This window comes from Micromonospora rubida, from assembly GCF_009908295.1.
Classification (GTDB): domain Bacteria; phylum Actinomycetota; class Actinomycetes; order Mycobacteriales; family Micromonosporaceae; genus Micromonospora; species Micromonospora rubida.
The window spans coordinates 171,942-287,284 of record NZ_JAAALO010000007.1 but is presented as its reverse complement, the minus strand read 5'-3'; the positions used below and the strand labels follow the sequence as shown (position 1 = coordinate 287,284).

The 115,343-nt window shown below is 73.8% G+C and carries 81 protein-coding genes and 1 pseudogene (2 of these 82 cut by a window edge); 33 read left to right on the top strand and 49 right to left on the bottom strand.

Annotated elements, in window-relative coordinates; genetic code table 11:
• On the top strand, window positions 1–1,182 hold the end of the coding sequence (locus tag GVV04_RS24885; RefSeq protein ID WP_161690991.1) for a non-ribosomal peptide synthetase. Its footprint begins 1,977 nt before the window's first position; 1,182 of the gene's 3,159 nt are visible here — the last part of the coding sequence; its start codon lies beyond the left edge, outside the window; it ends in the stop codon at window positions 1,180–1,182.
• Window positions 1,183–1,192: 10 nt separating this feature from the next.
• On the opposite strand, the gene GVV04_RS24880 is transcribed toward GVV04_RS24885, so the two are convergent.
• The 6 genes from GVV04_RS24880 to GVV04_RS24855 form a co-directional block, all read right to left on the bottom strand.
• On the bottom strand, window positions 1,193–1,981 hold the full coding sequence (locus tag GVV04_RS24880; protein ID WP_328822558.1) for a glycosyltransferase family 2 protein: 789 nt from the start codon (window positions 1,979–1,981) through the stop codon (window positions 1,193–1,195).
• Between the two features lie 125 nt (window positions 1,982–2,106).
• Complete coding sequence (locus tag GVV04_RS24875; RefSeq protein ID WP_328822557.1) at window positions 2,107–2,853, bottom strand: YdcF family protein; 747 nt, start codon at window positions 2,851–2,853, stop codon at window positions 2,107–2,109.
• A 176-nt stretch (window positions 2,854–3,029) separates the two neighbouring features.
• Complete coding sequence (locus GVV04_RS24870; RefSeq protein WP_161690988.1) at window positions 3,030–4,925, bottom strand: CocE/NonD family hydrolase; 1,896 nt, start codon at window positions 4,923–4,925, stop codon at window positions 3,030–3,032.
• Between the two features lie 122 nt (window positions 4,926–5,047).
• Window positions 5,048–5,959, bottom strand: coding sequence for a sulfotransferase family protein (locus tag GVV04_RS24865; RefSeq protein ID WP_161690986.1), 912 nt, complete (start codon window positions 5,957–5,959; stop codon window positions 5,048–5,050).
• Window positions 5,960–5,962: 3 nt separating this feature from the next.
• Entirely contained in the window at window positions 5,963–6,967 is a 1,005-nt protein-coding gene (locus GVV04_RS24860; RefSeq protein ID WP_161690984.1) for a sulfotransferase family protein, read from the bottom strand.
• A complete protein-coding gene (locus tag GVV04_RS24855; protein WP_161690982.1) occupies window positions 6,964–8,208 on the bottom strand; it encodes a glycosyltransferase in 1,245 nt (414 codons plus the stop codon). The genes GVV04_RS24860 and GVV04_RS24855 overlap by 4 nt, the downstream gene beginning before the upstream one ends.
• Before the next feature lie 234 nt (window positions 8,209–8,442).
• On the opposite strand from GVV04_RS24855, the gene GVV04_RS24850 reads away from it, so the two are divergent.
• Genes GVV04_RS24850 through GVV04_RS24840 form a run of 3 tightly spaced genes read left to right on the top strand, consistent with a single transcriptional unit; the run spans window position 8,443 to window position 11,736 of the window.
• Window positions 8,443–9,378, top strand: coding sequence for a sulfotransferase (locus tag GVV04_RS24850; RefSeq protein WP_161690980.1), 936 nt, complete (start codon window positions 8,443–8,445; stop codon window positions 9,376–9,378).
• Entirely contained in the window at window positions 9,371–10,258 is an 888-nt protein-coding gene (locus GVV04_RS24845) for a sulfotransferase family protein (RefSeq protein ID WP_161690978.1), read from the top strand. The genes GVV04_RS24850 and GVV04_RS24845 overlap by 8 nt, the downstream gene beginning before the upstream one ends.
• A complete protein-coding gene (locus tag GVV04_RS24840; RefSeq protein ID WP_161690976.1) occupies window positions 10,255–11,736 on the top strand; it encodes a hypothetical protein in 1,482 nt (493 codons plus the stop codon). Before GVV04_RS24845 ends, GVV04_RS24840 begins: the two co-directional genes overlap by 4 nt.
• A 101-nt stretch (window positions 11,737–11,837) precedes the next feature.
• Here GVV04_RS24840 and GVV04_RS24835 read toward each other — a convergent pair whose 3' ends face one another.
• The 4 genes from GVV04_RS24835 to GVV04_RS34535 are packed head-to-tail and all read right to left on the bottom strand — an operon-like array spanning window position 11,838 to window position 17,037.
• A complete protein-coding gene (locus GVV04_RS24835; RefSeq protein ID WP_161690974.1) occupies window positions 11,838–12,683 on the bottom strand; it encodes a sulfotransferase family protein in 846 nt (281 codons plus the stop codon).
• Window positions 12,680–14,350 (bottom strand): oligosaccharide flippase family protein, encoded by a 1,671-nt coding sequence (locus tag GVV04_RS24830; protein ID WP_161690972.1) that lies wholly within the window; start codon window positions 14,348–14,350, stop codon window positions 12,680–12,682. The genes GVV04_RS24835 and GVV04_RS24830 overlap by 4 nt, the downstream gene beginning before the upstream one ends.
• 9 nt (window positions 14,351–14,359) lie before the next feature.
• Window positions 14,360–15,511, bottom strand: coding sequence for a Wzz/FepE/Etk N-terminal domain-containing protein (locus tag GVV04_RS24825; protein WP_161690970.1), 1,152 nt, complete (start codon window positions 15,509–15,511; stop codon window positions 14,360–14,362).
• A gap of 26 nt (window positions 15,512–15,537) precedes the next feature.
• Window positions 15,538–17,037 carry an O-antigen ligase family protein gene (locus GVV04_RS34535; protein ID WP_161690968.1) on the bottom strand — a complete coding sequence of 500 codons (1,500 nt, stop codon included), beginning with the start codon at window positions 17,035–17,037 and terminating at the stop codon, window positions 15,538–15,540.
• Between the two features lie 408 nt (window positions 17,038–17,445).
• Between GVV04_RS34535 and GVV04_RS24815 the strand changes: the two genes are divergently transcribed.
• Complete coding sequence (locus tag GVV04_RS24815) at window positions 17,446–17,976, top strand: SRPBCC family protein (protein WP_201754088.1); 531 nt, start codon at window positions 17,446–17,448, stop codon at window positions 17,974–17,976.
• A 69-nt stretch (window positions 17,977–18,045) separates the two neighbouring features.
• Here GVV04_RS24815 and GVV04_RS24810 read toward each other — a convergent pair whose 3' ends face one another.
• The 6 genes from GVV04_RS24810 to GVV04_RS24785 all read right to left on the bottom strand — a co-directional run bounded on the left by GVV04_RS24810 (window position 18,046) and on the right by GVV04_RS24785 (window position 24,331).
• Complete coding sequence (locus GVV04_RS24810) at window positions 18,046–18,516, bottom strand: hypothetical protein (RefSeq protein ID WP_161690965.1); 471 nt, start codon at window positions 18,514–18,516, stop codon at window positions 18,046–18,048.
• 102 nt (window positions 18,517–18,618) lie between these two features.
• Complete coding sequence (locus GVV04_RS24805; protein ID WP_161690963.1) at window positions 18,619–19,866, bottom strand: glycosyltransferase family 4 protein; 1,248 nt, start codon at window positions 19,864–19,866, stop codon at window positions 18,619–18,621.
• Between the two features lie 224 nt (window positions 19,867–20,090).
• A complete protein-coding gene (locus GVV04_RS24800) occupies window positions 20,091–20,672 on the bottom strand; it encodes a TlpA family protein disulfide reductase (protein WP_161690961.1) in 582 nt (193 codons plus the stop codon).
• A complete protein-coding gene (locus tag GVV04_RS24795) occupies window positions 20,669–21,103 on the bottom strand; it encodes a hypothetical protein (protein ID WP_161690959.1) in 435 nt (144 codons plus the stop codon). Before GVV04_RS24795 ends, GVV04_RS24800 begins: the two co-directional genes overlap by 4 nt.
• Before the next feature lie 87 nt (window positions 21,104–21,190).
• Entirely contained in the window at window positions 21,191–23,236 is a 2,046-nt protein-coding gene (locus tag GVV04_RS24790) for a M6 family metalloprotease domain-containing protein (protein ID WP_328822556.1), read from the bottom strand.
• Between the two features lie 177 nt (window positions 23,237–23,413).
• Window positions 23,414–24,331: a dihydrodipicolinate synthase family protein gene (locus tag GVV04_RS24785; RefSeq protein ID WP_161690957.1), complete on the bottom strand. Its 918-nt coding sequence runs from the start codon at window positions 24,329–24,331 to the stop codon at window positions 23,414–23,416.
• Window positions 24,332–24,590: 259 nt separating this feature from the next.
• On the opposite strand from GVV04_RS24785, the gene GVV04_RS24780 reads away from it, so the two are divergent.
• Both GVV04_RS24780 and GVV04_RS24775 read left to right on the top strand, forming a co-directional pair.
• The gene (locus GVV04_RS24780; RefSeq protein ID WP_161690955.1) at window positions 24,591–25,820 is read left to right on the top strand and encodes a PucR family transcriptional regulator; all 1,230 of its coding nucleotides are present in this window, start codon (window positions 24,591–24,593) and stop codon (window positions 25,818–25,820) included.
• Between the two features lie 185 nt (window positions 25,821–26,005).
• The gene (locus tag GVV04_RS24775) at window positions 26,006–27,097 is read left to right on the top strand and encodes an IS630 family transposase (protein WP_161690953.1); all 1,092 of its coding nucleotides are present in this window, start codon (window positions 26,006–26,008) and stop codon (window positions 27,095–27,097) included.
• On the opposite strand, the gene GVV04_RS24770 is transcribed toward GVV04_RS24775, so the two are convergent.
• On the bottom strand, window positions 27,094–30,216 hold the full coding sequence (locus tag GVV04_RS24770; protein WP_161690951.1) for an AfsR/SARP family transcriptional regulator: 3,123 nt from the start codon (window positions 30,214–30,216) through the stop codon (window positions 27,094–27,096). The genes GVV04_RS24775 and GVV04_RS24770 overlap by 4 nt on opposite strands.
• A 180-nt stretch (window positions 30,217–30,396) precedes the next feature.
• On the opposite strand from GVV04_RS24770, the gene GVV04_RS24765 reads away from it, so the two are divergent.
• The 4 genes from GVV04_RS24765 (at window position 30,397) to GVV04_RS34095 (ending at window position 33,273) form a co-directional block, all read left to right on the top strand.
• The gene (locus GVV04_RS24765) at window positions 30,397–31,107 is read left to right on the top strand and encodes a hypothetical protein (protein ID WP_161690949.1); all 711 of its coding nucleotides are present in this window, start codon (window positions 30,397–30,399) and stop codon (window positions 31,105–31,107) included.
• Window positions 31,104–31,625 (top strand): hypothetical protein, encoded by a 522-nt coding sequence (locus tag GVV04_RS24760; RefSeq protein WP_161690948.1) that lies wholly within the window; start codon window positions 31,104–31,106, stop codon window positions 31,623–31,625. Before GVV04_RS24765 ends, GVV04_RS24760 begins: the two co-directional genes overlap by 4 nt.
• Window positions 31,612–32,124, top strand: coding sequence for a hypothetical protein (locus GVV04_RS24755; protein ID WP_161690946.1), 513 nt, complete (start codon window positions 31,612–31,614; stop codon window positions 32,122–32,124). Before GVV04_RS24760 ends, GVV04_RS24755 begins: the two co-directional genes overlap by 14 nt.
• A gap of 297 nt (window positions 32,125–32,421) precedes the next feature.
• Window positions 32,422–33,273: a chitosanase gene (locus tag GVV04_RS34095; RefSeq protein ID WP_161690944.1), complete on the top strand. Its 852-nt coding sequence runs from the start codon at window positions 32,422–32,424 to the stop codon at window positions 33,271–33,273.
• A 24-nt stretch (window positions 33,274–33,297) separates the two neighbouring features.
• On the opposite strand, the gene GVV04_RS24745 is transcribed toward GVV04_RS34095, so the two are convergent.
• Window positions 33,298–33,531, bottom strand: coding sequence for a hypothetical protein (locus GVV04_RS24745; RefSeq protein WP_161690942.1), 234 nt, complete (start codon window positions 33,529–33,531; stop codon window positions 33,298–33,300).
• A 146-nt stretch (window positions 33,532–33,677) separates the two neighbouring features.
• Window positions 33,678–34,724, bottom strand: coding sequence for a hypothetical protein (locus GVV04_RS24740; RefSeq protein WP_161690940.1), 1,047 nt, complete (start codon window positions 34,722–34,724; stop codon window positions 33,678–33,680).
• A 236-nt stretch (window positions 34,725–34,960) separates the two neighbouring features.
• Here GVV04_RS24740 and GVV04_RS34530 point away from each other — a divergent pair, with 236 nt between their 5' ends.
• A complete protein-coding gene (locus GVV04_RS34530; protein WP_201754086.1) occupies window positions 34,961–36,166 on the top strand; it encodes an NB-ARC domain-containing protein in 1,206 nt (401 codons plus the stop codon).
• Between the two features lie 179 nt (window positions 36,167–36,345).
• Here GVV04_RS34530 and GVV04_RS24730 read toward each other — a convergent pair whose 3' ends face one another.
• The 6 genes from GVV04_RS24730 to GVV04_RS24705 all read right to left on the bottom strand — a co-directional run bounded on the left by GVV04_RS24730 (window position 36,346) and on the right by GVV04_RS24705 (window position 46,368).
• Entirely contained in the window at window positions 36,346–37,596 is a 1,251-nt protein-coding gene (locus GVV04_RS24730) for a family 16 glycosylhydrolase (protein ID WP_161690936.1), read from the bottom strand.
• Window positions 37,597–37,651: 55 nt separating this feature from the next.
• Window positions 37,652–39,208 (bottom strand): ricin-type beta-trefoil lectin domain protein, encoded by a 1,557-nt coding sequence (locus GVV04_RS24725; protein WP_161690935.1) that lies wholly within the window; start codon window positions 39,206–39,208, stop codon window positions 37,652–37,654.
• A 165-nt stretch (window positions 39,209–39,373) separates the two neighbouring features.
• A complete protein-coding gene (gene mhpA, locus GVV04_RS24720) occupies window positions 39,374–40,951 on the bottom strand; it encodes a bifunctional 3-(3-hydroxy-phenyl)propionate/3-hydroxycinnamic acid hydroxylase MhpA (RefSeq protein WP_161690933.1) in 1,578 nt (525 codons plus the stop codon).
• Window positions 40,952–41,041: 90 nt separating this feature from the next.
• Window positions 41,042–43,669, bottom strand: coding sequence for a DUF6493 family protein (locus GVV04_RS24715; protein WP_328822555.1), 2,628 nt, complete (start codon window positions 43,667–43,669; stop codon window positions 41,042–41,044).
• Window positions 43,666–45,000 carry an SWIM zinc finger family protein gene (locus GVV04_RS24710; RefSeq protein WP_161690931.1) on the bottom strand — a complete coding sequence of 445 codons (1,335 nt, stop codon included), beginning with the start codon at window positions 44,998–45,000 and terminating at the stop codon, window positions 43,666–43,668. Before GVV04_RS24710 ends, GVV04_RS24715 begins: the two co-directional genes overlap by 4 nt.
• 312 nt (window positions 45,001–45,312) lie before the next feature.
• Window positions 45,313–46,368: a hypothetical protein gene (locus GVV04_RS24705; RefSeq protein ID WP_161690929.1), complete on the bottom strand. Its 1,056-nt coding sequence runs from the start codon at window positions 46,366–46,368 to the stop codon at window positions 45,313–45,315.
• A gap of 226 nt (window positions 46,369–46,594) precedes the next feature.
• Between GVV04_RS24705 and GVV04_RS24700 the strand changes: the two genes are divergently transcribed.
• Entirely contained in the window at window positions 46,595–47,797 is a 1,203-nt protein-coding gene (locus GVV04_RS24700) for a S8 family peptidase (protein WP_161690928.1), read from the top strand.
• Between the two features lie 29 nt (window positions 47,798–47,826).
• Here GVV04_RS24700 and GVV04_RS24695 read toward each other — a convergent pair whose 3' ends face one another.
• From GVV04_RS24695 to kdpF, 6 genes are all read right to left on the bottom strand, one after another.
• The gene (locus GVV04_RS24695; RefSeq protein ID WP_161690926.1) at window positions 47,827–48,513 is read right to left on the bottom strand and encodes a response regulator; all 687 of its coding nucleotides are present in this window, start codon (window positions 48,511–48,513) and stop codon (window positions 47,827–47,829) included.
• Entirely contained in the window at window positions 48,510–51,062 is a 2,553-nt protein-coding gene (locus tag GVV04_RS24690) for a DUF4118 domain-containing protein (RefSeq protein WP_161690924.1), read from the bottom strand. The genes GVV04_RS24695 and GVV04_RS24690 overlap by 4 nt, the downstream gene beginning before the upstream one ends.
• A gap of 97 nt (window positions 51,063–51,159) precedes the next feature.
• Window positions 51,160–52,041, bottom strand: coding sequence for a potassium-transporting ATPase subunit C (locus GVV04_RS24685; RefSeq protein WP_161690922.1), 882 nt, complete (start codon window positions 52,039–52,041; stop codon window positions 51,160–51,162).
• The gene (kdpB, locus tag GVV04_RS24680; RefSeq protein WP_161690920.1) at window positions 52,041–54,251 is read right to left on the bottom strand and encodes a potassium-transporting ATPase subunit KdpB; all 2,211 of its coding nucleotides are present in this window, start codon (window positions 54,249–54,251) and stop codon (window positions 52,041–52,043) included. Before kdpB ends, GVV04_RS24685 begins: the two co-directional genes overlap by 1 nt.
• Window positions 54,252–54,271: 20 nt before the next feature.
• Window positions 54,272–55,927, bottom strand: a complete 1,656-nt coding sequence (gene kdpA, locus GVV04_RS24675; RefSeq protein ID WP_161690918.1) for a potassium-transporting ATPase subunit KdpA — start codon at window positions 55,925–55,927, stop codon at window positions 54,272–54,274.
• Complete coding sequence (gene kdpF / locus GVV04_RS24670) at window positions 55,927–56,016, bottom strand: K(+)-transporting ATPase subunit F (RefSeq protein ID WP_036343797.1); 90 nt, start codon at window positions 56,014–56,016, stop codon at window positions 55,927–55,929. The genes kdpA and kdpF overlap by 1 nt, the downstream gene beginning before the upstream one ends.
• A gap of 455 nt (window positions 56,017–56,471) precedes the next feature.
• Between kdpF and GVV04_RS24665 the strand changes: the two genes are divergently transcribed.
• The 6 genes from GVV04_RS24665 (at window position 56,472) to fmdA (ending at window position 61,651) form a co-directional block, all read left to right on the top strand.
• Window positions 56,472–57,944, top strand: a complete 1,473-nt coding sequence (locus GVV04_RS24665; protein WP_161690916.1) for a cellulose binding domain-containing protein — start codon at window positions 56,472–56,474, stop codon at window positions 57,942–57,944.
• Window positions 57,945–58,178: 234 nt separating this feature from the next.
• Complete coding sequence (locus tag GVV04_RS33400; protein ID WP_235966847.1) at window positions 58,179–58,799, top strand: DUF1996 domain-containing protein; 621 nt, start codon at window positions 58,179–58,181, stop codon at window positions 58,797–58,799.
• Window positions 58,796–59,419: a DUF305 domain-containing protein gene (locus GVV04_RS34090; RefSeq protein ID WP_161690914.1), complete on the top strand. Its 624-nt coding sequence runs from the start codon at window positions 58,796–58,798 to the stop codon at window positions 59,417–59,419. The genes GVV04_RS33400 and GVV04_RS34090 overlap by 4 nt, the downstream gene beginning before the upstream one ends.
• Window positions 59,420–59,459: 40 nt before the next feature.
• Complete coding sequence (locus GVV04_RS24650; protein ID WP_328822553.1) at window positions 59,460–59,840, top strand: YccF domain-containing protein; 381 nt, start codon at window positions 59,460–59,462, stop codon at window positions 59,838–59,840.
• Between the two features lie 226 nt (window positions 59,841–60,066).
• The gene (locus GVV04_RS24645; RefSeq protein WP_161690913.1) at window positions 60,067–60,345 is read left to right on the top strand and encodes an FmdB family zinc ribbon protein; all 279 of its coding nucleotides are present in this window, start codon (window positions 60,067–60,069) and stop codon (window positions 60,343–60,345) included.
• 49 nt (window positions 60,346–60,394) lie between these two features.
• On the top strand, window positions 60,395–61,651 hold the full coding sequence (fmdA, locus tag GVV04_RS24640; RefSeq protein WP_161690911.1) for a formamidase: 1,257 nt from the start codon (window positions 60,395–60,397) through the stop codon (window positions 61,649–61,651).
• Window positions 61,652–61,718: 67 nt separating this feature from the next.
• On the opposite strand, the gene GVV04_RS32330 is transcribed toward fmdA, so the two are convergent.
• Window positions 61,719–62,861, bottom strand: coding sequence for a flagellar basal-body rod protein FlgG (locus tag GVV04_RS32330; RefSeq protein WP_201754084.1), 1,143 nt, complete (start codon window positions 62,859–62,861; stop codon window positions 61,719–61,721).
• Between the two features lie 276 nt (window positions 62,862–63,137).
• On the opposite strand from GVV04_RS32330, the gene GVV04_RS24630 reads away from it, so the two are divergent.
• Entirely contained in the window at window positions 63,138–63,689 is a 552-nt protein-coding gene (locus tag GVV04_RS24630; RefSeq protein WP_161690910.1) for a hypothetical protein, read from the top strand.
• Window positions 63,673–66,375, top strand: coding sequence for a M48 family metalloprotease (locus GVV04_RS24625; protein ID WP_161690908.1), 2,703 nt, complete (start codon window positions 63,673–63,675; stop codon window positions 66,373–66,375). The genes GVV04_RS24630 and GVV04_RS24625 overlap by 17 nt, the downstream gene beginning before the upstream one ends.
• 62 nt (window positions 66,376–66,437) lie before the next feature.
• Here the strand turns inward: GVV04_RS24625 and GVV04_RS24620 are convergent, their stop codons facing one another.
• Both GVV04_RS24620 and GVV04_RS24615 read right to left on the bottom strand, forming a co-directional pair.
• Window positions 66,438–69,059 (bottom strand): discoidin domain-containing protein, encoded by a 2,622-nt coding sequence (locus GVV04_RS24620; protein ID WP_161690906.1) that lies wholly within the window; start codon window positions 69,057–69,059, stop codon window positions 66,438–66,440.
• A 419-nt stretch (window positions 69,060–69,478) separates the two neighbouring features.
• A complete protein-coding gene (locus GVV04_RS24615; protein ID WP_161690904.1) occupies window positions 69,479–70,588 on the bottom strand; it encodes a LacI family DNA-binding transcriptional regulator in 1,110 nt (369 codons plus the stop codon).
• 244 nt (window positions 70,589–70,832) lie between these two features.
• On the opposite strand from GVV04_RS24615, the gene GVV04_RS24610 reads away from it, so the two are divergent.
• A complete protein-coding gene (locus GVV04_RS24610; protein ID WP_161690902.1) occupies window positions 70,833–72,251 on the top strand; it encodes a GH1 family beta-glucosidase in 1,419 nt (472 codons plus the stop codon).
• Window positions 72,252–72,399: 148 nt separating this feature from the next.
• On the opposite strand, the gene GVV04_RS24605 is transcribed toward GVV04_RS24610, so the two are convergent.
• Together GVV04_RS24605 and GVV04_RS24600 are read right to left on the bottom strand one after the other, a co-directional pair.
• On the bottom strand, window positions 72,400–75,438 hold the full coding sequence (locus tag GVV04_RS24605; protein WP_161690900.1) for a discoidin domain-containing protein: 3,039 nt from the start codon (window positions 75,436–75,438) through the stop codon (window positions 72,400–72,402).
• 178 nt (window positions 75,439–75,616) lie between these two features.
• Window positions 75,617–77,023: a DUF1996 domain-containing protein gene (locus tag GVV04_RS24600; RefSeq protein ID WP_161690898.1), complete on the bottom strand. Its 1,407-nt coding sequence runs from the start codon at window positions 77,021–77,023 to the stop codon at window positions 75,617–75,619.
• Here GVV04_RS24600 and GVV04_RS34840 point away from each other — a divergent pair.
• Window positions 77,022–77,867 (top strand): annotated as a pseudogene (locus GVV04_RS34840) (hypothetical protein); the annotation flags it as partial. The gene GVV04_RS24600 and the pseudogene GVV04_RS34840 overlap by 2 nt on opposite strands.
• A 24-nt stretch (window positions 77,868–77,891) precedes the next feature.
• On the opposite strand, the gene GVV04_RS24590 reads toward GVV04_RS34840, so the two are convergent.
• From GVV04_RS24590 to GVV04_RS24580, 3 genes are read right to left on the bottom strand one after another with little or no spacing between them, the layout of a single operon-like run.
• Window positions 77,892–79,379: a DUF7405 family protein gene (locus GVV04_RS24590; protein WP_328822552.1), complete on the bottom strand. Its 1,488-nt coding sequence runs from the start codon at window positions 79,377–79,379 to the stop codon at window positions 77,892–77,894.
• Between the two features lie 3 nt (window positions 79,380–79,382).
• Window positions 79,383–79,823, bottom strand: a complete 441-nt coding sequence (locus GVV04_RS24585; RefSeq protein WP_161690896.1) for a hypothetical protein — start codon at window positions 79,821–79,823, stop codon at window positions 79,383–79,385.
• 58 nt (window positions 79,824–79,881) lie between these two features.
• The gene (locus GVV04_RS24580; protein WP_161690894.1) at window positions 79,882–89,607 is read right to left on the bottom strand and encodes an RHS repeat-associated core domain-containing protein; all 9,726 of its coding nucleotides are present in this window, start codon (window positions 89,605–89,607) and stop codon (window positions 79,882–79,884) included.
• A 334-nt stretch (window positions 89,608–89,941) separates the two neighbouring features.
• On the opposite strand from GVV04_RS24580, the gene GVV04_RS24575 reads away from it, so the two are divergent.
• Window positions 89,942–90,400: a low temperature requirement protein A gene (locus tag GVV04_RS24575; RefSeq protein ID WP_161690893.1), complete on the top strand. Its 459-nt coding sequence runs from the start codon at window positions 89,942–89,944 to the stop codon at window positions 90,398–90,400.
• 310 nt (window positions 90,401–90,710) lie between these two features.
• Window positions 90,711–92,291, top strand: a complete 1,581-nt coding sequence (locus GVV04_RS24570; RefSeq protein WP_161690891.1) for a DHA2 family efflux MFS transporter permease subunit — start codon at window positions 90,711–90,713, stop codon at window positions 92,289–92,291.
• 44 nt (window positions 92,292–92,335) lie between these two features.
• Here the strand turns inward: GVV04_RS24570 and GVV04_RS24565 are convergent, their stop codons facing one another.
• Window positions 92,336–93,232 (bottom strand): helix-turn-helix domain-containing GNAT family N-acetyltransferase, encoded by an 897-nt coding sequence (locus GVV04_RS24565; RefSeq protein ID WP_161690889.1) that lies wholly within the window; start codon window positions 93,230–93,232, stop codon window positions 92,336–92,338.
• 220 nt (window positions 93,233–93,452) lie between these two features.
• On the opposite strand from GVV04_RS24565, the gene GVV04_RS24560 reads away from it, so the two are divergent.
• Both GVV04_RS24560 and GVV04_RS24555 read left to right on the top strand, forming a co-directional pair.
• Window positions 93,453–93,737: a hypothetical protein gene (locus GVV04_RS24560; RefSeq protein ID WP_161690887.1), complete on the top strand. Its 285-nt coding sequence runs from the start codon at window positions 93,453–93,455 to the stop codon at window positions 93,735–93,737.
• Window positions 93,734–94,747: a cupin-like domain-containing protein gene (locus GVV04_RS24555; protein ID WP_201754083.1), complete on the top strand. Its 1,014-nt coding sequence runs from the start codon at window positions 93,734–93,736 to the stop codon at window positions 94,745–94,747. Before GVV04_RS24560 ends, GVV04_RS24555 begins: the two co-directional genes overlap by 4 nt.
• A gap of 217 nt (window positions 94,748–94,964) precedes the next feature.
• On the opposite strand, the gene GVV04_RS24550 is transcribed toward GVV04_RS24555, so the two are convergent.
• The 3 genes from GVV04_RS24550 to GVV04_RS34085 all read right to left on the bottom strand — a co-directional run bounded on the left by GVV04_RS24550 (window position 94,965) and on the right by GVV04_RS34085 (window position 96,930).
• Entirely contained in the window at window positions 94,965–96,170 is a 1,206-nt protein-coding gene (locus GVV04_RS24550; protein WP_328822551.1) for a peptidase M23, read from the bottom strand.
• A 175-nt stretch (window positions 96,171–96,345) separates the two neighbouring features.
• On the bottom strand, window positions 96,346–96,624 hold the full coding sequence (locus GVV04_RS32320; protein ID WP_201754082.1) for a hypothetical protein: 279 nt from the start codon (window positions 96,622–96,624) through the stop codon (window positions 96,346–96,348).
• A gap of 12 nt (window positions 96,625–96,636) precedes the next feature.
• The gene (locus tag GVV04_RS34085) at window positions 96,637–96,930 is read right to left on the bottom strand and encodes a pyridoxamine 5'-phosphate oxidase family protein (RefSeq protein ID WP_201754081.1); all 294 of its coding nucleotides are present in this window, start codon (window positions 96,928–96,930) and stop codon (window positions 96,637–96,639) included.
• Between the two features lie 526 nt (window positions 96,931–97,456).
• On the opposite strand from GVV04_RS34085, the gene GVV04_RS24540 reads away from it, so the two are divergent.
• The gene (locus tag GVV04_RS24540; RefSeq protein ID WP_161690885.1) at window positions 97,457–98,023 is read left to right on the top strand and encodes a winged helix-turn-helix domain-containing protein; all 567 of its coding nucleotides are present in this window, start codon (window positions 97,457–97,459) and stop codon (window positions 98,021–98,023) included.
• Between the two features lie 90 nt (window positions 98,024–98,113).
• On the opposite strand, the gene GVV04_RS24535 is transcribed toward GVV04_RS24540, so the two are convergent.
• The gene (locus tag GVV04_RS24535; RefSeq protein ID WP_235966845.1) at window positions 98,114–102,355 is read right to left on the bottom strand and encodes a S8 family serine peptidase; all 4,242 of its coding nucleotides are present in this window, start codon (window positions 102,353–102,355) and stop codon (window positions 98,114–98,116) included.
• 445 nt (window positions 102,356–102,800) lie between these two features.
• On the opposite strand from GVV04_RS24535, the gene GVV04_RS34525 reads away from it, so the two are divergent.
• On the top strand, window positions 102,801–103,367 hold the full coding sequence (locus tag GVV04_RS34525; protein WP_161690881.1) for a winged helix-turn-helix domain-containing protein: 567 nt from the start codon (window positions 102,801–102,803) through the stop codon (window positions 103,365–103,367).
• Window positions 103,368–103,996: 629 nt separating this feature from the next.
• Here the strand turns inward: GVV04_RS34525 and GVV04_RS24525 are convergent.
• From GVV04_RS24525 to GVV04_RS24515, 3 genes are read right to left on the bottom strand one after another with little or no spacing between them, the layout of a single operon-like run.
• Window positions 103,997–105,169, bottom strand: coding sequence for an acyl-CoA dehydrogenase family protein (locus GVV04_RS24525; RefSeq protein ID WP_161690879.1), 1,173 nt, complete (start codon window positions 105,167–105,169; stop codon window positions 103,997–103,999).
• Between the two features lie 30 nt (window positions 105,170–105,199).
• A complete protein-coding gene (gene fabG, locus GVV04_RS24520) occupies window positions 105,200–105,958 on the bottom strand; it encodes a 3-oxoacyl-ACP reductase FabG (protein ID WP_161690877.1) in 759 nt (252 codons plus the stop codon).
• Window positions 105,959–105,974: 16 nt separating this feature from the next.
• A complete protein-coding gene (locus GVV04_RS24515) occupies window positions 105,975–107,123 on the bottom strand; it encodes an acyl-CoA dehydrogenase family protein (RefSeq protein ID WP_161690875.1) in 1,149 nt (382 codons plus the stop codon).
• An 86-nt stretch (window positions 107,124–107,209) separates the two neighbouring features.
• Between GVV04_RS24515 and GVV04_RS24510 the strand changes: the two genes are divergently transcribed.
• The 3 genes from GVV04_RS24510 to GVV04_RS24500 are packed head-to-tail and all read left to right on the top strand — an operon-like array spanning window position 107,210 to window position 110,412.
• A complete protein-coding gene (locus GVV04_RS24510) occupies window positions 107,210–107,875 on the top strand; it encodes a TetR/AcrR family transcriptional regulator (RefSeq protein WP_161690873.1) in 666 nt (221 codons plus the stop codon).
• 48 nt (window positions 107,876–107,923) lie between these two features.
• Window positions 107,924–109,342, top strand: a complete 1,419-nt coding sequence (locus GVV04_RS24505) for an aldehyde dehydrogenase family protein (protein ID WP_161690871.1) — start codon at window positions 107,924–107,926, stop codon at window positions 109,340–109,342.
• Complete coding sequence (locus GVV04_RS24500; protein WP_161690870.1) at window positions 109,339–110,412, top strand: Zn-dependent alcohol dehydrogenase; 1,074 nt, start codon at window positions 109,339–109,341, stop codon at window positions 110,410–110,412. Before GVV04_RS24505 ends, GVV04_RS24500 begins: the two co-directional genes overlap by 4 nt.
• A gap of 99 nt (window positions 110,413–110,511) precedes the next feature.
• On the opposite strand, the gene GVV04_RS24495 is transcribed toward GVV04_RS24500, so the two are convergent.
• A complete protein-coding gene (locus GVV04_RS24495) occupies window positions 110,512–111,342 on the bottom strand; it encodes an alpha/beta fold hydrolase (protein WP_161690868.1) in 831 nt (276 codons plus the stop codon).
• A 97-nt stretch (window positions 111,343–111,439) separates the two neighbouring features.
• Between GVV04_RS24495 and GVV04_RS24490 the strand changes: the two genes are divergently transcribed.
• Window positions 111,440–112,777: an aminotransferase-like domain-containing protein gene (locus GVV04_RS24490; protein ID WP_161690866.1), complete on the top strand. Its 1,338-nt coding sequence runs from the start codon at window positions 111,440–111,442 to the stop codon at window positions 112,775–112,777.
• 11 nt (window positions 112,778–112,788) lie between these two features.
• Here GVV04_RS24490 and GVV04_RS24485 read toward each other — a convergent pair whose 3' ends face one another.
• Window positions 112,789–115,343, bottom strand: partial view of a helix-turn-helix transcriptional regulator gene (locus GVV04_RS24485; protein ID WP_328822550.1) — the 3' portion only. Its footprint extends 157 nt past the window's final position; the window shows 2,555 of its 2,712 coding nt (coding positions 158–2,712); its start codon lies off the right edge, out of view; it ends in the stop codon at window positions 112,789–112,791.

Here is a 115,343-nt window from a genome sequence, read left to right as displayed (position 1 = left end):
CACGCCGTACTCCGCACCCTGTTCCCGCAGCACCAGGGGGGACCTGTCGCGCGGATCGTCGACGCCACCTCGGTCCGGCCGCCCCTGGTCGTCGAGCACGTGAGCGCGGAGAAGCTGGCCGACTCCGTCACGGCCGTCGCCCAGGAGCCCTTCGACCTCCAGCGGCACCCCGCCGTACGGGCCAGGCTGTTCCTCGTGGACGAGGACCGCTCGGCGCTCGTGCTCGTCCTGCACCACATCGCCGCCGACGAGTGGTCCTGGCATCCGCTGCTGCGCGACCTGACCGAGGCGTACGGTGCCCGGCTCGCCGGCCGCGCGCCGCACTGGCAGCCGTTGCCCGTGGAGTACGCCGACCACGTCCTCTGGCAGCGGGATCTGCTGGGCGACGCCGACGACCCGGGCAGCGTCACGGCGCGGCAGTTGGCCTTCTGGAAGGGATACCTGGACGGCATTCCGCACGCACTGGAGCTGCCGTTCGACCGGGCCCGGCCGACCGGCTCGCGGTCCCCCGTCGACCTGGTCCCGGTCGACATCGACGCCGACCTGCATGTCCGGCTCGCCGGACTGGCCGGGGCCGGCGGCACGACCGTCGGCATGGTGCTCACGGCAGCGGTGGCCGCACTGCTGACCCGGTCCGGGGCGGGCACCGATCTGCCGTTCGCGGTCACGGTGCCCGGTCGGGCCGAGGCCGCCCTGGACCGGCTCGTCGGACGCTTCGTCAACACGCTGGTCACTCGGGTCGACACCGCCGGGGACCCGACCTTCGCGGAACTGCTGGTCCGGGTGCGGGCCACGGAACTGGCCGCACACCAGCACCAGGATCTGCCCTTCGAACGGCTGGCCGAGCAGCTCGACCCGGTGCACCCGGCCGGCCGGCACCCGCTGGCCCAGGTCAGGACGGGAACCCGACCCACGATCCCATCCGGCGTCGCCCTACCCGGGCTCGGCGTGCAGGCGGAGCCGATCGGCAGCCACGCCTCGGCGTTCGATCTGTCGTACCGGTTCGCGGAACGGCGCGACGCGGACGGCCGGCCGCAGGGGGTGCGCGGCGCCGTGGAGTACCGCGTCGACCTGTTCCACCGGGAAACCGTCGAACGCCTCGTGGGCGGCCTGGGACGCCTACTGGAGCAGGTGACCGCCCACCCCGCCGCCCGGCTGAGTCAGCTCGACGTGGGCTCCTAATACTGCTTTGTCATGTCTTGGTGGATGCCGTCTCGGTGCTGGGCCGGCCGGGGCGCCCGGTCGGGGTCAGCAGGGCCGAGGCGGCGAACCGCAGCAGGGGCAGGTAGATCCGCACGGAGTCGGTGATCGACCCGAAGTGCGACGAGGCGTTGTCGGCCACGTACCTGGTGGCGATCGTGGTCTGCGCGATGGGCTGGCCGGCCCGGACGGCATACAGCAGGACGTTCATCTCGTACTCGAAGCGCTCGCCGGGGACCGTGAGCAACCAGTCGAGCAGGCCGTGCGGGTACGCCCGCAGCCCGGTCTGGGTGTCCCGCACGGGGCGACCGGTCGCGGCGCGGAACAGCAGCCGGGTGAGGCCGTTGCCGGCCCTGCTGCGCACCGGCACCTCGCCGTCGAACCGCCGTACGCCCAGCACCATCACGCCGGTCTCCTCGACGCGCCGGGCCACGCGCAGGACGTCGGCGACGCCGTGCTGGCCGTCGGCGTCGGCGCACACCACGTCGTGGCCCGGGCACGCGCGCGCCACGTGCCGGAACCCCGTCCTCAGGGCCACGCCCTTGCCCCGGTTCGTCCCGTGCCGCAGAACGGTGCAGCCGAGGTCACGCGCCTCGTCGAGGACCCGGGCGGACGCCGGTCCGCTGCCGTCGTCCACCACGACGACGTGGACGCCGGGAGCGGCGTCGCGCAGCTCGGCGACGAACTCGGGCAGGCGGGGACCCGGCTCGTACACCGGGGCGAGGACGATCACCGCCGCCCGCCCACGCCACACCCGGGTACGCCCGCGGCGGCGCCGCACCCGGCTCGTCCGCCCGAAGGACCGTCCATCCTGTCCACGTGACCTCCTCGACGTCGCCGCGACCGTCGTCCTCATCGAGGTCGATGCGGTAGCTCGGGAGCCTGTACCCCGTCGGCGGCCGTCCGTCACATGCTCCGCCGCGGCGGTTTCTCCGGACCTGGTCCGGGCGCGGGCACGCCCGCGTCGGCGGCACCCGGACCGGGTCGGGGCGGGACCACGGCGCGGTCTCCGCCCGCCGCGTCCCGGCGGCGGCATGCCAGCCGATCGACGCGGCGCATCGACGCCACCAGCCGGCGTTCCCGGCGCAGCAGGCCCGCCGCGTCGCGGGCCCCGAGGAACCACAGCCGGGACGCGATCCGGGCGGCCGGCTCGCGCCACCACCTCGGCAGCGCCTCCCCGCCGCGGGCGTGGACGTCGAGCAGCGCCCCGCCGCGCAGCCCGAGGGCCCGGCGGGCCAGATACCTGATCCGGGGCAGGTGCCAGGTGTGCGAGACGATGCCCAGCGGCTGCCCCGGGCCGAAGGCGTGCCCGTCGAGCAGACCGTCCTCGACGGTGTGCAGGAGATTCTCCAGCGTGCTGCGCGACCGCGTCTCGGCGCGCAGCTCCGCGTGCCGGTCGAGGCCGGCGGCGAGCGCCCGGCGCAGCATCAGGTCGCCCTCCCGCCACCCCTGCGGCGGGGGCTGGGCCCCCTCGGCGGCCTCCGCCCAGCCGCCGCTGAACACGATCCGGGGCGTCCGTCCCTGCCCGGCGGCGCGGGCGAAGGACGCCTCGTTCGCGGCGACGTATTCCACCGCGGCCTGCACGCGGGCGACGCTGGCCGGGGTGAGCGCCCAGGTGTCCCCGGAACGCAGCACGCCGCGGCCGAAGACCACGAGCACGGTGGCGGTCGGCGACGTGTGTCCTCCCCTCGGCGGCTTCCCCGGCAAGGGTAGCCACCCGCCCCGCACCCGCCGACGAAGCGGGACGGCCCGGCGATCGACGGTCCTCCGCAGAGGGTCGATCGCCGGGCCGCCCCGGTGGCGGGCCGGGCGGCCCGCCGGTCAGCCGGTCAGAGGCCGGCGGCGTGCGCGGCGGCGGTGCCGCCGACCACGGGCAGGACGACCTTGCTGCTCTTCAGCGCGACCCGCAGGTTCGCGGCGGTGGTGTCCGCCTGGCTGGAGTACTGCGGGTAGCTGGCCACGATGATCACGCCGATCCGGTGGCCGGGCTTGAAGACGTAGTCCTCCGGCAGCAGCGGGAAGCTGAAGTTGTACGACTCCCCCTGCACCAGCGGCACGGCGACGCGGATCGACTGCCGGTTCTGGGCGTCCATGACACCCTTGGTGACCAGCTCGTAGTCGGCCGTGGCCACCCGCTTCGCCGTCTGCTTGTAGCAGCCGTCGTCCGTCGGGCTGCTCTCGCCCCAGCAGTCCTCCGTGGTCAGGGTGATGATTCCCTCGCCGGAGGCCCGGTGCGCGACCCGCTCGTCGGTGCCGTAGTCGACCAGGATCGCCCCGAGGTTGGTGTCGGTCTGGTCGGCGGAGGCCCGCAGCTGCACGGTCGGGGTGCCGGAGATGTGCAGCGGCGCGGTGAGCGGCTCGGAGAGGAAGGCCAGCCGGTTGGGCTGCACCACGTCCGGGTTGAGGATCATGGTGTTCTGGCTCTGCGTGCGGCTGTCCTGGAACGCCCCGGTCGCCGGCTTCGTGGTCGGCACCAGCCCGAGGCCGCCCGCGCCGGTGGTGCCGGGCTGGAGGAACACCTCGGTGTCGGCCTTGCCGGGCACCGGCCAGTCGGCGTGGGTCTCCCACACGTCGGCGGACCGCTCCAGGTCCACCCGCGGCTCGTCCATGATGCCGTTGGCGACGCCCTGGAGCCAGAAGTCGAACCACCGGTGCAGCGTCGACACCCACACCGCGCGGCGCGAGTCGAACGGGTCGACGTGGCCCTCCTGGGACAGCCACAGCTTGCGCGGCACGTTGTTCTCCGCCAGGGCGTACCAGAACTTGCTGAAGTGGTCCGGCCGGACGTTGTCGTCGTTGAGGCCGTGGTAGAGCAGCACGCTGGCGGTGACGTTGGGGACCTTCTTGACGTAGCTGCGCTCGTTCCAGAAGGCGGTGTAGTCGCCGTGCTCGTCGCCGTCGGCGGCGGCCAGCGCGTCGCGCACCGGCTTGCAGTACTCCCGGCGCTCCGGGTTGGTGACCGTGTTGGCCAGCGACGCCACGTAGCTGTTGCCCCGGGTGACGACGCCGTTGCTGCGCACGTAGTCGTAGTACTCGGTCGGGCCGCTGATGGGCACGACCGTGGTCAGGCCCTTCACTCCGGTCACCGCCGTGGCCATGGCCAGCGAGCCGTCGTACGACTTGCCGATCATCCCCGTTTTGCCGTTGTGCCAGTCCGCCCTGACGACCTCACCCGCGGCGTTGCGGGCGGTGGCCCGGCCGTTGAGCCAGTTGATGGCCTGCTTGGCGCTCAGGTTGTCCTGGTTGGCGTTGGTGGTCGGGCAGCCGGTGGAGTTGTTGGTGCCGACCATGTCCAGCAGGATGACCGCGTAGCCGCGCGGCACGAAGTAGTTGTCGTAGAACAGCGGCCACTTGTCCAGCAGCCCGTCGCCGTCGAGGTCCGCCTTGCACTCGGACTCGTTGCCCCGGCAGACCGTCGAGTAGTAGGGGCTGGCGTCCATCACCACGGGCGCCTTGAGGCCGTTCGCGGTGGCCGCCGGCCGCATCAGGTCGAACGCGATGATGTCGCGCAGGCCGTCGTTGTCGCTGTCGAAGGTGGAGTCGATGAAGAGCCGTTCCCGGATGGCGTCGGCGTAGCCGAACACCGGCTGGGTGACGCCGTCCTGGACGACGATCGCCGGCGGGCCGTCCGCCGCCAGCGCCTGCGGCGCCGCGCCGAGGGCGGCGAGCACCGCCGCGGACAGTACGGCCACGCCTGTGCGCCAGCGCGTTCCCACTGTAGCCATGCAGTCTCCTTGAGGTCCGAGGCTGCGTACGCTACGAGCCGGCGACCGGCGTCACCACCTGCACATGTAGGAACTTCGCCGGGCGTGGTCCGACGGGTGGCCCCCTCGCCCGGGGGACGCGGTCAGTCCCGGTAGCCCCACTGCCGCAGCGGCTCGGCCAGGGCCCGCTCGACGGCCGCGAGCTGCTCGGGGCCCAGCTCGTCGTGGTACGCCACCCGCCGCCCGGCGGGGAACTCGTACCGCCCGAAGCCCCGCTCGAACGCCGGCGTCCAGTCCAGCCCGAGGAAGTCGAGCAATCGGGCCACCTCGGCGCGGGGGTCGGCGAGCAGGTCCTCGTAGCGGACGTCCAGCCACTGGCCGGGCGGGTGCGCGGCCCGGGCGTCGGCGAACGCCGCCATCAGCATCCTCCAGCCGAGCGCGGCGAGCACCGGGAAGGACCGGGCGGACTCCTCCCACTCCCGGCGCAGGTCGGCCGGCAGCGGCCCGAGGTACCAGTTGTCGGGGCCGCGCCAGCCGTCCCACCAGCCCATCTGGAGCCAGGAGTTGGTGACGGCCCGGCCGTCGCGGACCACGTTGACCACCCGCAGCCCGGGGTAGGCCGCCCGGAGGAACCCGGTGCGCGGCCAGCCGGTGACGTGGTGCACCAGCAGCGGGCAGCGCTGCCGCTCGATCCGGGCGTCGAAGAAGGCGCGCAGCCGCCGCGCCACGTGCGGGGTGAGGTCGTCGGCGGTCAGGTCCCGGCACGGGCGGGAGAAGCCGGACAGCACGTGCCGGTCCAGCAGTTGGTACGCCTCCGACGGGGCGACCCGCAGCCGCCCGCGTTCCAGCAGCCGGCGGCTGTGCCGCAGCGACGTCATGCCGGCCGGGCGGGGCGCCGACCGCCGGTACAGCGGCCCGTTGAACCGGCCGGTGAGGTTGAGCCGGGACAGCTTGTCGTCGACGCCGGAGACGAACCCCACGCCGGGATGCCGGGACAGCAGCTCCTGCACGAGGGTCGAGCCGCACCGCCCGGTGCCCACCACCACGGCCAACATCCCTCAGTCCTCCTCCTGCCGGGGTGCCACCGGGCCGCCCCGGCGCCACGGGTAGCCGAAGCGGCGAAGCCCCGGCGCGGTCAGCGCGGTCACCACGGCGTACGACCACCGGGACAGCCCGCTCCGCCACTCGACGTCGGCGGCGATCGGCACCGGGCCGGTGCGGTGCCGCGACGGGTTGCCGGCCACCGAGTGGGTGGGCGCCAGCCGCACCGTCGCGGGGCCGGTGAACGGGCCGGCGCGGGAACCGGTGAACGGGTCGGCGTCGGCGTCGGCGTCAGTGTCGGTGCAGGGGCCGGCGTCGGCGAACGCGGCGATCCGGCCCAGCGTCGCCTCCGGGTCGGCCGTCAGGTCCTCGTACCGTACCCGCAGGTAGCGGCCCGGGTCGCCGGCCCACAGCCGGGCCGTCAGCGTGTTCCAGACCAGCCACAGCAGGGCCGCCTTCCACACCGGAGGCCGGCTCATCAGCCGCTGGTCGGCCTCGCCGTCGAGCCCCCGGCGCCGCCGCCAGGAGAAGGCCGTGGCCCTCGGGTCGCGGACCAGGTGCAGCACCCGCAGCTCGACGCCGGGCAGCGCGCCGACCAGGGCCCCGTACGGCGGCAGCTTCGACGAGTCGACCACCACCCGCGCCCCGGCGTGCCGGGCCACGGCGGCGTACAGGCCGGCCAGCGCCGCGTCGTCGGGGTGCGCGGGCACCGCCCGCCGGCCGCTCCGGTGGCGGCGCAGCAGCGCGGGGACCCCGCGCAGGCGCAGCCGACCGCGCAGCCCGGCGGCGATCCCGCCGGCCCGGTCGACCGGCACGTCCCGGCGCACCGCGCGCCACACCGGACAGTCCCGGAACGGCAGGCCGCAGCCGCAGGGCCGGTTCTCCACCTCGCCGCGCTGCCACAGGTAGCGCAGCTCGCCGGCCGCGAAGAACCCGGCGTACTGGCCGAGGACGGTGGTGACCAGGGTGCTGCCGCTACGCCCGCTGCCGGCCAGGTAGAGCACCCGCACCGGGCGGGTCACGCCGGATCCCGCAGCGCCCGCGCGGCCGTCGCGTAGACCTCGCCCAGCCGGGCCAGGTGCGCCCGCGGCGAGAAGTCCCGCTCCACCCGGGACCGCCCGGCCAGGCCCATCCCGTGCGCCCGCGCCGGGTCGGCGAGGACGCCGCCCAGCGCGGCGGCCAGCGCGGCGGGGTCGTCGGCGGCGACCACCTCGCCGTCCACGCCGGGGGTGACCAGCTCGGGCAGCCCGCCCAGGTCGGTGGCGACCACGGGCACGCCGCAGGCGAACGCCTCCAGCACGGCCATCGGCTGGTTCTCGTTCCACCGCGACGGCACGGCCGCCACCGCCGCGGACCGGACCAGCGCGTGCAGCCGGGCCTTGTCCAGCCGCCCGTGGAACCGGACCCGGCCGGGCGCCCGCCGCCGCGCCAGCTCGGTCAGCCCAGCGCGGGCCGGGCCGTCGCCGGCCACGTCGAGCGACACCTCGGGCGGCAGCAGGGCGAGCGCCTCGACCAGCACGTCGACGCCCTTCTCGGCCGACAGCCGGCCGGCGAAGACCACCGGCCCGCCCGGGGCCGCCTTCACGGGCGTCACGGCGACGTCGACGAAGTGCGGCACCACGTGCATCCGGTCCGGGAAGACTCCCGCCCGGCGCATCACCCCCGCCAGGAACCGGCTGGGGCTGACGAACGCCTGCACCGGCCCGTACGCCTGGGTGGAGCGGTGCAGCCAGGACTCCACGGCCAGCAGGCCGCTGGCCGGCAGCGAGCCGTCCTTGCACCGGCGCCGGGCCGCCCGCAGCGGGCCGCCGGTCACGCAGGCGTCACACACCGCGCCCCGGTCCAGCATCTGGTAGCTGGGACAGGCCAGCTTGTAGTCGTGCAGCGTCATCACGCAGGGCACCCGCGCGGCCCGCGCCGCGGCCAGCACCGACGGCGAGAGCTGGTGGTAGATGTTGTGCAGGTGGACCACGTCGGGCCGGAAGTCGTCGATCACCCGGGCCAGGCCGCGCCGGCTGGCCGGGGACCAGATCATCCGGGCCGCCGCCGTCGCGCGCGGGCCGATCCCCGACGGCGCCGGGTCGAGCTCCACCAGCGGCGGGAAGTGCCGCGAGTACGGCAGTGGGGCGTCGTTGTCGGGGTGCGCCATGCCGAAGTACGCGACCTCGTCGCCCGCGCCCCGCTGCAGTGTGGCGACGTCGAGGAGGTAGCCCTCGGCGCCGCCGCGGCGGTAGAGGAACTTGTTGACGTGGAGGACACGCATCGGCCTGCTCCAGGGGTGGCCTGCTGAGTGGCCGATCAGGGGTGGGGAAGGGTGGGCACCGGGCAGCAGCGGTGACCAGGAGCCCCACGGTATGCAACCCGGGCGGACGAGTCCAGTCATGATCCCCAACTGACCACACGGCCATCAGGCGCTGGCCGCACGGCCACTTGGCCAGCCACGATGATCTGCCGGTAGCGTGTCCCCCGCCCCGACCGTCAGCCCGAGGAGGACCCGGTGGCCCACCAGGACGAGCCCTCTGCGTGGGCGTACACCGCCCGGCGGGTGGTGCGGCACCTGCGCTGGGCGCGCACCGAGGGGGTGCGGCGGCTCGTCGAGGAGGACCGGCTCGACCCGGTCCAGCGGGCCGGCACCGCGCTGGCGAAGTGGCGCTGGCGGCGGGCCCACCCGCAGCCGCCCGGCCGGGCGATGCCGGTGTACCTGGTCGGCCTGCAACGCTCCGGCACCAACATGCTGGCCCGAGGGCTGGACGCGGCACCGTCGTTCGAGGTGCGCAACGAGAACGACCGGCGGGTGTTCCACCGCTTCCGGCTGCGCTCCGACGCGGTGCTCATCGACGCCGTGCGCCGCAGCCGACACCGGCACGTGCTGGTCAAGCCGCTGTGCGACACGCACCGGGTGGACGAGCTGCTCGGGCTGGCCGGGCTGCGGCCCGGCCGGGCGCTGTGGGCGTACCGGGACGTCGACGACCGGGCCCGCTCCGAGGTGGCGAAGTTCGGCGACGCCAACCTGCGGGCGCTGCGGGCGATCGCCGACGGCACGATCGGCGACCGGTGGCAGGGGCAGCGCCTGGACGGGCCGGCCCGCGAGCTGATCGCCGGCTTCGACTACGACCGGATGACCCCGCACACCGCCGCCGCCCTGTTCTGGTACGTGCGCAACTCGCTGTTCTTCACCCTCGGCCTGGCCGACCGCGACGACACCCTGCTCTGCTCGTACGACGCGCTGGTGGCCGACCCGGCCGCGTACACGCGGCGGCTGTGCGCGTTCCTCGACCTGCCGTACGACCCGGCGCTGCACGGCCACATCGGAGCGCGCGCGCCCCGCCGGCCCCGGCTGGAGCTCGACGACCGGGTGCGGGCACTGTGCACCGAGCTGGCCGGGCGGCTGGACGCACGGGCCGGATTGGACCAGGCGGTGGGCCGTGGCTGACCCGGACGCCCCGCCGGCCGCCGACGGCCCGCAGGTCCCGCCGGCCGGCGAGGCCCCGCACGAGCCGCCGGCCGCCGACGGCCCGCAGCCGGACCGGGCGGCCCCGGAGGACGCCGGGCCCCGAGGGCCGATCTTCCTGGTCGGCTGCCAGCGGTCCGGGACGACGATGCTGCGCCTGGTGCTCGACTCGCACTCCCGGGTGTCCTGCGGCCCGGAGACCCGCTTCCTGGCCGACATGCAGCGCATCGTCGGCCGGGACTGGGAACGGCTGGCCCGCTTCGGGTTCCCCCGGGAGTACTGGCTGGGCCGCATCGCCGACTTCTTCGGCGGCGTCCACGCCGACTACGCCCGCTCCCGCGGCAAGACCCGCTGGGCGGACAAGACGCCCCTGTACGCGCTGTCGATCGGCTTCCTCGCCGAGGTGTTCCCGGACGCGCAGTTCGTGCACGTCATCCGGGACGGCCGGGACGTGGTCGTCTCCCACCGCAAGCGGTTCGGCTACTGGTCGGCGGTCAAGTGCGTGGTCAAGTGGCCCCGCTACATCCGCGTCGCCCGCGCGGCGGGCAGTCGGCTCCCCGCCGACCGATACCACGAACTGCGCTACGAGGACACCGTCGGCGACCCGGAGAAGGCCATGCGGTCGCTGTTCGAGTTCCTCGGCGAACCCTGGGAGGCCGGAGTGCTCGACTACGGCGGCAAGCAGCACGACGTGGCGGGCAAGTACACCGCCGAGGCGGACCGCCGGCGGGCCGCCGCGCGCACCGATGCCGCCATCTACGGCTCGCGGGTCGGCACGTACCGCCGGGAGCTGGACCCGTTCCTGCGGGTGCTGGTCCGCGTCTTCTCCGGCGCGACGCTGCGCGAGTTGGGGTACCGGTGACGCGCCGCCCCGCACGGCGGGTCCCGCTGCTGGCCGGCGCGCTGGCGCTCGCCCTGGCCGCCGGGGCGGCCTGCTCGGACGGCCCCTCCTCCCCCCCGCCCCGGCCGACCCCGTCGACGTCGGCCACCGGGTCGTCGGCCGGGCCGGGGCCGACGGCGGCCCCGGGGGTGCGGACCCCGTTCGGCGCGCACTGGGACTGGTCGCGGCATGAGTCGTTCGTGCCGTACCTGAAGCAGCTCTCCGGCTCGCCGACGTACCACGAGCTGAGCTGGTGCGACATCGAGAAGACCCAGGGCAGCCCGGACTTCTCGGCGGTGGACCGGATCGCCCGCGAGAGCCGGGGCCTCGGCATCACCCTGCACCTGAAGATCCGCACCGGGGTCTGCTGGGCCACCGGCGGCACCGCCCGGCACACCCGGGGCCAGGCGAACAAGACCGAGTCGGCGATGCCCCGGGACCTGGCCGCCTACCAGGGCTTCGTCCGGGACGTGGTGCGCCGCTACGCGCCCTACGGGGTGCGGGAGTACGCGATCGAGAACGAGGTCAACGCGCCGCAGTACTGGGCCGGCAGCCCGGCGGACTACCGGCGGCTGGTCACCTCGGCCGCGGAGGCGATCCGGTCGGCCGACCCGCAGGCGAGGGTGGTCGACTCCGGGATCAGCAGCGTGGCGTACGGGATGGGCGTCGCCGACCGGCTGGTGCGGGCCGGACGGCCGGACGAGGCCGTCGCCGCGTACCGGGCGTACTTCCCGCGCCGGGTCGGCACCCGGGGCCGGCAGATCCCGGCCGTGGACGGGCCGGAGCAGCTACGGACCGCCCTGGCCACCGAGCAGAACGCCCAGAACCTGGCCTTCCTCGCGGTCACCGAGGAACTGCTCGACGAGCGGATCGTCGACGTGCGGCAGCTGCACTTCTACGAGCACTTCGCCGGGGTGCCGGCGCTGCTGGACTACCTGCGGGAGCAGACCCCGGCCGGGGTGCCGGTCCAGGCGTGGGAAGTCGGCCAGTTCTGGCGCGACGGCGACGGCGACCCGGCCGGCCGGGCCGACGAGATGGTCAAGACGGTCGCCCAGCTCGTGGCCGGCGGCGTCGAGCAGGTGCTCTGGCTGCCGCTGGCGTACAACCCGAACAACCGGCAGGGCAGCGAGGTCCGCTACGGCCTGCTCGACCCGGACGGCACCGTGCGGCCGGCCGGGGTGAGGCTGGCCGGGCTGGCGCTCGCGGCCCAGGACGCGACGGCGGAGCCGGTGACCGCGAAAGGGCTGGCCGGGGTGGCGTTCCGGCGCGGCGAGCTGACCACGCTGGTGCTCTGGTCGGCCTCCGGCGGGAGCGTGTCGTTGCCGGCCGCGCCCGGCCTGGACAGCGGCCCGGTCGGCGCCGAGCCGCGACGGGCCGCCGGACCGGTCACCATCGGGGCGGAGCCGGTGCTGATCCGGTCCACCGGCGACCCCGCCGCGATCCTCGCCCCCGCCCGCTGACCAGCCCTCGCCGGCCGGCCCCGGCCCGCTGACCAGCCCTCGCCGGCCGGCCCCGCCCGCCGACCAGCCCCCGCCGGCCCACCCGGCGCGGCGGGCCGGGGTCACCAGGTGTGCGGCCAGCCGAGCAGGTCGGCGAGGCGGGCGTTGTGCGGGGCGAACCGGGCCGTCAGGTCGGCCCTCAGCTCGGCGGTGAGCTGGGAGGGGCCCCGGTCGGCCCGCCGGGTGTGCCGGGCGAAGGCGTCCGGCGTGAACGGCGCCAGCCCGAGGAACCGCAGGATGCCCGCGTACGTCGCCGTCGGGTCGGCGTACAGGTCCTCGCTGCGTGCCACGTGCAGCCGTTCCCGGGGCACGTGGGCGAACCAGCGGTCGAGCTGCTCGGCGTAGCGGCCCCGGGTGGCGTACGAGTGGTTACGCAGGGCCCGGTGGGCCGCCGGGGTGTCCGGCCCCCGGCGCAGCGCCGCCGCCAGTCGTCCCGGCTCGGCGGCGAGCGCGTCAGCGAAGGCCAGCGGCTCCCCGCCGAGCGAGCGGGTGTGCAGGTAGTGCGAGTAGGCCCGCTCGACGGGGTCGCGCAGCAGCGCCACGAACCGGGCCTCGGGCAGCAGCGCGGCCACCCGCGCCGGAACCGAGGGGTGGAACAGGTAGTAGGGGCTGGCCTCGAAGCTCTGCCGGCCGGGGGCGGCCGGCGGGAAGTGGGCCCGGTACCAGCGCTGCCCGCGCCCGGCGTGCAGGCTGAAGAACTGGAGCTCCTTGCCGGTGGCGGCCCGTACGTCGGGATGCGCGGCTAGGTAGTGGTGCAGCGACGTGGTGCCGCAACGTTGCCCACCGATGACGAGGAAGTCGGGCAGCGCGCCGACCGGGCCGGGCCGGGCCGCGCGGGCCCAGGCCCGGGTGCCGCGTACCGCCCGGCGCAGCCGATCCACCGCGGCCCGGCGGGGCCCGGCGCTCATCGGGCCACCCCGGCGTCGGCATCGGCGGTCGGCCTGCCGCCGCCGGCCGGTGCGCCGGGTGGGGGTGGCGTGGGGGCGCCGCGACCGCGCCGGCGCACCAGGGCCCGCAGCACCATGAGGTCCTCCCGGCCGAGCCCCAGCGCCAGGACGACCCCCAGGTAGACCGCCACGATCACCAACAGGCCGACGCCGAGCCGCCACGGCCAGCCCGGCAGCAGCCAGCGCACCAGCAGCCCGGCGAGCAGCGCCGCCGCGCCGGCGGCGATCCCCTTGACCATGCCCACGGTGAACGGCAGGGCGCCCACCAGCGCGCGGACCTGGAGCACCCGGGCGATGTTGACCACGATCAGCGACACGCTCCACGCCAGCGCCGCGCCGACGATGCCGTACGCCGGGATGAGCCAGAGGTTGAGCAGCATGTTGAGCACCAGGGCGGCCAGGTTGTCGGCCATGTTGACCGCCACCCGGCCGGACATGTTCAGCACCGTGCCGCACGGGCCGGTCGCCGCGTTGACGAGCTGCCCGAGGGCCAGGACCACGGTCACCGCCGCGCCGGCGGCGACCTCCCCGCCGAAGACCCGCAGCAGGTCGCCGGGGAGGACCAGCAACGCGACGAAGGCGGGCATGGACAGCCGGACCACCCAGCCCGTGGCCACCGCGTACACCCGGCGGACGTCGGCCAGCTCCCCCCGGTGGTGCAGGTGCGCGATGTACGGGCCGAACGCGGCGTTGATCGGCGCGAGCACGAAGATCGCGACGGTGACCAGCCGGGTGGCCACGTTGTAGACGCCGATCTGCGGGTTCGCGAAGAAGCCGAGCAGCAGGGTGTCGACCCAGATCAGCCCGGTCGAGGACAACGAGGACACCCAGCTCACGGTGGAGAAGCCGAAGAGCTGGCGGGGGCGGTACACCGGCCGGGCGGGCGGCACCCGACGGACCAGCCGGGCGAGCGCGACCAGGGCGAGCAGCGCGGCGGACCAGCCGGCGCCGACCAGCGCCCAGTACGCCCCGGTCAGGCCCGCGCCGGTGGCCAGGGCGAGCGCGGTGAGCAGCAGCCGGGTGCCCGGCTCGTAGAGCTGGCCGATGAAGGTGAACGGGCGCTGGGTCCGCCAGCCCCGGGTCGCCGCGAGGGCCGCCTCGCAGATCGTCGAGGCGGGCAGGGTCAGGGCCACCAGCCGCAGCCCGGTGGCCAGCCCGGGGTCGTGCAGCCGGGCGGCGAGCCACGGGGCGGCGAGCGCCAGGGCGGCGGCGAGGACGACCGACGAGGCGGCGGAGATGACCAGCCCCAGCCGGACCGTGCCGCGCAGCGCGGGCGCGTCGGAGTCCGCCAGGTGCACCGCCACGAACCGGGTCAGCCCGGCCCGGAAGCCGGACAGCGAGAGCAGCCCGGCCAGGGACAGCACTGCGTAGCACTGGGCGTACCGGCCGACCTCGCGGATGCCCAGCATCCGGGCCAGCAGCAGCATGATCAGGAAGACCGCGGCCTGGCTGAGCAGGGCACCGAGCAGGTTGAGGCCGCCGCCCCGGGCCATCCCCCGGACGTGCCGGTCGCCCTGCGGCTCCGCCTCGCCGTGCGGGGCGGTACCGGGCTGCGGGGCGGACGCCGCCGGCCGCCGGCCGCCCCGTGGAAAGGCCGGCTCCCTGCGCCGGTCCGGTTCGGCCGCCACGCCGCCCGCCTACCGGTGCCGCGACTCGGGCTCGGCGCCGGCGTCCCGCGGCGCGGGCGCGGCGGCCCGCCCGTTCGTGTCCGCCCGCCCGGTCGCCCCGTTGGCCCGCCCGTTCACTCCGGCAGGTCCGACCGCGTCCGCCCGCCCGTCCACCGCGGCAGGCCCCGTCCCCGCGCCCGGCTTCGTCGCCGAGGGCCGTTGCGCCGTCGTGGTCCGGCCGGCCGCAGCCGCGCGGCTGCGGGCGACCTGCTCCAGGACAGCCACCAGCAGCACGGCCAGCAGCAGGCCGGCACCGGCCACCGGCAGCACGAGACCGACCAGCGCCCGGCCCCGGGAGACCGGCTGGACCTCGCCGAGGCTGGTCACCTGGGTGGGGTCGGCGGCCTGGGCCTGGGCCCGGGCCTGCTGGAGGGCCTGCCGGGCGGAGGACAACGCGGTGCTGGCACCGTCCCGCTGCGCGAGCAGCGCCTGGTAGTCGGGCAGCTTCGGGCCGAGCCCGTCCAGCCGCTTCTGCCCGGCGGCGATCGCCCCGGCGGCGGCATCGGCGCCCCGGCTGTTGCCGACGGCCTGCATCTGCAACTGCTGCTGCCGCATGCTGGCGATCTCCTGCAGGGTCGCCTGGTAGAGCTTGTCCGGCTGGCTGACCTTGTTCGTCTTCTCCCAGTCGTTGATCGCCCGGGTGGCGGCAGTCAGCTCGTCGTTGGCCGCCCCCACCTCGCCGGTGGCGATGTTCACCTGGCTGGTGAACAGGAAGGACAGGGCTCGCTTCCCGGTCGCCGTGAGCACCGGGACCACCGTGGACCGGCTGGTCGCCGTGTAGGCCAGGGTGAGCTGGCTGCTCGCCCCGACCTGCTCGACCGTCAGCCCGTCGCGCAGGTCCCCCGCCGCGACGCCGGTGTCGGCCGACACCTGGTCGACCACCTGCGGGGAGGTCACGGCGGCGGCGAAGGCCGCCGCGAACTGGTTGGCCGCCTGCGTGCCGGTGTACTGCTGGGCCGCGGTGCCGCCGACCAGGGCCGGCGCCGCGACGTACGAGGTGGCCGTGTAGCGCTGAGGGCCGAGCAGGACGACCAGCGCGGCCACCGCCGTGGCGACCACCGGGACTCCGACCAGGACCCAGAGCCGACGCCGCGCGACCCGCAGATAGTCGACGATCTCCACCCTTGCGCTCCCCACTGTCCGGTAGCTCATCCGATGCCCCGCCCGATAGCCGTCGGCGCGACGGGCGCCACGACCCCGTCCGCGCCGGCGGGCACGCCCCGGGCGATCGCGTTGGCCGCGGCGGCGAACGCCGCGAAATACCACAACGTGACCACGTTCGAGATCACGTTGGAGGCCGCGCTGACCGCCACGAAGGCGACCGCGCAGCCGAGGAAACCGACCGCGATCCCCCGGCCCAGCGTGCCCGGCGGGGCTCGGCGCAGCGCCGTCCACCCGGCGTGCAGGCAGAGGACCATCATCGCCAGGTAGGCGAGCAGGCCGAGCAGACCGGTCTCGACGTACGCGCGCAGGAAGTCGTTGTGCGGCTTCTTCGCCTCGTCGGCCTCGAACTTGGTCATGTTGGGCCCGATGCCGGTGACCGGGTTGCGGTTGGCCAGGGAGACGATCTCCGACCAGTAGTCGACCCGCCAGGCGAGGGTGTTGCCGGTCGGGTCACCGCCGACGGCGGTGCTGTCGGCGAGCTGCCCGAAGCGCTGCGCGACCGTCGGCAACAGGGCCGCACCGGCCACCGCGACCAGGCACAGCGCCACCAGCAGGCGCCGGCTGCGGTGCAGCAGCGCGACCACGACCAGGCCCAGGGCCGCGCCGAGGATGGCGCTGCGGGTGTTGGTGAGCAGCAGGAACACCAGCGACGCCGCGAGCAGCACGCCGAGGGCGACCCGCAGCCGGCGGACCAGATACCGGTGGACGCCGAACCCGAAGATCACCATGAACATCAGGTACCGGCCGAACGTGGTCGACTGGCTGAACGGCCCGCTGATCCGGGTGAAGTCGCCCTTGACCTCAGCCGGCGCGTCGCCGAACAGGGCCAGTACGGCGGTGTAGCCGAGCGCCAGCGCCAGGGAGGCGTACGCCGCGAGCAGGAACCGCCGGATCGCCGGCAGGTCCGGCATCAGCTGCTCCAGGACGACGAACATCACCACCACGGTGCCGATCCGCAGCGCCTCCAGCGCGCTGGGCACGGGCTGCGCGGCGCCCAGCGCGCTGACCAGCGAGGTCGCGCCGACCAGCAGCAGCGCCACGCCGAGCGGGGAGCCGCGCAGCCGGCCCTTCTCGCGCAGTTGCGCGGCCAGCCACAGACCGGCGGCGAGCAGGAACAGCACGGCCAGGATCGTCGACGGGTCCAGCGTCCGGGTGGCCGCGCCGCCGTCGGCGCGGCCCGCGGTCGGGCCGCTGAGCTTGAACAGGTCGACGCAGGAGCGCACGGCGAGCATCAGCAGCACGTACGCCGCGAAGCGGGTCAGCGCGAGCACCCCGACCGCCAGGCCGACGACCACCGCGAGGGGCAGCACCACGCCCACCCGGTCGCCATGGGTCATCGCCAAACCGGCGACGACCGCCACCGTGGCGCACAGCAGCGCGGCACCACCGGTCAACAGGCGCCCGGTCGGGTCGCCGGCCGGCCGACGCCGGGCCCCCTCGGGCGGGCCGGCGTCACGCACCGTGCCGTGTCGCTGTCCGTCCACTCGCTCGCCGACCACTCGTTTCCAGGGATGTCATTGCCGGTCACCGCCAAGGGACCGGGAGAACGGCCTAATCTAACGGTTGCCGCCGCCCCGGGAACATGGGCCGTTGCGTCGGCTGCGACGGCGTAACGTCCGGCCCCCGACGGCGACACGGCCCATGATCCATCTACGGGGAGTGACGGCGCCGTGATCCGCCGGGCGAACCCGAGTCGGCACTCGATTGACGGGACACCCTGGAACCCTCTATAAACCTGAGAAAGCTGGTCACGTACGTCGATGAGTTCGGCATCCGCCCACCGTCCCGACCCCGCGAGCAGTGCGGTCGGCACCCCTGTGGCGGCACCCGACTCCCCGTCCGTCCACGACGGGTCGACCGGGGCGACCCAGCCCGACACCGAAGGCGGCAACGTGCGATACACCGACGGCCCGAGCGTGGCATGTGACCTCTACGTCGAGGCGGCCCCGTCGCGGGTCTGGGAGCTCGTGACCGACATCCACCTGCCGGCCCGGCTGAGTCCCGAGCTGCAGCGGGTGGAGTGGATCGACGGCGCGGACGCCCCGAAGCTGGGGGCGAGCTTCGTCGGCTACAACCGCCACGAGCAGATCGGCGAGTGGCGCACCGTCAGTCGGGTGGTGGAGCTGGAGGAGCAGCGCCGGTTCGGGTGGATCGTCTTCGACGTGGACGGTAGGTTCGCCGGGCCCGACGGCAACCACAGCGAGCCGGCGGCCGCCTGGTGCTTCGAGATCGAGCCCGAGACGACCGGCACCCGGTTGCGGCAGACGGCCCGGATCGGCCCCGGCCGTTCCGGGATCAGCCTGTTCATCGACATGGTGCCCGAGAGCGAGGAGGACCTGGTGGCCTTCCGGCTCGGCCAGCTACGGACCAACATGGACGCGGGGCTGCAGAACATCAAGGGGCTCGCGGAGGCCGACCGCTGATCGCTCGGATCGCTCTGGCCACCGACGAAGGAGCCCCGAGCCGACGTCCGTGGTCAGAGCGTCGCGCGGTCACAGCGACATCCAGCAGTAGAGGTGCTGCCCACTCGCCTGCGCCCGGCGGGCCAGCCCGACGAGCAGCCGGAGCACGGGCAGCATTCCGGCCGGCTCGCCCCAGGACAGCTCCTCGATCCGGGACCAGCGGTCAGCGAGGGCCGGCAGCCGGTCCTCCGCAACCGCGGCGAGCACGTCACGGACGCGGTCGCCGAGCCTGACCACCCAGGGCCCGTCGTGCTCCGCCTGCGCGGCGGCGGCGTCGGGCCAGATGAGCCGGTCGCCGACGAGGTCGACGGCCCAGGGGACGTCGAGGGCGAGCGACACGGCCTGGCCGAGCACCACCGAGGGGTCGACACCCTTGGCCTCCACGACGTCCGCCTCGGCAGGGGCCGCCGGCCCCACCAGCGGGCCGCCGTTCGTGGCGGCCATCAACGCGGCGACCGCCTCGTCGTCGGCCGCCCGGAAGTAGTCGTACAGAACACCCATGGGAGTCTCCGATCGATCCGCCGCCGCTGGGCGCGGAGCGGCGTAGGGAAGATAGTCGTCGGGCTGCCCGCGCACCGTGCTGCTCGGAGGCGGGCCGGCGGTTCAGCGGCGCCGGGGCTCGGGGTGGCGGCGCACGCGGGGTGACCGGACGGCCAACTCGAAGTACAGCCGCTCCAGTTCGCGGGCCGCCGTGTCCCAGTTGTACTCGGCGAGCACCCGGTCGCGCAGCAGCGAGGCGCCGGCCCGCTCCGCGGGCACGTCGGCGGTCACGGTGGCCAACGCCCGCAGCAGGTCGTCGCCGTCGCCGTCGCGGAACAGCCGCCGGCCGGGGGCGTCGCGTTCCAGCACCTCGACGTGGGGTTCGATGTCGCTGGCCACCACCGGCAGCCCGTACGAGGCGGCCTCCAGCAGCGTCAGCGGCAGCCCTTCCAGCCGGGAGGGTTGCACAAAGGCCGCCGCGTGCGAGTACAGCTCGGCGAGTTGCTCGCCGTAGACGAAGCCGGTGAACACGATGCGCGGGTCGTCGCCGGCCTCGCGGCGGAGCCGGGCGACGAAGTCGTCGGTGAAGGAAGAACCGCCGACGACGACCAGCCGCAGGTCGGTGGGCAGCCGCCGGAACGCCCGGACGAGCAGGTCCGCCGCCTTCTCCGGCACGAGCCGGCCGACCAGCAGCAGGTACCCGCCGGGGCGCAGCCCGAAGCCGTCGAGTTGGCGGGGCGGCAGGTGCCGCGGGGCTGTCACCCCGTTGGGGATGTACCGGGCGGGCCGCCCGAACCGGGTCGCGTAGTGCGTCGACAAGCCGCGCGACACCGTCACCCGGGCGTCCGGGACGTACGCGCTGAGCCGGTACGCGGTGCCGAGCACGGCGCGCGCCGCCCGGCCCCACTTGCCCCGCTGGTTGTCCAGCCCGTGGACGGTGAGCACCACCTTCGACCGGGAGGCATAGCGGGCCAGCGGGGCGGTCAGGATCGGGCCGAGACCGTGGTAGTGCACGATGTCGGGCCGTTCGGCCAGGGCCGCCAGGGTCGAGGTGGTCGAGTGCACGATCGCGTCGAGATGCTTGCTGGCGACGGTGCGGGCCCGGCGCAGCCGGATGCCGCGGTACTGCTCGGCGGACACGTCGCCGTAGCTGTCCCGGCAGTAGACGGTCACCTCGTGGCCGAACGCGGCGAGCCGGCTGGCCATCTCCTCCACGTGCCGCTCGATTCCCCCGTAGGTGGCGGGCACGCCCTTCTGCCCGATCATCGCCACCCGCAGGGGGCGCCAGCCCGACGGCCGGGTCGCGGCCGGCCCCGACTGGTCGAGGCGGAGCTGGTTGGTCGCCTCGACGGCGTCCTCACGAAACGGCACTGTCCCCCCTAGGTTCGCTGCGCCCGAGGTGGTGAACAGGCACCAGACGCACGGGACGCTAGATCATCGGTGGACCGGCGGACAGGGGCCGGACAGCCAGCCTGAGCAGCACGTCCGGTCATCCGCGTACCCGGTGCGCCGTCAGGGGGACGGAGTGTGTCCGTCCCCTGACGACTGTGTGGCAGGTCAGGCGGTGGAGAGCCACCGAACTCCACCCGGGCTGACTACGGCTGGCCGGCCAGCACCAGCTCCCGGAGCCGCTGGTCGAGCGCCGGCGCGTCCAGGCCCCCCGGCCAGCCGCGCAGCAGCGCGCCACCCTTGGCCACCACCACGACCGCCGGCGGCTCCCGCACCGCGTACGAGCGCCAGATCGTCTGCTGGTCGTCCAGGACGACCGGATACTCCACCCGGTGGGCGCGCAGGTAGTCCTGGACCTCGTCGGCCTGGTCCGCGCCGGCCACGCCGACGAAGACCACCCGGTCCCGGTAGCTGCGGGCGAGCTCGCTGAGGGCGGCCTGGTGGCCGGCGCAGGTGGTGCACCAGGAGTTGAAGAAGGTGAGCACGACCGGGCGCTGCGCCCACAGGTCGGCGGCGGCGAGCGGGGTGCCGTCGGTCAGCGTGCCGGTGAACGCCGGGGCGGCCGGGGCGGACCCGGGCGCCGGACGCAGCACCAGGTCGGCGGGGACCGGCCCGGGCAGCGTCGCCGCTCCACCGGCGGGCGCCGGCGCGGGCGGCGCGGGCGGGGCCGTGCTGCACCCGCCCAGCAGCGCCACCGCCAGCAGCAGCGGCAGGAGCGCCCGCCTCATGACGGGACCACCGCCACCAGCGCCGGGCCCTCGCTGCTGTCCGGCGTCAGGTCGAGCGCCGGTCGGCCGTCCACCTCCAGCCGGTAGGAGGCCCGCTGCGGCACCCGCACACCGACGGCGAACTCGCAGTAGGTGGGCACCCGCTCGACCCCCAGGTCCTCGGCGAAGGCGGCCACCGCGGTGCCCGCCGGCAGCTGCCCGGTGGCCAGCGCCGCACCGTCCGGGTCGAGCACTCGGAACGGTGCCCGGTTGTGGAAGTGCAGGTACGGGCCGGTGCCGGCGCAGTCGACGCCCTCGGCCCGGATGTTGATGTCGCGGACCAGGACCCGGACCGTCGTCGGGGAGACCGCCTCCTGCGCGGCGCCGGCGGCGCCGCAGCCGGTCGCGCCGGCCAGCAGCAGGGGCAGCAGCGTCATGGTGCCTCGCCGCACGTCGTCCTCCTCTCGCCCGCCTTCCGGGGCCGCGGTGGCAGTCGCCGCCGCGGCCCCGGAAGATACGGGGTCAGCCTCGGGTGCCGGTCAGGACTTCTCGACCCGGCACTGCTTGGTCACCGTCTTCGTCGGGTCGCTCTCCGAGGTCGCGGTGAGCTTCACGAAGCCGGTGTCCGCGGCGGCGGCGGTGGCGCCCACCGACACCTTGACCGTGGTGGACTTGCCGAACTGCGCGGTGGCGAGCTGGTTGGGCAGCCAGGTCCGCCAGCCCTTGCCGGCCACCTCCGCCGACAGGCGGTAGACGTCCGACTTCAGGTACGCGCTGGCGTTCTCCGGGTGCTGCTGCCCGCCGGCCGAGTACGCGCCGGTGTTGGTCAGCTCGAACGAGCAGGTCGCCCCGCGGTTGGTCGGCTTGCCGCCGCTGGTCACCTCGCCCTTGCCCAGCGTCACGCCGTGGCTGCTCGGCCCACCGGTGCCGTCCAGCGAGCGCACCGCCACCGTGTAGGACAGCGAGCCGGCCGAGTCCCGCTTGAGGTCGATGATGTAGAAGTGCAGCCGGTTGGCCTCGTCGACGTACTCGTACTGGCTGCCGGTGTCCGCGCCGGCGTGGAACAGCGCGTCGGAGAGCTGCCGGTAGTCACCCATGGTGATCTTCTGCGGGGTGCCGTCCGGCCGGTAGAAGTCGATCATGTCGATGTCCTGCGGGTTGGCGTCCACCACCCACTGGTACGGCGCGCTGTCGGCGTTCTTCGTCTTGCTCAGCAGCACGCCGCTGTCCGGGGTGAACGAGTCCGCGCCCATCCGGTCGACGACCTCGACCGTGTAGTTGTTGAAGTTGCCGCCGTCGCACAGCGGGTCGGTGCTGACGCCGCACGTCGGCGACAGGTCCTTGTTCAGCGCGATGTTCACGCCGGTCAGGCCCTTCGGGCCCGCGTCGACCGCGCGGGCGGTGACCTGGGCGACGACCAGGCCCGAGGAGGCGAGCGACTCCCGGGACAGCCGCAGCACGTGCTCCTCGCCGAGCAGGCCAATCTTGATCTTGTCCCGGACCGTGTGCAGCGAGCCCATCGAGCCACCGTTGGTCGGCGGGATCTGCCAGCGGGTGTGCGGGCCGCCCGGGCCGTTGAACGACCCCCGCGACATCATGCTCCAGATGCCGGTGTACGCCCTGCGCAGCGGCTCGCCGTACGGGTTGTTGTAGTTGTCGCCGATGCCCAGCAGGTGGGTCAGCTCGTGGGCGTAGACGCCCATGCCGGAGCTCTCCCCCTGCGTCGAGGAGCCGCCGCCGGCGTTCGGCCACAGCGTCGCCGCCGCCTTCCACGAGGTCCAGTCCACGTAGCGGGTCTTCGCCCAGTTCGGCAGGTTGGGGTCCGGCGGGCCCCAGGCGTCCGGCACGTCCTCCTTGTTCTGGAAGATCATCTGCCCGAACTCCTGCCAGGTCGACGACTCGTCCTGGCCGGCGCTGAGGATGAACACCAGCTCGTACTGGTTGGCGACCTCCTCGCCGACGGCCGCCCGCCAGGCGCCCAGGCCGTCGGTGCGGATGTTCTTGCCGCACACGTCCCCGCTCGGGCAGGCGCCCGGGTTGAAGCTGTTGTCCAGCCCGTACTGGTGGGACTTCGCCGGCATCTGGTACGGCCCGAACCCGGCGAGGTCGACGCCGTAGCGGCCGTTGGAGTCCTGCATCCAGTATTCGTGCAGGGTGTGGCCCTTGTTCAGGGTGTTCGGGGCGTTCAGGAAGTCCTGGTAGAACTTCGGCACGTCCGCCCGGGGGATGTTGGTCGCGACGGACTGGGGGTTGCCGAAGACCGTCGAGCGGGCCCGCTGCGAGACCGCGAACGTCTGGTCGGGATAGTCGAGCGCCACCAGGGCGATCTTGAAGTTGCGGACCGAGCCCGACACGCTCGGGTCGGCCCAGTTCTTGCCGGGCACGGCCTTGTAGTCGTTCCAGGTCATCGTGTCCGGGTTCTGCCAGGCCTGCGGGTCGAGGACCTGGAACGGCGCGGTGCCGCCGACCGGGTTGGCCGGGGCCGCGGCGGCCTGCGCCGCCCCGGTCGCCACGAGCGTGGTCACCACGGCCGCGGCCAGCAGGGAATGCCTCAGTCGCGTTCGGTTGGGGGTAGCACGGTGCACGGAACCACCTCTCGTCGGGGGATCGCGGCGCCGGGCATCCCGGCGGGGGATCGCGGAACGCCTGTCAGCAGGCCGCGCAGCGAATCTAGGAGGGCGGGCCGGGGCTGGTCACTGTGCAGATGTCGGCAGGTGGGGCGGCTGCTTCCGACACCTGAAGGACCGGCGCACACCGACGGATCAGCCAGCAGGGCCCCCGAAGGCCGGTTCGGCGGTCGCCGCGAGGGCCCGCCGCACGTCCCGGCGCACCCGCTCGGCGGCGGGCCCGGGCAGGGGCCCACGCGGTGGGCGGCACCGGCCGCCGAACCGCCCGGCGCACTCCATGGCGAGCTTGACGGCCTGCACGGACTCGGGCCGGGAGGCCCAGCCGAGGAGCGGGTGCAGCTCGGCGTAGAGCGGCAGCGCCCGGCCCGGGTCGCGGGCGACGCACAGCTCGTACAGCCGCACGGCCTCGCGGGGCAGCGCGTTGGATAGCGTGGCGACCCATCCCGTGGCGCCGCACAGCACCAGTTCCAACAGCACGTCGTCGGCGCCGACCAGCACGTCGACGTGTGGGCACAGGTCCCGCAGGCGGTGCAGCCTGCGCACGTCGCCGGTGACCTCCTTGACCGCGACGATCCCGTCGATCTCGGCGACGGTCGCCACAAGGTCCGGCGTGAGGTCCACCCGGGTGTCGTACGGTTCGTTGTGGGCGACCACCGGCAGGCCGACCGCCGCCACCTCCCGGTAGTGGGCGACCACGTCGGCGTCGCGGGCGGCGGGCCCGTCGGGCGGCGGGGCGAGCACACCGTGGGCGCCGGCCTCGGCGGCCTGCTCCGCCCAGCGCCGGGCCTGCCGGCTGCCGTAGCCGCCGACCCCGGGCAGCACCGCGCAGCCGGGCGGCGCGGCCTGCACCGTCGCCCGCACCACGGCGGCCCGCTCGTCGTCGGAGAGGGCACGGTACTCCCCCACCGACGCGCACGGCGCGACCCCGTGGCACCCCTGGGCGGCGAGCCAGCGGACGTGCTCCTGGAGCTGGTCCAGATCGACCGACAGGTCGTCGCGGAACGGCGTGGTGATGTCCACCAGCACGCCCCGCCAGGGCCTACCAGCTCTCACTCGGGCATCCCTTCTCCGCGCCGGCACCGCCCGTCACCCCACCCGCGCTGTGCGTGCCGGTGCCGGGTGCGGTCCGTACCGGAACCTTAGGAACGTCCCTCGCCGCCGGTCTTCGGACAGATGCCGGAACAGGGGCGGTGCCGCCCGTCCTTTTGTCGCGACTTCGACAGTGGACCTTGCGCGGAGACCCACCCGCACCGGAGGGTAAGGACTGGCGGTCGCGCGACCCCTGTCCGCGCGGCGCAACCAGGGGAGATCCATGCACGGTGAGCTCCAGCGAATCGTCGACGCCGTCGCCGCCCGGGTGGGGCGGCCCGCCCTCATCGAGGACCGGCGGCAGCGGGTGGTCGCCTACAGCGAGCACGACGGCCCGATGGACGACGTCCGCCGGATGTCGATCCTGCGCCGGCAGACGACGCCGGAGGTGATCGCCTGGTTCCGGGGCATGGGCGTGCTCACGGCGCGCGAGCCGGTCCGCACCCCCGCGTGCGCCGAGCTGGACCTGCTGCCGAGGGTCTGCGTGCCGATCCGGCACGACGACCTGCTGCTCGGATTCGTCTGGTTCATCGACGCGGACGGCTCGATGACCGACGCCGACATCGCCACCGCGACCGGCGCCTTCACCGACCTGTCGCTGGCCCTGTACCGGGAGAACCTGCTCGGTGAGCTGGCCTCGCAGCGGGAGACCGAGGCCACCCGCACGCTGCTGGTGGAGAGCCGGGAGGCCCGTGAGCACGCGACGCGGGCGCTGCTGGAGGAGGGCACGGTGGCCGGCGACGGGCCGACCGTCGCGCTCGTCGCCCAGCTCGTGCCGGCCGGCGGGCGGCAGCCCGACGAGGTGGCCCGGATCGCCCTGGAACAGGCCCTGGTGACCACCCGCCGGTGGATCGGGGTGCGGGAGACGCTGCACCTGGTCTGGCACGACCACGGGGTGCTGCTGGTCTGCGGCGACCGGGTCGCCGGACGCCCCTCGCCGGAGGTCTGCGCCGGCCACCTGGACGAGGCGCTGGGCACCGCGACCCGGGGCCTCGCCTCCGTGGACCGGACCGTGACCGGGATCGGCGAGCCCCGCACCGGGCTGGCCAACGCGGTCGAGTCCTACCAGGAGGCCGCGCAGGCGGCCCGGGTCGGTACGCAGCTGCCCGCGCTGGGCCGGGTGGTCTCCTGGGCCGGCCTGGGCATCTACCGGGTGCTGTCCCAGCTGGACAGCCAGCACCTCGACGTCGCGGGCGTGCATCCCGGGCTTGAGCGGTTGCTACGCGACGACGCCCACCAGGTGCTGCTGGAGACCCTGGAGGCCTACCTCGACCTGGCGGGCAACGCGCACGCGACCGCCGAGAAGCTTCGGCTGCACCGGACCACCCTCTACTACCGGCTGCAACGGGTGGAACAGCTCGCCGGGACCGACCTGAAGGACGGCAACGAGCGGCTGTGCCTGCACCTGGCGATGAAGCTCGGCCGGCTCACCGGCCACTATCGGACGGCGTGACCAACGGCGGCCCGGACGGCCGCCCCAAAGCGCCGACGGACCGGAGCACGGCCCCGGTCAGCAGCGGGCGGCGATTGACATGACATCGACACGCTGCCTTCTGTTAACGGAATTTCCTCATTGTCGCGGCCCCCACCTAGTGTCCTGCGCCGGAGATTCGCCTGATAAATGGGTAGGGTGGTGGGATGCCGAGAACCGGGCGTCCCACTGCGCCGCTGACGCTGACCGACGATGAGCGAGCGACGTTGACGCGGTGGTCACGGCGGGCGAAGTCGTCGCAGGTCCTGGCGATGCGTTCACGGATCGTCCTGGCCTGTGCTGAAGGTGCGTCGAACACCGATGTCGCGAGGGATCTCGGAGTGCACTTGTCCACCGTGGGCAAGTGGCGGCGGCGGTTCCTGAAGCTACGGCTGGATGGACTGATGGACGAGCAGCGACCAGGGCGCCCACCGTCGATCAGCCTCGACCAGGTCGAGGACGTGGTGGTGACGACGTTGGAGCGGACCCCGCGCAACGCCACCCACTGGTCACGCAAGTCCATGGCCGAGAAGTCGGGGTTGTCGAAGTCCACGATCGGGCGAATCTGGCGGGATTTCGGCCTCAAGCCACACCGGAGCGAGACCGTCAAACTGTCCACGGACGCGCTGTTCATCGAGAAGGTCGTCGACGTCGCCGGCCTCTACCACAACCCACCCGAGCGGGCCGTCGTGCTCTGTGTCGACGAGAAGAGCCAGATCCAGGCCCTCGACAGGTCCCAGCCGGTCCTGCCGATGATGCCCGGCATGCCCGAACGGCGCACCCACGACTACGCCCGCAACGGCATCACCAGCCTGTTCGCCGCGTTCAACATCGCCGACGGTCACGTGATCGGCGAGTTGCATCGCCAGCACCGCGCCGTCGAGTTCAAAAAGTTCCTGACCACGATCGACAAGACGGTGCCGGCCGAGTTGGACGTACACCTGGTCTGCGAAAACTACGGCACCCACAAGACCCCGACCGTGCGGGCCTGGCTGGCGAAACATCCCCGGTTCCACATGCACTTCACCCCGACCGGCTCGTCCTGGATCAACCAGGTCGAACGCTGGTTCGGCCACCTCGCAGAGCAGAAGATCCGCCGCGGCGCACACAAGAGCGTCCAAGCCCTGGAAGCCGACATCCGCTCCTGGATCGCCGACTGGAACCGCGACCCACGGCCGTTCACCTGGACCAAGACCGCCGAAGAGATCCTCGAATCAGCCGCACAATTTTGTAGGCGAATTTCCGGCGCAGGACACTAGCGCTGCGGCTGCGGTGCCGGGCGACCCGGCAGCGCGTACCCGGTCTCCCGGGCCAGCCGAGTCGCCTGGCCGTCCAGCCGCGCTGCCTCGGCCGTGTCCGCGGACCGCTCCGCGAGCCGGGCGAGGAGATAGGACGCCCGAATCTCAAGCGGCCGGTAGCCCGAGCGGGTGGCCAGACCCAACGCCGCCCGCCCGTGTCGCCCGGCGGCCTCCGGGTCACCCCCGGCCAGCTCGGCGGCGGCGAGGCCGGTCAGGGCCGTCGCCTCGCACCAGCAGAATCGGGTACGCCGGGCAAGTTCGAGGGACCGGCGGTGCTGCTCGGCCGCCTCGCCCGGGTGTCCCAGCGCCAGCAGCACCCGCCCCAGCGCGTCGGCAGCCCACGCCTCGGTGCCCGCGTCGCCGATCTCCCGGGTCAGCGTCACCGCCCGCTCGGCGTCGGCACGGGCCAGCTCGGCGCGATCCGTGTCGCTCCAGAGCACCGCACGGCCGGCCAGGGCGGTCGCCTCACCGTACCGGTAGCCGAGCTCCCGATTGGCGGCGAGCGCGCGGGCGTAGAGATCATCCGCGCCGTCCGGGTCGCCCCGGTCCCGGCGCACGTTGGCCAGGTCGACCAGGAGCACGGCCACGTTGTAGTGCGCCCCGGCCCGCTCCCCGCGCTCCAGTGCGGCCCGGAAGTGGGCGTCCGCCTCCGCGAACGCGCCGAGCTGCCAATGCGAGAACCCGAGGTTGGCCAGGGACATGGCCTCCCCGCCGTCATTGCCCGACCGGCGGTTGAGCGCCAACGACAGGCGGGCGCAGTCGATCGCCGCGTGCGGGTCGCCGAGCCGCTGGTGCACCGCGCTGAGGTTGTTCAGGATCCCGGCCCGTCCCTCCTGCCAGCTGTCCGCGTCGCTGCACCGCAGCCCTTCGAGCAGGTGCTCGCGGGCCTCCTCGTACCGGCCGCTGTTGACCTGCACGAGCGCGATGCTCTGGTGCATCGCGGCCTGGGCGCGGGCGTCACCGTCGGTCTGGGCGGCGGCCAGCGCCACCGTCGCCGCGTTCAGCCACTCCTCCCGACGACCCCGCTGGTGGAAGTAGGCGCGCAGCGCGTCGGTGAGATGCCAGGCGTACCGGCGGGGACCGCACCGGGCGGCCTCTTCGACCGCCGCCGTAAGGTTCGCCCACTCGGCATCCAACCAGGCCAGGGCGGCGTCGGTGTCGGGGAAGGGGTCCGCTGCCACCGGCCGCGGCAGCCGCACGAAATGCGGAATGACCCGGCGGCCCGCCGCGTCGGCCGTGTCCAGGTAGTGGTCGAACAGCCGCCTCCGGGCCACCCCGCGGGCCGCCTCGTCGTCCTCCGCGGTGAGCCGGTCCACGGCGTACCGGCGCAGCAGGTCGTGGAAGCGGTAGCGCTCGCCGGGGTGTCGCTCCAGCAGGTGCGCCGCCGCCAGGGCCCGCAGTCGCCGGGTCGCGGTGGGCACCGGCACGCCGGCGACCGCGCCGGCCGGGCCGGCGGTGATGCTCGCCCCGGGCACCAGGCCGAGGCGGCGGAACAGTTCCCGCTGCGGCCCGGACAACACCCGGTACGACAGGGCGAACGCCTTCGTCACCGCCCCCTGCTCGGCGCCGTCGACGGTCAACCCGGCCAGCCGGTCCCCGTCGGCCAGCTCGCGGACCAGGCCGGCGACGTCCGCCCTGCCGGCCGACTGCACGTTGGCCGCGGCGATGCGCAGGGCCAGTGGCAGGTGGCCGCAGAGCCGAGCCAGCTTCGCTGCCGCCGCCGGGTCGGCCCGCACGGCCGCCGCACCCAGCAGCGTCGCCAGGAGACGTACCGACGCCACCGGGGTGAGCACGTCCAACGGGAGCAGCCGGGCGTCGGCGCGGACCACGAGGTCACCGAGGCGGTGCCGGCTGGTGACGAGCACGGTGCCGCGGGACGGGATGAGCGGCAGCACCTGGTCGGCGTGGCGGGCGTTGTCCAGCACCAGCAGCACGTCCCGACCGGCCAGTAGCGAGCGGAGCAGCGCCGTTCGGCCGTCCAACCCGTCCGGCACCGCCCTCGGGTCGACCCCGAGCGCGGTCAGCAGGTGGGTCAGCGCCGTCTCCACCGGCATCGGCTCCCGGTCGGCGTCGAAGCCACGCAGGTCGAGGTGGAGCTGCCCGTCCGGGAACTCCGCGCGGACCCGGTGGGCCCAGTGCAGCGCCAGGGCGGTCTTGCCCACCCCGGCGGTGCCGCTGATCACCCAGATCCGGGTACGGCCGGCCGGCTCCGCCAACCCGGCGTCGAGCCGTTCCAGCTCGGCGTCCCGTCCGGTGAGGGTCGTGCTGCTGTGCGGCAGCCCGGCGGGGCGGACGAGCGCGGAGCGGTCGTCGCCGCCCGGTCCGGCGACGTCGGCGGGCGGCCCCAGCGTCGGGTCGGCGCGCAGGATCCGCTCCTCAAGGCGGCGCAGCACCGGGGCCGGGTCGAGGCCGAGTTCGTCGGCGAGCCGATCGCGTACCTGCCGGTAGGTGGCCAGCGCCCGGTCGGCGCCGCCCTCCCGGTACAGGGCCAGCATGAGCTGACCGACCAGCCGCTGGCGTCCGGGTTGCCGGGCCACCGCGTCGGTCAACTCGTCGGCGACCTGCCGGGAACGCCCCCGCCGCAGCAGCACGTCGGCCCGCTCCTCGACCGCCGTCCAGCGGGCCTCGCGCAGGCCGGCGCAGAGCCGGTGCCGCACCTCCTCGTCGGCCACGTCGGCGAGCGGCTCCCCCCGCCACAGCGCCAGCGCCTGGTCGAACAGGGCCACGGCGTCGTCGTCGCCGGCCGCCCGCGCCCGCGCGACCAGGTCGGTGAACCGGTGCGCGTCGACCGCCAGCGGGTCGACCCGGAGCAGGTAGCCGGGCGCACGGCCGATCAGTTCCACCGGCACCCCCGCCTGCCGCAACGCGGTGCGCAGCCGGGAGACCAGCGCCTGCACGGTGCCCCGGGCGCTGCGCGGCGGCGCCGGACCCCAGACCAGGTCGATCAGCCGATCCACCGCCACCACCCGGTCCGGCTCCAGCAGCAGCGTCGCGAGAACGAGGCGAGGCTGGCGCCCACCGAGGTCGACCTGGACGCTGTGCGCCCACACCTCGACCGTGCCCAACACCCGGAACTCCACCGCCACCTCCCCACCGGCGAGTATGACGGTCCGCAGTGGACGAGCTGCAAGCCGGTTGCAAGCATCCTGCATCCACGGGTGTGGACCGTGCATCCCGTCCTGATCTGGCGGTCCTTCGGCCGTTCGGTCGGGACGCGCGGCCGGCACCGGCCGCGTCACCTCGAAAAGGGAGAACGGCGAGTGGAGAAACTCAGGCGTCCCGGCCCACGCCGGCTGGGCCTGACGGCGGCAGGGGCCGTCGCGGTGGCCGCGCTCGTGGCGGCCGTGGGTGTCGGCCGGGCCGACCCCGGCGTGCGCTACGACACACAGCCCGAGGCGCTTGCCTTCGGCAAGGAGATGTACGACTTCCAGACCGTCGAGCAGATGACCGCCACCTCACACCTGGTGGTCTTCGGCACGGTCACCTCGGTGGAGCCCGGCCGGCTGGCCAGCGCCGACGAGGACCCGGCGGCGGTTGGCGGTGACATCCGGCTGCGGACGGTGACAATCACCAAGTACGACGTCCTGCACAACCCGAAGAACCTGATCATCCCGCCGTCCATCACCCTCGAGGAGGAGGGCTGGGACGAGGAGGGGCGCGGCTACATCTCCAACAACGTGGCCTGGAGTGCGGTGGGCGACACCGGCTACTTCTTCCTGCGCCGCGCCGTCGGCACCAGCAACCCCTACACCTACCAGCTGGCCAGCTCCGACGGGCGGCCGCTGGTGGTCGACGGCGCGCTGCGGCCCAGCAACGCGGAGAACGAGCTGGCCACGTCGATCACCACGATGGCGCCCTCGTTCCTGAACAACACGGTCGTCGCGGCGAGCGGGCAGGTCGCCGCCGGCACGCTGACCGAGTCGATGCCGACCGCGGAGCTGCCGCAGCCTCCGGAGGAGAGTGGGGAATGAAGCGCACGACGATCGTCCTCGGTACCACGCTGATCGCCGTGGTGGCGTTGGCGCCACCGGCCATGGCCGGGCACGGCGGCAAGGCCAACAGCGGCAAGCCGGACAACAAGGAACAGGCGGTGGAGTCGAACTCGCTGACGAGCGCCGGCAAGGCGGCGGTCTCGCACGGCCGGGCTCAGCTCGACCGCTCGCAGATCAACACCTCGACCGGCGGCGGGGACATCCACGTCTACGACAAGTCGTACTCCAGTTCTTGGTACGGGCAGACGACCTGCACCGACACCAACTGGTGGAACGGGCTGTGCGACCAGTACGACGTCAAATTCAACACCCGGACGATGAGCGGCAAGTCCACGGGCTACTGGCAGAGCCTCGGCTGTCACGAACTCGGGCACACCGGCTCGCTGGGCCACCGCTCGAAGAGCGCCGACACGGACAACAACTCGTGTATGCGCAGCGATATCTGGCCCAAGAACTTCGACAGCCATGACATCACCGCGATCAATGACAACGTCTGATCGTCGTCTGCTGTTCTCCGGTGCGGCGGTGGTCGCGGTGGCCGCCGCCGCGCTGGGCGGGTGGTGGCTGTCTCGGCCGGATCTGCCCTCGGACTGGTCGGGCCGGAGCCAGTTCTGCGCCGAGGCGCGGACCTTCGCTCTGGTCAACCAGGGCGAGCTCACCAGTGAGCAGCGGGTCGAGGCGATGGCCGCCCTGATCCGCTCCGCACCACGGGAGCTCACCCCGGACCTGGAGCGGCTCGCCGGTGCACTGGGGGGACCCGAGCCCACCACCCCGCACGACCACGGCCCGACCGGATCGAGCCCGGAGGCGGCCGGTCACGACGCCGGCACGGCCGCGCACGAGCACGACCCCGGCACGGCCGCGCACGAGCACGACGACGCGTCCGCTGCGGAGGCGACCGTGCCGAACGGCACGGCGGTGAAGGCGAGCGGACGCCGCGCGGGGGAGTTCATCGAACGCACCTGCGGGGTCAACCTGCCCAACATCCGCACCTGAGCTGCGGACTCCGCGGGTGGGACGTCGTCAGACGGTTCGCCATCGGGGGGGCGGCCGGCCCGGGCCACGCGTCCGGGCCGGTCGGGCCGTCAACCGTCGCGGCTTGTCGCCGCAGGTCAGCGGCCTACGTCGGCGTGGAGCGCTTCGCGGCGGTTCGGCCGTCCAAGCCAGTCGTCGATCTTCACGTACAGTGCGGTCAGAAGGGTGTTGAGGTCTGTCGTCACAAACGGATCTTCAACACCCTTCGCCTATACCACAGCCCCGGGGGTCGTTAGGACTTACTCGTCTAGAAGTGCCATGCCTGCCAAGAGGACAGCCGCCCACCTCGCCGCGGCCCTGCTGGTCCCCGCCGCGGCGGTCGGCTACGGCCTGCCGTCGGCCAGCGCCGCGACCGCCGGGCCGATCACCGGACTGGGCGGCAAGTGCGTCGACGTCGCCGCCGCCAGCTCCGCCAACGGCACCGCCGTCCAGCTCTACGCCTGCAACAACACCGCCGCCCAGGTCTGGACCGTCGGCAACGCCGACGGCTCGATCCGCGCGCTCGGCAAGTGCCTGGACGTCACCGCCGCGTCGACCGCCGACGGCGCCAAGATCCAGTTGTACGACTGCAACGGCACCGGCGCCCAGCGGTGGAGCGCGTCCAACGGCGCCCTGGTCAACGCCGGCTCCGGCAAGTGCCTGGACGTCACGGGCCAGAACACGGCCGACGGCACCCGGTTGCAGATCTGGACCTGCGCCGGCAGCGCGAACCAGCGGTGGACCCTGCCCGGCTGGGGCACCCCCAGCCCGTCCGCCCCCGCCGGCGTCAACCTCGACAACCCGGCGAAGAAGGACGTGGCCATGCAGCTCGTCTCCGCCGCGGAGAACTCGTCGCTGAACTGGCGGGCCCAGTTCTCCTACATCGAGGACATCGGCGACGGGCGGGGCTACACCGCCGGCATCATCGGCTTCTGCTCCGGCACCGGCGACATGCTGGAGCTGGTCGAGGCGTACACGGCCACCAAGCCGGGCAACATGAAGAAGGAGGCGGCCCACTCCGACACGTCCCGGGTCGACACCGCCCAGCGGGTGTTCCTCAACAACGGCAACTTCGACCTGAACACGCCGCTGGTCTTCGCCGTCTACGGCGACCAGTACCGGATTGGGTAGTCGTAGAGCGGGGGCGCGGGCGTCTCAGTCGGTCGGCATCGGCGCCGGCAGGGCGCTGCGCATCCGGTCCGGGTCCCAGTAGGAGTCGTCCGGGGTCGGCAGGCGCGTGCTGGCCGTTCCGACGTCGCCGGTGGACGTGGGCCCCGAGGGCTGGCCCGCCGGCCCGGACCGGCGGGCCGTCGCCACCCCGGCCACCACGACGGCGACCAGCACGACCGCGACCGCCGCCCCCACGGCCACCATCCATCCGTTCCTCATCTTCCGCTCCTCTCCGCCGGCCCCGGCGCTTCGAACGATCGGGTCGCCGGCCGGCGACCGGATCACCACCTCGATGGGACGCGCGCGAACCCCGACCGGATCCCACGGATCGCGGTCGGGGTCGGCGTTTCACCCTGCCGGGTGACTCAGGTGCGGTTCGCCACCGAGTTGTAGACGTCCATGACCGCGGTGTCGAAGTACGAGCTCCGGTTCACCCCGTTGCCGTCCAGCGTGCTCATGATGCCGTTGACGTAGCCGTACGCGTCGTTGTACAGCCGTAGCCAGACCGAGCCGCTGGAGCCACCCGTGAAGCCGCAGCCGAGGGCGATCTTGTTCTCCTGGAACGGCCAGATGCCGGGCCGGTAGGTCGTGCCCTGGCAGTACTGCTGCCAGCCGCCGTCGTACGGGGGCGCCGCCGGGTAGGCGAGAATGGTCACGGCCTGGTCGTAGCTGTAATTGACCGAGAGGCCGTTTCCGCCGAGCACGTCGACGGGCCGCTGGTTGGAGCCGTTCGGCCACACCGTGATGTAGGAGACGTCCCGGTCGAGGTTGCTGTCGTTGATCCACGCATTGAAGGTCGTCAGGTACTTCGCCGACCAGCGACCATACGGCTCGGATCCGTAGTTGTACAGCGGGACGAATACCCAGTTCTGCATCCACTGGCCGCCGCTACCGCCGTGCACGCAGTGCCCTGCGCTCATGACGAGCAGTTTGGAACCGCTGTTCACGGTGCCCGCCGAGCAGACGTAGTTCAATCCGTTGGCCGGGTTGTAGAAGAAGACCTTGCCGACCGTGGCGGAGGCGGCGACGTTGGCGGCCATGGAGCCGCCGGCTGCGGGGACGCGGCTGGTGGCGGCCTTCACGGTCGGCGCGGCGGGCGGGGTGGACTGGGCCGTGCCGGTCGGGCGCACGCTCTCACCAGAGCTGGCAGGAGCCTTCTTGACCAGCGTGTCCGCCGAGATCGCGGTGCGCATCCGCTCGGGGGTCCAGTAGTTGCTGGCCTGCTCGGCGGTGGTCAGTCCACTGCGGGCGTTGGCGGAGGTGGTCGCCAGCGCCGTGCTGACCGACGTCCCGGCGGTGGCGTCGGAGGCCGGGGCCGCCTGCGCGGCGCCAGCGCCGACCAGGGCCATTCCCGCAGCGAGCGTCACGGTCGCGGCGACCCGGGTCGCGCGCCGGATGTCCGGAAAGTGCATTCGTTCTCCTTCTAGTGACGGAATTGGCGCTTGTCTAAGCGCTGGCGACAGCATGGCCAGCCGCGAGACATGAACGGAAGCGGATCGAGGCGTTAATTCTGTCGCTGACAGTGTGTCAGCGTCATGACTCATGGCAATGACGTCGACGCCGAGAGTGATAGAAACTGGTATCGACAATCCGCAACAGCGTCGAACACGTGGGGAGAACACCGATGGGTCGGCTCACCCGTCCGTTCGTGCCAACGGGTCCCGTGGCCGATTTCTACGAGCGGCTGCACGACCTGCACGTCGCTGCCGGCCAGCCGAGCATGCGCCGGTTGCAGCGGCTGACCCGCGCCGAGCGGTGGCCGACGGGGATCAACCCCACCTCCATCCACGCCGTCTTCGTCCGTCCGCGCCTCGCCCGCTGGGAGATGGTGCGCGAGATCGTCCGGGTGCTCGGCGGCGACGTCGACGAGTTCGCCGACCTGTGGGGCCGGGCCCTCCGCTGCCAGGCCCGCGACGATGTCGGCCCGGTGGACCCGACACCACAGGACCGGGCGTGGGCGCGGGCGGCGACCGTCCCCGTGCCCCGGGAGCTACCCCCCGACGTCCTGCCGTTCACCGGGCGCGGCCTGCTACGCGGCACGCTGGACGCGCTGCTCGCCGAGGCGACGAACCAGACGGCGATGATGACCGTGCTGCTCACCGGGGCGGCCGGGATCGGCAAGACCGCGCTGGCCGTGCACTGGGCGCACCGGGTGGCCAGGTCTTTCCCCGACGGCCAGCTCTACGTGGACCTGCGGGGCGACGGCTCGGGTCAGCCGCCGTCGTCGACGGAGGTGCTCGCCGCCTTCCTCAACGCCCTCGGCGTCGCCGGTGCCGGGCAACCCGGCACGCCGGCCGCGCTGGCCGCCTGCTACCGGACCCGGATGTCCGGCCGCCGGACGCTGGTGCTGCTCGACAACGCGTCCTCCGTCGAGCAGATCCGTCCTCTGCTGCCCGGGTCACCGGGCTGCCTGGTCCTGGTGACCAGTCGGGAGAACCTGGCCGATCTGGTCGTCCGGCATGGCGCGCGGCGGCTGGAGTTGGGGCCGCTGAGCACCGAGGCGGCCGTCGAACTGCTGCGCGGACTGCTGGGCGACCGGGTCGACGCGGAGCCCGATGCCGCGTACGACCTCGTCCGGCGCTGCGGGGCTCGCCCGCTCGCCCTGCGGGCCGCCGCGGAACGGGCGGCGGCCCGCGGCACACTCGTACTGGCCGGCCCGGGCCCGACGGCCGCCGAACCGGCGTGGGGTCCGGGGGCCGCTGCGGAGCGGGCCCGGCCGCCGCGACTGCGCACCCTGGCCGACCCGGCTCACCCGGCCGGGGCCGCCGCGCCGGCCCTGCTGTCCCGGATGCGCCCGGCCGTCGGTGGGCCCACGGCGCGACGGCCGGGGCAGGCCCGGCTCGGCGCCGGCTGAGCGGGCGTCCGGAGCTGGGACACCTGGTCACCACGATCGCCGGGCCACCGCGCCAGGCTCGCGAAGATCAACTACTCGATCCGCCGGCCGCACCCGGCCCGGCGCAGCGGCTTGCGTGCTGCGCCGGGCCCCTTCGTCACGCGTCGACGGGATGGTTCGTCGGCGCCCCCGTTCGCTGGTCAGTACCGCGACCACCTCTGATTGGCGCTGCCGGCGCAGTCCCAGAGCTGGAGCTTGCCCCCGTTGGCCGGATTCTGGTCGCGCACGTCGACGCACCGGTTGGCGCTGAGATTCACCAGGTCACCGGCGGCGTTCAGGGTGAACCGCTGGGCCGGGTTGCCGTTGCAGGTGACGAGGTTGACCTCGGTGCCGTTGGCAGTCCCGGCCCAGGCGGGGTCCATGCACTTGCCCATCGCCCGCACCGTGCCGTCGCCGGCGAAGGTCCACGCCTGCGCGGCGGTGGTGTTGCAGTCCCAGATCTGCAGCTTGGCGCCATCGACCGGGTTGGCGCTCGGGATGTCGATGCACCGCCCGCTCTGCGCGCCCCGCAACCGCGTGGTGCCGGGGTTGCCACCGTCGGTGTAGCTGTTGACCCGGACGTAGTCGACCAGCATCTGCTGCGGGAACTGGGAGGTGCCATCCGGGTAGCCCGGCCAGTTGCCGCCGACGGCCACGTTCAGGATCATGAAGAACGGGTGGTCGAAGACCCACCGGTTGCCGCCCAGCCGGCTCGGGTCGACGCGGTGGAACTCGACGCCGTCGAGATACCACACGATCGAGTTGGGCTCCCAGTCCACCCGGTAGGTGTGGAAGCCGTCGGCCAGCGGCGCGCCCACGGTGCGGCTGCCGGTGATGCCCCCGCCGCCGGAGTAGCCGGGCCCATGGATGGTGCCGTACACGGTGTTCGGCTCCCGGCCGATGTTCTCCATGATGTCGATCTCGCCGGCGTTCGGCCAGCCCACGCTGCCCATGTCGTTGCCGAGCATCCAGAACGCCGGCCAGATGCCCTGGCCCCGGGGAATCTTGATCCGGGCCTCGAACCGGCCGTACGCCTGGGTGAACGTCGCGGCGGTCAGCAGCCGGGCCGAGGTGTACTCGCACCGGCCGTAGTGGCACTGGTAGTTGGCCGGGTTCTCCCGGCGGGCGGTGATGACCAGGTTGCCCTGGCCGTCGTGCACCGCGTTGCTGGTGCTGTTCGTGTAGTACTGCCTCTCGTTGTTGCCCCACCCGCCGCCGCCGATGTCGAACCGCCACTTGCTCTGGTCGACGGCCGCGCCGGCGGGGGCGTTGAACTCGTCCTGCCAGGTGATGCCGCCGATCGCCGCCTGGGCGGGCGCGGTGGGGCCGGGCAGGACGAGGGACGCCGCGGCGACGGCGAGGGCGACGGCGGCGCGGGCGAGCGCACGGGGCGCGGAGCGGGATCTGGTCACGGGAGCCTCCAAGGGGGACGGTCCGGGCGGTCGTACGGCCGGCGAGGGGGCGCGGTCAGCCCCGCCGCCACTTCTGGTTGGCGGTGCCGGCGCAGTCCCACAGCTGGAGCCGGGCGCCGTCGCCACCGTTCCAGTCGGCGATGTCGACGCACTTGTTGGCCTGCGGGTTGACCAGGTCACCGGCGGCGGACAGGACGAACTGCTGGGCGGGGTTGCCGCTACAGTTGGCGATCTGGATCACCGCGCCGTTGGCGGTGGACCCCCAGGCCACGTCCATGCACTTGTTGTTCTGGGTGTGCAGGGAACCTCCGGTGAGCGTCCACGCCTGGGCCCCGGTGCCGTTGCAGTTCCACATCTGCAGGGGCACCCCGTCGGAGAAGTTCGAGTTCGGCACGTCGATGCACTTGTTGTTCCAGTTGCTGATCAGCCGGTTCCCGCCCCCGCCGCCGGTCGTGACCAGCGACAGCCCGTACGCGCCGAGGATCTCGTTGACCGGCTGGAAGAAGGTGGTGCCCCCGGTGGAGCAGTTGCCGGAGCCGCCGGAGGTGACCCCCTGCGCCTGATTGCCGCTGATCCACGCCCCGCCGGAGTCGCCGCCCTCGGCGCAGGCGTTGCTGCGGGTCAGGCCGGACACCGCGCCCTGGGCGTAGTTCACGGTCTCGTTGCGGCCGAGGATTGTGCCGCAGCGCCAGCCGGTGGTGCGTCCCGAACGGCAGACGGAGCTGCCGATCGCCGCGTCCTGCGAGCCGGCCACCGTCACGTTGCCGCCGGAGTGGTTGTTCACCCAGGGCTGCGGGGTCCAGTTGCCGTTGGTGCGTACCCAGCCGTAGTCGTTGCCGGGGAAGGACGAGCCGGCGAACGTGCCCTGCGCGACGTTGTTGAAGCCGAGCGTCGGGCTGCCGGTCCCGCCGCAGTGGCCGGCCGTGACGAAGCCGCCGGCGACCGCGAAGCCGACCGAGCACAGCGTGTTGCCGTTGATGACGTACTGGTCGCCACCGCGGATGTCGTACAGCGGGCGGGGCGTGTCGGCGGACTCGACGACCCGGACGGCGTCGGCGGCGACGCCGCCGGCCCGCGCGAACGCGGTCGCCTCGGCGGCGGCGCCCGGCGCCGCCGTCAGCACGACGGTGTTGTCGGCGACGTCGACGCGCCAGCCGCGGATCCGCCGCGGGTCCGCCCGGTCGGCGTGCCGGTCGAGGGCCTGCTTCACGGTGCCGAGCGTGCGCTCGCTGCGGGCGACGACGGTGGCGTCCGCGCCCTCGGCGCGGACGACGGCGGTGAGCGCCGGATCGGTGACCGCCACGGTCAGCCGCTGCCCGCCCGCCGGGATCCAGGCGCCGGCGAACGCCGCGCCGAGCCGGGCGCGCAGCCGCTTCTCGACCGGCGGCGCGGCGGCCTCGACGCGCAGCCGGGCACCGATCTGCTCGGCGGTCAGCCCGAGGTCGCGGCGCATCGCCGTGACCAGTTCCGGCGCGAGGCCGGCAGCGGCCGTCGTGGTGGCCGCCGGGGCAGGGGCATCTGGGACGTCGCCGGCGCGGGCCGCCAGCGGGGACGCGACGACGAGCAGGAGAGCTGCGGTGACGGTGCCGAACGCGCGGCGCTGTCGCGTCATGGAGGTCCTCCCGAGGACTTACGGCGGGGCGGGCGCGGCGGGGCGACGTGAGAGCTGTGGCCGCCAAGAGAGCGCTCTCAACGAAGTTTGTCGATATGAACGATTTCTGTCAAGACTGTTACCAGTTGACCGCCCGGCACTGGCCCACCCGACTCGCGAGGTCCGTCACCCGGGGCTTCCGCGCCGGCTCCCGTCCGGGTCGGGCCGAGGGGGCGGCGCTGTCGGGGGCGCGGCCGACGACAGGGCCGGTGCGACCCTGAGCAGGGCCGCCACGTCGCCGCCCGTCCGCATCACCGTCCGGTCGGGACGTACGAGCGCCGCGCGGGCCCCACCTCGGCGCAGCCACCGCCCGAGGCCCGAGGCCGGCTCCACGGGCACGAGCACCACCCGCCGCCGTTGCGCCTCGGCGACCGTCTGCGGTCGCAGCGGCCCGACGGTGAGCACCGCGAAGGAGGACCCGAGCACGTCGTCGAGGCGGCGGCCGTCACACAGGACCAGATTCGGGCAGAGCCGGCCGTTGCGGCTCCACGGCGACCAACGCCGCCGGAGCAGGGCCGAGCGGCGCAGGGGCGGGGTGGTGCTGTCGAGAACCCTGGCCCGCAGGCCCGGGACGTGGACCAGCCGGGGCACGACGAGCCGGCGCAACAGGTCGCCGGCCTCACCACCCTGGGTCATGGCCCGGCCGACGCCCACGGCGAGCCGGATCAGCGCGGTGACGTGGGGCCGCCGCTCGGTCTCGTAGCTGTCCAACGCGGCGGCGGGCAGACCGCCGGCCAGCACCGCGGCGAGCTTCCAGGTGAGGTTGCCGGCGTCCCGGAGGCCGGCGCCCAGCCCCTGGCCGATGAACGGCGGGGTGAGGTGGGCGGAGTCGCCGAGGAGGAACACGGGCCCCGCCCGCCACCGGTCGGCGATCTGGGCGCGAAAGGTGTACTCCGCGCAGCGGACCACCACGAGCGCCTCGAACGGCAGGTCCCTCGTCCACGGCCGGACCAGCTCGTGCAGCGTCTCCGGAGCGGACATGGCCGCCACCGTCTCGCCGGGCAGGAGGCGGAACTCCCAACGGTAGCGTCGCGCCCCGACACGCATGTAGGTCGCGGCCCGGCGGAGGTCGCACACCTGGTGCACGCCCTCCCACGCGTCGATCACGGCGTCGGTGTCGACATCGACCACGAGCCAGCGCTGCGCGAAGCCGAGGTCGCGCATCCTCGACCCGATCTGGGCGCGGACGACGCTGTTGGCGCCGTCGCAGCCGAGCACGTACCGTGCGCGCAGCGTCTGCCGCTCCCCCGATCCCCGGTCGGTGACGGCGACGGCCACCACCCCGTCGCCGTCGGCGGACACGGCGGTGACCTCGACGCCGCCGCGCAGGGTGACCAGGGGGTCCTGGTCGACGGCGCGGCGCAGGATGGCCTCCAGCGTCGGCTGGTCGAACATGTTCGCCTGCGGGTGGCCGTGGATCCCGTCCGCAGTGCCCCGGCTGAACTGCGCCAGGACGCGGTGGTCGGGACCCAGCAGCCGCAGCCCCTCGGCCGGCCGGGAGACCGCCGCGAACTGCTCGTGCACCCCCGCCCGGTGCAGGATCCGGCACACCTCGTCGTCGAGGTGGACCGCGCGCGGCCGGGGGTAGGCGGCCGGCCACCGGTCCAGCACGACGGACCGGACACCGTGTACGGCGAGCAGCCGGGCCGCCACCACCCCGGTCGGCCCGGCGCCGACGATGACGACGGGCACCGGATCGTCCACCGTTCCTCCTCGCCCTGGCCTCACCGGCCCGCCGGCCGCCGCTGCCCACCGGCCCCGGGCCCGCCCGCTCCGACGGTACCGACCGCCTCGTCAGGCTGCGGTGACCACCCGGTGCAGGCGGCGCGCCTCGGTCACCACCCGGGACGTCCCGCCCCGGCCGGCGACCTCCGCCAGCCCCGCCACCTCGATCCGGACCCCGGTGCTCGCGGCCGTCTCCGCCGCCAGGGTCAGCAGGTCGGGCAGGCCCCGGGGTGGCGTGGCGGCGGCGAGCAGCGGCGGCAGCGCGGCGGCAAGCAGCCGCCACACGCTCAGCGGCGCCCCGGCCGCGACCGCGTCGCGCAGCGGCTCGACCGCGCGGGTCGGCTTCACCGTCTGCGCGGCGACCAGCGCACCGAGCTGCCCGCCCACCCCGGCGGCGTCGAGGCGACCGGCGCCCGCCAGGCCGAGCAGGGCGTCCAGCGTGGCGATCCGGTCGGTGCCGTGGCGGGCGCCGAGGCCGTAGGCGAGCGCGAGATCGACGGCAGCCCCGCCGGGGCCGCCGCACTCGACGAGCGACGGCAGCGCCACCGCACCGTCGCGCTGGTCCATGTCGGCGGCGGCGGCCACCTCCGGCAGGACGTACGCGGCGACCACGCCCAAATGGTGGGGCAGGATCGACGGCCAGAGCCGCGTCCAGCCGTGGTACACCGTCTCCACCGGCGGCGGGTCGGCGGTCAGCAGGCCGTAGCGGTCGTCGTACCCGTCCGGTGGGCGCAGCTCGACCGCGACGCGGCGGGCCGGCAACTGGTCGTACTCCCAGTCGTAGCCCGCTTTTCGGGCCCGGCGGGCGAGGGTGGTGACCCGGACGACCGGGGCCGGCAGCCCACCGGAGCGCAGCCAGCCGGCGAGCCGGTCGCCGGCCGGGGTGCGCAGGGCCTCGGCCTTGCCGGCCAGCGCCTCGTCGGCGCCGGTCGGCAGGCGCAGCAGCGCCTGGGTGAGATCCCAGTGCCACGGCTCCCGGTCGCCGAGCGCCGTGAGGCGTTCCAGCAGCGCCAACGGGTCCAGCGCGCCGTTGGTCGAGGTGGGGGCCGCGAGCAGGCCCCGGTAACCCGGCGCGCCGAGGTGGTGGCCGATCTCGGCGAGCCGGGCCCTCAGCAGGGCCTGCGGCACCGGGACCCGGGGGTCGGTGACGACCAGTTCCGGTTGCGCGGGCGACCGGTCGGTGCGCCGCACGGCGGCGAGCAGCGCGCCCCACCGGCCGCGCTGCGGGGCCGCCGAGCGGGGCTCGCCGGCGGATTCCAGCACGCCGCCGACGAGAGCGTGCAGGCAGCACGGGTCCCAGCTGTGCTCGCTGGCCCAGGCCCAGTGTCGACGGGCGAGGACCGGGTCGAGCGCGGCCCGCACCCGCGCGCCGTCGGTCGCGGTGAGGCGGACCAGCCCGTCGAGGATCCGGTCGAGCGACTCCCCGTGCTGCTCGGTGCCGAGCAGCGCGGCGACCTCCTCGGCGAGCTCGTCGACGTCGGTGATCGGGGCCGGGGCGGGTGCGGACGGCACCGGCGGCGGCAGGTCGTCGCCGCGCGGGCCGGTGACCGCCGGGCCCGCACCGGCGCTCGGGGCGAGGCCGTGCCGGGTGGCCAGGGCGGTGGCGCGCTCGCGCAGGTCGACGGCGGGGTGCTCGGCCGCGACGGCGATCACCCCGGCGATCTCCGCGGCCCGGTCCCGGTGCCCCCGGGCGAGCCGGTCGAGCCAGGTGAGCTGGCCGCGCACCAGCGCCTTGTCCGGGCGGGCCAGCACCTCGCGGGACGCGTCGAGCACCGCCTCCAGTTCCAGGTCGGACACCTCACGCAGCGCCTTCTGGGCCATGGCCGCGGCGGCGGCCGGTGCGTCGGCGAGCAGCCGCAGGTAGTCGGTGCGGCGGGCGGCGACCTCGTCGGTGGTGGGTTGGAGCTGGCCTAGCAGGGTGGTGAAGGCGCGCAGCGCGGCCGGTCGGTCGCCGCGCAGCAGCCGGCCGACCGCGCCGTCGAGCAGGGTGGCGCGGTCGACGAGGCCCTCGGCGGCGAGCTGCGCCAGCGCGGTCGGGAGCGCGTGCGGGCGGCGGTCCTTCCAGTCGGTGACGATCTCGTCGAACATCATCGGCGCGCCCAGGCCGTCGACCTCGAACAGCCGGGGCAGCAGCGCCGGCAGGAGCGGGTCGGCGCGGAGCCGGTCGACCAGCGGCAGCCGCGCGCCGCGTCGCTGCCGGTCAGGGCTCGACAGGGACTGCACCCACAGCTCGACGAACCGGTCCCCGGACGGCGGCTCGGCGTCGGTGGGCAGCAGCGCGGCGACGAACCGCCAGTGCTCGATCCAGGTGTCGCGGTGCAGCTTGTCGGCCATCCGCCGGGCGAGGTCGGGCAGCCAGGCGACGCCACGGTCGACGGCGACCACGCGCACGAGCCTCGCCGCCCGCTCGCCGTCGACGGCGACGGAACGGCGGGCGAGGATCGCGCCGGCCTGGGCGGCGGTGGGCAGGCAGCCGACCGCGACGACGGCCAGGGCGGTGCCCTTACCCGAGCCCCAGAAGGACGCCTGCCCCTTGAACCAGTCGGTCAGGGCGACGCCGACGGCGCGGCGGCGGGCCTCGGGCAGCCCGGCCAGGGCGTCGACGATCAGGTCGGCCGACCCGGCGTCGACGAGGTCGAACAGGTCACTGGTGCCGCCGGCCTCCAGTTCCCACCGGCGCCGGACCGTGGTCTTCACGCCCGCTCCCGCACGTCGGCCGTGGCCATCCGGGTGGCCAGCGCGTGTTTGCACGGCCCGCGCTGGCCACGGTGCTTGGCCCACCAGGGGCAGGTGCAGGTGAAGCCGCCGTCGGCCAGCCGGCGGACCCGGTAGACCTCGTCGCCGCTGCGTACGGTGGCGCCCGCCTCGTCCGACGCGACGGCACCGGCGTCGAGCAGCGCCCGCGCGCCCACCAGTCGCGGGTTGTCCCGCTCGGCCCGGCCCGCGTCGTAGGGCATGACGCGATGGAAGTAGGCCGCCTCGGAGACGTCGTAGCCGACCCGCCCGGCGGTGCCGAGCTGGGCGAGGGCACCCCGGACCCGGGCCGCGTCGATGCCGGCGGAGGTGGCCAGGGCGTCGACGTCGACGGTCGGGTCCCAGGACAGCAGGGCCGAGACCAGCTCGGCGTCGTCGACGACGTCGTCGCCGGCCAGGGCGGTCAGGGCGGCACCCTCGCCGGAGAACCCACGGTAGGGCTCGGGTGAGAGGGTCAGCGACAGGCGCAGGGCCCCGGTGTCGAGCTCCCAGGTGCTGGGCAGCGCCGCCGAGCCGGGCGCGACGGTCGGCCCGTAGACGCGCAGGGTCCGGGCGAAGCGCAGCATGCCGCGCAGGGCGGCCAGCCGACCCGCCCCGGCGAGGCAGACCGCGCCCGGCACGGGCCGGGACGTCAGCCGCAGCGACCTTCCCGCGGGCACCGCCCAGAGCACCGACCGGTCGTTCGACGTCGGCAGCCGGCGCAGGAAGACGGCGGCCTCTGCCGCCGGGATCTCCGCCCGCGGCTCGAACGCCGCGGCCAGCACCTGCACCTCGGCGAAGCCGCGCAGCCAACGCACCGGCAGCGGCACCTTCTTCTCCACCACGGAGCCGTCCATCGTGGACACCGTCAGGTCGTCGGGGCCGACCGACAGGTGCAGCGGGTCGAGGCCGCCGACCCGGGCGAGCGCCTCGCGCAGCGGGTTGTTGACGTCGACGTTGGTGGTGCCGTGCTCCACCACGTCGCCGTCGAGCCCGGCCGGCAGCGCGTCGAGGCGGGCGTAGACCCCGCAGCAGCCGGAGAACGACTCGAACCGGAGCCGATCCCGGCTGCCGGTGACGACCGGGTCGAGGCTCGCCGGGCTGACCGGCCGGTAGTAGCGGGTGCGGGCCACCTCGGCGACGGCGAGCAGCCCGACGGCGGCCTGCTGGGGCGTGGTGAGGAACCCGGTGAAGAACCGGGGGTTCGGCGCCGGGCCGCCGCTGGTCTGCAACGCGAGACCGTCGCGGCGCAGCGTCGAGGATCCCAGGTACCGGTACGTCTGTTGGGTACTCACGGGTCGGGACGGTACAAGATCGCTCCGACAGTTCCGCCGGACCGCGCCACGTCGGGCCGGTCGACACCGGGCCGGGTCCCGCCTCAGGGACGGCGAGACGGCGGAAGGGGCGGGAGACGGCGGAAGGGGGGCGCTGATCCACCGCAACCGTGGCGGCGGCGGCGCGCGGTGGACCGCCCCCAGCGCCGTGGTCGGGCCACCGCGCAGTCCACGGCCGACTTCGACACAGGACCGGCATGATCGTCTGCTGATTTGTGAGACGACACGCCAGGCGAGTCCTCCAGAATCAGCAGACGATCATGAAAAGCGGCGCTAGAACGGATCAGCGTAGGGACGGCTTCTCACCTGGTCGTAGATCTCGCGCAGCCACGGCTGGCGGACCTCGGGCAGCCGCGCCAAGGTGGAGAGGAACACGTCCCCGTCGGGCCGGAACGGCCCGCACGGCATCAATGGCAGCGGGTCGTCGCGGCGGGCGTCGGCGGGCATCGTGCCGGCTCCCGGAACGGGCCGCCGATCGTGGTGGAAGGCCAGATGAGCCCAGATGTCCCAGGGCAGCGGCACCACGGCTGCCGCCCCGGGCAGCGCCCAGCGCTCGCCGGTCTGCGGGTGTTGCGGGACGAGGGCGATGTCCGGGGTGATGGCAGGCAGGGCCGGTCCGACCAGGGCCAAGGACCTGGCCGGTGGCCCCGGCGGGAGCAGCGCGTCGAGCGCTCGGCGGAAGGTGCCGGCGACAGGTCCGTCAGGGACAGTCACCCGGGTACGGGACGACACGGCCAGCAGGCGGGCCAGCGCCACCGCGACAGCGGCCTCCCACAGCGGACTCCACTGCCCAGGTGGCTCGACCGGCGGCATGCCGGGCCGCCCCTCTCGCAGGACCTCCCACCCGAGCGCCTGAGGTGGTGGGGAGGCATCGCCGGTGACGCGGCGGACCGCCTCCGGGTCCAGCCACACCGCCTGCCAGCGTCCGCAGTCGTCGACGCGGGTCGCTACCGGTCGCCCGCACCGGACACACGCGAGATTAGGGCCGTCTCCCTCGCCAAAGCCGCAGCACGAGCCACCGGACCGCCCCGGGATGAAGCCGGTCCCGCACACGTCGCCCGGTGCTACCACGACAGCTCCTCGCGGCCCCCACGACAGCGCGTACTCCGGCGCGTACACACCACGGGTTTCCGCCTCAGCCGCACCGACCTCGGCCCAGGGTCGCCACGGCGGCCCGAAAGGATCGGGGCGCACCGCATACGTCCCGGGCTCCATCAGCACGCCGAGCAACCCGTAGCCGTACCGCTGGTCGGCGTGGGCAGGAAGCGGCACCCGCGACACCGGCACGGTCAGCGGGGTGCCGCAACCCGCACACGTGAACAGGGTCATGCGACCTCCCGGGCCCTCACCCCTGAACTATCCCGCAGCGCAGCCCGGGGCGATGCGCGGGCGTGGTCTCGGCTCTCGACGGCCCGATGAGGCATAGGGCCACGGTATGAGGCATCCGACATATATTCGCCCTCCTAGATGGCGAGTAGGCTCGGTCCATTCCGTTCGCGCCGTCTCCCCGGCAGCACCTGACCCTCGGGACCGGCCAGATCAGGGAGGCCGGAAGATGACGCCGTCACCCCACCGCCGCCGGTCGGCCGCTGCGGCCGTACTGTTCGCCCCGGTGCTGGCCGCCGCCATGACCGGGACTCCGGCGGGCGCGGCCCCGGCCACCGGTGACATCCTGCACGCGGGCGGCGCCACCGCCGTCGAGGGCAGCTACGTGGTGGTGCTCGCCGGCAGCGCACGGGCCGCCGACGCCGGCTCGGCCACGAGGCTCGCCGCCCGGTACGGCGGTTCCGTCGGCCAGGTCTACGGTGCCGCGCTGCGCGGGTTCGAGGCCCGGCTGTCGGAGCGGGCCGCCCGGCGCTTGGCCGCCGACCCGGCCGTGGCGTACGTCGAGCAGAACCACGTGGTGTCGGTGGCCGCCGGCGTCCAGCTCAACCCGCCGTCGTGGGGACTCGACCGCATCGACCAGCACCTGCTGCCGCTGAACCAGCGGTACGCCTACCCGAACACCGCGCCGAACGTGCACGCGTACGTCGTCGACACGGGCATCCGCGCCACCCACGTCGACTTCACCGGCTCCGCCGGCGGCGGGTACGACGCCGTCGACGGCGCCCTGCCCGCCGACGACTGCAACGGCCACGGCACCCACCTCGCCGGCACGATCGGGGGCCAGCAGCACGGGGTCGCCAAGGACGTCCACCTGGTCCCGGTGCGGGTGCTCAACTGCGCCGGCAGCGGCACCTACGCGCAGGTCATCGCGGGGGTCGACTGGGTCACCGCGAACGCGGTGAAGCCCGCCGTGGCCACCATGGGCCTGGGCGGCAACGCCAGCACCGCGCTCGACAGCGCGGTCACCGCCTCCATCAACTCCGGCGTCACCTACACCGTCACCTCGGGCAGCTCCGCGAGCAACGCCTGCAACTACTCCCCGTCGCGGGTACCTGCGGCGCTCACCGTCGCCGGCACCACCCCGACCGACGCCCGGATGAGCTCCGCCAGCTACGGCTCCTGCGTGGACCTGTTCGCCCCCGGCCAGGGCATCACCTCGACCTGGCACACCAGCGACACCGCCACCAACACGATCAGCGGCGGGCCGATGGCCGCCGCGCACACCGCCGGGTGCGCGGCCATGGTCCTCCAGGACCACCCCACCTGGACCCCCGCCCAGGTGGCCGCCCACCTCACCGGCACCGCCACCACCGGCGTCGTCGGCGCTCCTGGGGCCGGCTCGCCCAACCGCCTGCTCTACTGCGGCGGCTGAGGTCGCGACGACGACACCGGAGGGACCGGTCAGGGGCGGTAGCGGTAGCCCATCCCGGGCTCGGTGATGAGGTGTCGCGGGCGGGCCGGGTCGTCCTCGAGCTTGCGCCGCAGTTGGGCCATGTACTGGCGCAGGTAGTTGGTCTCGTTCTGGTACTCCGGCCCCCACACCTCGTGCAGCAGTTGGCGCTGGCTGACGAGCTTGCCGGGATGGCGCAGCAGCCGGTCGAGCACGGCCCACTGGGTGGGGGTGAGCCGGACCTCCGCGCCGTCGTCGCGGGTCACCGTGTGGTCGACGAGGTCGACGGTGTGCCGGCCCACCCGGGGGGCCGCCGTCGCCCCGTCGGCCGCCGGGGTGGCGAGGCGTCGGGTGACCGCGCGGATGCGGGCGAGCAGTTCGTCGATGCCGAACGGCTTGGTGACGTAGTCGTCGGCGCCGGCGTCGAGGGCGGCGACCTTGTCCTCGCTGCCCGCCCGGCCGGACAGCACGATGATCGGCACCGTCGTCCAGCCGCGCAGGCCCCGGATCACCTCGACGCCGTCGAGGTCGGGTAGGCCCAGGTCCAGGACCACCAGGTCCGGGGGGTGGGCGGCGGCGGCCCGCAGCGCGCCGGTGCCGGTGTCGGCGACCTGCACGTCGTAGCCGCGGGCGCGCAGGTTGATGCGCAGGGCCCGCAGGATCTGCGGTTCGTCGTCGACGACGAGGATGCGGCTCATTCCTGCGGCCCTTCGGTGCCGGTCGGGGCGGCGGCGGGCAGGCGGAGCACCATGGTCAGCCCCCCGCCGGGGGTGGTCTCGGGGGTGATGGTGCCACCCATCGCCTCGGCGAGGCCGCGGGACAGGGCGAGGCCGAGCCCGACGCCGGTCTGGTTGTCCCGGTCGCCGAGCCGCTGGAAGGGCAGGAAGACGTGTTCCCACTGGTCCTCGGGGATGCCCGGGCCGGTGTCGATGACCCGCAGCTCCACCTGCCCGGCATGGGCGCTGGCGGTGACGGTGGGCGGTCGGCCGGGCGGGCTGTGCCGCAGGGCGTTGGCGACGATGTTGACCAGCACGCGCTCCAGCAGGCCCGGGTCCGCCAGCGCGGCGGGCAGGTCGGCGGGGATGTCGGTGGCGACGTCGGCGGCGTCCGGGCCCAGCTCGTCCAGGGCCCTCGGCACCACGTCCTCCAACCCGATCGCGACGGCGGTCACCCCGAGCGCGCCGGCCTGCAACCGGCTCATGTCCAGCAGGTTCGCCACCAGGCGGCCGAGCCGGTCCAGGGACTCGTCGGCGGTGGCCAGCAGTTCGTCCCGGTCGTCGGCGTCGAACTCGACGTCGTGGCTGCGCAGGCTGCTCACCGCGGCCTTCGCCGAGGCGAGCGGCGTACGCAGGTCGTGGCTGACGGCGGCGAGCAGCGCGGTGCGCATCCGGTCGGCCTCGGCCAGCGGCCGGGCGGTCGCCGCCTCCTCGGCGAGGCGTTCCTGGCGCAGCGCCACGGCGGCCTGGGCGGCGAACGCCTCGACGACCCGCCGGTCGGCGGCCTCCAGCCGCCGGCCGGACAGCACGACGGTGAGCCGGTCGTCGACCGGTACCGCCGTCTCCCCGGCGTCGGGGCTGGTCGCCGGGGACTCCCCGACGGCGGCCACCAGCCGCCAGGCGTCCCGCTCGTGGGCCCGGCCGGGGCGTCCCCGCGCGTCCGGGGCCAACTCCAGGACGCTGACGGCGCGCAGCGCGAACGTCTCCCGCAGCCGGTCCAGCAGCGCCTGCAGTGGGCGCTCGCCGCGCAGCACGCCGCCCGCGACGGTGGCGAGGGTCTGCGCGTCGGCGGAGGCCCGCGCCGCCTCCCGGGTACGCCGGGCGGCCACGTCGACGACCCAGCTCACCGCGAGGGCGACGCCGACGAAGACGCCCAACGCGAGCAGGTTGTCCGCCTCGGCGATGGTCAGCGTCCGGAACGGCGGGGTGAAGAACCAGTTCAGCAGCAGCGACCCGCCGAGGGCGGCGACCAGCGCCGGCCACAGGCCGCCGACCAGCGCCACCCCGACGACGCCGGCGAGGAACAGCAGGATGTCGTTGGTCAGGGTGAGGTCGGGCAGCGTGCGCAGCGCCACGGTGAGCGCCGGCATGCCGAGCCCGGCGAGGGCGAAGCCGAGCAGTCGGCGCCGCCGGGACAGCGCGGCCGGCAACCCGCCGCCCCGCCGGCCCTGCCCCGCCTGAGGGTGGGTGACCAGGTGCACGTCGATCGGCCCGGACAGGGCCGTGGTGGTGACCCCGACGCCCCGGCTGAACAGCTGGGCGAACCGGCCCCGCCGGCTGGCGCCGAGGACGAGTTGGGTGGCGTTGACGCCGCGGGCGAAGTCGAGCAGCGCGGCCGGCACGTCCGCGCCGAGCACCTGGTGGTACGTGCCGCCGAGGCTCTCCACCAGCACCCGCTGGCGGGCCAGCCGGGCGGGGTCGGCGCCGGCCAGGCCGTCGCTGCGGGTGACGTGCACGGCGAGCAGGTCGGCGCCCCGGCCCCGGGCGGCCACCCGGGCCGCCCGGCGGATCAGCGTGTCGCCCTCCGGCCCGCCGGTCAGCGCGACGACGACGCGTTCCCGGGCCTCCCAGGTGTCGGAGATGCCCTGCTGGGCGCGGTAGGCGCCGAGCTGGTCGTCGACCTTGTCGGCCAGCCAGAGCAGGGCCAGCTCGCGCAGCGCGGTGAGGTTGCCGATCCGGAAGTAGTTGCCGAGCGCGGCGTCGATCTTGTCGGGGCGGTAGATGTTGCCGTGGGCCATCCGGCGGCGCAGCGCCTCCGGGGTCATGTCGACCAGTTCGACCTGCTCGGCGGCGCGGACGACGGCGTCGGGAATGGTCTCGCGCTGGGTGGTGCCGGTGATCTGGGCGACGACGTCGTTGACCGATTCGAGGTGCTGGACGTTGACCGTGGACAGCACGGAGATGCCGGCGTCCAGCAGCTCCTGCACGTCCTGCCAGCGCTTGTCGTTGCGGGAGCCGGGCACGTTGGTGTGGGCCAGCTCGTCGACGACCGCGATCTCGGGCCGGCGGGCCAGCAGCGCGTCGAGGTCCAGCTCGGTGAACTCGACGCCCCGGTGCGCGAGGGTCCGCCTGGGCACCTGTTCCAGGTCGCCCACCATGGCGGCGGTGTGCGGGCGGCCGTGGGTCTCGACCAGCCCGATCACCACGTCGGTGCCGCGTTCGGTCCGCCGCCGGGCCTCCTGGAGCATCGCGTACGTCTTGCCGACGCCGGGCGCGGCCCCGAGGTAGATGCGCAGTTCCCCTCTGGGCACGGGCAGGTCCTTCCGGTGGGCGGGCCGTCCGGCGGCGCGGCCGTGAACGTGGCGGTGACCGCCGGGCGGGCCTGTCGGGGCCCGCCCGGCGGAGGGTTCAACGAGCGGCGAACCGCTTGTCGAGGGCGAGGTTCAGTTCCAGCACGTTAACGCCGGGGGCGCCCAGGAAGCCGAGCGCCCGGCCGTTGGTGTGCTCGGCCACCAGCCGCCGGACCGCGGCCGGGTCCGCGCCGCGCTCCCGGGCCACGCGGGCGACCTGGATCTCGGCGTACGCGGGGCTGATGTGCGGGTCGAGGCCACTGCCGCTGGCGGTGACCGCGTCGGCGGGCACGGCCGGCTCGGTGGGGGCGTCGCCGCGGACCGGGGTGATCACTGCGCCCTCGGCGACGTAGTCCGTGCCGGGTTGGGCCAGCTCGACCGGCACTGCCTGGTAGGTGGTGACGAACGGCGTGGCGGGGGCGGCCTGGTTGACGCTCACCACCCGGGTGACCGGTCCGGTCAGCCCGTCGCGGTGGAACACGCCCAGGACGGCGCCGACACCGTCGGCGGTGCAGTACGGCCGCCGCCCGTCCACGCCGTCGAGTCGGCCGACCGCAAGGCTGCGGGCGCAGACCTGGGTGAGCAGGCTTGCGGTCGACTCGGCCGGGTCGGCGGCGAGGGTGTCGACGACGCTCTCCGGGCCGAGGTTGGAGGCGGCGGTGGAGGTGGGGTCGTAGCCGTCGCCGGCCGCCGAGGGGCGGGACTGGAAGTAGCGCGGGACGGGGTTGCCGTCGGCGTCGGTGAAGGACTGGCCGATCAGCACGCTGCCGACGGTCCGGCCGTCGGCGGCGACGAGCGAGCCGTCCGCCTTGGCGTCGAGGCCGGGCAGGCGCCCGGCGGCGACCAGGGCCAGCGGGTACGCCAGGCCGAGCAGGACGGTGAAGACGAGCAGGGCGCGCAGGGCGGCGAGGTGTTGGGCGAGCCAGGTGGGTAGACGCATCACGAGATCCCCGGGATGAACTGGATGAGCAGGTCGATGAGCTTGATGCCGATGAACGGTGCGATGATGCCGCCGAGGCCGTAGACCAGCAGGTTGCGGCTGAGCAGTTTGGACGCCGCCGCCGGGCGGTAGCGGACGCCGCGCAGGGCCAGCGGGATCAGGGCGATGATCACCAGGGCGTTGAAGATGACCGCCGAGAGGATCGCCGACTCCGGGCTGGCCAGCCGCATGACGTTCAGCGTGTCCAGGCCGGGGTAGATGCCGGCGAACATGGCCGGGATGATGGCGAAGTACTTCGCGATGTCGTTGGCGATGGAGAAGGTCGTCAGGGCGCCCCGGGTGATGAGCAGTTGCTTGCCGATCTCGACGATCTCGATGAGCTTGGTCGGGTCGGAGTCGAGGTCGACCATGTTGCCGGCCTCCTTCGCCGCCGAGGTGCCGGTGTTCATGGCCACCCCGACGTCGGCCTGGGCGAGCGCCGGGGCGTCGTTGGTGCCGTCCCCGGTCATCGCGACCAGCCGGCCGCCCTCCTGCTCGCGCTTGATCAGGGCGAGCTTGTCCTCCGGGGTGGCCTCGGCGAGGAAGTCGTCCACCCCGGCCTCGTCGGCGATCGCCTTCGCGGTCTGCGGGTTGTCGCCGGTGATCATCACGGTGCGGATGCCCATCCGGCGCATCTCGTCGAACCGTTCCCGCATGCCGGCCTTCACGACGTCCTTGAGGTGGATCACCCCGAGGGCCCGCGCCGCCTCGCCGTCGACGTGCTCGGCCACCACCAGCGGAGTCCCGCCGGTGCCGCTGATCCCGTCGACGACCTGGCCCACCTGCTCGGTGGGGTGGCCGCCGTTCTCGCGGACCCACTTCATCACGGCCGCCGCCGCGCCCTTGCGGACCCGCCGCGCGGGCCCGGTGACGCCGCCGTCGACCGTCGCGTCCGGCGTGAGGTCGACGCCGCTCATCCTGGTCTGCGCGGTGAACGGAACGAACGTGGCGTGCGGGATCAGGCCCGGTTCGCGTTCGCGCAGCCCGAAGTCGTTCTTGGCCAGCACCACCACCGAGCGGCCCTCGGGGGTCTCGTCGGCGAGGCTGGCCAACTGCGCCGCGTCGGCCAGTTCGGCGGCGGTGACCCCCTCGACCGGCAGGAACTCGGCGGCCTGCCGGTTGCCCAGGGTGATGGTGCCGGTCTTGTCCAGCAGCAGGGTGTTCACGTCGCCGGCGGCCTCGACCGCCCGGCCGCTCATCGCCAGGACGTTGCGCTGCACGAGGCGGTCCATGCCGGCGATGCCGATCGCCGACAGCAGCGCGCCGATCGTGGTGGGGATGAGGCAGACCAGCAGGGACACCAGCACCACACCGCTGACCCCCGCGTCGGTGATCGCGCCGGTGTCCGGCGCGGCGGCCTGGTACTGCTTGGAGAAGACGGCGAGGGGCTGCAACGTCACGACGGCGAGCAGGAAGATGATCGTGAGCGCGGAGAGCAGGATGTTCAGCGCGATCTCGTTCGGCGTCTTCTGCCGGTTCGCCCCCTCGACCAGGGCGATCATCCGGTCGATGAAGCTCTCCCCCGGCTTCTGGGTGATCTTGACGATGATCCGGTCGGAGAGCACCCGGGTGCCCCCGGTGACCGCGCTGCGGTCGCCGCCGGACTCCCGGATGACGGGGGCGGACTCGCCGGTGATGGCCGACTCGTCGACGCTGGCGATGCCCTCGACGACGTCGCCGTCGCCGGGGATGATCCCGCCGGCGTGGACCAGGACGACGTCGCCCTGGCGCAGCTCGGGCGCGGGCACGGCCTCGTCGTGGTAGGCGTTGGCGCGGGCGCCCGGGCTCCAACCGACCAGCCGGGTGGCGACGGTGTCCTGCTTGGCCTGCCGCAGGGTGGCGGCCTGGGCCTTGCCCCGGCCCTCGGCGACCGCCTCGGCCACGTTGGCGAAGAGCACCGTCAGCCAGAGCCAGATGGTGATCGCCCAGGCGAAGACCGACGGGTCGACCACGGCCAGGACGGTGGTGAAGAGCGCGCCGATCTCGACGATCAGCATCACCGGGTTGCGCCACAGGGTGCGCGGGTCGAGCTTGCGCAGCGCGTCCGGCAGGGAGGTCAGCAGTTGCCTCGGGTCGAGCAGGCCGCCGCCGACCCGGTCAACCCGAGTGGCGGGCGTGCCGGGGGTGGCCGGGTCGGCCCCACCGTGCGGCGCCTGCGGGGTAAGGGTCATGTCGTCGTTCCTCATGGTGGTCACAGCCCTTCGGCCAGGGGGCCGAGCGCGAGCGCGGGCAGGAAGGTCAGGGCCACGAGGATCACCGTGACGCCCACGACCATCCCGATGAACAGGGGTCGGTGGGTCGGCAGGGTGCCCTCGGAGGCCGGGGTGGGCGCCTGGCGGGCCAGGGAGCCGGCCAGGGCGAGGACGAAGATGATCGGCAGGAACCGGCCGAGCAGCATGCACAGCCCCAGGGCGGTGTTCCACCACGGGGTGTTCACCGTGATGCCGGCGAACGCGGAGCCATTGTTGTTGCTCGCCGAGGTGAACGCGTAGATCACCTCGGACAGGCCGTGCGGGCCGCTGTTCAGCGCGGTCGCGGCGTTGCCGGTGGCGAAGGCCGCCGCCGTGCCGGCCAGCACCAGCGCCGGGGTGACCAGGAAGTACAGCGAGGCGAACTTGATCTCCCGTGAGCCGATCTTCTTACCCACGTACTCCGGGGTCCGGCCGACCATCAGGCCGGCCACGAAGACCGTGATCACCGCGAGGATCAGCAGGCCGTACAGGCCCGCGCCGACACCGCCGGGCGCCACCTCGCCGAGCATCATGTTGACCAGCGGCATCATCCCCCCGAACGCGGTGTACGAGTCGTGGAACGAGTTCACCGCCCCGGTGGAGGTCAGCGTCGTCGCGGCGGCGAAGGTCGCCGAGTTCGACACGTCGAACCGCACCTCCTTGCCCTCCAGCGCCGCGCCGACCGCCTGCGGCACCGTGCCGTGCCCGGTCAGCTCGAAGACGTTGGTCAGGGCGACGCTCGCCACGGCCAGGATCGCCATCACGGCGGCCACGGCGTACCCCTGCCGGTTCTGGCCGACCATCCGGCCGAAGACCCGGGGCAGGCTGAACGGGATCAGCAGGATCAGGAAGATCTCCAGCCAGTTCGTCCAGGTCGTCGGGTTCTCGAACGGGTGGGCGCTGTTGGCGTTGTAGAAGCCCCCGCCGTTGGTGCCCAGTTCCTTAATCACCTCCTGGCCGGCGACCGGCCCTCCGGTGATCGTCTGGGCCCCACCGGTGAGGGTGGTCACGTCGGTGCCGGCGGACAGGTTCTGCACCACTCCCCCGAGCATCAGGGCGAGCGCCCCGAGCACCGAGATGGGCAGCAGGACCCGCAGCGTGATCCGGGTCAGGTCGACCCAGAAGTTGCCCAGGTCGCCCGTACGGCGGCGGGCGAACCCGCGGATCAGGGCGACCGCGACGGCGATCCCGACGGCGGCGGAGACGAAGTTCTGCACCGCCAACCCGGCCATCTGCACCAGGTGGCCCATGGTCGACTCGCCCGAGTACCACTGCCAGTTCGTGTTGGTCACGAACGACACCGCCGTGTTCCACGCCCCGTGCGGCACGACCGGGTCGAAGCCGAGGGACAGCCACAGGTGGTTCTGCAGGCGTTGGAACGCGTACAGGAACAGGATCGACACGGCGGAGAACGCCAGCACCGCCCGGGCGTACACGCCCCAGGTCTGCCCGGCGGACGGGTCGACCCCGACCAGTCGGTAGACGCCCCGCTCGACGCGGGACTGCCGGGTGCCCGCGACCACCCGGTACAGGTAGTCGCCGACCGGCTTGTGGACGGCGACCAGCGCCACCACGAGCGAGAGAATGAACAGCACACCGGCTGTTGTCGTGCTCATCAGAAGCGCTCCGGGAACAGCAGGGCGACCACCAGGAACACACCCAGGCCGATCGCCAGCACCAGGCCGACGGCGTTGACGGCGCTCACAGCTTCTCCACGCCCCTCACCACGAGGGTGAGCGCCACAAACAGCGCCACCGTCACCAGCACGAACACCACGTCAGACACGGCTGACTCCTCTTACCCGACTCGGTTGCCGCGACCGACTTCCGGTCGCGCCGGGCAATCACAGCGCCTCCGGCGCCGTCCGGACAGGGTCCTTCACGCGACCATGACGGCGACGGGCCGTTTCTTGACGCCGTTTTCACGCGGCCCGGCCGCGCCGGTGACCGCCGTCACCGGTGCGGCCCGGACACGTACGAGCGAGTTGGCCAGGGGCATGCGGATGCACTGGCGGCCGGCGGCCCGGCTGCGGGCGGTGCAGTGGAGCAGGCACCGGCCGTCGGCGCGCGGGGTCGCGTATAACTACGTGTATCGATGCCATGGGTTGACTCGGCGCCAGCGGTCGGGCACCCCACCAGTCGCACGCCTCAACGAAGGGCCATGCCAGTGAAGACCTCTCATCGATGGTTGGCCGCCGGCGCCATCGGCCTCGCCGTCGGCCTCGCGGTCAGCACCGCCCCGCTCGCCCTGGCCGCCGGGGGCCTGACGGCCAGCCTCGTCAAGACCTCGACCTGGCCCGGCGGCTACGGCGCCGACTACGTCCTCACCAATGGCGGCGCCGCCGCCGTGACCACCTGGGCCGTCGAGTTCGACCTGCCCACCGGGACCAGCGTCAGCAACTCCTGGAGTTCCGTGCGCACCCAGAGCGGCCAGCACTACCGGTTCACCAACGCCGGCTACAACGGCACCATCGCCCCCGGCGGCAGCGAGAGCTTCGGCTTCAACGTCAGCGGCGCGGGCGATCCCACCAACTGCACGGTCAACGGCAACCCGTGCGCCGGTGGCGGCCCCGCGCCGACCACGACGCCGGCACCGACGACGCCGGCACCCACCACACCGCCGCCGACCACGCCGGCACCCACCACACCGCCGCCCACGACCGCGCCGCCCGGCACGACGGTGAACGTCTCCACCGCCGCCCAGCTCCAGGCCGCCCTCGCCGCGGCGGCGCCGGGGCAGACGATCCAGCTCGCCGCCGGCACGTACCGGGGTTCCTTCGTGACCACGAGGGCCGGGACCGCCGCGTCCCGGATCACCCTCACCGGCCCGCGCGGGGCGGTGCTGGTCAACGACGGGCCCGCCGGCACGGGGCCGAGCTGCCCGGTGCCGACCGCCGGTTGGGACTCCGGGTACGGGCTCTGGCTGTTCGACGCCCCGTACTGGAACCTGACCGGATTCACGGTCGCCGAATCGAAGAAGGGCATCGTGCTGGACAACTCCCACCACGTGGCCATCGACGGGGTGTACGTGCACCACACCGAGGACGAGGCGGTGCACTTCCGCCGCTCCTCCGCCGACGGGATCATCCGCAACTCGGTGATCACCGACACGGGCCTGACGCAGCCCGGCTACGGCGAGGGGGTCTACCTCGGCTCGGCCCAGTCCAACTTCGGCTGCCACGGCAACTCCGGCGGGATGGACCGCTCCGACCGGGTGCAGGTGCTGAACAACCGGATCGGCCCCCGCGTGACGGCCGAGCACGTGGACATCAAGGAGGGCACCGAGGGCGGCGTGATCCGTGGCAACACCTTCGACGGCCAGGGCATCTCCGGCACCAACTCCGGCGACTCGTGGATCGACGCCAAGGGCAACGGCTATCTCGTCGAGGGCAACACCGGCACGTTCCGCGCGCCGGGCACGTTCGCCAACGGCTACGAGACCCACAACCTCCTCACCGGGTACGGCTGCGGCAACGTCTGGCGCGGCAACACCTCCGACCTCGGCGGCGTCGGCCGGTACGCCGTATACGTCTCCTCGACGTCGAAGTGCCCGGCGAACCCCAACGTCGTGCACGCCTCGAACACGGTCACGAACGCGGTCAACGGCCTGACCAACATCGCCGTCACCCCGTAGCCGCGTCCGGCCCCACCGGGTCGGCGGCCGGATCCCGCCGGTCGCCGATCCCCCGGCGCCGACCCGGATGCCGGCGGCCGGCTCGAAACAGCACCATCGGCAATGATCAATCCGCAGGTCATTGACAGCCGCGTTCGGCAGAGCCGAGAGTGGGTGGCATGGGAGAGCGCTCTCCCGCCCGGGACCCCGATCGCTGATCCGGTCGGTCCCGCCACCACCTCCCAAGGAGTACCGATGCTTCGGACTCTTGCCCCGCCGCTCACCCCTCCGGCACGCGCCGGCCGCAGCCGACGCCTCGCCGCCCTCGGCACCGCGCTGCTGACCCTGCCCGGCGGCATCACCTTCAAGATCGACAGGCAGGTGGTCTTCACCGCCAGCAAGGCCACGGTCGAGTCGACCCGCGGGCCGTGGCTCTTCGACCACCCGTTCTACCTGATCCTCAACCTCACCGTCGGCGGCGACTTCCCCGGGCCGGTCGACGGCACCGCCCCGTTCCCGGCGCGAATGCTCGTCGACTACATCCGCGTGTACCAGGAGGCCCCGGCCCGAAAGGAAGTCCCCATGTCCCTGACACCGACTCTCGGGGTGGACCTCGACTCGACGAACCACCAGAGCCACCTGGCGTACCCGGTCAACAACGACTGCCCGTCCACCCACCCGGTGCCCGTGCCGAAGCTGCGCCAGGTGATCCGGTGCCCGGCGAACGGTGACCCGGCCCGCTTCCGGCTCGCCTCCGGCGCCGGCTTCACGATGCACGGCGACTTCTCCAACGCCTGGCCGGTGGCGGAGATGGAGCGCCGGGTGCGGGACTGCATCCGCCCGGTCGTCAAGTGCGGCGTCAACGGCACCCCGTGACGGTCATTCCCCTTCGCCGGCCCCGCAGCGGGCCGGCGAGGGCCCCCGTCCTCCTCGTCGGGCTCCTCCTCGTCGCCGGGCCGTCGGCGACCGGCTGCGTCGCCGCGCCGCCCACCGCGCCGTCCACCGGCGTCCCGCTCCCCGGCGTCCCGACCGCCGCCACCGCGACGTTCGGTGGCACCGACGCGGCGTGGATTCAGCTGATGATCCCGATGAACGAACAGGCGCTCGCGGCGCTCGACCTGGTGCCGGGGCGCAGCACCGACGAGGGGGTCCGCGAGCTGGCCGGGCGGATCGCGGCGGACCGACGCACGGAGCTGGACGACCTGCGGCGGCTGCGCGGCAGGGCCGGGCTCCCTGCGGTCAACGAGCACGAGGGGCACGACCTGCCCGGGATGGTGGTTCCCGCCGACCTCGTCGCGCTGCGCTCCCTGCACGGCCCGGCGTTCGACCACGCCATCGGGCAGACCCTGCGCGAGCACGTGGAGCAGGGCGCGCGGCTCGCCGACGCCGAGCGGGCCAACGGGTCCGATGCGCAGACCCGGGGGCTCGCGGAGCGCGTGGGCCGGACCCGGGCCACCGAACTCGGCTGGCTCACGGGCGCCCCGGCCACGGGGTAGCGCAATCGCGCCGATTGCGGACGGCAGTCATGCTGGAGGGGTGATCCGCTTTCTGCTCAACGTGTTGTGGCTGGTCTTCGGCGGCGGTCTCGTCCTCGCCGTCGGATACGGCATCGCCGCGCTGATCTGCTTCGCCCTGGTCGTCACGATCCCGTTCGGGGTCGCCGCACTGCGCCTGGCCAGCTACTCGCTGTGGCCCTTCGGCCGCACCCTCGTGCCCAAGCCCGGCGCCGGCGCCCCCTCCGGCCTGGCCAACCTCCTCTGGGTGGTGCTGGCCGGCTGGTGGCTGGCGCTGTCCCACGTCCTCGCCGGCGTCGCGCTCTGCGTCACGATCGTCGGAATCCCGTTCGGCATCGCGAACTTCAAGCTCGTACCCGCCGCGTTCTGGCCCCTCGGGCGCGAGGTCGTCGACGCGCCGTAGCGTTTCGCCACCGGATGTCGCCCGGCGATCGGGCACGGGCAGTGGGCGGGGCGGCGGGGTCACCGCCGCCCCGTTCAGCCCTGCCTCGCCTTCTGCCGCCCGCCCGCGAGAGTCCCCCGTTGGTGGCTTCATGCCATTTGGGGGCGAAACCGGCGGAGGATGGGCATGCGGGCGATCCAGCCGCAGGCCGACCGCCGCCCGCGAGACGCTGCGAGGGGCGGTGGAGATGGCCACGTACGAGTACCGGTGCCAGCAAGACGGCAGCTTCGACACCACGCTGCCGATCGGCACCGCCGGCGCCGCCGCGCGCTGCCCACGGTGCGGGCGCCCGGCCGCCCGGGTCTTCTCGGCGCCCCGGCTCACCCGCACACCGGCCCCCCTGCGTCACGCGATCGACCGGGCGGAGCGCAGCGCGGAGACGCCGGAGGTCGTGACGCGCATCCCGGGTCGGCAACCCGTCCGGCGGTCGTCGAACCCGGCCCACGCCCGCCTGCCCCGCTGGTGACCGGCCCACACCGGCCCGCTCCACCAGCCCGACCGAAAGGCAGAACGACATGCCCGAACTGCTGTTCCCGCTCGACTCCGCCAGGCGGTTCACCGACCAGGAGAAGATCGGCCACAACAGGTGGCACCCGGACATCCCACCCGTGGCAACCGTCCGGCCCGGGCAGTCGTTCCGCGTGGACTGCCGGGAGTGGTTCGACGGGGCGATCCACAACGACGACTCGGCCGAGGACATCCGGGACGCCCCGCTGAGCAGGGTCCACGCCCTCAGCGGCCCCTTCGCGGTGCAGGGCGCCGAACCCGGCGACCTGCTCGTCGTCGACATCCTCGACCTCGGGCCCATCCCGCAGGAGGACTCCGGACCGCTGGCCGGCCAGGGCTGGGGATACACCGGCGTGTTCCCCACCGGCAACGGCGGCGGATTCCTCACCGAGCAGTTCCCCGACGCCTACAAGGCCGTCTGGGACTTCACCGGACGGCAGGCCACCTCCCGGCACATCCCCGGGGTCGAGTTCACCGGGATCACGCATCCCGGGCTGATGGGCACCGCCCCGTCCGCCGGAATGCTGGCCACCTGGAACCGACGCGAGGGCGCGCTGCGGGCCACCGACCCGGATCGGGTGCCGCCCCTGTCCCTGCCGCCCGAGCCGCACGACGCGATCCTCGGCACGCTCACCGGCGCCGAGTTCGACCGGGTGGCGGCGGAGGCGGCGCGTACCGCCCCGCCCCGGGAGAACGGCGGGAACCAGGACATCAAGAACTTCACCGCGGGTACCCGGGTCTTCTACCCGGTCTACGTGCCCGGCGCGAACCTGTCCGTGGGCGACCTGCACTTCTCCCAGGGCGACGGGGAGATCACCTTCTGCGGTGCGATCGAGATGGGCGGCTTCATCGACCTGCACGTCGACCTGATCAAGAACGGCATGCAGACGTACGGCGTCGCCGAGAACGCCATCTTCCTGCCGGGGAACACGCCACCGCAGTTCAGCCAGTGGCTGGCCTTCTCCGGGCTCTCCGTCACCCTCGACGGCGAGCAGCGGTACCTCGACTCGCAGTTGGCCTACCAACGCGCGTGCCTGCACGCCATCGACTACCTGACCCGCTTCGGTTACCAGCCCGAGCAGGCGTACCTCCTGCTCGGCGCGGCACCGATCGAGGGCCGGTTCTCCGGGGTGGTGGACATCCCCAACTCCTGCGCGACGGTCTACCTGCCCACCGAGATCTTCAACTTCGACGTACGCCCGTCCGCCGGCGGCCCGACCAGGATCGACCCTGGCCCGGGCGCCCCGAGGGCCAGCATGTCCTGACCGTACGGCTGCGGGCATCGCCGGGCGCGGTCCGCGCGTCGAAGGTCCGCTGTGGACCGGAAGGGCCTCACTTCCCCCTGTCCTGGCGGCCCACGCCCCTCGCCGTCACCATCCCCAGGACGAGCAGGGCCAGCGCCGCGACTGCCGCCCCCACGGCCGCGGACATGGCACCGCCGCGACCGGCACGGTCGGCACGGTCGGGGACGTCGGCGCTGCGGGGCGCGGCCGGCGCCGGGTCGGTCCGGGGCCGGGTGGACGCCGGCGCCGGGGCCAGCGCGTAGCGCAGGATCGTGGGCCGCGTGCCGGGGGGCTGGCCTGCGGTCTCGGAGACGGTGAGCAGGGACCGGCCGTCACGGCTGTAGGTGACCGACTCCCCCTGCGGCTCGTCCGGCAGCGGGACGACCCGAGGCGTGCCGGTGGTCAGGGCGGCGACCACGTCGCCGTCGGGCACGTCGAACTCGAACGCGTCGGCATAGGTGCGCAGGACCACCCGACGCCCGTCCGGCGCGGTCGCTCCGCCGGTGACCACCGACCGACCGACGAAGAAGAACGGGTTGCGGGTCCTGGTGGACGGCAGCCGCACCTGCCCCACCCGGGCCAGCGGCACCGTCGCGCCCGGCCGCAGTGCGGCGGTCGGGCGGTACAGCCCGGCGCCGCCGCCCTGCTTGGTCACGATCAACGGACGCCCGTCACCGGCGACCAGGAGGGCCTCCGCGTCGTGCGGACCGTCCGGATACGCCAGGCGGTACAGCACCGGGCGTTTCCCGCCGGGCCGCAGCCGCCACAGGGCGACCGTCCGGCGGGAGCGGTCGTTGTCGCCGACGTCGGCCACCCAGACCGTGCCGTCCGCGCCGACGCCCAGGTCCTCGGTGTCGCGGGGACGCGAGGGGTAGCGCACCGTCCGCACCACCGCGCAGTCGGCGTCGAGGAAGAAGATCCGACGCCGGGCCTCCTCGTCGGCGCCGTCGTTGACCACCACGAACCCGTCGCCGGTGGCGGCCATCCCGGAGATCTCGTTCAACCGTCCGTCGCGGACCTGACACGCCGGGGTTCCGGCGGCCGGCGACAGCACGGTGGGCGGGCCCGCCGCCGCCGGGGCCGCACCGACGATGATCACGGCGGCCAGCGCGGCCCCCGCCGTCACCCACCGCCGCCCGGCCGGCCCGCGCAGCCGAATGCCCATCAACCGTCCGCCCGTGTGTCCGTCCACCGCCCAGGGTGCGACCGCGCCCTGTGGTCCGGAGCCGATCCGCCGGCCCCGTGTCCCGATGCCCTGTTCGGCCGCGACTCTAGTCGATTTCCGGGGCGGGCCGTCCCGGCCCAGTGGCGGCCCCGGCGACTGAGGCTCACGCGGAATTGGTCGACGGTCGGTCCCGGTACCGACCGGTCGGTCGGTCGGTCGGGCGCGACTGTCCGGTAGCCGACCGTCAGTTACCGCCGTCCCCCGTACGGTGACCGCGCAGACCCACGGGAGAGCAGGAGCACGATGGCCCGGACCACGTCCACGCACACCCCGACGGCCGAAATCGAGGACGATCTGGTCCGGCTGGCCGTCCGGGCCGTGGCCCCCGCCGAGGAGCCGCTGCTGGCGTTCCTCGCCCCCGCCTACCGGCGCCGCCCCGGCCACTGGCGCCGCGACCCGGCCCGGCTCGTGCGGGTGGGCGGCGGCGAGGCCGGCGGCGGGGGCTTCGAGGCGATCGTCGAGCCGCTCCTGCCGTACCTGCTGGTGTTGACCGGTATCGGGGTGGAGGCGCTGCGCGACGGGGTGCGGGAGCAGGCCACGGAGGCGGTCCGCGACGGCCTGCGCGGCCTCGGCCGGCGGTGGCGGGCCCGCCGGTCCCCCGCCGGCCTGCCGCCGGCCGGCACCGTGCGGCTGGGGCCCGGCCAGCTGCTGCGCATCGAGGAGGCGGTCACCGCCGCCGCCCGGGACCCGCGCTGGGAGCTGACCGAGGACCAGGTCGCGGTGCTGCGCGACGCGGTGCGGGACGCGTTCGCCCGGCGGTTCGGCGACCCCGCCGGGGATGTCGACGGCGACTGAGGGCGGCGGGGCCGGCGAGGAGACGCCGCCGCTGCCCTCCACCACCCTCGGCCGGTTCGTCGCCGCGGTGACGGCGGTCGTGGGCACGAGCATGTTCGGCTGGCAGACCGTCCTCGTCGACGCCGACGCCACCCGCGCCCGCGCGGAGTGCCTGAGCGGGGTCGGGCCGCCGATCGACATGCGCGCCGGGACGGTGGACGAGGAGTCCGTGGCGGCGGTGCAGCGCTGCCTGGGCACCCTGGACGCGGACCTGCTCCGGCAGATGCTCATCGGGCTGGCCGTACTCGCGGCGGTGGCCGCCGTCGTCTACCTCGCCGCGCCCTGGTGCGAGTGCCGGCTGCGCGGCCTGCGCCGCCTCGACCGGACCCCCGGCACCGAGGCGCTGCGGTCCGACCTGGCCGGGCTGGTCCGAGAGGCGGGGCTGCGCCGCCCGCCGACGTTCGTGGTGTCCCGGTCGGCGCGGATCAGCGGCAACACCTTCGGCGCGGGGCCCATCCGGTACGTCCGGCTGGACCTGGGGCTGGTGCACGCCCACCGCACGGCGCCGCACCTGTTCCGAGCCGTCGTCCTGCACGAGCTGGCCCACGTGCGCAACGCCGACGTCCACCTCACCCGGCTGACCATCGCCCAGGCGTGGGCGTTCCCACTCGCCGTGCTCGTCCCGGTCACGGCCAACTACGTCGGGTCGGTTCCCGCCCGGCACCTGTTCGACGACGCCTGGCGGCTGGCCGCGTTCGCCCTGATCGTGCAGGTGTCGGCGTGGTCGGTGCTGCGGGCCCGGGAGTTCGCCGCCGACGCCCGGCTCACCGGCGACGACAGCGCGGCCGTCCGGGCGCTGCTCGCCACCGACCGCATGCGGGCCGGCCCCTGGGCCCGGCTGGGAGCCGCCTTCCGGTTCCACCCACTGGCCCGGGCCCGCGCGGACGCCCTGGACCGTCCCGGGCGCCGGTACGCCGCCCGCCCGGTGGAGGCGCTCGGCGCCGGGCTGGCCGCCGGCATCGCCGCGCCGCCGCTGCTGGACCTGATGACCAACCTGCCGCACACGCTGCCCGGCCCGGACCCGTTGACCGGCAGCGCCTTCGCCACCGGCGTGCTGCTCGCCGTGCCGCTCGCGCTGGTCACCACCGGCGCGCTGTGGCGGTCCGCCTGGTGGGCGCGGCGCACCGGCGCACCGGCGGCCTCGGGCGCGGTGTTCGGCGCGGCGCTGGCCTGCGGCCTGCTGGTCGGCCGCCGACTGGCCTGGTCCACGGCGTACACCGACGACCGGCGGGCCTGGTGGGTCGAGGTGGTCCTGGGTCTGCTGTGGATCTCCGGCGGCGCCCTGCTCGGCCGGTGGGTGGCCGCCGGCGCGCGGGCGCACCTGCTCCGCATCCCACCGTCGGACGCGTCCCGCACCCGGCTGGCCTGGGCCGGCGCCGCGCTGGCCACCATGGCGGTCAGCGCCGGATACGTGGCGGCCCTGCTCGTGCTGGACGCCTGGTCCACCGACGGCGAGCTCAGCATGTGGCGCCTCGTCGCCGCGCGCGAGGGCCACCCGGACACCCTCACCCCGCTGACCCTGCTCGACCTGCTCGGCTTCTTCTTCCGCATCGTCGCCGCCCAGGCGCCGTACCTGCTCGTCCTGCCGCTGGCCGCAGCGCTGTTCCCGGTCCTGGCCACCCGCCACGCCAACGGGCGGGCGGTGCGCCTGGGCCTCGTCGGCGGGGCCGTCGGCGCCCTGGTGCTGCCGCTGGTGCCCCTCGGCGCCGGCGTCGCCGCACGCGATCCCGGGCTCGCCACGGCCACCGCCGCGCTCCTGGTCAACAGCCACACCCTGCTGCCGGTCACGTTCGTCGAGCTGACCGTCGCCGTCGCGGCGGTGTCCACCCAACGCCTGTCGCTCCCGCACGCCCTGCTCGCCGCCCTCACGGCGGGGCTGCTGATGGTCCCGGCCATCCTGGCCGCCGGCACGGTGCTGTCCTGTGCGGCCGACGCCACGGGCCGCTGCGTCCCCGCCGCCGACGGAATCGACGCCGTTCGCGCCCTCACCCACGCCCTCGTCGTCGCCCCGGTTGCGGCGGCGCTCACCGCCGCGCTCGGGGCGGCCGTGGCGGCGGGGCTGGCCGCCGCCGGGCGGCACCGGCGGTGGGTGGTGGCCGCCGTCGCCGTGCTGCTCGCGTCCGCCAGCGCGGTCGCGGTGGCCCGCGGACGGCCGGCCCCGGCGGCACCCGCCGGCCGGGACCCCTGCCTGCTCGGGGTCTGGCGGCTCAGCGACGGCCGCTACCACCTCCTCGTCGAGGCCGACTCGCCGCTCGGCACGCTGGCCGGCCTCACCCGCGACGCCAGCCTCGACCTGACCAGCGGGCCGGACACCGGCTTCGCCACCGCGTACCGGGCCGACGGCAGCGCGACCGAACTGTACGACCTCTTCGTCGCCGGGGGCACGCTGAACGGGCACGCGGTGCGCAGCGTCCACCGGGGAGTGGTGACCTACCGCTGGGCGGCGGACGCCGGGCGCTACACCCAGCGCGACTCCGTCGACACCGGCGACGTGGTGCTGCGCGTCGACGACCGCGAGGTGGACGTGACGCCCACCGTCGAGGACACGAACGGCTCGTACCAATGCGCCGACGACCGGCTCGTGATCCGCCAGGACAACGACGACGGGTCGTGGGGCGAGGAGATTTTCGTCCGCAGCCGGGCCTGACGGCCGCGCCGAGGTGCGGGCCCGGCCGACGACGCCGACCGGGCCCGTGGCCCTCGGCCGGGTTACGGGTTCGTGGTCAGGTAGACCACCTGGTTGCCGGCGTTGGCCGTGCCGCCGGCATTGTTGATCACCCGATTGATGGTGCCGACCCCGCCGAGCGACACGGTGACCATGTTGGTGAACCGGACGTTCGGGTTGGTGGGGGCCTCGATGGCCCGGTCGGCGACGACCGAGGGGTCGACGTTGAAGTAGCAGTAGCTGCCCAGCCCCCACGCCTGGTGGCTGGTGACCCCGTCGGCCACCTTGTACGCGGCGTACCCCCGGGCCGCGCCGTTCATCCAGGCGCCCTGGTTCGGCGGGTCGTAGGGCAGCTCGTTCTGGTAGAAGTAGGTCCGCCCGCCGTTGCCGTTCCAGACGGTCTGGTACTTCTGGTAGTGCTCGACGAACAGCCCGTACATGGTGACGTCGTCGCCGTTGACGGTCAGGCCGGTGTCGGCGGTGTTCGCCGCCCAGCCCACCCCGTCGCCGTGGTCGGCCCGCCACAGCCACATGTGGTCGCCGATGACGTTGTCGCTGTTCACGGTCAGCGTGGTGGTGGCCCGGCCGACGCCCGGCCCGCCGATGCGGAAGAAGACGTCGTGCAGCGAGGTCGGGTTGGCGGCGTGGCCGGCCGCCGAGCCGGCCGGGCCGACCTCCATCAGCACCGGCGAGTTCACCGCGCCGGCCTCGAACATCACGCCGGCCACCTTCACCCCGTCCACGTCGGCGACCCGCATGGCGGCCGTGCCGTTGTCGGGCTGGATGGTGGCCAGGCCGAGGCCGAGGACGACGGTGTTCGCGCGGTTGATCTGGATCGGCTCGCTGACGTGGTGCACGCCGGGGGTGAACAGCAGGTGCCGGCCCTGGGCGAGCGCCGCGTTGATGGTGGCCGCGCTGGTGCCCGGGCGGACGACGTAGAACTCGCTGAGCGACAGCGACGAGCCTGCGGGGGTCTTGCCGTACCAGCTGGTGCCCGCCGAGTTGGCGCGCAGGGCCGGCACGAAGACCCGGTACTCGCCGGTGCCGTCGACGTACAGGAAGGGCTTCTCCCGCACCTGCGGGGTCTGTGCGATGACGGTGTGCGACGGGTTGGGGAAGTTCGGGGGCGGGGCGCCGGTGACGCCCTGGAACACCATGTTCCACACCGAGCCGGTCCAGGCGCCGAACTCGCTGTTGCGCGAGTACCACTGTTGCTGCGAACCGGAGACGACCGTGCCGTCGATCTTCGTGTCGGCCATCAGCCCGCCGCTGGACCAGCCGTCGCCACCGTTCCAGAGCTGGATCTGGTTTTGCGCGCCGCGCAGGTGCATCCGGCGGTAGGGGGCCGCCTGCGACACCGCCCAGCGTTCCACGCTGGTGCCCGCCGGCAGGGTCACCGACAGGTTCTCCGCCGAGCGCCAGAAGTTCTGGGTGGCGTTGCCGCCCATCCAGAACGCCTCGGTCCGCACGTGGCCGTTGAGGTTGACGTCGTCGGGGCTCATGCCGAGGCCGGCGACCTGGGTGAAGAAGCCGAGGTTGACGTCGGCGGTGTAGGTGCCCGGCTTGAACAGCACCGCGTACCGCTGGGGGCCGAACTGGTTGGTCTCCTGCTGGGTGAACAGCGTGTTCAGCCGGCTCTGGATGGTGGCGGTGGGCGTGCTCGGGTCGAACACGAAGGTGTTCGGGCCGAGGTTCGGGTTGCGCGGGTCGGTCGGCTCGACCGGCGGGACGTCGACCCCGGTCACGTTGACCTCCAACTCCCAGAGCGAGTAACCGTATCCGGTGGCCCGGGCGGTGCCGTACATCCGCAGGTAGCGGCCGGTCGCGGTGAGGTCGAGGGACTGGACGCCGCCGGGGCCGGTGGTGGTGCTCCAGGCGGTGCTCCACGCGCTGCCGTCGGCCGAGGTCTGGATCTGGAACGCCCGGGCGTGGGCGGCCTCCCAGCGCAGGACGACCCGGCAGATCGACCGGCTGGACCCGAGGTCGACCTGGAGCCACTGGGGATCGGCCGCGAGACTGGCCCAGCGGGTGCCGGTGTTGCCGTCGACGGCAGCCGACGCGGGGGTGCCGGCGTTCTCGGTGGACGAGGAGGTGGCCGGCCGACCCTGCGCGGCGTTGGCGCTGCCGCAGGTGGGCGTCGGGCCGCCGGTCTCGCCGTACACCTGGAACTCCCAGAGCGAGTAGCCGTATCCGGTGGCCCGGGCGGTGCCGTGCATCCGCACGTACCGGCCGGCGCCGGTGACGGCCAGGTTCTGGGTGCCGCCGGTGCCGGTGGTGGTGCTCGCGACGGTGGTCCACGCGCTGCCGTCGTCGGAGGTCTGGATCTGGAAGGCCCGGGCGTAGGCGCCCTCCCAGACCAGGGTCACCTGGCTGATGGTGGCGCGGGTGCCCAGGTCGACCTGGAGCCACTGGGGATCGCTGAACGCGCTCGCCCAGCGGGTGCCGGTGTTGCCGTCGACGGCAGCCGACGCGGGGGTGCCGGCGTTCTCGGTGGACGAGGCGGTGGCCGGCCGGCCCTGCGAGAGCAGCACCGGCGCCGCCTGGGCCGGCGACCCGCCGGTCGGTGCCAGCGCCGCGACGAGCGCGAGCACCAGCCCGACGAGGGTACGCCGCCGGGCGGGCCGAAGCCCCGGTGCCGGACGTACGGATGGGACGCGAGATGTCATGACTTCGCCTGTCGGTAGAGGGCTGCGGACGCCGGGCGCGACGGGGAACGACGAGAGGACCGTGGCGCCGTGGAGGGTGCCGCCGCGGGCGGCACCACGATGGGAGAGCGCTCTCGGGAGAGTGTTACGGCGAGATCGCATCCCCGTCAAGGCATCGATCGCCAACACTGCCGATCGACGCGACTTCTGCCCTCTCGGGCCACCCCGCCCTTGACGAACCCGCCGGTGGAGACTTTAATGACGGCATTAATTAAGGGTTGATGAATTGCCGGCAGGCGAGCCGGCGCGTTGCCGGGACGCGCCGACGCCGCCCTCGCCGGCCACCCGCCCCCGCACGGCCCGCCGCACCCCACCACCCCACCGGAAGGGCAGATCGTGTCGAGCCGACCGCCTCCCCCACCGCCCGCCCGCCGGCCCGCTCAGGCGCTGCGGCGCACCACCAGGACGGGGTCGTGGATGACCGACGCGACGCGCAGCCGCGGCTCCTCGATGCGGGCCAGCAGCAGCCGGGTCGCCTCGGCCGCCATGACCTCCAGCGGGTGCCGGACGGTGGTCAGCGGCGGCTGGGCGGCCTGCGCGGCGCTGCTGTCGTCGAAGCCCACCACCGCGACGTCGTCGGGCACCCGGCGGCCCGCCTCGTGCAGGGCGACCAGGGCGCCCTGCGCCATCAGGTCGTTGGCGACGAAGACGCCGTCGAGGTCGGGGTGGGCGGCCAGCAGGCGACGCATGGCGGCCTCGCCGCTTTCCCGGGTGAAGTTGCCCGCCTCGGACGGCGACCACGCGTACCCGCGGCGGGCCATCGCCTGCCGGAACCCGGCTACCCGGTCCTGGCTGGCCGGCACGTGCTCCGGACCGGCGACCAGCCCGATGCGCTGGCAACCCCGGGCGAGCAGGCGCTCGACGGCCAGCGCCGCGCCCGCCTCGTTGGCCACGTCGACGTAGCTGATCGGGGCGGGGCGGGCGGGGCGGCCCACCATCACCGCGGCGATCCCCGCCTCGGCCAGCAGGCCGGGCAGCGCGTCGTCGGGGTGCAACGACAGCAGCACCACGCCGTCGGCCTGCCCCTGGCGCAGGTCCCCGACCAGCCGGACGCGCGCCGGCGGGCTGCCCACCAGGTGCAGGCCGAGCTGCACACCCGCCGGACGCAGGACGCTCAGCACGCCGCCGACGACCCGGCCGAAGAACGGGTCGGCGAAGAACCGGCCCAGGAACGGGTCGTCGTCGTGCTCCTCGCTGTCGGACACGACCAGCGCGACCGTCCCGGCCCGCCGGGTGACCAGGGAACGCGCGGCGCGGTTCGGCACGTACCCGGTCGCGTCCACCGCCGCCCAGACCACGGCGTGCAGGTCCGGGTCGACGTTGCGCACCCCGTTGACGACGCGTGACACGGTCGCCCGGGACACCCCGGCCACCCGGGCGACGTCCTCCAGGGTGGGCAGGCGGCTCCGGGCCGCGCCGCGCTCCGCCGTCGGCCCCGGGACGCGCTCACCCGGGCGGGACAGGTTGCCCGTCTGGGGCGGTTCCGCCATCCGGAAGTTATAGCACGCGGGCGGGAAAGCGCTCTCTGACCTGCGGCGCGACCCCAGCTCTCTGACCTGCGGCGCGACCCCAGCTCTCCGAGCTGCGGCCGACGCGGCCCCGGGCACGGCTCCCCGAGCCTCGCCATGCGGTCACGGTGCGCCCGCCCTTGACAGTGGGTGACCGCCGGGGAAAGACTGGCCTCACCCCGGAGAGCGCTCTCCCGGGTTCGGAACTCCGGGAAGTGGTGATCGGATGCGCACACTCGCGGCCGCGCGGACCTCCGCCGGACAACCCCCCGTCGACCTACGGTTCCCCGCCGGCTTCCAGTGGGGCGCGGCCACCGCGGCCTACCAGATCGAGGGGGCGGTGCGCGCCGACGGTCGACTCCCCTCCATCTGGGACACCTTCGCCGCCACCCCGGGCCGGATCGCCGGCGGCCACACCGGGGAGCACGCCAGCGACCACTTCCACCGGCACCGCGACGACGTGGCGCTGATGGCCGAGCTGGGCCTTTCGGCGTACCGCTTCTCGGTGGCCTGGCCCCGGGTGCGCGCCGCCGGCGGCGGGGTCAACGCCGCCGGCCTGGCCTTCTACGACCGGCTCGTGGACGACCTGCTGGCCGCCGACGTCAGCCCGGCGGCCACCCTGTACCACTGGGACCTGCCGCAGGAACTGGAGGACGCCGGTGGCTGGGCCGCGCGCGACACCGCCGCCCGGTACGGGGAATACGTCGCCGCCGTCGCCGCGCGCCTGGGCGACCGGGTCCGGCTGTGGAACACCCTCAACGAGCCGTGGTGCTCGGCCTTCCTCGGGTACGGCAGCGGGGTGCACGCCCCGGGGCGGCGCGACCCGCGCGCCGCGCTGAGCGCCGCGCACCACCTGCTGCTGGCCCACGGGCACGGGGTCGCCGCGCTGCGCGCCGCCGGCGTCACCGGCCAGGTCTCGGTGGCGCTCAACGTCGGCACGGTGCGGCCCGTCAGCGACGCGCCCGCCGACCGTGACGCCGCGCGGCGCATCGACGGGCTGCTCAACCGGATCTTCCTCGACCCGCTGCTGCGCGGGGCCTACCCGGCGGACGTGCTCGCCGACACCGCGGCCCTGACCGACTGGTCGTTCGTGCGCGAAGGCGACCTCGACCTGATCGCCGCGCCGCTGGACGCGCTGTGCGTCAACTACTACCAGCCCGACCTTGTCGGCGCCGGCCCGGACGGCCACCACGACGCCGACACCCCGTACCCGGGTGCCGGGAGCGTCGCGTTCCATCCGGTGCCCGGGCCGGTCACGGCGATGGGCTGGTCCGTCGACCCCGGCGGGCTGCGCGACATGCTGCTGCGGGTCACCCGGGACTACGGCGCGCCGCCGCTGTACGTCACCGAGAACGGCGCCGCCTACCCGGACGAGGTCGACCCCGACGGCCGGGTACGCGACCCGGAACGCACCGACTACCTGCACCGGCACCTGGCCGCCGCGCACGAGGCGCTGACCGCCGGCGCGGACCTGCGCGGCTTCTTCGTCTGGTCGCTGCTGGACAACTTCGAGTGGGCCCTCGGCTACGACAAGCGATTCGGCCTGATCCACGTCGACTACGCCACCCAGCGGCGGACGGTCAAGGACAGCGCCCACTGGTACGGCCGGACGATCGCCGCGAACGGCTTCGACCGCCCCCACTGAGGGGGCACCGCCCCGCGCCCGACCGGGCGCGATCCGCAGCCGGCGCGGCCCCGGGGTCTCCCGGGGCCGCGCCGTCGTCACCGCAGGAGCGGCGGTACCGCGCCGGTGGGTCACGGACGCCACGGCGGCGCCGTGACCCACGGCGAGGTCACCTGCGGTAGACGCCGAACTCCCAGAGGGAGTAGCCGTAGTCGGTGGCCTTCCTGGTGCCGTTGACCCGCACGTACCGGCCGGTGCCGGAGAGGTCCAGGTCGTCGAAGCCCCCGTCGCCACCCGTGGTCGAGTGGATCGTCGTCCAGGTGTTCCCGTCGTTGGACACCTCGACCGAGTAGGCGGTGGCGTACGCCGCCTCCCAGGCGAGCTGGACGTGGTCGAAGGACTGCACCGAGCCCAGGTCGACCCGGAGCCAGGCGGTGCCGACCCACTCGCTGGCCCAGCGGGTGCCGTGGTCGCCGTCGACCGCGTACCCGGGCAGCTGCGGGCCGTTGGCGCCGGTGGGCTGGTACGAGGACGCGGTGACCGCCCTGCCCCGGGCCAGGTTGGTGCCCGGGACGGTCGGCGGCACGACCTTGAAGGAGCGCTGCTCGATGCCGACGTTGCCGTGCCCGTCGAAGGCGTACACGTAGACCTTCCACACCCCGAGCCGCTCGGGGGCCCGCACCGTGAACCGCCCGTTCCCGGTCTGGGTGAACGTCAGGTTGGTCAGCCCCCGGTTTCCGGTGATGTGCTTGTCGCTGGCCATCAGGTTGTAGCGGACCAGGTCGCCCTGCGGGTCCCCGGCGGTCGCGTCGACGGTGAAGGTGCCGCCGGCCGGCACGGCGGTCTGCGGGCTGACCGACATGGCGGTGATCTCCGGCGGGGTGTTCGCCGCCGCCTGCCCGGTGTACGCCTGGCGCAGCGCGTGGTAGCCGAGCCGCCGCCACCCGCCGGTGGTGGCGTTGAGCCACACCCCACCGAAGTCGTTCTCCAGGCCGTAGTGGAACTCGGTGGCCCCGAGCGCCACGCCGGGGTGGCCCCTGACGGCGTTCCAGCTCGCCGTGTAGCCGGCCCGCTTCGCCAGGTCGGTCGGCTCGTCGGGCACCCCGTTGACGTCGTCGGGCACCTCCCACTCGCCGTTCGGGCCGCCCTCGGTGAGCAGGTACGGCTTGGTGTGGCCGCCCGCGATCCAGTCCGACTTCACGGTGCCGATCGCGCCGTACGAGTTGACCGCCAGCAGGTCCAGCGCGGGCGAGTACCTCTGGTAGTACGTCCACGCGTGGGTGTAGGCGTCGGTGGAGGTGACCGGGTGGAGCGGGTCGGCGGCGTGGACCGCCTGGGCCACCTCGTTGACGAACTGCGCGTACGCCACCCGCCGGGCCTCGACCACGTCGGCCGGGAGGCCGTGGTCCTGCATGGTCAGGATGACCTCGTTGCCGACGTCCCACATCAGCACGCCCTGCCGGTTCTTCAGCGCGTTGACCCGGGCGACGATCTCGGCCTTGACGGTGTTCTTGTAGGCGGTGTCGTTGACGTAGTCGGCGCCCTGGTTGAGCCAGTGCCCGACGACGACCTTGATGCCCTGCTGGGCCGCCCGGTCGAGCAGGGCCGGGGTGTGGGTGTCGTCCACTCCCCAGATCCGGATCGTGTTGACGCCCATGTTCCGCAGGTCCCGCAGGTACCCGTCGGCGGCGGCCTGCGGCGGCCCGTAGGTCATCCCCCGCACCTCGTACGGGGCGCCGTTGACCTGGAGCTGCCAGTTGCCCTGGGTGCCGGTCACCCGCACCGTGCTCGGCCCGGCCGGGGTGAGCGGATCGGTCATCGCGGCGGGGACCGTGCCGGCGGCCCGGGACACGGTCACCGAGTCGACGCTGAGCACCCCGCCCGAGGTGGTCCCCGGGGTGGGGGTGCTCCGGCCGGCGATCGCGTTGGGCAGCGAGCCGCCGACGGCCAGGTCGAGCCGGAGGAAGAAGCCGTGGTGCACGGCCGCGTTCCAGGCGGCGACGCCGACCTGCGACTCGCGTACCACCCAGGTCTGCCGCCCGTCGAGGTAGAAGCGGATCTCCTCGTCGGTCCTCGTCCGGTCGACGACCTGGGTGTACTCGTGGTAGCCGGTCCGGCAGCCGGCGCAGGTGGCCAGCCCGCTGGAGCGGCCGGTGTACTCGGCGCACACCCCGTCGGGCGCGGTGCCGCAGTGCAGCGTCTGGGCGAGCTGGCCGCGGCCGTTGACGTCGGTCATGATGTCGGTCTCGCCGACGCCGGGCCAGTTGGTGAAGTTGCCCCGGAAGGCGGCGCCGGTGGCGCGGAACCCGGGCCAGTACCCGAGGCCGTCGGCCACGTCGGGCTGCCGGAGCACGGCGGTGAACCGCAACTGCTCGCCGGCGCGCGGCTCGAAGTCGGCCCGCTGGGTCTCCAGCCGGCCCGAGGTCCAGGCCCCGGCGGCGTCCCGGATCGCCCGGATGCTCAGCCGGCCGGCACCGTCGAGCTGGACGTTCGCGGTCGACGCGGTTGCCGTCTCCACCTCGCCGGTGCCCCAGTTCGCCGCGCCGCCCGGGTAGGAGGTGCCGGTGCGCAGCAGCCAGTTCGCCGCCGACGGCGAGGTGCCGGCGGGACCGGTGAAGTCGTCGGTCCAGACGGTCTGCCAGTTGCCGGGGACCGGCGTCGGGCTGGTGGTCGGCGGCGTGGTCGGGCCGCCGAGCGAGCCGTAGACCTTGAACTCGTACAGCGAGTAGCCGTAGCCGCTGGCCCGCGCGGTGCCGTACATCCGCACGTACCGCCCGCTGCCGGCGACAGCGACCGTCTCGGTGCCCCCGGCCCCGGTGGCCGTGCCGTGCACGGTGGTCCAGGTGCTGCCGTCGGCCGAGGTCTGGATCTGGTACGCCCGCGCGTACGCGCCCTCCCACTGGAGGACGACCTGGCTGATGGTGGCGGTGCCGCCGAGGTCGACGCTCAGCCACTGGGGGTCGCTGAACTGGCTGGACCAGCGGGTCCCGGCGTTGCCGTCGACCGCGTTGGCCGCGCCGACGTCGGCCCCCTCCTGGGAGGACGCGGTGACCGGCCGACCCTGCGACAGCAGGCTGTCGGCGGCGTGCGCGCCGGGTTGGGCGACGACGAGGTACGCCGCCACCAGCGCGACGACGGCGACGACGAGCAGTACGGGACGGTGCCGCGACGGTGGGCGGCGACGGGGGGCGGGAGGGTGAACGGTCATGGGCCTGCCTGTCGGAGAGGAGACGCCGACGCGGGTACGGCGGCGGATGGTGGTGGTGTCAGCGGTGGTGGTGATGGTGGCTGCCGTGTTGGTGTTGGTCGCGCCCGGCGGGCCCGGCGTGGGCGTCCGGGCCGGTGACCGGGGGCGGGTCGCGCCCCCGGTCACCGCACTACGCCGGTCAGGGCAGCTCGTAGTTGGCGTTGAGCGCCGCGCCGCGCTCGGGCTTGTACTGGTCGAAGCCGCGCGGGTCGCACTGGAGCCCGCCGTTGACGCAGTGGGTCACCAGCGCGTTGAGCGTCGGGGCGTCCCAGGCGTTGTAGAAGTCGTAGTGGAAGGAGTAGCCCCGGCCGCTGGCCAGCCGGACCCCGGCCATGTCCCCGCTGACCGGGAAGGCCATCTTGAACTCGATCATCGGCACGGCCACCGGGTGGCTGGCCGGGCAGACGCCGACGGTCGGGTACGCCATGTGGCTCTTGTGGTCGGGCGTGTCCAGGTACCGGCCGTCCCAGCAGCTCGGCGCCTGGTAGCGGACGTTGAGCTGGCTGCCGGCCGGGCAGGACGCCGGGAAGTCCCAGTTGCGGACGCTGTCGCCGCACTCCCAGCCCTCGACCGCTCCCGGGGCGTTGCGGAACTCCTCCAGCGTGGTGGCGGGGCTGCCGACGACGTACCGCAGGCCGGGCGGCGAGGGGCGGACGCTGCGGTAGTCGATGACGCCGCTCTTGTAGTAGATGACCTGCCGGCCGACCGGCTGGACGGCGGTGTCGCCCCGGTACAGGGTCGGCATCCAGTAGCCCGTCTTGTCCCCGGGCGTGATGCAGGAGGTGCCGCCGGCCCGGAGGGAGGCCAGCGTGGTGTTGGCGTTCGTGGTGGTGTTTCCCATGAACGTGTGCGAGTGCGAGGCGCCCGGCAGGTTCGGGAAGACGATCGGGTCGTCGGGCAGGTTCGACCGACTCACCGAGCAGTTCGCCTGGAACTCGTGGTGGGTGGTCGGCGGGTTGGTGGGCGGCGGGGTCGCCGTGGACGGGATCACGCCGGTGACCGGCGGGTCGGCCGGCACGTAGCCGGGTCCGCCGGTGGGCGGCGTCGTGGTCCCGGCGGAGCCGTAGACCTTGAACTCGTACAGCGAGTAGCCGTAGCCGGTGCCGCGCTGGGTGCCGTACAGCCGGACGTACCGGCCGGTGCCCGTGACGGCGATGCTCTCGGTGCCGCCGGCGCCGGTGGTGCTGGTGTGGACGGTGGTCCAGGTGACGGCGTCGGCGGAGGTCTGGATCTGGTACGCCCTGGCGTACGCGTACTCCCACTCCAGGACCACCCGGCTGACGGTGACGGTGGTGCCCAGGTCGACGCGGAGCCACTGCGGGTCGGCCCACTGGCTGCCCCAGCGGGTGTCGGGCCGCCCGTCCACGGCGGCCGCGGCGGGGGCCTCGCCGTTCTCCACCGACGACGCCAGCGCCGGCCGGCCCTGGGACAGCAGGGTCTCCGCGGCCTGCGCCGTCGGGACGCCCGCCACCAGCAGCGATGCCGTCAGCGCCAGGGCGGCGACCGGCGCGATTGTTCTCCTGAGCCGTGGTCTCTCGGTCTTCATGATGACCTCTCCAGGGGTAGGACGACTGCGCTCCGGCTGCCTCGCCGGCCGGTGGCCCGCTCGTGCCGCACCTGGCCCGAGGGCAGGATCGTCGCCGGGCCGCGCACTCGGAGAGCGCTCTCCAAGTGTTACGCCGAAATTTCACGTACGTCAATACGACCGGCCCCTCGAAGACCGGTGGACGCACCCGAACCGGACGGTGGGCAGTCCCGCGTACGTGGACCTCACCCGCCTGGTCCCGTCAGAAACCCCTGTCAGGCACCCCGCCGGAGTGCCAGGCGGGTGGTGCCACCTCGCCCCTTTGCTCTGCTGCCGCCGCCGCAACACCAGCACCGCCACCCAGCACCAGCACCGCAGCCGATTCGCGTCGGGCGCCGACACGAGAATGCCGGCAGAACCGTCACGTTCCGCGAGCGTTGCACAGGGGGCAGCAGAGCAAAGGGGGCGCCGCGGGTTGCCCGCCGGACGCCGACGACGTCAGCGTCGGCGCCCCGCCCCCTGGGTGGGACTTCACGATCGTCTGCTGATTTCGGAGAGCTCGCCCGGCGTGTCGTCTCACAAATCAGCAAACGATCACGCCACGACTGCCGCGAACCCCGACGCCACCGCGCACATCGTCGCCGCAAGGAGTGGCCGCAACGATGACTCACCGCAGCCCTCAACCCCACCCCACCCCACTCTGCGCGATCTTGCACTTACGGCCCGGGCAAAGAGGGTGAAACGCCCTTGGCAGGGGCCGTATGTGCAAGATCGGCGCAGCGAAGTGACCGCCTGCCCGTACAAGGGACGCACCACCGACTACTGGGCGGTGCGGACCGACGCGGCCGTGCACCCGGACCTGGCCTGGTCCTACGGGCGGGTCCCGGGCTCAGTCGGCCAGTTCGGCGAGCGGGAACGCCCGGTTCCGGCGGGGCGGGACCAGGAAGTTCTGCCTGCGGGTGCAGGTCAGGAAGCGTTCCAGGCCGTTGTCCTGCTCGGCCACCCGATGCTTGCGCGCCAGGTCCACCGACGCCTGGCTGCGCCGCATCCGGGCGAAGAAGTCGGCGGTCGGCACGAACACGCTGAAGTGCAGCTTCGGCTGGCTGCTGCCGTCGGGCACGTCCAGGGCGTCGAAGCCGGGGCCGTCGACCCGCAGGTGCATCGGGGTGCCGTCGGGCGCCCGGGAGCTGCGCTGGAGCGTGGACAGGTGCCCCATCCGGCGCTCGCCCCGGGGCAGGCCGACGCCCCGGGCGGTGCGCTCGGCGTAGTCCGGGCCCCGGTTGTCGGCGGGCAGGAAGGACGGCCCGCCGCCGTCGGTGAGCTGGTCGGCGTTGCCGGGGTGCACCGGCGGGGCGTGGAACATGTACTGCACCCGCTTGGTGAAGTTGCCGTTGTCGCTGGGCGGGGTGTCCGGCGAGGCCATGTCGTAGAACTGGAGCATGTCGAGGATGATGTGCGACAGGTGCTGGATGCCGCCGTTGTCCAGGTAGTCGCCGGGGCGGGCGGTGGTCAGCCGAGCCGAGGGGTGGCCGGCGAAGGTGCAGATCGCCGGCGGGCCGGAGGCGTTGACCTGCTGGTCGGAGAAGCCCATCCACATCGGCGAGTCGGGCTGGATGAACCGGGCGTACGACAGCCGGTTCTGCTCGGCCACCGAGCGCGGCAGGCCCGCCTGGGTGAACATGTGCCGGCTGGAGGTGACGGTGAGCAGCCCGGCGAAGGCCGGCGGGGGCGTCGGCCGGCCGGCCAGCGTGCCGCTGCCGTCGAACCAGGCCAGCACGTCCTGGATGACCGTGGCCCGGTCGCTGCGGAAGGTGAACAGCAGGTCGTTCTGCTCGACGCGGACTGGCACGGTGAACCGCCGCTTGGTGACCCCCGGGTTGTCCGGGTGGATGTCGGTCGGCCCCGGCTCCGCCTCCTCCAGCACCGACCGGGACGGGTCGGCCAGCAGCCGGGGCAGGTGCGCGCCGACCAGGTCGCCGGCCAGCCCGCCCGGCAGCCGCCGGAAGTACGGCAGGCCGTAGGAGACGAAGGTCATCAGGCCGGCCGCGCCGAACGGGTACCCGGATTCCAGGGCGGCGAGCACCCGGGCCAGCTCCCGCTGGTCGTCGGGGCCGGGGCCGCGCGTCAGCGCGGCGGTCAGGTAGACGGTGTGCACCGGCGGCATGACGAACGGCCCGCCGGTGGGCGAGGCCTGCTCCGGCGCGCTGTACCGGGCGACGTCGAACTGGATGTCGGGCAGCCCCTGCGCCGGGTCGGGCGCGGCCGGGCGGTCCGGGGTGCGGGCGCCGGCCGAGCAGGCCGCCAGCGCGGAGGCGGCCATGGCCAGGGCGCCGCCGGCCAGCACCGTCCGGCGGTGCAGCCGGGGTTGGTCGCCCACGCCTCAGCTCGACCGGTCGAGCGCGGCGCGCAGCGCCCCGCCGAGTTCCTCGTCGCCCGGCGCGGTCAGCCGCACCGCCTGCCCGGTCAGCCCGACGAAGCCGTCCCGGGCGCCGCCGTTGCAGGTCGGGCTCACCAGCACCGCCGCGCCGTCCTGCTCGACGTCGACGTGCCGGGTGCCCTTGGCGTACGTGGCCCAGGAACGCAGGCCGAGCGCGTCGAGCACCGGCGCGAACGGCGAGGGCCCGCCCCGCAGGTCGGGGGTGGGCACGCCGGTGCGCGAGGCGTCGAGCATCCGGCGCACCGCCGCGCCCAGCAGGTCGTCGGACGGCTCGTCGAGGAGCTCGAAGGCGCCGTTGGCGATCCACATGCCGTCGCCGGTCAGCGAGGAGGAGTGCGCGACGTACCGACCTCTGCGCAGGTCGAGTGCGGCGAGTCTGGTCATCGATGTCCTCGGTCGGGGGTGGGACGCCCCAGGGTACCCGTGGGGCGTCCCCGGTGGTCTATCTCATCGGGATGATCCGAACGGTCACCCCCTTTTGGGCCCCGTACTGGACTATCTGGTTGAGCGCGTTCTGCTGGGCGCTGGTGGCCGCGCCGCGTTGGACGGCGATCTCCAGCTCCCGGGCGGCGACCTGACCCGGTCTGATGGTGACGCCGTCCCAGGTCACCGGGTTGCTCTTGGCGAAGCCGGCCGCCTTGTCGACGTAGCCCTGCAACCGGCTGGTGAGCTGGCCGGCGGTCTGGTACGACTTCGCGGTCAGGTCGACGCTCTTGATGCTGGTGGCGGTGCCGTTGGCGAACCGGTCGATGGTCGGGAAGCTGCGTGGCAGGTTGCCGCCGAGCTTCGCCTCGATGGCCAGGCCGCGCTCGAACTGGTTGAGCTTCCACACCGAACTGCCGGCCTTCAGGTACGCCCCGAGGCCGCCGCTGACCGCGCCCAGCGCGCCGCCGATCGCGAAGTCCTTCAGGGCGTCGCCCATGCTGTACTTGCGCCCGGTCAGCGCCGCGAGGCCCGCGCCGATGCCGACCGAGGAGGCGCCGCCGATCAGTGCCCCGATCAGGATCGGCACGCAGATCGGGCAGTCTCCGTTGGGGTCGGACAGGTTGACCGGGTCGTTGAGCGCGTACGTGTACAGGTTGGCGCTGCCGCCGCCGAAGCCGGCCGGGTCCTGGCTGAGGAACCGCCCCGTCTCGGGGCTGTACCAGCGGGCCCGGTGGTAGTTCAGCCCGGTGGCGGAGTCGCGTTCCCGGCCGGTGAACTGCTGGGTGTTGCCGCTGGCCGCGCCGCTGGCGGTGACCGCGCCGAACGGGTCGTAGGCGTACCGGGTGGTCAGCGTGCCCGCGGAGTCGGCCAGGCCGAGCACGCTGCCGAGCGCGTCGGTGATCGGCACCCGAGGGCCGGCCGCGTCGGTGCGGACCAGCGTCTGGTCGAGCCCGGCGGTGAGCCGGTCGGCGGCCGTCGCGCCGGTCTGCTCGCGGACCAGGTTCGGGCCGTCGTAGAGGAAGCCGGTGGTGGCCCCGCCGGCCGCGCGGCTGGCGAGCCGCCCGGCGGCGTCGTAGCCGTACGCGGTGGTCAGTCCCGGCCCGGTGACCCCGGTCAGCTCGCCCCGGGCGTTCCAGGTGTAGCCGAGCACGCCGTCGCCGGTCAGGTTGCCCTCGTCGTCGTAGCTGAACGTCCGGTCGCCGCGGCTGGTCAGCCGGTTGGCGGCGTCGTAGCTCGTCGAGGGGCCGGTGCTCGGGACGGTGACGGAGGCGAGGCTGCCGGTCAGGTCCCGCACCCGGCCGGCGCCGTCGTAGGCGTAGCCGAGGTGGCCGATCGGCACCCCGCCGGCGGTCTCGTAGAACATCCCGGTGAGCTGGGACGCGGCGTCGTAGGTGTACTTCGTGGTGACGCCGGCCTGCTCGACCCGGTCGGTGCGGCCGGCGGCGTCCCGGTGCCAGGTGGCGGTGGTGGCGCCCTGGGTGATCTGCTCGATCAGGCCGGTCTGGTCGTAGGCGTAGGAGACCGCCGACTGGCCGGGCACGGTCATGGCGGAGCGCCGGCCGGCGGCGTCGTAGGTGTAGCCGACGGTGCCGGTGGGGCCGGCCACGCTGACCACCTGGTCGAGGTCGTTCCAGCCGAGGGTGAGCAGCCCGCCGGCCGAGTCGTTGAGGGTGGTGAGCCGGTCCAGGGCGTCGTAGCCGAACTGCTTGGTGCTCTCGTAGTTCGGTCCGGCGGTCTTGCCGTACCCGATGAAGGTGGTGCGGCCGAGCACGTCGTACCCGGTGACGGTGGTCTTGCCGCGCCGGTCGGTGGCGGAGACGACCCGGCCGAGCACGTCGTACGACTGCTGGGCCTGCTTGCCGAGCGGGTCGGTGACGGTGACCGGGCGGTCGGAGCTGTCGTAGGAGACGGTGGTGCTGTTGCCCCGGGCGTCGGTGACCTTCGTCAGGTTGCCGTTGCCGTCGTACTCGAAGGCGGTGGCCCGGCCGAGGCCGTCGGTGCTGGTGAGGACCTGGTTGTCCGGGTCGTAGCGGACGTGTTCCAGCACGCCCCTCGGGTCGGTGACCGCCACGGGGCGGCCGACGGCGTCGACGAAGCTGCGGGTGGTCCGGCCCACCGGGTCGGTCACCGCGACGAGGTCGCCCTGCTCGTAGGTGTAGCGGGTGGTGTTGCCGAGCGGGTCGGTGAACGAGGTGACCTGGCCGGCGGTGTTGTAGGCGTAGCGGCGGGTGCGGCCGGCGGCGTCGGTCGCCGCCGTGAGGTTGCCGTTGTCGTCGTACCCCATGTGGGTGGTCCGGCCCTGGTCGTCGGTGACCGAGGTGAGCTGCCGGTACGGGCCGCCGGAGGTGACCGTGGCGGACTGCGCGGCGGCGGTGCCGGCGAGCGCGGTGAGCGAGGTGAGCTGCCCGTTCGCGCCGTACCCGAGGGTGGTCCGCCGCCCGTACGGGTCGACCAGCGCGGTCGGCAGGTGGGTCGCCGGGTCCCGGGTGGTGGTGGAGGTGCGCGCCTGGGCGGTGCCGGCGGCGGTGGTCTCGGCGACCACCCGGTGGTCGGCGTCGAAGCTGGTCTCCCGGACGGTGCCGTCCGGCTCGGTGACGGCCGTCTTCACGACATTGTTGGCGGTGTCGGTGGTGTAGGCGAAGCCGTAGGTGACCCCGCCGGGCATGCTCTGGGCGGCCACCCGACCGGCCGCGTCGTAGGTGTTGGTGAGGTAGGTGACGCCCCGGGCGTCGGTGACGGTGGTCATCCGGTGCGCCGTGTCGTAGGTGTACGTGGTGGTCCGGCCGCCCGGCGAGGTGACCGTGGTGAGCCGGCCGGAGCCGTCGTAGCCGTACTGCACGGCCCGGCCCGCGTTGTCCTGCGCCCGGGTGACCCGGCCGCCGCTGTAGGTGAGCTTGATCCAGCGGCCGTTGGGCGAGGTGACCTGGGTGATGTCGCCGGACTGGCCGCCGGTGGACCGGGTCAGGGTGATCTGGTTGCCGTGCCGGTCCCGGATGGACTGCAACGGGGTGTTCTCGCCGAAGACGTAGACCATGCCGTCGGTGCGGACCAGGTCCCAGCCGTTGCCGTTCCAGGTCATCACGGCGTCCCGGAACGGGCCGGTGGTGTCGACGGCCTTGAACACCGCGTCGGTCCAGCCGGTCCCGGGGCTGGTCCGCACCATGTGCACCTTGCCGCTGTCCGGGAAGATCAGGTCGGCCTCGGTGTACTCCTGCTTCGAGAAGACGAAGATGCCGTAGGTGAAGTTCGCCCCGATGCCGAACTCGCGGTTCTGGGTGTCGTTCTGCCGGTAGGTGCGGGTGATCGAGATCGGCAGCACGTCGTTCACGGTCAGGTCGGTGTGCTCGTCGACGAACAGGCCGCTGGCCAGGTCGACGGGGTCGCCGCCGGAGTCGCCGTCCTCGCCGGGCCCGGTGCCGGCGGGGCGCTTGCCGCTGCCGTTGAACATCGCGCCGGTGAACTCCCAGACCCGCACGTCGGGGTCGGGCACGATCTGCCGGCCGTCGGGGGTGACGGTGCCGTGGCCGTAGATGTACCAGCCGGCCTCCGCGCCGGTCACCGCGCACACGGCCGGGGTCTTCGCCGCCTTGGCGGGCTTCTTCGGGTACGACTTCACCGGCGCCCTGGTGCAGGGTGCCCGCTCCGGGTCGTAGTCCCAGAAGTCCAGCCGGCTGCCCGGCGCGAGGCCCTGGGTGTTCGGGTAGATGATCTGCGCGCCCTTCGGCAGGATCACCGATCCGCCGGGCTGCACGGTGAAGTAGACCGGGGTGCGCACCCCGGCCGGGAGCGGGAACGGCGGCTGGTCCACCGGCAGCGCGGTGATGGACAGCTCGGTGACCCGCTTGCCGGCCCGGTCGCGGATCACGCTGCCCTTGGGCAGCCGCACCTCGAAGCCGGGGATCGCCGGGGTGGTGATGACCGTCTGCTTTTTGGTGGGCGACGGGAACCGGGTGCTGTTCGCGGTGTCGAGCCGGGTCATCCAGATCGGGTACGACAGCTCGACGGTCTCCCCCGCCCGCAGGTCCACCCCGGTCTCGAAGCGGCCGAAAGCGCGGCCGGGGCTGCTGGCCGTCGCGCCGTCGATGACCAGGACGTGGTGGCCGGCGGTGAGCCCGGTGAGCAGGAACCGGCCGGTGGCGTCGGTGCGGGTGCTGCGCCGGCCCACCGCGAGGGTGACGTCGGCGAGCGGACGGCCGTTGAGCAGCAGGGCCTGCCCGGCGAGCGCGGTCGTCCCCCGGTCGGCGCGCAGGGCCGGCTGGAGGTTGCCGTACGCGCCGGTGCGGTGGCTCGCCCAGTCCTCGCCGGCCAGGTTGAACCGGTCCGGCGTCCAGGTCTCGGTCACGTCGCCGGCCGGCCGGGCCGGGATCTTCGCGGGCGCCTTCCTGGCGGCGGCTGCGGCGGGCAGCCGCACCTCGCCGGTCAGGCCGCCGATGGTGCTGGACGACGGGTCGACGAGGAGGGTGTAGGTGCCGGCCACGGGCAGGGTGACCGAGGTGAAGGTGCAGGTGCCTCCGCAGTAGACGCTGCTGCCGAGGTTCGTCCCGTCCGGCTTGCGGATGATCGCCGTGGCGTTGTACTGGCCGTAGGTGCCGGCCGTGACTGCCACGGTGACCACCTGGCCGGCGGTGCCGGGGAAGGTGAGCGTGGCGTTCTGGCCGGGCACGGCGGTGGTCAGGGTGACCCCCGGGCCGCCCGGGGTGACGGCCGCGGTCGCGTCGGCCGGCACGTCGTACACCCGCAGGGTCGCCGCGCCGGTGTAGGCCGCGTCGGGGTTCAGCAGGATCGTGTACGTGCCGGCCACCGGCAGCGTCGTGACGTCGAAGAAGCAGGTCGCACCGCAGTACGCGCTGCTGCCGAGGTTCGTCCCGTCCGGCTTGCGGATGATCGCCGTCGCGTTGTAGGTGCCGTAGGTGCCGGCGCTGCCCAGCACCGAGATGCGCTGCCCGGCGGTGCCGGGGAACGACAGCACCGCGTTCTGGCCGGGGACCGTGGTGGTCAGGGTGGCGGCGGACCCGCCCGGCGTCGTGCCGGCGATGGCGTCGGCCGGCACGTCGTACACGCGCAGGGAGACCGAGCCGGTGTACATGCCGTCGGGGTTCAGCAGGATCGTGTACGTCCCGGCCACCGGCAGCGTCGTGACGTCGAAGAAGCACGACGCACCGCAGTACGCGCTGCTGCCGAGGCTCGTCCCGTCCGGCTTGCGGATGATCGCCGTCGCGTTGTACGTCCCGTACGTGCCACCGGTCCCCTGCACCGAGATGCGCTGACCGGCGGCGCCGGTGAACGACAGCACCGCGTTCTGGCCCGGGGTGGTGGTGGCGACCGGTACGGCCGGGCCGCCGACCGTGGCGCTGACGGTCGCGTCGGCGGGCACGTCGTAGACCCGCAGGGTCACCGCGCCGGTGTAGGCCGCGTCGGGGTTCAGCAGGATCGTGTACGTGCCGGCCACCGGCAGCGTCGTGACGTCGAAGAAGCACGTCGCACCGCAGTACGCGCTGCTGCCGAGGTTCGTCCCGTCCGGCTTGCGCACGATCGCCGTCGCGTTGTACGTCCCGTACGTGCCACCGGTCCCCTGCACCACGATCCGCTGATCGGCGGTGCCGGTGAACGACAGCACCGCGTTCTGGCCGGGGACCGTGGTGGTCAGGGTGGCGGCGGACCCGCCCGGGGTGGTGCTGGCGGTGGCGTCGGCCGGCACGTCGTACACCCGGACGGTGAGCGCGCCGGTGTAGGTGGACGCCGGGTCGACCAGGAGGCTGTACGTGCCGGCGACCGGCAGCACCATCGCGTCGAACAGGCAGGACGCCCCGCAGTACGCGCTGCTGGTCAGGTTCGTGCCGTCCGGCTTGCGCACGATCGCCGTCGCGTTGTATGTCCCGTACGTGCCGCCGGTGCCCTGGACCAGGATCCGCTGCCCGGCCGCGCCGGGGAACGTCACCACGCCGTTCTGCCCGGGGACGCTGGTGGTGACGGTGACCGGGGCGCCGCCCGGGGTGGTGCTGACGGTGGCGTCGACGGGCACGTCGAACACCTGCGCGGTCAGGCTGCCGACGGCCACCCCGACCGGGTCGACCAGCAGGGTCCAGGTGCCGGCCGTGGCCAGCGACACCGAGCTGAACGAGCAGCTCGTCGCGCAGGACGAGTTGCTCGTGACGGCGCTGCCGTTGGGCGCGCGCAGCGTCGCGGTCACGTTGCCCCCGCCGAACGCGCCGGCGGAGAGGCTGACGGTGACGACCTGCCCGGCGGTGCCGGGGAACGACACCACCGCGTTCTGGCCGGGCACGGTGGTGGTCACCGACACCGCCGCGCCGCCCGGGGTGGTGGCCGCCGTGGCGTCGGCGGGCACGTCGTGCACCTTCACGGTGAGCGCGCCCACAGCGGTGATCTTCGGGTCGACCAGCAGGGTGTACGTGCCGTCCGCCGGCAGGAGGATGCCGTCCAGGAAGCACGAGGCCCCGCAGGCGGTGTGCGACGCGACCGTGGTGCCGTCGGGGCGGCGCAGCGTCACCGTCGCCTCGGCGGCGCCGAACGTGCCGCCGCTGAGCTGCACCGACACCCGCTGCCCGGTAGTGCCGGGGAACGACACCACCGCGTTCTGGCCGGGCACGGTGGTGGTCACCGACACCGCCGCGCCACCCGGGGTGGTGGCCGCCGTGGCGTCGGCGGGCACGTCGTGCACCTTCACGGTGATGCTGCCGACGACCGTGCCCTTCGGGTCGACGAGGACGGTGTACGTGCCGGCCACGGTCAGCGTTTGGGCGTCGAGGAGGCAGGAGGTCCCGCAGGTCGTGTGGGACACGACCGTGGTGCCGTCGGGGCGGCGCAGCGTCACCGTCGCCTCGACGGCACCATACGTGCCGCCGCTGAGCTGCACCGCGACCCGCTGCCCGGCCGCTGCGGGGAACGAGACCACCGCGTTCTGGCCGGGCACGGTGGTGGTCACGGTGACCGCGGCGCCGCCCGGGGTGGTGTTGGCGACCGCGTCGTTGGGCAGGTCGTAGACCCGGGCGGTGATGGCGCCGAGGGTGGTCCCAGTCGGGTTGACGAACACCGTGTACGTGCCGGTGGCCGGGAGGGTGACCGCGTTGAACGAGCAGCTCGTGCCGCAGTAGCTGTCGCTGACCACGGTGGAGCCGTCGGGGGCGCGCACCGTCACGGACGCGTTGTAGGTGCCGAAGGTGCCGGCTGCCAGGGTCACCGAGACTGCCTGCCCGGCGGTGCCGGGGAAGGAGACGACGGCGTTCTGCCCCGGCACGGTGGTGGTCACGGTGACCGCGGCCCCGCCGGGCGTGGTGGTCGCCGAGGCGTCCGCGGGCACGGCGTTGACCTGCGCGGTGACCTGCCCGACGTAGGTGGTGTCGGGATTGAGCAGCAGCGTGTACGTGCCGTCGACCGGCAGCACCACCGTGTCGAAGAAGCACGACGCCCCGCAGTACGCGCTGCCGGTCAGGCTCGACCCGTCCGGCTTACGGATCACCCCCGAGGCGTTGTACGTCCCGTACGTGCCGCCGCTGAGCTGCACCGACACCCGCTGCCCGGCCGTGCCTGCGAAGGAGACCACCGCGTTCTGCCCCGGCGTCGTGGTGGCCACGGTGACGGCGGACCCGCCCGGGCTCGCGGTCGCCGTGGCGTCCGCCGGCACCAGGTGGACCTGCGCCGCGACCTGGCCGACGTAGGCGCCGTCCGGGTTGAGCAGCAGCGTGTACGTGCCGTCGACCGGCAGCACCACCGTGTCGAAGAAGCACGACGCCCCGCAGTACGCGCTGCCGGTCAGGCTCGACCCGTCCGGCTTACGGATCACCCCCGAGGCGTTGTACGTCCCGTACGTGCCGCCGCTGAGCTGCACCGACACCCGCTGCCCGGCCGTACCGGGGAAGGAGATCACCGCGTTCTGCCCGACGACCGTGGCCACGGTGACCGGGGCGGAGCCGGGTGCGGTGCTCGCCGTCGCGTCCGCCGGCACGTCATGGACCTGTGCGGTGACCGCGCCGACGTAGCTGGTGTCGGGGTTGACCAGGATGGTGTACGTCCCGTCGACCGGCAGGACCACGGTGTCGAACAGGCAGGAGCTGCCGCAGTACGCGCTGCCGGTCAGGCTCGACCCGTCCGGCTTGCGCACCACCCCCGAGGCGTTGTACGTCCCGTACGTGCCGCCGGTGAGGTGGACCAGGACCCGCTGGCCCGCCGTGCCGGGGAACGAGACGACGCTGTTCTGGCCGGGCACCGTCGTGGTGGCGGTGACCTGGGGGCCGCCGGGCGTGGTCGCCACGGCGGCGTCGGCCGGCACGTCGTACACCTGGACGGTGATCGCCCCGGTGGTGGTGGACTGCGGGTCCACCGCGACGGTGTACGTGCCGTCGGTGGGCAGCACCACGGTGTCGAGGAAGCAGGCGGTGCCGCAGGATCCGTTGGAGGTGACGGTGCCGCCGCCCGGCTTGCGCAGCGTGACGGCGGCGTTGTAGGTGCCGTAGGTGCCGCCGCTGAGCTTGACCGAGACCCGCTGGCCGGTGCTGCCGGCGAAGGTGACGGCGGCGTTCTGGCCGGGCACGGTGGTGGTGACGGTGACCGGTTCCCCGCCCGGCGTGGTGGCCGCCGCCGCGTCGGCGGGCACCTCCCGCACGGTCGCGGCGACCGAGCCGGTGGCAGTGCTCGACGCGGCCAGCAGCAGCGTGTACGTGCCCGCCGTGCGGGCCGTCACCGTGTCGATGAAGCCGGTGGCGCCCACGCACCCGGACGACGCCGCGGTGCGCCCGAACGGGTCGAGGACCTTCGCGGTGGAGATGCCGCAGGAGCCGAAGGTGCCGTCGGCGAACTGCACGCTCGCCCGCTGACCCTCGGTCAGGTCGAACACGACCAGCGCGATGTCGCCCGCGCTCGGGATCGACACGGACCTGGTGCCGCCGAGCGCGACCCGGGAGGTGTGCACCACGTCGGCGACGGTGTACGGGGCGGGGGCGACGAAGACGTCGGCGGCGCCGTCGCCGCTGCCGTGCCGGGTGCGGACCCCGATCCGGCCGGAGCCGGCGCCGGTGGGCACCTCGACGGTCAGGCTGCCGGCGGCGACCGCCGAGGGGAAGGCCCGGGTGCGGTTGAGGGTGACGGCGTTGTCGGCCGCGTCGGCGGCGAAGCCGGTGCCGGTGACGGTGACCGTGCCGCCGGGGGCGACGACGGTCGGGGAGACGCCGGTGACGGTCGGCGCGGACTCGTCCGGCCCGACGACCACGAAGGACTGCGGGCTGCTCGCGGTGGCACCGCCGACGGTGACGGTGACCAGGCCGGTGGTCGCCCCGGCGGGAACCCGGGCGACCAGCCGCCGGCCGGCGGCCGAGGTGACCGTGGCCGGTACGCCGTTGAAGGTGACGGTGTTCTCGGCCGGCACGGTGGAGAAGCAGCCGCCCTCCAGCGTGACCTCGGCGCCGACGGCCGCCCGGGCCGGCACCACCGACAGCAGGGCGAGGGCGGGGCTGCCCTCGCCGGTGACGGAGGCGATGTTGCCCGCCGGGTCGTACCCGTACCGGGCGGTCCGGCCGGCCTGGTCCTGCACGCCGGCCAACTGCCCGGCGGCGTCGTACGCGTAGCCGACCGAGTCGCAGGAGACCGAGGCCGGAACCATGTCGGGCAGGTCCGCCCGGACGGCGAGCGCCGGCAGCAGGACGAGCGCGGCGAGGGCCGCGCCGAACCGGAGTCGGGCCCCGGCCCAGACCCTCGATCGGATGGTGCGCGGGCCGAGCGGTCCCGACATGCTGCCTCCCAGGACGGTACGTTCTGGGTGGCAACGTAGGCGGTTTCCATCAACGGGCATAGATCGCCAGGTGAACGGGAGGCCCGCTCATCAAGATCATCCACAGTGGCCGCGCCGCCTACCGGCCGAAACGGTTGCGGCGGTCGCGCTGATGTCGGCTATCTGACAGTTGATTGCATTGCCTGATCACGGGGCAAAAACGGGCAGGTCAGCGGGCATCTCCGAAATGGGCGCGCACCCGGTGCAACCCACCCGGCAAGTGAGCAGCGGGGGGGATAACCGGATGGGCTAGCGTCTCCCGCGCGAGACCGGCGACACGCGCTCCCGGGAAGGCGTGACCGGCCGGCGGATCAGGTCGGGAGGACCACCGTGGCGGACGACCGCGCCGGGTCGGCGTTGCAGAAGGCCCTTCTGCTGCTCGACCACGGCCACCACCGTCGCCGAGGCGCGGGGCAGCGCCTGGCTCGCCCGGCCGGCCGGGCTGGACGATGTGGCCCTCTTCGGCGGGGTGATCATCTACCTCACGGCGCTGCTCGCCCTGGAGTGGCGGGCCGTCCGGCGGGCGCGGCCGGCGCCGGTGGTCGCGCTCGTGGCGCTCGTTGTCGGTGCGGTGGCCGTGGGCGGGTTGCCGGCGACCATCAGCCTGGCGCTCCTCGCGCTGATCTGCGTCGCGCTGGTGCTCGGCGGGATGCGCAGCGGCGATCCGCTTCGCCGCCAGGTGCGCCAGACGGCTCTTGAGGAGCAAGTCGCCGCCGAACACGACCAGTCGGAGTGGCGCCGCCGCAACCTGTGAGGGCGCGGGTCCGGCCGGCCGTGACGCGGCGGCGAGGTGGCCCGCCGTCCGGTGACCTCCCGAAATCAGTGACCGTGACCACAGCCAGATGATCCGTTATTGGGCGGTGAGTGGGGCCTCGGCCTTGTTACCGTCGCGACGTGCGTCCGCAGGCGGACCAGGCGCGCGAGGGGGGATACGGCGTGCAGGCCCGGGGGCACGGGCGGTCGTCTGCGACCTCCCACCTGACCTTTGACTCAGACGTGGGGCCGCGCGCGGTGTGGCGCGCGGCCGACCGGCGTCATTCGCAAGTTCCACCAGGAGATTCGCTTTGAGTAGTCAGTCCGCGGCGCCGGCCAAGCTCGACGCCGCCGTATTGAAGATCGCCGGGGTCGTGGTCCTCGGTGCGATCATGTCGATCCTCGACGTTACGGTGGTCAGCGTCGCGCTGCCCACCTTCCAGACCGAATTCGACGCGTCGTACGCCCGGGTCGCCTGGACGATGACGGGCTACACGCTGGCGCTGGCCACGGTGATCCCGTTGACGGGCTGGGCCGCCGACCGGTTCGGCACGAAGCGGCTCTACATGGCGGCGCTTCTGCTGTTCACGCTCGGCTCCGGCCTGTGCGCCACCGCCGACTCGATCGGCCAGCTCATCGGCTACCGGGTGCTACAGGGCCTCGGCGGCGGCATGCTGATGCCGCTCGGCATGACGATCATGACGCGGGCGGCCGGCCCGGAGCGGATCGGCCGGCTGATGGCCGTGCTGGGCATCCCGATGCTGCTCGGCCCGATCGGCGGCCCGATCCTGGGTGGCTGGCTGATCGACGTGGCCAGCTGGCACTGGATCTTCCTGATCAACCTGCCGATCGGCGCCGTCGCCCTGGCCTACGCGCAGTGGGCGCTGCCGAAGGACAACCCGGAGCCGTCCGAGTCGTTCGACATCGTCGGCATGCTGATGCTCTCGCCGGGCCTGGCCCTCTTCCTGTACGGGGTCTCGTCGCTGCCCGAGACCGGCACGTTCGCCGACAACAAGGTGTGGCTGCCGATGCTGGTGGGCGGCCTGCTGGTCATCAGCTTCGTCCTCTACTCGTTCAAGCCGAAGCACCCGCTGCTGGACCTGCGGCTGCTGCGCGACCGCAACCTCACGGTCGCGGCCGTGACGCTGGCCGTGTTCATGGTCGCGTTCATGGGCGCCGGCCTGCTGTTCCCCAGCTACTTCCTGCAGGTACGCGGCGAGTCGACGCTCGACGCCGGCCTGCTGATGGCCCCGCAGGGCATCGGGGCGATGATCACCATGCCGATCGCCGGCATGCTGGCCGACAAGTTCCCGGTCGGCCGGACGGTGCCGTTCGCGCTGGTGCTGATCGCGGCCGGCTTCTTCACGTTCACCCAGGTCGGCACCGACACCTCGTACTGGCTGCTGTGCGGTTCGCTCTTCGTCATGGGTCTGGGCATGGGCGGCACGATGATGCCCATCATGACGTCCGCGCTGAAGACGCTGACGAACCACGAGGTGGCCCGGGGCTCCACGCTGCTGAACATCCTCCAGCAGATCGCCGGCTCGGTCGGATCGGCGATGATGTCGGTGATCCTGACCAAGGAGCTGAACAGCTCGCCGGCCATCCCGGGGGCGGTCGACCCGAACACCGGCAAACCGATCACCGAGGCCGGCCTCGCGATCGCCGTCAAGCAGAACCCGGACCTGGCCCAGCAGTTCCCGGTCGACCCCGGGATCCTGCAGCGGGGCCTGGAGTACGTGGCCGACTCGTTCGGCACCACGTTCTGGGTCGGCTTCGCGCTGGTGCTGGTGACGTTCGTCCCGGCCTACTTCCTGCCGCGCAGGCGGCAGAAGCCCCACCTGCTCGACGACGAGCAGGGCGGCGACCGCACCCCGGTGATGATCCACTGATCGCCTGCGGCGTGGGGCCGGTGGGCCCCACGCCGCGGCACCGGTCACGGGGCGAGGAGCTTCTCGAACCAGTGGTGGGCGTAGGGCTCGGTGTTGAAGGGCTCGACCTCCTGGTAGCCGGCCGAGCGGTACATCGCGATCGCCTCGGTGAGCGCTCGGTTGGTGTCCAGCCGGACGGCGGCCCAGCCGCGCTCGGCGGCGTACCGTTCCAGTTCGTCGAGCATCCGCCGCCCGACCCCGAGCCCACGCACCGAGTCGGACACCCACACGCGCTTGATCTCGGCGGGGGCACCGGCGTGCAGCTTGACCGCGCCGCAGCCGACGGGCTCACCGTTGAGGGACGCCAGCAGGAACACCCCGGCGGGCGGAACCAGTTCCTCGTCGTGGACGGGGCTGCTCACCGCCGGGTCGAATCCCCCGTCGAACCGCCGGCCCACCTCCCGGGCGTAGGCCCGCACGCAGGCCCTCGCCCGTGGGTCGCCCGGGGGGCACGGCCCGATGACCACCAGCGACGCGACGAGCAGTCGCTCGACCTCGGCCATCGCCGCGACGAGCCGTTCCCGCCGCCGCCCGGGAAGCGGGGCGAGGACGGACCGGGCGAACTCGTCGGAGCGCCGGTCCAGCTCGGACCACTCGGCCAGGCCGGCCCCGGTGAGCGCGGCGACCCGCACCCGCCCGTCACCGCCGGCCCGGTCGGCCGGCCCCACCGTGACCAACCCGTCACCCTCCAGCGTGCGCAGGAGCCGGCTGAGGTACCCCGAGTCCAGTCCGAGTCGGGACCGCAGCGCCGCCACCTCCGCGCCGCCGGGGCCGATCTCCCACAGCAGGCGCGCCTGCGCTAGGGGCCGCCCGCGCGCCATGTACCGGTCGTCGAGCGCCCCCACCCGCTGGGTCACCGTCCGGTTGAACCGCCGCACCGCGGCGACCAAGTTCACGTCCATGTGCCTGACTTTAGTCAGGCAATCCCGCGACCACTCGCCCGGGTCCGGGCGGCGCCCCGGTCCGTCGGCCCACGGATACTCGACGCCGCCGGGGCGGCACACCCGCAGAGCACGACCAGATTCCCCGCCGGGATGGCACCGCCGACCGCCGGGAGCATCCCGGCCGGACGGGACACCTGTCCCTGGTGGCCGGGTCGATCCGGCGCGTTGACTCTGGTCCATGACCTCACTTCCGGACCACTTCCCCGCCCACGTCAAGGGCTCCTACGTCAACTGCGAGGAGTACACCCGCACGGCGCAGCTCACCGCCGTCCCGAACACGGAGCAGTTCCCCGCCCACGTGAAGAACAACTACGTCACCTGCGCCGAGTACGCCCGCGAGGCCCAGCTCACCGCCGTCCCGAACACCGACCACTTCCCGGCCCACGTGAAGAACTCCTACGTCAACTGCGCCGAATACGCCCGCGAGCCGCAGCTCACCGCCGTCCCGGGCGCCACGGCATGACCCTGCTCGCCACCTCCCGGCTGGACCGCGTCTGGCAGGAGTGGCTCGCCGAGAACCTGGCCATGGGCGCCCCCGTCGAGCAGGCGCGGGCCGCCGCCGTCGCCGGTGGCGCCGACGCGGACGCCGTCGACGCGGAGCTGGGCGAGCTCACCGCCCACCCGTACTTCGCCGTGTGCCGCCGCCTCGCGCTGCGCTACGACTGGATGGAGTCCGTGCTGGACACCTACCGGACGCTGCGCAACAGCGACGGCGGGAAGACCCTGGAACTCCGCGCGGGCATCACGCCGGAGGAGTTCTTCGCCCGGTACTACTTCGGCCACCGGCCCGTCGTGCTGGAGGGCCTGATGACGGACTGGCCCGCGCTCGGCTGGACCCTCGACGGCCTGGCCGCGGCCTGCGGCGACGCGGTCGTCGAGGTGATGACCGGGCGGGAGGCCAACCCCGACCACGCCTGGCAGTACGACCGCCACCGCACCAGCATGCCGTTCCGCGACTACCTGACGCTGCTCGGGTCCGGGACCCGCACCAACGACTACTACATGGTGCCCCGCAACGAGAACTGGTCCCAGGCGCTGCGCCCGCTCGCCGCCGACGTGCGCCCGCCCGAGGGGATCGTGGACCCGACGGCCCTCGGGCACCTGCTGCTGGGCCCGGCGGGCACGGTGACGCCGCTGCACGTGGACAACAGCACGGTGCTGCTGTGCCAGGTCCTCGGCCGCAAGCACGTGCGTCTCGTGCCCTCGTACGAGCGGCACCTGGTCTACCCGCGCGGCGGCACGTTCAGCGCGGTCGACGCCGCCCGACCGGACCTCACCCGGCACCCGCGGTTCGCCGAGGCCACCGTGCTGGAGACCGTCCTGGAACCGGGACAGATGCTGCTCATTCCCGTCGGCTGGTGGCACTGGGTGCAGGCCCTGGACGTCAGCGCCACGGTCACCTTTCACCACTTCCAGGTCCCCGGGCAGAACCACAAGATGGCGACCCCGCCGGCTGCGGGCCAGGACGAGTGACGCCCCGGGCCGGGCCACCGACCGGCGGCGCCGCGGTGACGTGGCGCGTAGGCCCCGGCCGGGCGGCGGGCCCGTGGAACCGGATCGGCCGCCGGACGCGCAGCCCGGTCAGGACTGCGCGAAGGGGTGAGCGCCATGGCCCCCGCAGCACCGTCATCGCCGGTTTGGGGCCGGTGTGGTTCCGGGCCGGCCGGCCCGGAACCACACCGGCGCGTTCTCAGCACCAGCCGTTGGCCGGCCCGTTCACCCCGGTCCACATGTACGCGTCGGTGATCCAGGTGCCGTCGGTGAGCCTGTTCCACAGCGCCGTGGCGCCCCACCGGCCGGTGTGCGTGGTGCCGTTGGCCGAGCAGGAGACCGTCACGGTGGAGCCGTCGGCGACCGCGCCGGCGACCGCGTACCCCGTTCCGGGGCCGGTGCGCCGGTTGACGGTGCCGCCGCCGTTGGCGTCGACGACGCCCTGGTTCAGCCCCAGCGAGCCGTAGTTGTACAGCGCCCCGCCGACGTTGACCTGCGCCGAGCCGTGCAGGGCGTACCCCTGGTAGGCGCCGCCGCCGTTGGCGAAGGCCCACTTGCCGAGGCCGTGCCCGGCGATCGGCACGTAGACGTTGTTCTGCCGCAGGCCGAGGTGCACGTGTCGACCGGTGGCGGACCCGCCGCAGGTGACGTCGGTGCCGGTGTTGCCGAGGAAGGCCCCCTCCCCCACGCCCGCCCCGTTGACGCTGATGCTGTTCCACAGGTGGTAGTAGTCGGTGGCGTAGCCACGGTCGTGGATGACCCGGATCCAGCCCTGGCACATGGTGTAGGCGGTTCCTCCGCGCACGGCGAGCACCCGCTGGTCGCCGCCGGCCAGGTCGATCGAACTCCACGTCGAATCGCTGCCCCAGGCGTGGGGCCCACCGGTGAGCGACCACGACTGGCCGACGCCGTACGGCAGCCGCATGCCGGTGCGGTAGTCGCCACCGGCGTACGTCGGGCCGGGCGTGGTGAAGACGTCGCGCTCGCGCGGCGACACCACCGTGGACGGGGCTTCGCGGGCGAGATCGGCGAAGGCGGGCTCACCGTCGAAGACGACCCGCCAGCCGGCCCTGTCCCGGTGGGCCACGAACACCCAGCCCGCCGGGTACGCGTCCTCCTTCGCCGGGGCGACGACGACGGCGGTCCCGGACGCCCACGTCCGGCCGTCGCGCCGGGTTACCGTGACGCGGGTGTCGTCCGCACCGGCGGCCCGAAGCCCCGCGTCGGTGGCACTCGCCGCCTGGTCGAGCAGCTTGGCGGTCACCGCCGCAGTGACACCGTCGGCCGGCGACGTGGTGCCGGGGGCCCCGGCCGGCGCCGCGGCGGCGGTGGTGGGAACGGCGAGCACGAGCAACGCGGTCAGCACCGCCGCGCCGACCGGACCCCGGGCATGACTTCTGGACACAGGCACCTCCGAGACATGGATGGGCATCGTCGCCATCCAGGTGCCGGGACGGTATCCAATTGATCGACATCTGTCTACAGAGCGCGCGGTCCTCGACGCGTATCCGGCCACGGCGAGGGGCGACCCGGGCTGCGGATCGGCCACCGGGGGCGGAACCCGTGCGCTCAGCACCGGGTCAGTCGACGGAGGGCGGCGAGCCGTCGGCCCCTCCGTGGGCAGGGTTGTGGGCGGGGGCGTTGATCTCGACCGGCGGCGGGAAGCGCGTCACGAAATCGCACAGCGTGATGTGGGTCGGGACGATCGTGACCACCACCATGTCCGTCGTGTGCGCGCGCTTCTGGCTTTCCCACCCCGGCGCCAGGCTCTTGTCCGCGAACATCCGCCAGGACGCCTCCACGTGCTCATCCGGGACCCCCGGCCGAACCTCGATCGACGCCGTGCCGCGCACCAGCATGACAACAGGCGTCTAGTCGGCGACCGGCTCCGCCCCGAGCTTCGCCGCCACCTTCCTCCGCACCTCGGCCGAGTACGTGTCGACGCTGAAGGACACCTGCGGATGCGCCGCGATCGCCTTGACCTTGTACGCGGTCGTCGGGCTGGCGAAGACGAACGCCTTGCCGTTCCACAGGTAGGCGACCGGAACCGTCCGCGGGTGGCCGTCCAGTCCCACGTACCCGAGCCGCATCGCGACCGGCGACTCCAACAGCGTCTGCGCCACCGGGTCGGTGTTCACCAGGTGCACGATCTCCGCGTGGTCCACAGCTGCCCCTTCCTGCGAGCGGATGCCAACACCCGCTCCATCATGGCGCTCACCCTGGACGGCGGTCGCAATCTCCCGCATCACGGAGGGTGGCCTGATCACTACCAGAAAAGTATCGGCAAGGTGCGGGGCCCACGTCTATACGGCTGGTTGCCATTGCGGTATCGGGGGTTTCACGGCGGCTTCCCGGGGGCCGGCGACCGGCGGGTGACGGTTTCAGGCAGTCACGCCGTCGAGGCGGGCGGCGCCGGGCGCCTCACCCCGGGCCGCAGAGCGCGGCGGGGCACGGGGCGGGGCCACGCCCGCTCGGGACACGTTGGGGCATCCGGCGCGGGGCGTTGCCGATTGCATAGACGTGCATTACTATACCGATGCTCGGGAAGCGACCAGGGCGTCGCCGGTCCACTGCGGACCGTCGGCGCGTCGACGGCCTGCGTTCCCGTTGCCCCCACACCGCCACCACCAGGCGATCGAGCGGTGTCAGGAAGACACCATCCCGCGAGCGGTGGATGGGGAAGGGCGGAGGATGAGTGGGATCGCGTCCCTGGTCATCGGCATCGCCTCCTCACCGGCGCAGCGCCGGCAACTCGCGCAACTGTTCGGCGGCACCGAGGCGTTCCTGATCGTGTCGAGCGTCGACCAGGCGCGGCGGTTCCTCGGGGTGGTCCGCCGGCCCGGCGCCGCAGAGCCCGTGGCATCCGTACCGACCGAACCCACCGCGCGGACCGGACCGAGCGAGCCGGCCGCGCGGAACGAACCGGCCGCGCGGAACGAACCGGCCGCGCGGAACGACGGTGGTACGCCGATGCCGGAGCTGAGCCTCGACTCGGACCGCCGGGTGCTGTGCTGGGAGGGCCGCGAGATCGACCTGACCCCGCTGGAGCACGACTTGCTTCGCTGCCTGGTCGGCACGCCCGGACACATCTGGAGCTACCGACGGCTGCACCGTGAGGTCTGGGGCACCGAACACCTGGGCCGGGGCTCCGACCTGCATTCGGTGGTGCGCAGGGTGCGGCGCAAGCTGGTCCGGTTGGGCACTCCGGCGACGATCCACACGGTGCGTGGGGTCGGCTTCCGCCTCGCGGTGTCCTGACCGCGAGGCCGGATCGTTATCCCCTGGACGGGTCCGGCCCGCCCGGTCGGGTGACCAGGCGGGCCGGATCTGTTCGTCAGCGGTCAGTCGTCAGCAGCGGACCGGGGACAGGGCGAAGTTCTCCACGGTGGGCGTGGCGGTAGTGATCTTCGTCTGCCGGGTCTGCGGCTTCCAGTCGTCCTTGGCGACGATCATGGTCAGCGGGTTGCTCCGCTTGTCCAGCCAGTAGGCGTACCGGCCCTCGGCGTCGGTGGTGAAGGTCCACGACTTCGCCCACGAGTCGACCTGGACCAACGCGCCGGCGATCGGCGCGCTGGCACCCTGGCAGCTCGTCCCGGTGACCGTACCCATCAGCTTGCCCCAGGTGGTCGGCTGCTGTGCGGTCATCTTCACCGACACCGGCTGCACCGTGTACGGGGTGTCCTCCTTGATCAGGATCGACGCCGAGTAGGTGCCCGGCTGGTCCACGGTGGCCGCGATCCCGACGGTGATCGTGACCTTCTCGCCCGGCGCCAGGGTGGCCGCCGTCTTGTCGATCGTCAGCCAGCTGACGTCCGCGGACGCCTCGGCACACTCCTCGAAACCGGGGAGGGCCTCGCTGTCCGCCGTGGCGGTGAAGCCACCGGACGAGCCACCGACCTTGTAGAAGCCGCACGCCGCGCCGCCACGGTACCGGGCGGTGTTGGCGTTGGGCAGGTTCGACCACGAGTTGGCGGTCGGGTCGTAGGCGAAGCCGGCGTTGGTGATGGCGCCGCCCTGCGAGCCGCCGACGACCAGCAGCTTGCCGTTGGCGACGGCGAACGAGCTGGCCCAGTTGTCGACCGGCGCGTCGGCGATCGCGGTCCAGGCGTTGGCGCCCGGATCGAAGGCGTAGCCGGCCTTCTGCGCCGCCGTGCCGTCGTTGCCACCGGCGCAGTAGACGATGCCGCCGATCGCGCCACAGGACAGGAAGGCCACCGACTTCGGGTAGTCGGGCAGCGCCTCCCAGGTGTCGGCGCCCGGGTCGTACCGGACGACGTCGTTCGACATCGGCGTGCAGTTCGCCGTGGTGCACCCGCCGATGGCGTACAGCTTGCCGTCGGCGACCGCCTGACCGGCGGCGGACCGCGGCGCGGGGTTGTTCGCCTTCGCGGTCCAGGCGTTGGCGGCCGGGTCGTACGACCAGGTCGCGGCGTCGGGGCCGGAAGCCCCCCAGCCGCCGGTCACGATGATCTTCCCGTCCACGACGCCCGCCGTCACGGCGTTACGCGCGCCGGGAAGATCGGCGATCGGCTTCCAGCTCTGCGCGATCGGGTCGTAGACGTAGTTCTTCGCGCTCGACGCCGAGCCGTTGCCGCCGGCGATCGAGTACACCTTGCCGTCCAGGTTGACCACCCGGTTGTCCATCACGTTCGCCGGGTAGTCGGCGATGTCCAGCCAGGGATCGGCCTGCGGACCGGCCGGGACGGGGGTGGCCGTGCTCGCCTTGCCCGACGCCTGCGCGGCGAACGACGTGGCGGCGTTGAGCCGCTGCGCCGGGGCCCCCGGGGAGCTCAGGATCTGCTGCTTGGTCAGCCGGGACCCGTCGGCCCGCAACAGCTCGAAACCTTCGTCCCGCTCGCTGAACTGGACCTTGACGGGGGCGCCGCCGGTGTTGGTCACCGTGACGGTCTTGGTGGCCTTGCCGCTGGGCATCCGGACCGTGGCGGCGACCGCCGCCGGCTGCACCGACAGCCGACCGGCCGCGAGTTGGAAGGTGACAGGGGTGGCCCAGTCGGTCTGGACGTCGACCTGCTTGCTCTGGCTGACATAGTTGCCGGCCTTCGCGGTGAAGCGGTGCGTGCCGGTCTGCGACGAGAACAGCCAGAAGAAGCCGTCCGCCAGCTCGGTGTCGTCGGGGGTGGCCACGGTGGTGGCCGTCTCGTTCGGCTTGTCGTCGCTGGTGACGGTGGCGCCGTTGACGTAGCCGTTGTCGTTCTTGTCCCGCACGTGCCCGAGCACCAGGCCGCCGTTGGTCGGCTTGCAGGTGACCGCGCTACCGATCAGCACGTTGTCGACCTGCCACCACCACTCGTAGGAGGCATCGTAGTAGTGGAACCGGACCTGGACCGCCGACTTGCCCGCGGCCTGCGGGATCGGCACCTCAGTCACCCGGGGGCCGCGGACGTCCGCCGCCTGCCGGAGCACGTTGGCCCAGGTCGTACCGCCGTCGAGGCTGAGGTCGACGTCCGCGCGGTCCGAGCCCAGCCAGTTGTAGTCCTGGTTGAACCGGATCACCGGGGTCGCGACGGCGGTGAGGTCGACGACCGGGCTGACCAGGGAGGTGTCCTGCCGGCCGCCGGCCGCGTAGTTGTCGCTGTCGATGATCGCGAAGTTACCGGCGCCGCCGGTGAGGTTGCCCCGGTCGCCGGCGTCGGTGAAGTCCCACACCTGACCGGTGCCGGCGTTGTCCACCACCGACCAGTCGGCCGGAACGCGGTTGCCGTCGAAGGTCTCGTACACGCCGTCCGAGCCGTACGTGTATCCGGGCGCCGTGGTGCAGGCGGCGGAGTCGACGGGCACGGCGACGTTGTGGACGGCGTTGCCCGAACCGACCACGACATCCTTGGTCACGGTCTGGTAGCCCGGGTACTGCGCCTCGACCTTGAGCTGGTACGTCGCGCCGGCGGGGAGCTTGAGGCTGTACCGGCCGTTGGCGGGCGTGGTGTAGTCGGACGCCGACAGGCCCACGACGCTGACCTTCGCGTACAGCGGCCAGCCGTGGCCGGAGCCGTCGGTCACCGAGCCGCTGACGGTCACGCTCGGCACGGCGGTCAGGGCGACCTCGATCGTGGTGGTCGCGTTCTTGGCGACCGTCGCCGGGACCGTCTTGCTCGCGTAGCCGAACGCGGTCACGGCGACCTGGTAGTCGCCGGCCGGGAGCAGGGTCGAGTACGTGCCGTCGGTCCCGGTGGTCAGCTCGCGGGTCGCCGGGCCGGTGAGGGCCACCGTGGCCCCCGGCAGCGGGGCGCCGGTGTCCGCGTCGGTGACCTTGCCGGCCAGGGTCCCGGTGTCGCCGATGGGGGCGGCGGCGAGCAGCGCGAGCGCGTCCAGCCGACCCTCGCCGTACACGTTGTTGTCGTCCGTGGTGCCGCCGCACTGGGTGTCGGCCTTGTCGATCGCCGAGTTGTCCAGCAGGGCGCGCGTCGCGGTGATGTCACCGGCCAACGCGGGCGCCGCCGACCACAGCAGCGCGACCGCGCCCGCGAGGTGCGGGGCGGCCATCGAGGTGCCGCTGTAGCTGGCGTAGCCGCTGCCGGGAACGCTGGAGCGGACGTTGACGCCGGGCGCCGAGATGTTGGGCTTGATCCCGCCGTCCTGCCCGGACCCCCGGGAGGAGAAGCTGGCGATGTTGTTGTTGACGTCGTACGCGCCGGTCGAGTAGTTGCTGGTCCGGCTGCCCGGTGAGCCACTGGTCTGGCAGGCCGGGCCCTTGTTGCCGTTGGACCAGGTCCCGAAGATGCCCGACGCCTCCCAGGCCAGCGTCACATCCTCCATGAACGGGTCGTTGGAGGGCAGCGTGGTGCCCCACGAGTTGTTGATGATGTTGGGCCGCTTGCTGGCGTCCGGGTTCTCGCCGTCGAGGTCGGTGGGCTCCAGCATCCACTGGCCGGAGGTGACCAGCGCGGCGTCGCTCGGGCAGCAGCCGTTCGCCGCGATCCACTTGACCCCGGGCGCGACGCCGATCTGGTTGGCGCCGGCGGCGCCGGCCATCGTGCCCATGGTGTGCGTGCCGTGGCCGTCGCCGTCGCAGGGCGCGGTGGCGCACTCGCCGGCGGCGTCGAACCAGTTGTAGTTGTGGTCGAAGGTGCCGTCGCCGTTGTTGCCGCGGTAGGCGCCCACCAACGCCGGGTGGTCGAACTGCACCCCGGTGTCGATGTTCGCCACCGTGATGCCCGCGCCGGTGACGCCGTACTCGGACCAGACGTCGTCGGCGTTGATGTTGGCGATGCCCCACTCGAGGGCGTTCGCCGCCTTCTCGTCGCTGCCCTTGCTGACCTTGGGCAGCTCGTAGGCCGTCGAGGCGTAGACGCCCTCGACCTCGGCGTGCGCGGCGAAGTTCTGCGCCATGGTCAGGGAACCGCTGCTGACCTTGATGGCGTTGGTCGCCCAGAAGGACTGGTACTTGGCGCCCGAGCCGTCGAGCTCGGAGCGGACCTTGGTCTGGCTGTCGACCGCGGTCTTGCGCAGCGCGTCGGCGACCGCCGCGCCCCGCTTGGTCCAGTCCTTGATCGCGCTGGCCTTGCTCAGGTCGGCCCGGTCGGTGAACCGGATCCAGAAGTCGCTCTCGCTCTTCGCCTGGAGCTGGTTCATCAAGTCGGGTCGGATCTTGTCCGCGGACGCGACCGGCGCAGCCTGCACGCCGGAACCGGTTGTCGCCAGACCTGCCGCGGCGAGCGCGATCGCCGCACCCGCGCTCGCCAGGCGCCTGAACAGGCGCCTGCCGTGTGGACGTCTCAGCATCGGTGCTGTCTCCTCCAGAAACGACCCGCGGTTAATCGAGCCATGGCGAAGGGTGCAAAAGACCCATCTCCCGTCTGGATCACACCGGAATGAACGAACCCCCCAGGCCCCCAGGCGCCGTGCGGGTCACGCCGGCTGCCTGTGTGGACACTATGATCGAAAAAGATGAACGATCAAGCACGGCACGTGAGCAACTTGTCGCTAAGGGTTGCTCACGTGGCGGCGGGTTTGACAATTACTGTCACGGCCATGACCAAGTCGGGCAGAAACTGCCCATCGTTTCCGGGTGGGTGCGGTGACCGAGGACGACGACAGCACGACGCCGGCCGGGTTCGACGAGACCGGCAGCCCGTTCCCGCTGGTGATCGCGGTGACACCGTCACCGGCCGAACGGATCCGGCTCGCCGAACACCTCGACGGCATCGCGCCGCTGCTGCTGGTGGCCGACCTTGACGAGCTGCGCAGGCTGATCACGGCCGCACAGTCGCAGCCGCAGGCCGGTGCGCCGCCGGCCCGGGCCCCCGCCGCCGCACCGGCGACGCCGGACGACACCCTGCGGATCGACCCGGCCCGGCTCACCGCCCGCTGCCGGGACCGCGAGGTATCCCTCACCCGGCTCGAACACGACCTGCTGGCCTGCCTGATCACCGAACCGGGCCGGGTCTGGAGCTACCCCGAGCTGCACCGGTCGGTCTGGCGTGCCGAGGGACGCCAGCGCACGGCGGACGTGCAGTCCCTGGTGAAGCGGTTGCGGCGCAAGCTCGGCGAGCTCGGCACCGGCGTCACCGTCGTCGCGGTGCGCGGTGTCGGGCTCCGGCTGACCGATCACCGACAGCCGAGGGTCAGCGGCGCCGACGGCTGACCCTCGCCCGGCAGCCCTGCCGGGCCGGCCTTCGCCGGATCGCCCCCTGCCTGCTCGACCGTCGCCGGGCCGGCCCCTGTTTGGCCGGTCTTCGCCGGGCCGGCCCCTGCCGGCTCGACCGTCGCCGGATCGGCCCCTGTTGGGCCGGTCTTCGCCGGGCCGGCCCCTGCCGGCTCGACCGTCGCCGGATCGGCCCCTGTTGGGCCGGTCTTCGCCGGATCGGCCCAGCCTCCGTTGGCCCCTGTGGAGCTGCTCCGTTGTGTTGTAGATGGAGCGGGAGCGTGGACGGGGCAGCTCCACAGGGGCCGAAGGGCAGGGCCCCGACCGGATCCGGGCGCAATCGTCAGGGGGCCGCCACCCGACTGCCCGGTGCGCGGGACGGCAGGGACCGGTGCATGGGACGGCATGGGGCGGCGTAGTGGCGACCTCCCCGGCGTTCGCGAGAGAGGGGACATAGCGCAGGACCGGCGAGACCGTGGCCCTGGCTAGGATCTCGGATCATCCTCCAGGAGCGGAACGGGGTTCCCGGAGGGTGGATGGACGTCGGGCGGGATCGGACACTCCGCGACTCTGCCGGGGCCCTGGGCGCCCCCCACGATGCCGACCGGGCCGTCGGTGTCCGAAGGTCCTCATGCGAGGTGCCCGCCGATCTTCGTGTAGCCACGCAACAGGTCCCGCGAGATGATCAGGCGCTGCATCTCGTCGGTGCCCTCGAAGATCCGGTACAGCCGGACCTGCCGGTACCAGCGCTCGATGGGCAGCTCCCGGGTGTAGCCCATGCCGCCGTGGATCTGGAGCACCCGGTCCACCACCCGGTTGACCATTCCGGCGCCGTAGAGCTTGCCCATCGACGAGGCGTGCCGGGGGTCCAGGCCCTGGTCGACCGTCCAGGCGGAGCGCAGCACCAGCCAGCGGGCGGCTTCCAGCTCGGTCTCCGAGTCGGCGATCATCCACTGGATGGCCTGGTTGGTGCCGATCTTCGCCCCGAAGGTCTCCCGGGTGTTGGCGTGGTCGATGGCCATCTGCAACGCCCGCTCGGCGATGCCGATGGCGTGCGAGGGAATGGTGTACCGGCCCTTGCCGATCCACTCCATGCCCAGCGTGAAGCCCTGACCGACCTCGCCGAGGACGTTGCGGTGCGGCACCCGTACGCCGTCGAAGATCAACGACGCCGGGCCGCCCTCACCCATGGTCTGGATGAACTCCGAGCGCCAGCCCATCGCCCGGTCCACCAGGAAGGCGGTCGCGCCACCGTTGCGGGCCCCCTTCTCCCGGTCGGTCACGGCGACCACGATGGCGAAGTCGGCGTCGTTGCCGCCGGTGATGAAGGTCTTCTCGCCGTCGAGGATCCAGTCGTCGCCGTCGCGGCGGGCCGACAGCCGGATGTTCGCCGCGTCCGAACCGGCTCCCGGTTCGGTGATGGCGAAACAGGAGATCCGCTCCCCCTCGATGGTCGGGAGGAGGAACTCCCGCTTCTGCTCGTCGGTGGCGTGGAAGAGGATGTTGTCGGCCTCCCCACCGAAGCGGAACGGCACGAACGTGCGGCCCAGCTCCGTCCAGATCAGTGACTGCGTCACCGCTGGCAGGTCCATGCCACCGTACTCCTGCGGGGTGGCCAGTCCCCAGAAGCCGAACGTGCGCGCCTTGAGCTGCAACTCGCGCAGCTCACTGCGGTCCAGGCCGGGCTGGTGGGCCCGCTCCCGGCGCAGCAGCTCCTGTTCCAGCGGCATCACCTCCCGGCTGATGAAGTCGCGGGCCGTGTCGCGGATGGCCCGTTCCTCGTCGGAAAGCGCGAAGTCCATGTCTCCTCCGGTCCTCGTCGAGGGTGCGGCTCAGCGCGCGCCGCCGTTGACGTACAGGGTCTGTCCGGTGACGTACGACGCGTCGTCGCTGGCCAGGAAGGCAATCACCGAGGCGATCTCCGCCGGCTGGGCGACCCGCCGCAGCGGCGTCTGCTCGGCGACCATCCGCTGGTGGTCCTCCGGTGTGCTGCCGACCCGCTGCGCGGTGGTGGCGGTCATGGGGGTGGCCACGTAGCCGGGGGCGACCGCGTTCACGGTCACCCCGAACGGACCCAGCTCGATCGCCAGGGTGGCCGTCAGCCCCTGCACGCCGGCCTTCGCCGCCGCGTAGTTGACCTGGCCGCGGTTGCCGAGCGCGGACCGGCTGCTGAGGTTGACGATGCGGCCGTAGCGGGCGCCGACCATGTGCTCCTGGGCGGCCTGGCAGCAGAGGAACATGCTGGTCAGGTTGGTGGTCAGCACCGCCTCCCACTCGGGCAGCGGCATCTTGAACAGCAGGTTGTCGCGGGTGATCCCGGCGTTGTTGACCAACACGTGCAGGCCCCCGTACGTCTGCGCGACGCGGGCGATCGTCGCGGCCACCGCGTCGGCGTCGGTCACGTCGCAGCCGAGGCCGACGGCCCGGCCGCCCGCGGCGGCGATGTCGTCGGCGACGGCCTGGCTGCCCGCGGCGTCGAGGTCCACGACGGCGACGGTCGCGCCCTCGGCGGCCAGCCGGCGGGCGGTGGCGGCACCGATGCCCTGGGCCCCGCCGGTGACGACGGCGATCCGGTCGGCGAATCTGGTCACGGTTTCCCCCTGGGTCCTAGAAGGCGTTGACGCCGGTGAGCGCCCGCCCGATGAGGAGTTGCTGGATCTGGCTGGTGCCCTCGTAGAGGGTGGCGACGCGGGCGTCGCGCAGGTACTTGCCGACCGGGTACTCGTCGATGTAGCCGTACCCGCCGAAGACCTGGACCGCGTTGTTGGCCGCACGGACGGCGGCCTCGCTGGCGAAGAGCTTGGCCATCGACGCCTCGGTGGCGAAGGGCTCGCCCCGGTCGATCAGGTCGGCCACCTGCCAGACCAGCATCCGCGCCGCGGCGGTGTCGACCGCGATCTCGGCGAGGAGCTGCTGCACGAGCTGGTGGCCGGCGATGGGCTTGCCGAACTGGGTGCGCTGCCCGGCGTAGCCGACGGCGGCGTCGAGGCAGCCCTGGGCGATGCCGACGCAGCCGGCGGCCACCGACATCCGGCCCTTGGCCAGGGTCGACAGCGCCAGCCGGAAGCCGCCGCCCTCCTCGCCGAGGCGGGCGGAGTCGGGCACCCGGACGCCGTCGAGGACCAGCTCGGCGGTGGCCTGCCCGCGCAGCCCGAGCTTGCCGTGGATCTCCCGCCGGGTCAGCCCCGGGCTGTCGGTGGGCACCAGGAAGGCGGTGATCCCCCGGTGCCCCGGCCCGCCGGAGCGGGCGAAGACCAGCGCGACGTCGGCGGTGGTGCCGTTGGTGATGAAGACCTTCGCGCCGGTGAGCAGCCAGTCTGCGCCGTCGCGGGTGGCCCGGGTGGTCAGGGCGGCGGCGTCGGAGCCGCTGCCCGGCTCGGTCAGCGCGAAGCAGCCGAGGGCGGCGCCCGAGCAGAGCCGGGGCAGCCACTCGGACCGCTGCGCCGGGGTGCCGTACGCGGCGATCGACTTCGCCACCAGCCCGAGGGACACGGAGACCATCCCCCGCACGGCGGAGTCGCCGCGGCCCAGTTCCTCCAGCACGAGGCAGTAGGAGAGGTGGTCGCCGCCGGAGCCGCCGTGCTCCTCGGGGACGGTGAGCCCCAGGAAGCCGAGCTCGCCGAGCTTGCCGACGATGGCCGGGTCGACCGCCTCGCGCCGGTCCCAGGCCGCCGCGTGGGGCGTCACCTCGCGGGCGACGAATTCGGCGGCGAGCTGGCGCACCGCCTCCTGCTCGGCGGAGAGTTCAAGGTTCATGCCAACAAACTAGCGGTGCAAGTTTTAATCCGTCCAGCCCCGCTGTGGCAGAGTTCTGCACGGACCACCGAGCAGAGGAGGAACGGATGCCCCGGCCGCGGGAGGCGCTGCTCAGCCGGCAGCGGATCGTCGAGGCCGCCGCCGCGCTGATCGACTCCGCCGGGCTGGAGGGGTTCTCCACCCGCCGGCTCGCCGCCGAACTGGGCGTGCGCGGCCCGTCGCTGTACAACCACTTCGCCACCAAGGACGAGATCCTCGACGCGGTCGCCGACAGCGTCACCGCCCGGGTGGACGTGTCGTTCTTCGGCGCCGTCGACTGGCGGGAGGCACTGCGCCGGTGGGGGCAGTCGTACCGCGCGGCGCTCGCCGCCCACCCGCACATCGTGCCGTACCTGACCCGGGGCCCCGGGCGCCGGCCGGCCGCGCTGGCCATGGCCGACGCCGTTTACGGCGGCCTCGTCGACGCGGGCTGGCCACCGGCCCGGGCCACCCACATCGGCGCGCTCATGCGGTACCTCGTCGCGGGATCGGCGCTGGGCTCGTTCGCCCGGGGCTTCGTGGAGGACCCCGGGCTGTACGCCGAGCAGTACCCGCACCTCACCCAGGCGCACCGGCTCGCCGAACACCAGCAGCGCGTCGACGAGGGCGCCTTCGAGCTGGGCCTCGACGCGCTCATCGACGGCCTCTCCCGCACGTACGAGCGGACCATCGGCCCGCTGCCACCCCTCCCGCCGGCCGCCGACACGCACTAGAGTCCCAACTTCCACCGCTAGTTTCGGCCGACGCATGTGAGGGGATCGATGAATCTCGCACGGACCGACTTCTACCTCGACGGCTGTTGGGTCGCGGCGTCCTCCCCGGAGAACCTGCCGGTGCGGAACCCGGCGACGGAGGAGCTCATCGCGACGGTGCCGGCCGGCACCGCGGACGACGTGGACCGGGCCGTCTCCGCCGCCCGCGCCGCCTTCGACGGCTGGGCCGCCGCCGCGCCCGCCGACCGGGCGGCGGGGCTGGACCGGCTGCACGCCGCGCTGACCGCCCGGGCCGACGACATCGCCCGGACCGTCGCATGCGAGCTGGGCACGCCGCTCAAGATGGCCACCCGGGTGCAGGCCGGGCTCCCCCTCGCCGTCCTGCGCGGATACGTCGAGCTGGCCGCGCGAGGGCCGGCCGAGCAGACCGTGGGTCACTCGCTGGTGGTGCGCGAACCCGTCGGCGTGGTCGGCGCGATCACCCCGTGGAACTACCCGCTGCACCAGGTCGTGGCCAAGCTCGCCCCGGCGCTGGCCGCCGGCTGCACGGTGGTGCTCAAGCCGAGCGAGCTGACGCCGCTGGTGGCGTACCTGCTCTTCGACGCGATCGACGAGGCCGGCCTCCCGCCCGGCGTGGTCAACCTGGTCACCGGCACCGGCCCGGTGGTCGGCGAGGCCATCGCCGCCCACCCGGGCGTCGACATGGTCTCCTTCACCGGGTCCACGGCCACCGGCCGGCGCATCTCCCACCTGGCCGCGGACCGCATCGCCCGGGTCGCGCTGGAGCTCGGCGGCAAGTCGGCCAACGTGATCCTCGACGACGCCGACCTGGCCACCGCCGTGCAGGTGGGCGTCGGCAACGCCTTCCTCAACTCCGGGCAGACCTGCACGGCCTGGACCCGGATGCTGGTGCACCGGACCCGCTACGAGGAGGCCCTCACCCTGGCCGCGCGGGCCGCGGCGGGATACCGGCTGGGCGATCCGTTCGACCCGGCCACCCGGCTCGGCCCGCTCGTCTCGGCCGCGCAGCGACAGCGGGTACGCGACCACATCGACAGGGGCCTGGCCGACGGGGGCCGGCTGGTCGCCGGCGGACCGGACGCCCCGGTGCCCGAGCGCGGCTTCTTCGTCGCCCCCACGGTGATCGGCGACGTCGACCCGGACAGCGCGCTGGCCCAGGAGGAGGTCTTCGGGCCGGTGCTCGCGGTGATCCCGGTCGACGACGACGCGCACGCCGTCGAGGTGGCCAACAACTCCCGGTACGGGCTGGCCGGCGCGGTCTGGTCCGGCGACGAACAGCGGGCGCTGCGCGTCGCCCGGGCGCTGCGCACCGGCGCGGTGGACATCAACGGCGCCCCGTTCAACCCGCTCGCCCCGTTCGGCGGCTACAAGCAGTCCGGCCTCGGCCGGGAGCTGGGCAGCCACGGGCTGGACGAGTTCCTCCAGACCAAGGCGATCCAGCGATGAGGGCGCTGGTCGCCCGGGCGGTCGGGGAGCCGCTGCGGGTGGAGGACGTCGAACTGCCGGCCCCCGCAACCGGCGAGGTACGGGTGGAGATCCGGGCCGCCGGGGTGTGCCACTCCGACCTGTCGATGGTCAACGGGACGTTGGCGCCGCCGTACCCGCTGGTGCTCGGGCACGAGGCGGCGGGGATCGTGGCCGAGGTCGGCGCGGGCGTGACCCGGGTCGTGCCCGGGGAGCACGTGGTGCTGAACTGGGCGCCGCCGTGCCGGCGGTGCTGGTACTGCGGGCACGGCGAGCCGTGGCTCTGCGAGCGCGCCGGGGCACCCGCCGTCCCCCGGGGCCGGACCGCCGGCGGCGAGCCGCTGCACGTCACCCTCGGCCTCGGCGCCCTCGCCGAACAGGTGGTGGTGCCGCAGGACGCGGTGATCGGAGTCCCGGCCGAGCTGCCCATGGAGGCCGCCGCGCTGCTGGGCTGCGCCGTGCTCACCGGCGTCGGCGCGGTCCGGCGGACCGCCGGGGTCGCCACCGGCGAGTCGGTGGCCGTGATCGGCCTCGGCGGGGTGGGGCTCTCCGTCGTGTCCGCCGCCCGGGCCGCCGGTGCCGCCCCGGTGCTCGCCGTCGACGTCTCGCCGGCCAAGGCGGAGCTGGCCCGCGCCGCAGGCGCCACCGACTTCCTGGTCGCCGACGACTCGGTCAACCGGGCGGTCCGGGGGCACACCGACGGGCGGGGCGTCGACCACGCCTTCGAGTGCGTCGGGCGCGCTGACACCATCCGCACGGCCTGGCGGGCGACCCGCCGGGGCGGGCAGGTGACCGTGGTGGGGATGGGAGCCAAGGACGACATCGTCGGCCTGAGCGCCCTGGAGATCTTCCACTCGGCCCGCACGCTGCGGTCGTCGGTCTACGGCTCGTCCGATCCGGACCGGGACGTGCCCGAACTGGCCCGGGCCGTGCTCGACGGGACGCTGGACCTGGCCCCGCTGATCACCGACCGGACCGACCTGGACGGAGCGGCCGAGGCGTTCGCCCGGATGGCCCGGGGCGAGGGCGCGCGCACCGTGGTCGTGCCCTAGCAGAGTTCCGGCCGCGCCGGACCAGCCGGCGGTCGTTACCCGGGCGCCGTCGGCGGCGAAGCGCCGCGAAGGCGGCCCCGAAACCACTGCTGGCCCCGGTCACGAAGATGCTCGCCGCTGCCGTCCCCCCACCGCCGTGACGTGCTGAAGCAGGCGCCCGAGCGCGGCGTTGAAGACCGCCTCCCGCTCCAGGTTGGGCAGGTGGCCGGCGCCGTCGACCACGACCAGCGTCGCGCCCGGGACGCACTCGGTGATGAGTTCGGCATCGCCGATCGGGGTGAACTCGTCGTCGCGGCCCACCACGACCAGGGTGGGGACCTCGACCCGGCGCAGCGTCTCGACGTAGTCGGGGCGCTCGGCACGTCCGCGCAGGGCGGCGGCGGCACCGACCGGCGAGGTCGTCCGCATCATGATGCTGACCTGCCGGGCGATCTCCGGCAGGGCCGAGATGTTCCGCGGAGCGAGCATCTTCGGCAGGACCTCCTCGGCGTAGCCGGCCATGCCCTCCCGGAGCAGCCGGTCGGCGAGCTCGTTGCGGAGCTTGCGCCCGAGATCGGTCTCCGCCGGCGCGGAGGTGTCGGCCAGCAGGACCCCGGAGATGCGCTCGGGGAACTGGCGCAGGCACTCCATCACGATCTGCCCGCCCATCGACAGTCCGCCGAGGACGAATCGGGGTACGCCGAGCTGGTCGAGCAGGCCGGCGATGTCCCGGGCGAACACGTCGAGTGTGGTGCGGCCCGGGACCACCGTGCTCTCGCCGTACCCGCGCAGGTCCGCGGCGACGACCCGCCACCCGGCGGCCACCGCGAAGTCGACCTGGGGACGCCACATGGAGCGGTTGAAGGGATGCCCGTGCACGAGGACCAGAGTCTCCCCGTCGCTGCGATCGTCGTATCCGACGCTGACTCCGTTGACCTGTGTCGTGGCCATCGCCGCTCCTCCCGAGGCTGATCTCGACAGGAAGGCTATGCGGTGCAATAGTCGGGTGCAATAAGAACAATGTTCTCGGAGCAATTGGGAGCGGATCGTGGACGACTACCGGCGGATCGCCGATGGGATCGCCGCCGACATCGCCGCCGGCCGGCTCGCCGCCGGACACCGCCTGCCGCCGCAGCGGACCTTTGCCCGGCAACGCGGCATCGCCAACTCCACCGCCGCCCGGGTCTATGCGGAGCTGGCCCGGCGCAGGCTGGTGACCGGGGAGGTCGGCCGGGGCACCTTCGTCCGGACGGCGACCCCGCCCCCGGAACCCGCCCTCGCCGAACCCGGTGACGTCCGCGTCGACCTGGAGCTGAGCTTCTCGGTGCTGCCGCAACAGCCCGCACTGCTGGCCGGTGCTCTGGCCGGCCTGCTCCGGCCCGAGGCGCTGGCAACCGCGCTGCCCCCGGTCGGCGTCGCCGGGACGCCCCCGGCGCGGGAAGCCGTCGCCGGGCTTCTCGGCCGCCCCGACTGGGCCCTGGACCCGCGGCAGATCCTGTTCACCGGCAACGGCCGACAGGCGATCGCCGCCTCCATCGCCGCCCTCGTCCCGGTGGGCGGGCGGCTCGGCGTCGAAGCGCTCACCTACCCCGTCGTCAAGGCCATCGCCAGCCGGCTCGGCGTCACCCTCGTCCCGCTGCCGATCGACCAGGACGGCCTGCTGCCCGAGGCCGTCGCCGAGGCACACCGCGCCGCCCCGCTCCGGGCCGTCTACCTCCAGCCGACCCTGCACAACCCGCTCGGCACGACCATGCCGGCGCACCGCCGCGCCGCGCTCGCCGACCTGCTCGACCACCTCGGGGTATACGTCATCGAGGACGCCGTCTGGTCGTTCCTCACCGACGCCCCGACACCGCTGGCCGCACTGGCACCGTCCCGCACCATTCTCGTCGACAGCCTCTCGAAGCGGCTCGCTCCGGGCCTCACCGTCGGCTTCGCCGCCGCGCCACCACAGCTCACCGAACAGCTCGCGACCGCGATCCGGTCCGGCGCCTGGACCGCCACCCGCTTCGCCTTGGACGCGGCCACGCGATGGCTCGGCGACGGGGCGGTCGCCACCATCACCGCCGGCAAGCGCCGGGACGCCCGCGCCCGGCAGGAGCTGGCGCGAACCCGGTTGGCCGGCCAGCTCCTCCGATCCGATCCGGACGCCTATCACTGCTGGTGGGAGCTGCCGGAGCCGTGGCGCGCCGAGACGTTCGTCGCGGCCGCGGCCCGCCGGGGCATCGCGGTCACCCCCGCCGCCGCGTTCACCGTCGAGACCAGCCACGCCCCCAACGCCGTACGGCTCGGGCTGGCCGCACCGCCGCTGCCGACCCTGTCCTGGGCGCTTGACACGCTCGCGGCGCTGGCCCGCTCCAGTCCGGAGGACGGTGGGCCGGAGTGACCGCCGAGCCTCTAGGACAACGCGCGGGCCAGTTGGGTGCGGGAGCGGATGCCGAGGCGACGGAAGATGTTGCGCAGGTGGTGGTCGACCGTGCGGGTGGAGAGGAACATCCGGCCGGCGATCTCCCGGTTGGTGGCGCCCTCCGCGACCAGCTGCGCGATCCGCAGCTGCTGACCGGTCAGCACCGCCGCCGCCGGCAGGCCCGGCCCGCTCACCGCCTCCCCGGCGGCCCGCAGCTCGGCGGCGGCCTGCTCGGCCAAGGCTGTCACCCCGAGGACGGTAAAAGTCTCGCGGGCGTCGTGCAGGTGCTCGCGGGCGTCTCGGGGCCGCCGGCTGCGCCGCAGCTCCCGGCCGAAGAGCAGCCCGGTGCGGGCCCGCTCGAACCCGCCCGCCGGGTGCAGTCGCAACGCGGCACGGAAGCCCTCCTCCGCCTCCGCGCTGCCCCTGGGGGCGAGCAGCGCGTGGCACCGCGCGGACAGCGCCCGCCGCGACGGGCTCGCCGTGCTGTCGGCCCAGCGGTCGAAGACGGCGAGGGCGGCGACGGCCACCGGCCGGTGCGCCGGGTGGACCGCAGCCTCCACCAGGTACGGCGTGGCCATCACCTGGACGAGGACCTGCCCGCGACCGGTGCCCGGCCGGGCCAGCCCCGCCAGCCGGGCCACGGCGTCGCCGGATCGCCCGTCGACGAGGTCCAGCACGGCCAGGGCCCAGCGCGCCAGGGCGGCGGGACGGCTCTCCGGCGCCGGGGCCTCGCCGATCTGGCGGATCAGCCGCAGGCCGGCGTCCCGGTCGGCGCGGATGGCGCAGAGCACCGCCAGCATGCCCAGGTGGACGCCGGCCCAGGTGGCCTGGCCGGTGATCCGGGCGAGGCGCAGCCCTTCCCGGGAGGTCTCCGCCGCCGCCTCGTGCCGGCCCAACCAGTACTCGGCGTCCGCCCGCAGCTCCAGCGCCCGCGGCAGGACTGCCAGCTCACCGCGCGTACGGGCCAGTTCGACGGCCCGGTCGGCGAGCCGGTGCGCCGTGGCGTCCACAGCCACCAGCAGGCCGGCCACCGAGGCGCAGGTCAGGGCGGCCGGGGTGAGGGCCTGGCCGGTCAGCTGGTCGGCGAGGACGACGACCCGACGCAGCGCGGGCCCGGCCCGGTCGTGATCGCCCCGCAGCGCCGCCGCGACCCCGGCGACGTGGGTCGCCAGCAACTCCACGCCGGGCCCCTGCCCGGGGCGACACAGCGCCGGCGCACGCCGCGCCACCTCGGCGTATCGGTGCTGGTCGCCGGCGAAGCAGACCGCCTCGCCGGCGCGCACCAGCGCGCCCAGGGCCAGGGCGCGATCGGCGCCGGCCAGCGCGTCGGCCACCGCCAGCAGCGCCGTCAGTGCGACGGGTGGCCGGCCGCAGCGCAGTTCCAGCTCGCCGCGCAGCAGCTCGGCACCGATCAAGGTCGGCTCCGCCGCGTCGGCGGGCAGCCCCTGCAACAGCAGCCGGGCCCGGTGCGGTTGACCGGCCGCCCAGGCGTGGTGGGCGGCGGCCACCATCCGGGCGGCGGCGGGGGCCGACTCGGCGCTGAGTTCGGCGGCGCGGTGCAGGGCCACCGACAGGGTGTCCGGGCGGCCCCCGCCCCGCGCCGCTTCCTCCAACTCGGCCGCCAGGGCCGGGTCCGGGCCCTCGGCGGCGGCGGCGAGGTGCAGGGCCCGGCGCAGGCGCTGCCCGACGCCGTCGAGCAGGCCGGCAAGGAGCAGGTGGGCGGTGCGGCGGTCGGCGAGGGGCGCCGTGGCCTCGACCATCGCCCGGGCCACCGGCTGCGGGAACGTCACCCCGCACGGCCCGATGCGGACCAGCCCCGCGACCTCGGCCGGGGCGAGCGCCTCGATCACCGTCCCGGCGGCGCGCGCGGCCCGTACCAGAGTGGTCGCGTCCAGCTCGTCGTCGAGGGCGGCGAGCAGCAGCACGCGTCGGGTGTCGGCCGGCAGCCGACCCAGCCGGGCCCGGTACCCGCGCCCCAGTGCGCCGTCGACCGGCGGTGCGGCGGGCAAGGGCTCCTCCCCCCGGCACTGGGCGGGGCTCAGGGAGCCGGCGAGGTCCACCAGCGCCTGCGGGTTGCCCCCGGCCACCGCGCCGAGGGTGGTGGCGACCGGGTCGGACGGTGGCGCGGGCAGCCGGCCGACGAGCACGGCGCGGCTGTCGTGCTCGTCGAGGGCCCCCAGCCGGTACGTGGGAATTCCAGCGGGTGCGGTGTCGGTCCCCCCGGTGAGCACGACGGCCACCGGTAGCTGGCGCACGCGGCGGGCCACGAACGCCAGCACCTCGGCGGTCGGGCGGTCGGTCACGTCGAGGTCGTCCATGGTGCAGAGCAGCGGACGCTCCCGGGCGGCGGCGGCGAGCAGCCCCAGCACGGCCATCGAGAGCGCGAGCCGCTGGTCGGCGGGGCAGCCCGCGCCGGTCAGGGCGTGCCGCAGCACCCGCCGGTGCCGGTCGGGCAGGGCATCGGCCTGATCGAGGATCGGGTCGAGGAGCCGTTGCAGCCCGGCGTGGGGCAGCGCCGCCTCCTCCGCGACCCCGGCCCCGGCGA

Coding starts and splice junctions, on each gene's coding strand:
- GVV04_RS24870 (WP_161690988.1), bottom strand. CDS start 4,925: ATGGCTACAGTGGGAACGCGCTGGCGCACAGGCGTGGCCGTACTGTCC.
- GVV04_RS24865 (WP_161690986.1), bottom strand. CDS start 5,959: ATGTTGGCCGTGGTGGTGGGCACCGGGCGGTGCGGCTCGACCCTCGTG.
- GVV04_RS24855 (WP_161690982.1), bottom strand. CDS start 8,208: ATGCGTGTCCTCCACGTCAACAAGTTCCTCTACCGCCGCGGCGGCGCC.
- GVV04_RS24835 (WP_161690974.1), bottom strand. CDS start 12,683: ATGAGCGCCGGGCCCCGCCGGGCCGCGGTGGATCGGCTGCGCCGGGCG.
- GVV04_RS24810 (WP_161690965.1), bottom strand. CDS start 18,516: ATGGGTGTTCTGTACGACTACTTCCGGGCGGCCGACGACGAGGCGGTC.
- GVV04_RS24800 (WP_161690961.1), bottom strand. CDS start 20,672: ATGAGGCGGGCGCTCCTGCCGCTGCTGCTGGCGGTGGCGCTGCTGGGC.
- GVV04_RS24780 (WP_161690955.1), top strand. CDS start 24,591: ATGCACGGTGAGCTCCAGCGAATCGTCGACGCCGTCGCCGCCCGGGTG.
- GVV04_RS24775 (WP_161690953.1), top strand. CDS start 26,006: ATGCCGAGAACCGGGCGTCCCACTGCGCCGCTGACGCTGACCGACGAT.
- GVV04_RS24760 (WP_161690948.1), top strand. CDS start 31,104: ATGAAGCGCACGACGATCGTCCTCGGTACCACGCTGATCGCCGTGGTG.
- GVV04_RS24755 (WP_161690946.1), top strand. CDS start 31,612: ATGACAACGTCTGATCGTCGTCTGCTGTTCTCCGGTGCGGCGGTGGTC.
- GVV04_RS34095 (WP_161690944.1), top strand. CDS start 32,422: ATGCCTGCCAAGAGGACAGCCGCCCACCTCGCCGCGGCCCTGCTGGTC.
- GVV04_RS24745 (WP_161690942.1), bottom strand. CDS start 33,531: ATGAGGAACGGATGGATGGTGGCCGTGGGGGCGGCGGTCGCGGTCGTG.
- GVV04_RS24740 (WP_161690940.1), bottom strand. CDS start 34,724: ATGCACTTTCCGGACATCCGGCGCGCGACCCGGGTCGCCGCGACCGTG.
- GVV04_RS24725 (WP_161690935.1), bottom strand. CDS start 39,208: ATGACGCGACAGCGCCGCGCGTTCGGCACCGTCACCGCAGCTCTCCTG.
- GVV04_RS24705 (WP_161690929.1), bottom strand. CDS start 46,368: ATGACCCTGTTCACGTGTGCGGGTTGCGGCACCCCGCTGACCGTGCCG.
- GVV04_RS24700 (WP_161690928.1), top strand. CDS start 46,595: ATGACGCCGTCACCCCACCGCCGCCGGTCGGCCGCTGCGGCCGTACTG.
- GVV04_RS24695 (WP_161690926.1), bottom strand. CDS start 48,513: ATGAGCCGCATCCTCGTCGTCGACGACGAACCGCAGATCCTGCGGGCC.
- GVV04_RS24685 (WP_161690922.1), bottom strand. CDS start 52,041: ATGCGTCTACCCACCTGGCTCGCCCAACACCTCGCCGCCCTGCGCGCC.
- kdpB (WP_161690920.1), bottom strand. CDS start 54,251: ATGACCCTTACCCCGCAGGCGCCGCACGGTGGGGCCGACCCGGCCACC.
- kdpA (WP_161690918.1), bottom strand. CDS start 55,927: ATGAGCACGACAACAGCCGGTGTGCTGTTCATTCTCTCGCTCGTGGTG.
- GVV04_RS24665 (WP_161690916.1), top strand. CDS start 56,472: ATGCCAGTGAAGACCTCTCATCGATGGTTGGCCGCCGGCGCCATCGGC.
- GVV04_RS33400 (WP_235966847.1), top strand. CDS start 58,179: ATGCTTCGGACTCTTGCCCCGCCGCTCACCCCTCCGGCACGCGCCGGC.
- GVV04_RS24645 (WP_161690913.1), top strand. CDS start 60,067: ATGGCCACGTACGAGTACCGGTGCCAGCAAGACGGCAGCTTCGACACC.
- fmdA (WP_161690911.1), top strand. CDS start 60,395: ATGCCCGAACTGCTGTTCCCGCTCGACTCCGCCAGGCGGTTCACCGAC.
- GVV04_RS24630 (WP_161690910.1), top strand. CDS start 63,138: ATGGCCCGGACCACGTCCACGCACACCCCGACGGCCGAAATCGAGGAC.
- GVV04_RS24625 (WP_161690908.1), top strand. CDS start 63,673: ATGTCGACGGCGACTGAGGGCGGCGGGGCCGGCGAGGAGACGCCGCCG.
- GVV04_RS24620 (WP_161690906.1), bottom strand. CDS start 69,059: ATGACATCTCGCGTCCCATCCGTACGTCCGGCACCGGGGCTTCGGCCC.
- GVV04_RS24615 (WP_161690904.1), bottom strand. CDS start 70,588: ATGGCGGAACCGCCCCAGACGGGCAACCTGTCCCGCCCGGGTGAGCGC.
- GVV04_RS24610 (WP_161690902.1), top strand. CDS start 70,833: ATGCGCACACTCGCGGCCGCGCGGACCTCCGCCGGACAACCCCCCGTC.
- GVV04_RS24605 (WP_161690900.1), bottom strand. CDS start 75,438: ATGACCGTTCACCCTCCCGCCCCCCGTCGCCGCCCACCGTCGCGGCAC.
- GVV04_RS24600 (WP_161690898.1), bottom strand. CDS start 77,023: ATGAAGACCGAGAGACCACGGCTCAGGAGAACAATCGCGCCGGTCGCC.
- GVV04_RS24585 (WP_161690896.1), bottom strand. CDS start 79,823: ATGACCAGACTCGCCGCACTCGACCTGCGCAGAGGTCGGTACGTCGCG.
- GVV04_RS24580 (WP_161690894.1), bottom strand. CDS start 89,607: ATGTCGGGACCGCTCGGCCCGCGCACCATCCGATCGAGGGTCTGGGCC.
- GVV04_RS24565 (WP_161690889.1), bottom strand. CDS start 93,232: ATGGACGTGAACTTGGTCGCCGCGGTGCGGCGGTTCAACCGGACGGTG.
- GVV04_RS24560 (WP_161690887.1), top strand. CDS start 93,453: ATGACCTCACTTCCGGACCACTTCCCCGCCCACGTCAAGGGCTCCTAC.
- GVV04_RS24555 (WP_201754083.1), top strand. CDS start 93,734: ATGACCCTGCTCGCCACCTCCCGGCTGGACCGCGTCTGGCAGGAGTGG.
- GVV04_RS32320 (WP_201754082.1), bottom strand. CDS start 96,624: ATGCTGGTGCGCGGCACGGCGTCGATCGAGGTTCGGCCGGGGGTCCCG.
- GVV04_RS24540 (WP_161690885.1), top strand. CDS start 97,457: ATGAGTGGGATCGCGTCCCTGGTCATCGGCATCGCCTCCTCACCGGCG.
- GVV04_RS24535 (WP_235966845.1), bottom strand. CDS start 102,355: ATGAACCAGCTCCAGGCGAAGAGCGAGAGCGACTTCTGGATCCGGTTC.
- GVV04_RS24525 (WP_161690879.1), bottom strand. CDS start 105,169: ATGGACTTCGCGCTTTCCGACGAGGAACGGGCCATCCGCGACACGGCC.
- GVV04_RS24515 (WP_161690875.1), bottom strand. CDS start 107,123: ATGAACCTTGAACTCTCCGCCGAGCAGGAGGCGGTGCGCCAGCTCGCC.
- GVV04_RS24510 (WP_161690873.1), top strand. CDS start 107,210: ATGCCCCGGCCGCGGGAGGCGCTGCTCAGCCGGCAGCGGATCGTCGAG.
- GVV04_RS24505 (WP_161690871.1), top strand. CDS start 107,924: ATGAATCTCGCACGGACCGACTTCTACCTCGACGGCTGTTGGGTCGCG.
- GVV04_RS24500 (WP_161690870.1), top strand. CDS start 109,339: ATGAGGGCGCTGGTCGCCCGGGCGGTCGGGGAGCCGCTGCGGGTGGAG.
- GVV04_RS24495 (WP_161690868.1), bottom strand. CDS start 111,342: ATGGCCACGACACAGGTCAACGGAGTCAGCGTCGGATACGACGATCGC.